The sequence below is a fragment of the Pseudomonas ogarae genome (assembly GCF_014268695.2).
GTDB lineage: Bacteria > Pseudomonadota > Gammaproteobacteria > Pseudomonadales > Pseudomonadaceae > Aquipseudomonas > Aquipseudomonas kilonensis.
Window position 1 is genome coordinate 6,164,509 of record NZ_CP077086.1, and the last position, 115,343, is coordinate 6,279,851.

The following is a 115,343-nucleotide window of genomic DNA, read 5'->3' on the forward strand; positions in this document are numbered from 1 at the left end:
TGAATGTATTGGCCGAGGTCTACAACGGCGAGTGGGCGCAACAGATCGCCCGCATTGCCAAGGCCGCAGGCCTGGCGATTGTCTATGGCTACCCTGAGCGCGGCGAAGACGGGCAGATCTACAACGCCGTACAGCTGATCGACGCCCAGGGTGAGCGCCTGGCCAACTACCGCAAGAGCCACCTGTTCGGTGACCTCGATCACGCCATGTTCAGCGCCGGCGATGCCGCATTGCCCATCGTGGAGCTCAATGGCTGGAAGCTCGGCCTCCTGATCTGCTACGACCTGGAGTTTCCGGAAAATGCCCGACGCCTGGCCCTGGCCGGCGCCGAGCTGATCCTGGTGCCAACCGCCAACATGCAACCCTACGACTTCATCGCCGACGTCACCGTGCGTGCCCGGGCGATCGAGAACCAGTGTTTCGTGGCGTACGCCAACTACTGCGGCCACGAAGGTGAATTGCAGTATTGTGGCCAAAGCAGCATCGCCGCACCGAACGGCAGCCGCCCGGCCCTTGCAGGGCTGGATGAGGCCTTGATCGTCGGTGAACTGGATCGACAACTGATGGAAGACTCCCGCGCGGCCTACAACTACCTGCACGATCGCCGCCCCGAGCTTTACGACGACCTGCACAAACACTGATTGAGGATTGAGAACGCGGCCTAATCCGCTAGCATGAGCGCATCTTTGTTCTGGAAGCGCTCATGCCGGCCCCCGACTCCCTCCGCCCCCACACTGAAACCCTGGCCAACGGCTTGCGGGTGACATTGCGTCACGTCCCAGGCCTCAAGCGCAGCGCTGCAGTGCTGCGAGTCGCGGCTGGCAGCCATGACGCGCCCCTGGCCTGGCCGGGATTGGCGCACTTGCTCGAACATCTGTTCTTCCTCGGCACCGAGCGTTTCCCCGCCGGGGAGAACCTGATGGCCTACGTGCAGCGCCACGGCGGCCAGGTCAATGCGCGCACCAGCGAACGCACCACGGATTTTTTCTTCGAATTGCCACCCGCAACTTTCTCCGACGGACTCGAACGGCTGGGGGACATGCTTGCCCACCCACGCCTGGATGAAGCCGATCAATTGCGCGAACGGGAAGTGCTGCACGCCGAGTTCATCGCCTGGTCCCAGGATGCTGCAGCCCAGCGACAGCTTGCCTTGCATGACGGCCTGTCGGCGACCCATCCACTGCGGGGTTTTCATGCCGGCAATCGCGATAGCCTGGCAGTGACGCAAGCCGAATTCCAAAGCGCATTGCACGACTTCTATCGCCGCTTTTACCGGAGCGGCCAGATGACCCTGAGCCTGGCCGGCCCGCAAAGCATCGACACCTTGAAAACGCTGGCTGAACAGTTCGACAGCCACATACCTGCCGGCGAAGCGCTTGCCAGGCCGGCACCACCAAGTTTGATGGCATCGTCCCAGTCAAGTTATCAACAGGCCCGCGAGGGTTGCCTTGATCTGCTGTTCGCCTTCGAAGACTTGCCCGCCGCCTCGCCTCAAGCCCTGGATTTTCTGTGTACGTGGCTGAACTCCAGCAAACCGGGCGGCGTGCTCGCCACGTTGCGTCAGCGCGGCCTGGCTGACAGCCTCAAGGCCAACGCGCCGTATGAGTTTGCCGGGCAGGCGCTGCTGCACATCGAACTCAGGCACGCCAACGCTCCGGCAGCGGCGCAAATCCAAGCGTTGCTGCACGACTGGCTGGGTTTCTTTGCCGCCCAGGACGACTGGGCGCCGTTGCGCCAGGAGTTCACCGCGCTGTTGCAGCGCCGGCAGGAGACAGGATCGGCCTTGCAGGTGGCCCGCTGGGACGGTGAAGGACGCGACGGGCCGCTGCTGGCAAACGACCTCGTCAGGCTCAGGGAAATCCTCAGGCAACTGCACCCTGCCGATAACGTCGCGGGACAATGGCAACTGCCCGCGCCCAACCCGTTCCTGCAAACGCCGTGCGAAGCGCCCCGCGCCGGGCTGATACGGGGACAGACCAGCGCCCACCGCGGCTTGCGAACCTTCGCCCAGGACCGCTCCCGGGGTCGCCGGGAACGCTCGCCCATGCAGTTCAGCCAGGCGCTGCCAGACAATGGTCGTGAAGGCGCGGTGTACCTGCGCTGGCAACTGACGACCCAGGCACCGCTGGACTTTCAATCCAGGCTCGACCGGCACCTGCGGGATGTGCAAGAGGATGCTCGCCAGGCCGGCGTGGACGTCAGCTTCGAGCCCTGCGCTGATCAATGGCTGCTGAAACTGGTCGGCTTGCAGGCGCCGATACCGCTGGTACTTGAACACCTTCTGACGAAGCTTGCGCAACCGCTGCCAATGGCCCAAGCCGGTCACGAACCCCCGCCGATGCCGATTCGGCATCTGTTGAAGGCGCTGTCGAACCACTGCCGCCACAACCGGCAAGCGCCAGTGTTACCAGTGCCCGCCAGCGACCAAAGTGTATGGGCAACGGCCCGCTGGGACGGGCTGTCCATCGGCCTGTCGACGGCCACCCAAGGGGCGCTGGGCCCTGCGCTGGCCCGGGTGCCGGGGATCGCCGGCGATGAAGCCAGCCTGGCGCCGGCGCCTCGCGGGCAACGCCTCTGGCATACGCTCCAGACTCACGGCGAAGAACCGGCCGTGTTGCTGTTTTGCCCGACAGCCACTCCGACGCTGGCCGACGAAGCCGCCTGGCGGTTGCTGGCACAGCTGTGTCAGACGCCGTTCTACCAGCGCCTGCGCGTGGAGTTGCAGTTGGGTTATGCGGTGTTCAGTGGATTGAAGCAGATCGACGGGCAAACCGGGGTGTTGTTCGGCGTCCAATCGCCCAGCCTCTCGGTGACGCAACTGAGCGCCCACATCGAGCAATTCCTGGCTGGGTTACCGACGCTGATCGAGCAGCTCGATGACTCATCCCTGACCGGCCAGCAGCAGGCGCTAGCCGCCCAACTCCAGGGCACCGCCCTGCCCTGCGCCCAGGCCGCCGAACTGCTCTGGCACGGCAAGCTGGCCGGCCACCCGTCGGATTATCTTGAGCAACTGTCCGCTGCCATCGTGTGCCTGGATCGCACCCAGCTACAAATGGCCGCCCAACGTCTGATCAAGGCTGAAGGAGGATGGTATTGCCTGAGCAACGGAGCCTGCCCGGAAGAGCGTTGGCAAGCGCCGCAGTGATCGTTGCAGGGGCTGTAATGAGCTTTCTTCGAGAATCGCGGCGAACGAATATGTCAGATTTAGTAACATAGGCGCCTAAGCATCTGAACATCTCCGAACGGAGGTGGACTATATGTATAGGTCTCAACCGTTCTATCTAACGAAAGCATCCCAACCAAAGGAGTATTCCCATGTCCTGGTCCAAACCCGCATATATCGACCTGCGTATCGGTTTCGAAGTCACCATGTACTTCGCCAGCCGTTGAATGCTGCAGGCGGTTAAGCACGCAGCACTACGCCTCGGCCAGCCGAGGCGTTTTTATTTCGGTTTGCAGATGGAGCAGCCATGTTCGTCCAGATTCTAGGTTCTGCCGCCGGTGGCGGTTTCCCCCAGTGGAACTGCAACTGCGCCAATTGCGCAGGTTTCCGCGACGGCAGCCTGCGGGCCCAGGCGCGCACCCAATCGTCCATCGCCCTGTCCGATGACGGTGTGAACTGGGTGCTGTGCAACGCCTCTCCGGACATTCGCGCCCAGCTCCAGGCGTTCGCCCCGATGCAGCCGGGCCGGGCCCTGCGCGACACCGGCATTGGCGCGATCATCCTGATGGACAGCCAGATCGACCACACCACCGGCCTGCTCAGCCTGCGCGAAGGTTGCCCGCATCAAGTCTGGTGCACCGACATGGTCCATGAAGACCTGAGCACGGGCTTTCCGCTGTTCAACATGCTGACCCACTGGAACGGCGGGTTGAGCTGGAATCGCATCGAACTCGACCAGAGCTTCACCATCGAGGCCTGCCCGAACCTGCGCTTCACCCCACTGCCCCTGCGCAGCGCCGCACCGCCCTATTCACCGCATCGCTTCGACCCGCACCCGGGCGACAACATCGGGTTGATCGTCGAAGACCTGCGCACGGGTGGCAAGCTGTTCTATGCCCCGGGGTTGGGCAAGGTCGACGAGTCGTTGTTGGAGATCATGGCCGGCAGCGATTGTCTGCTGGTGGACGGTACGATGTGGGACGACGATGAAATGCAGCGCCGTGGCGTCGGCACCCGCACTGGCCGGGAAATGGGTCACCTGGCCCAGAATGGCCCCGGCGGTATGCTGGAAGTGCTGGAACAAGTGCCTGGGCCGCGCAAGGTCCTTATCCATATCAACAACACCAACCCGATCCTGGATGAAGATTCGCCCGAGCGGGCCGAACTTGTACGTCGAAAGATTGAAGTGTCTTACGACGGAATGAGTATTGAGTTGTAGGAAGGGTGGAACCAATGTGGGGTGAAGCTTGCGGTGTGCCAGTCAACGCTTGTGCTGGCTGATAGGACGCCTTCGCGAGCAAGCCCGCTCCCACAGAGGCCGAGTAGCACTTGATATTTTATGCACCGCAAAACCAATGTGGGAGCGGGCTTGCTCGCGAAGAGGCCAGACCAGCCCCCCAACCGCCAGCGGTTATTCCCCGGAGCCCCAAATGACTGACACCCCCCTGTCCCCCGCCGAGTTCGAAGCCGCGCTGCGTGCCAAGGGCGCGTATTACCACATCCATCACCCGTATCACGTGGCGATGTATGAAGGCCGCGCGACTCGCGAGCAGATCCAGGGCTGGGTCGCGAACCGTTTTTACTACCAGGTGAATATCCCGCTCAAGGATGCCGCGATCCTGGCCAACTGCCCGGACCGGGAGATCCGCCGCGAGTGGATTCAGCGCCTGCTCGACCATGACGGCGCTCCCGGCGAAGACGGCGGCATCGAAGCCTGGTTGCGGCTGGGCCAGGCGGTGGGCCTGGACCCCGATCAACTGCGCTCCCAGGAGCTGGTGCTGCCCGGTGTGCGATTCGCCGTGGATGCCTATGTCAACTTCGCCCGCCGGGCCTGCTGGCAGGAAGCCGCCAGCAGCTCGCTGACCGAACTGTTCGCCCCGCAGATCCACCAGTCGCGCCTGGACAGTTGGCCCCAGCATTACCCTTGGATCGACCCGACCGGCTATGAGTACTTCCGCACCCGCCTGGGCCAGGCCCGACGTGACGTGGAACATGGCCTGGCGATCACCCTGCAGCACTACACCACCCGCGCAGGGCAGGAACGCATGCTGGAGATTCTCCAGTTCAAACTGGACATCCTCTGGAGCATGCTCGACGCCATGAGCATGGCCTATGAATTGAACCGCCCGCCCTACCACAGCGTGACCGGGCAACGGGTGTGGCACAAAGGGATCACCTTATGAGTTTCGACCGCAGCAAAACCCCGCGCTGGCGCCCCGGCTATCGCTTCCAGTACGAACCGGCCCAGAAAGGTCACGTGCTGCTCTATCCTGAAGGCATGATCAAGCTGAATGACAGCGCTGCGCTGATCGGTGGCCTGATCGATGGTGAACGGGATGTCGCGGCCATCATCGGCGAGTTGGCGAAGCAGTTTCCCGACGTGCCGGAACTCGGTGACGACATCGAGCAATTCATGGAGGTCGCCCGTGCACAGCACTGGATCGAACTTGCCTGAGAACACGGGTCTGCCGCCCAAGCCTGAAGTCGGCTTGCCGCTGTGGTTGCTGGCGGAGCTGACCTATCGTTGCCCGCTGCAATGCCCGTACTGCTCCAACCCGCTGGACTTTGCCGAGCAAGGCAAGGAGCTGAGCACCGAACAATGGTTCAAGGTCTTTCGCGAAGCCCGCGAGATGGGCGCCGCGCAGCTGGGCTTTTCCGGCGGCGAGCCGTTGGTGCGCCAGGACCTGGCCGAGTTGATCGGCGAGGCACGCCGGCTGGGTTTCTATACCAACCTGATCACCTCCGGCATCGGCTTGACCGAGCAGAAAATCAGCGACTTCAAGAAGGCCGGCCTGGACCATATCCAGATCAGTTTCCAGGCCAGCGACGAGCAGGTGAACAACCTCCTGGCCGGTTCGAAGAAAGCCTTCGCGCAAAAACTGGAAATGGCCCGGGCGGTAAAGGCCCACGGTTATCCGATGGTGCTGAACTTCGTGACCCATCGGCACAACATCGACAAGATCGATCGCATCATCGAGCTGTGCATCGCCCTGGAAGCCGACTTCGTCGAGCTCGCCACGTGCCAGTTCTATGGCTGGGCGCAGCTCAACCGCGTCGGCCTGCTGCCCACCCGGGAGCAACTGGTGCGCGCCGAGCGTGTCACCAACGAATATCGCGCCAAGCTGGAAGCGCAAGGCAACCCGTGCAAGCTGATCTTCGTCACGCCGGACTACTACGAAGAACGCCCCAAGGGCTGCATGAATGGCTGGGGCAGCATTTTCCTCACCGTCACGCCGGACGGCACGGCATTGCCCTGTCACGGTGCCCGCCAGCTGCCGGTGCAATTTCCCAACGTGCGCGACCACAGCATGCAGCACATCTGGTACGACTCGTTCGGCTTCAACCGCTTCCGCGGTTATGACTGGATGCCCGAACCGTGCCGCTCCTGCGATGAAAAAGAAAAGGACTTCGGCGGCTGCCGCTGCCAGGCATTCATGCTCACAGGCGACGCCAGCAACGCCGACCCGGTGTGCAGCAAGTCCGAACATCACGGCGTGATTCTCAAGGCTCGCGAAGACGCCGAGCACGCCACGCAAACCATTGAACAATTGGCCTTTCGCAATGAACGAAACTCGCGCCTCATCGCCAAAGGCTGAGCCTTTCAGCGCCGCCCAGGCCGTTGCCGCCGGCACCGACTTCGCCGAACTGCAGCTCGGGCCTTTGGGCCTGTTCTGGAATGAATACCGCCCCGCAGACGGCGCCTGCCGGATCTGGCATTGGCAAGACGCCATGCCCCGCTGCCTGACACTGGACGGGTTCAGCGCGCGCAGCCGGGTCTATGAATACGGCGGTGGATCATTTTGCCTGAGCCGTGACGGTGTGCTGTTCGTCAATGAGGCCGACCAGCAGCTGTACCACCAATCCCTGAACGACGAACGCCCCATAGCGCTGACCTCGGGTGACTGCCGTTATGGAGATCTGAGCTTCGTCGACGGCCTGGTATTGGCGGTGGAAGAACAGGCCAACCAGCATCGCCTGGTGTCGATCGGGCTCGTGGATCATCAGCGGCATCTGCTGGCCGAAGGTGCAGATTTCTATGCGTCCCCCACCGTGAGCCCGGACGGTCAGCGGCTCGCCTGGATTGAGTGGAGCCGCCCACATCAACCCTGGACCGCAACGCGCTTGATGCTGGCCGAGCGCAACGCTGCGGGTTGGGGGGCGCCGCGCTGTATCGCGGGCAACGGTGAAGAAGAGTCCATCCAGCAACCGCGCTTCGATGCGACCAGTCGTCTTTATTGCCTGACTGATCGCGGTGGTTATTGGCAGCCTTGGATGGAGTCGGCCCAGGGCCTGGAACCGCTGCCTGCCGCCCAAGCCGATCACGCCCCAGCGCCGTGGCAACTGGGTGGCTGCACCTGGCTGCCGCTGGGCGAACACACGTACCTGGCCAGTTGGACCGAAGCGGGTTTCGGGCGTCTGGGCCTGTGTCACGGAGACGATGCCGATGAGGACTTCACCGGCACCTACACCCGCTTTCGCAGCCTGGCGCTGGATGAGCGGTTCATCTACGCCGTTGCAGCCTCGCCGACCCGCCCATCGGCGATCATTGCCATTGAGCGGCATAGCCACGAAGTGGCCGTGCTGGCCGGAGGCGTCACACCATTGCCCGTCGAACAGATCAGCCGTCCTCGCACCCTGCGCTATCCGTCCGCCTCAGGGGAGGCCCACGGGTTCTTTTACCCGGCCATGAATAAGCAAGCGAAGCCGCCCTTGGTGGTGTTCATTCACGGCGGCCCCACCTCGGCCTGTTATCCCCTGTTCGATCCGCGTATCCAGTATTGGACCCAGCGTGGCTTTGCCGTCGCCGATCTCAATTACCGCGGAAGCAGTGGCTATGGCCGGGCGTATCGGCAGGCGTTGCATTTGAATTGGGGGCTGGTGGATGTCGAGGACGCCTGCGCGGTGGTCGCCTACCTGGATGAACAAGGCCTGATTGACGGCCGACGTGCGTTCATTCGGGGTGGCAGTGCCGGTGGCTACACGACCCTCTGCGCCCTGGCGTTCCATGATGTATTCCGCGCCGGCGCCAGCCTCTATGGCGTGAGCGATCCTGTCGCCCTCGGCCGGGCCACGCACAAGTTCGAAGGTGATTACCTGGACTGGCTGATCGGCGATCCGCAACAGGACGTCGAACGCTATCAAGCCCGCACCCCGCTGCTGCACGCCGGGAACATTCGCGTGCCGGTGATCTTTTTCCAGGGTGAATTGGACGCCGTGGTGGTACCGCAGCAAACCCGCGACATGGTCAGTGCTTTACAGGCCAACGGCGTGGCGGTCGAGGCGCACTACTACCCCGATGAGCGCCATGGTTTTCGCAAGGCCGCGAACCAGGCCCATGCGCTGGAGCATGAGTGGTTGTTCTATCGCAAGGTGATGGATAGCGACCTATAGGACGCCAAAAAACTGTGGGAGCGAGCTTGCTCCCATAGGGGGTTCTATAACCGATGAATTCAGCGCTTGGCGATGATGTACACCGCATGGACGATGCCAGGGATATAACCCAGCAGCGTCAGCAGGATATTCAGCCAGAAAGCCCCGCCGAAGCCGACCTGCAGGAACACCCCCAGTGGCGGCAGCAGGATGGCGATAATGATGCGAATGAAATCCATGGATGACTCCCTGATCGACGATGGCCAAATTGCCCTATAGCTCATTGACCTCAGGCCGCTCGTCAGGGTTCAGTGAAACGCAACCAGAAGCAGCATCGATGGCGGGCACCTGCCAGGAACAAAAAACGCAGGCAAAAGAAAACCCCGCCGAAGCGGGGCTTTGCAGACTGTTTCCCTGACATCCATTTCACTCCGCCGTCCTGGCAGAATCCTACGTATCCGTGTTGTTACTTTGCGCGTCCTGCGCTACATCCATGGAAGCTAGATTAGCCCTGGATCCAATCCGCCGATAGAGGGAAAACGCCAGCACGATGTGTAAGATAATGCTTACACATCGTCATGATTTCAGAACTGGCCGGCTTCCAGCAGGAACAGCGACTCGCTGCCCGCCTTGACCGAAGCGCTCAAGGAATGAATACGCGGCAGCAGGCGGGCGAAATAGAATCGCGCCGTGCCCAGTTTGCTCGCGTAGAAATCATCCTGGCTTTCTTTGCCCAAGGCCGCCCTGGCCATCAGCGCCCACATGTAGGCATACGCGGTGTAGCCAAACGCCTGGAGATACTCCACAGACGCCGCGCCGATTTCGTTCGGGTTGCTTTTCGCCCGGTCCAACAGCCAGTCGGTCAACTCGTCCAGCGTGTCGACAGCGCTGTTCAACGGTTTGATGAACTCCGCCAGATCGCTGTTCGCGGTGGCCGTGAAGTGACGGATTTCATCGGCGAACAACGTGTAGAACGCACCGCCGCTGCCGACGATCTTGCGCCCCACCAGGTCCAGCGCCTGGATACCGTTGGTGCCTTCGTAGATCTGGGTGATACGCACATCGCGCACCAGTTGCTCCTGGCCCCATTCACGAATGTAACCGTGGCCGCCGAACACCTGTTGACCATGGACGGTGGTTTCCAGGCCCAGATCAGTCAGAAAGGCCTTGGCCACCGGCGTCAGCAACGCCACCAGGTCTTCGGCGCGCTTGCGGGTGACTGGGTCTTCGCTGAACTTGGCGGTATCCAGTTGCATCGCCACGTAGGTGGAAAAGGCCCGGCCGCCTTCGTTCGAGGCTTTCATGGTCAGCAGCATCCGACGCACGTCGGGGTGGACGATGATCGGGTCAGCGACCTTGTCCTTGTTCTGCGCACCGGTTGGCGAACGACTTTGCAGGCGGTCACGGGCATATTCGATGGCGTTCTGGTAGGAACGCTCACCGGAGGCCAGGCCCTGGATACCAACCCCCAGGCGCTCGTAGTTCATCATGGTGAACATCGCCGCCAGGCCCTTGTTCGGCTCGCCCACCAGATAACCCACGGCTTCGTCGAAGTTCATCACGCAGGTGGCGGACGCCTGGATGCCCATCTTGTGTTCGATCGACCCGCAGTTGGCCGCGTTGCGCGCGCCCAGGCTGCCGTCGGCATTGACCATGAACTTGGGCACCAGGAACAGCGAAATGCCCTTGGGGCCTGCCGGCGCGTCCGGCAGTTTCGCCAGTACCAAGTGAATGATGTTCTCGGTGAGGTCGTGTTCGCCGCCAGTGATGAAAATCTTCGTGCCACTGACCTTGTAGGAACCGTCGGCCTGGGGTTCGGCCTTGGTGCGGATGATCCCCAGGTCCGTACCGGCATGAGGCTCGGTCAGGCACATGGAACCGGCCCAGACGCCGGCGTACATGTTCGGCAGGTACGCCGCTTTCAGTTCTTCGCTGGCGTGGGCATTGATCGACAGGCAGGCGCCGGCGGTCAGCATCGGGTACAGGCCGAAGGACAGACTGGCGGAGTTGACCATTTCCTCGACCTGGGCCGAAACGGCCTTGGGCATGCCCATGCCGCCGTACACCGGGTCTCCGCCGACACCGACCCAACCGCCTTCAGCGTAAGTCTTGTAGGCCTGTGGGAAACCTGCCGGCGTGGTGACGGCGCCGCCGGCCCAGTGGCAACCTTCTTCGTCAGCGGCGCGGCTGAGGGGGGCGATGCTTTTGCTGGTGACTTTGCCGGCTTCTTCAAGGATCGCTTCGACCGTTTCGGCATCCACGGTGTCGGCCAGCGCCGGCAATTGGGCCCAGAGTTTCGCGACCTCGAACACTTCATTGAGGACGAAGCGCATATCGCGCAGGGGCGCTTTGTAGTCAGCCATGGCAAACCTCGCAGGATCTAAACAGTTGGTTCGTAAAAGACGGTTTTCGCAATGACCTGAGTGTACCTCAACAACTTTTGCGACACATAGGGTCAACCCATGACCGTTTTGTTATTTTTAGTCACCAGGAAGACTTGGATGTTTATCGTGGCGAGGGAGCTTGCTCCCTCGCCACAACATAATCGGTCAGAGCGCAAACAACTCCGCCGGCAGCTTCATCAGACAATCGCTCCCCGCCTCGATGGCGGCCCGATGGGCGGTTGTACGCGGCAGCAGGCGCTTGAAGTAAAACTCGCACGTCGCCAATTTGGCCCGGCAAAAATCCTCGTCTCCAGTGCCACTGTCGAGTTGCGCCTGGGCCACCAAGGCCATGCGCAGCCACAGGTAGGCCAGGATGATGTAGCCGCTGTACATCAGGTAATCCACGGAGGCGGCCCCCACTTCATCGGGATTTTTCATGGCGGCCATGCCGACCCGGGTGGTCAGTTCGCCCCATTGCTGGTTGAGCCCGTCGAGTTGCGCGACGTAATCGTCAAGCTGCGGATGTTCAGCGTTGGCAGCGCAAAATTTATGGACGATTTTGGTGAAGCCACGCAGCAACCTGCCTTGGCTACCCAGCACCTTGCGCCCCAGCAGATCCAGGGCCTGGATGCCATTGGTGCCCTCGTAGATCGGCGCAATGCGGCAGTCGCGCACCAACTGCTCCATGCCCCACTCACGAATGAAGCCGTGACCGCCGAACACTTGCATGCCGTGGTTGGTCACCTCCAGCCCGGTGTCGGTCATGAAGGCCTTGCAGATCGGGGTGAGGAACGCCAGCAGGTCCTCGGCCTCCTGGCGGGCGGTTTCGTCCGCGCTCAGGTGCGCGGTATCGAGCAATTGCGCGGTGAAATACGTCAGCGCCCGGTTGCCTTCGTTGAAGGCCTTCATGGTCAGCAACATCCTGCGCACATCGGGATGGACGATGATCGGGTCGGCGACTTTTTCCGGTGCCTTGGGACCGGTCAGCGCGCGCATCTGCAACCGGTCGTTGGCGTATTTGATCGCGCCCTGGAAGCTCGCCTCGCCCAGGCACAGGCCCTGCATACCGGTACCGAGCCGGGCGTGGTTCATCATGGTGAACATGCAATTGAGGCCCTTGTTCGGCTCGCCAATCAGGAAACCCTTGGCCCCATCGAAATTCAGCACGCAGGTGGCCGAGGCCTTGATGCCCATCTTGTGTTCGATCGAACCACAGGACACGCCATTGCGCGGCCCGGCCTCACCCGTGGTGTCGGGCAGGAACTTGGGCACGATGAACAACGAGATGCCTTTGGTCCCGGCGGGGGCGTCCGGCAACTTGGCCAGCACCAGGTGGATGATGTTATCGCTCATGTCGTGTTCGCCGGCGGAAATGAAGATCTTGCTGCCGGAGATCGCGTAGCTGCCGTCGGCCTGGGGCACGGCGCGGGTCTTGATGATGCCCAGGTCGGTGCCGCAGTGGGCTTCGGTCAGGCACATGGTGCCGGTCCACTGGCCGGCGGTGAGTTTGCTCAGGTAGGTCTGTTTCTGTTCTGCCGTGCCGTGGGCATGGATCGCCGACATGGCACCGTGAGTCAGGCCCGGGTACATGCCCCAGGAGGTGTTGCTGGAGCCAATCATCTCGCTGATGACCAGGCCCAGGGAGCTGGGCAATCCTTGGCCACCATACGCAGGATCTGCCGCCAAGCCGTGCCAGCCGCCTTCCACGTACTGTGCGAAAGCCTGCTTGAAGCCTGTCGGCGTGGTGACTACACCGTTGTCGAAATGGCAACCTTCTTCGTCACCGGAGCGATTGAGCGGCGCCAGCACGTTCTCGCAGAACCTGGCGCCTTCCTCGAGGATCGCGCTGACCATGTCCGGGCTGGCATCGCTGGCGCCCAGCTCGGCATAGCGGCCATGGAAATCGAAGACGTGATCGATCAGAAAGCGCATGTCGCGCAGCGGGGCTTTGTACTCGGGCATGGTGGTTTTCTCCGGTAGCAGATCGTTTCAACCTACTGCCGGCCACCCAGGCCCACAATCACAGTCCAGAAGCTGAATGCGCCGTCATCACTCAACCCGCGGCAGTCTCCATGCGCACCGCACCGCGGCGGTTCTGCCCGAAGGCAATCACACAGTTGCGCCCCGCGCCCTTGGCGTTATACAGCGCCTGGTCGGCGGACTTGAGCACTTCTTCAGGCGTGCGTTGCTCGAGGCGTTCCGCGACGCCGATGCTGACCGTCACCGAGACGCTGGATGCGCCGGCGCCAGAACGACGCTGGCGACCTTGTTGATCGTCCTGGGGACGGCTGTCGGAATTACGCAGCTGGATCGCGTACGTCTCGATGGACTGGCGGATGACCTCCAAATGGGGCATGCACTCATCGATGGTCTTGCCTGCGAACACCAGGGCAAATTCCTCACCGCCGTAGCGATACGCCCTACCGCCACCGCCGATTTTCGACAATTTGCTGGCCACCAGGCGCAGCACCTGGTCACCTACATCGTGGCCGTGGGTGTCGTTGAATTTCTTGAAGTGGTCCACGTCGCTCATCGCCAGCACATAATTGCGCCCCAGGCGCTGCATGCGCTCGTTCAGCGCCCGACGACCCGGCAGGCCGGTCAGCTCGTCACGGAAGGCCATTTGATAGGCCTCGTGGGCAACCGCCGCAGCGATCATCAGCATCACCTGGCTGCACATGATGTTCAGGGTGAACGGCAGGATAAAAGTCTTCGGCAGCATCCAGAACAACCCGAGCAACCCCACCAGTTGCGCCGCATGCAGTGGCCGGGGGTTGCGCCAATATTGCCAGGCCAGCAGCAGGAATGCGGCGGCGAACATCGGGTAGGACAATTGGATCAGGCTCATCCAGGCGCCGTGCAACGCGGGCCAGCGGATCTCCGAAAGCCACAACAGCAAGGCATGGGGGAAACTCTGCTCCAGGGCCAGCGCCACGCTGCCAAAGGCCAGCAACACCGCGAACCGCGCCACCATGTCCTGGAACAAGTGGGTACGCTCCTGCCACGCCGCAAACAGCCCGAACAACAGCGGCAGCAACAGGCAAACGAGATGGAACACCACCGCCGCGTCTTCGCGCACCTTGCCGTTATCGCGGTAGAAGTCGGTCTGAGTGTCGAGGAGGAAGTAGGCGATGTACACCGTGACCATCAGAAACAGTTCACGCTGACGTCGGTAGACCGCGCAATACGCCCCGCCCAACAACAACACCAGCGTCGGGAGCACGTTGAACAGCGAGGTGAAGAAAACGTTGAGATCCTTGACGTAGGCAGCCGCAAGCCCCGCCAGCAACAGCAGCAATGACGGGAGGAAATGGCTCAGACGTACAGCGGAAGAACGCGGCAAGGGTAAAGCTCCGACCCGGCTGATCAAAGATGGCATTGTGCCTGCAACTGGAGCAGTAAGGCACGCGAGATGTGACAGATGTCACACTGCCATCGCTGTAACGGCAGAGGGGACGGTTTTCTTAGGGTCGAGTTGGATGAATATTGTTTCAGGATCCTAGTTGCCCCTGTGGGAGCGAGCTTGCTCGCGATAGCGGTGTGTCAGCCATGAAGGTACTGACTGAACAAACGCCATCGCGAGCAAGCTCGCTCCCACAAGGGCCTGCGCTGGATACAAATTTTGTGGCAGACATGAAAAAGCCGCTGCTCCCGAAGAAGCAGCGGCTTTTGGAAGCACCGCGTGAGGCTTAGTAGCCCAGCGCGAAGTCCTCTTCCTTCATGTCCATCAGGTTGTTGGCGCCCGACAGCATGGTTGCCACGTGGGTACGGGTACGCGGCAGGATGCGCTGGAAGTAGAAACGCGCGGTCTGCAGCTTGGCGGTGTAGAAGGCTTCTTCAGTGGTGCCGGCTGCGAGTTTTTCCGCCGCCAGGCGCGCCATGTCGGCCCAGAAATAGGCCAGGCAGGCGTAACCGGAGTACATCAGGTAGTCCACCGACGCGGCGCCGACTTCTTCGCGATCCTTCATGGCCGCCATACCGACCTTCATGGTCAGCTCGCCCCATTCCTTGTTCAGCGCAGCCAGGGGTTCTACGAATTCCTTGACCGCTTCGTTGCCTTCGTTACCCTGGCAGAACTTGTGGACGATCTTGGTGAAGCCCTTGAGTGCCTCGCCCTGGGTCATCAGCACTTTACGGCCCAGCAGATCGAGGGCCTGGATGCCAGTGGTGCCTTCGTACAGCATCGAGATACGGCTGTCGCGAACGTTCTGCTCCATGCCCCACTCGGCAATGAAGCCGTGGCCACCGTAGATCTGCACGCCGTGGTTGGCCGATTCGAAGCCGACTTCGGTCATGAAGGCCTTGGCGATCGGCGTCATGAACGCCAGCAGCGCATCGGCTTTTTTCTTCTCTTCTTCATCTACGCCGTACTTGACGATGTCGACCTGCTTGGCGGTGAAGTAGACCATCGCCCGGTTACCTTCGGCGAAGGCCTTCATGGTCAGCAGCATGCGACGCACGTCAGGGTGGACGATGATCGGGTCAGCAGCCTTGTCTGGCGCTTTCGGGCCAGTCAGGGAACGCATTTGCAGGCGATCGCGGGCATATTTCAGGCCGCCCTGGAAGCCGATCTCGGCGTGGGCCAGGCCTTGCAGTGCGGTGCCCAGGCGTGCGGTGTTCATGAAGGTGAACATGCAGTTCAGGCCTTTGTTCGCCGGGCCGATCAGGTATCCGGTGGCCGCGTCGAAGTTCATCACGCAGGTGGCGTTGCCGTGGATGCCCATCTTGTGTTCCAGGGAGCCGCAGCTCACCGCGTTGCGCTGGCCAATGGAGCCGTCGGCGTTAGGCAGGAACTTGGGAACGATGAACAGCGAAATGCCCTTGGTGCCAGCCGGTGCGTCCGGCAGGCGTGCCAGCACGATGTGGACGATGTTGTCGGCCATGTCGTGTTCGCCGGCCGAAATGAAGATCTTCGTACCGGAAACCTTGTAGGAACCGTCGGCCTGAGGCTCGGCCTTGGTGCGCAGCATGCCCAGGTCGGTGCCACAGTGCGGTTCGGTCAGGCACATGGTGCCGGTCCATTCGCCGGAAACCAGCTTGGTCAGGTAAGCCTCTTGCTGTTCAGGCGTACCGTGCTCGGAAATCGTGTTCATCGCGCCATGGGACAGGCCCGGGTACATGCCCCACGACCAGTTGGCTTCACCGACCATCTCGCTGACCGCCAGGCCCAGGGATTCCGGCAGACCTTGACCACCGTGCTCGACGTCGTGGGCCAGGCTTGGCCAGCCACCTTCGACGAATTGCTTGTAGGCTTCCTTGAAACCCGTCGGGGTTTTCACGCCGGACTCGCTCCAGGTGCAACCTTCGATGTCGCCCACGCGGTTCAGCGGCGCCAGCACCTGCTCACAAAACTTGGCGCCTTCTTCGAGAATGGCGTCAACCATGTCCGGAGTTGCGTCCTGGCAAGCCGGAAGGCTCTGATAATGCGCTTCGTAGCCAAGCAGTTCGTCACGAACGAAGCGAATATCACGCAAGGGGGCCTTGTAGTCAGGCATAGCGATAAACCTCTGCTGATGTAACCGGGAATGAACGACCGCGTGGATTTGTTGTAGCGGTCAAACAGTTGTTTGAAACATACGTTTACGCCCAAATCTTGTCAAGCACCGATCTTTTGCCGTTCGTCATCAGCCGAGAAAAATGCCGGACACGGGAAATCCATCGCGCTGAAGAATCCGCGATGCGCGTAGGAAAAGATTAGTTGAGCAATAAGACGTTAGAGACAAGAACGCCGCGAATAATCGCGGCGTTTTCGTAAATCTGAAGAGCAGGATCAGGCGAAGGTATCGATCAACGTACCGAGCATTTCGTCGGACGCCTTGGCCACGTTCACGCCCAGCTGCACTTGAAACTTGCCTTGGGACATTTCGACCATGTTAGCGGCCTGGTCCGACTGTTGGCTGCGATCAACCGAACGCAGGCGATCAACCTGCACTTCGGACGACTGGCTGGTGACCGAACGCTCGATCGTGGTGTTGGCAATCTGGCCGGCCGCCTGATCGACACGGTTCTGCCCTGTCTGAATTGTGCTCAGACCGGCATAGAACGCGGTGTTTCCTGAGATTTCCATGGCAGAGCTCGTCTTCTTGAAGGGTCGACAGTGGCCATTGAATCAGAAGCCCCGGGAAAAGACCCGACAAAAACACTAATGGCACAGTGCCGCGTCATAGGCAAAACCTTGTTGAGGTCTCAGTCCAGCAAATCCAACTGCAGGTGTTCGGCCACGGCTTCGGCCGTCACGCTCTGGATCCGCGCCACTCTGCCCAGACAGGGCGCTGGAAGTCGCTCGGCCAGGGTTGCCAGGTTTTCTTCCAGGCGCGAGGTGGCCGGGTCAATAATGTTCGCTACCCAACCGGCAAGCTGCAAACCGTCACGGGCAATCGCCTCGGCGGTCAACAATGCATGGCTGATGCAGCCCAGGCGCACGCCCACCACCAGGATCACCGGCAAGCCCAGCGCTATCGCCAGGTCGGAAAGATTGTCCTGGCCGGTCAGCGGCACGCGCCAACCGCCCGCACCTTCGATCAAGGTGAAGTCGGCGCCCAGCGCCAGCACTTCGCGCATCGGGCCTAGCAACGACTGCACCGTCAACGCGACGCCCGCCTCCCGGGCGGCCAGGTGCGGCGCTATTGCCGGCTCGAACGCTACCGGATTGACCTGTGCATAAGTCAACGGTATCGAGCATTCGGCCAGCAGTGCCAAGGCATCGGCGTTGCGCAGGCCCTTTGGCGTCACGTCGCAGCCAGAGGCCACAGGTTTTCCAGCAGCCGTGCTCATGCCAGCCTGCCGCGCAGCATGCAGCAGGCCTGCCGCGACGGTGGTCTTGCCTACATCGGTGTCGGTGCCGGTGATGAAATAAGCCTGGCTCATAGCGGTTTCTCCAAAACGGCGTAGACCACCTGGTAAGTCGCCGGCAGTCCCTGCGCCTGACGAAACTGCTCATAGGCTTCAACCAGCGCCAGGATCCGCGCCCTGCCGGTCAAGCCGCCGGGGCGACCGGGGTTCAGATTGTGGGCGCCCAAGGCTTTCAATTCGTGAGTCAGACTGCGCACATCGGAGTAATGCAACACATGGGGACGGTTTTCAAGACTGACGATATTCAGTCCACTGTCCGCGCAAAGGTGTTGATACGTCTCGAACCCACGGAAACGGTTGACGTGCACCAAGCCATCCACCTGACGCCAACTGTCGCGTAATTCGTACAAAGTGCCTACGCAGAGGCTGGTGAAGGCAAACACCCCACCCGGTTTCAACACACGATGGGCCTCGCTCAGCACCGAGGCAAAATCGGCACACCACTGCACCGCCAGGCTGGAGAACACCAGGTCACAGCTCGCCGCTTGCAAAGGCAGCCGCTCAGCGTCACCAGCGACGAAATACAAGGCGCCACCTTGGGGACGCGCATGGTTGAGCATGCCTTCGGCGATATCCAGTGCCAATCCGTTTGTCTCACCGAAACGCGCGCCCAGCGCCCGAGTGAAATAACCGGTGCCGCAGCCCAGGTCCAACCAACGTTGCGGCATGAATGAGGACGGCAAGCGACCGAGCAATTGCTGGCCCACGTCGCGTTGCAGTTCGGCCACGCTGTCGTAACTGGTCGCTGCACGGGAAAACGAAGCCGCTACCTGGCGCTTGTCAGGCAAGGCACCGGGCAATGGGGGAAGAGACAAATCAGTCATCACCGGACTCATGCAAAAAAGCCTGGATCGCCGCCGCTACACCGTGCGGGTCTTCCAGAAGGAATCCGTGGCCGGCCTGTTCGATCAGACCGATTTCGACATCCGGCAGCAAGACCAGCAAATCACCCGCGGCTTCGGCAGGCACCAGGGCGTCGAGGCCGGCAAACAGATGCAGTTGCGGGCCGCGAAAGCTCTGCAACGCGGCGCGTGTGTCCAGTTGCGCCAGTACTTCAAGCCCAGCCATCAAGACCTCCGGCGATGTACTCGGTGCCCCGGCCAATAACAACCGCGACAACCCGCGCGGATCGCTGCAGCCCTGGGCACACAGCAAGCTGAAGCGCTTGAGGGTCTGGCGCGGGTCGGCCGCACAACCGGCGAGAAAACCATCGAAGGTTTCTCCGTCCATCGCGCTCGGCCATTGCTCGTGGGCGACAAAGGACGGATTGCTCGCCAGGGTCAGCAGGCCGCAGCAGCGCTCGCCCCGACGCGCCGCCAGCGCCGAGGCCAGCATGCCGCCCAGGGACCAACCGCCCAGCCAGGCGTCCTGGGGCACGGTGGCGTCCAGTTCTTCGAGCCATTCATCGGGGTCGTTCGATAGCAGCGCCGGCAACGGTTCGATTTCCACGCGCAGGTGTTCGTCGAGCCCTTGCAACGCCGCCGCCAGCGGTTCCAGCGGTGAAACGCCCAAGCCCCAGCCTGGCAGCAATATCAGTCGATCACGCATCGCTTGGCTCCGGTCCCAACAGGGCAAAACACTCGGCCAGTGCATTCAACAATAGCTGCACCTGGGCCTCGCTGTGGGCGGCGGTCAGGGTCACGCGCAAACGGGCGCTGCCGGCCGGTACGGTAGGTGGGCGGATCGCGGTAACCATCAGCCCGCGCTCACGCAGCATTTGCGACAAACGCATGGCTCGTCCCGCATCGCCAATCAGGATCGGCTGGATCGGCGTGAAGCTGTCCATCAATTGCAGGCCGATCTGCTCGGCGCCCTGGCGGAACTGACGAATCAGCACCTGCAAGTGCTCGCGTCGCCAATGCTCGCTGCGCAGCAGCTCAAGGCTCTTGAGCGTGGCGCAAGCCAGGGCCGGCGGTTGGCTGGTGGTGTAGATGTAGGGGCGAGCGAACTGGATCAGGCTTTCGATCAGCTCTTCACTGCCGGCGACAAAAGCCCCGGCGGTACCAAAGGCCTTGCCCAGGGTGCCCACCAGCACTGGCACATCATCCTGGCTCAAGCCAAAATGCTCGACGATACCGCCGCCATTGGCCCCGAGCGGGCCGAAGCCGTGGGCATCGTCGACCATCAGCCAGGCGCCCTTGGCCTTGGCTTCACGGGCCAGGGCCGGCAGGTCGGCAATGTCGCCGTCCATGCTGAATACGCCGTCGGTGACCACCAGGGTATTGCCGGTGGCTTTCTCCAGGCGGCTGGCCAAACTCTGGGCATCGTTGTGCAGGTAACGATTGAAACGCGCACCGGACAATAGCCCGGCGTCGAGCAGCGAGGCATGATTGAGCCGGTCTTCCAGCACCGTGTCGCCCTGCCCCACCAGCGCCGTGACGGCGCCGAGGTTGGCCATGTAGCCGGTGGTAAACAGCAACGCCCGTGGGCGGCCGGTCAGGTCGGCCAAGGCTTCTTCCAAGGCGTGATGAGGGCTGCTGTGGCCGATCACCAAATGGGAGGCGCCTCCCCCGACACCCCAACGGAGCGCCCCGGCGCGCCAGGCTTCGATCACTTGCGGGTGATTGGCCAGGCCCAGGTAATCGTTGTTGCAGAACGCCAGCAACGGCTGGCCGTCCACCACCACTTCCGGGCCCTGCGGGCTTTCGAGCAGCGGGCGCTGGCGATAGAGGTTGTCGGCACGACGGGCAGCCAGGCGTGCGGCGAGATCGAAGGGCATGCAGGCCTCAACTGTTTAAAGACTGGCCAAAGCCTCTTGTGGGAGCGAGCTTGCTCGCGATAGCGGTGTGCCAGTCGACATAAATGTTGAATGTTCCATCGCCATCGCGAGCAAGCTCGCTCCCCCAGGGTCTTGCATTCCAATCAGGGAATCGGTGAGTGATCAAACAGCGGCGTTGTAGAACTGCTCGCTGCTCTTCTGCTCCACCAGCGCCTGTTCAATCGCCGCCTGGTGCACTTCGTCGGCATGTTCTTCGCGGGCTTCAGGCTGGATACCCAGGCGTGCGAACAATTGCATGTCCTTGTCGGCTTGCGGGTTGGCGGTGGTCAACAGCTTGTCGCCGTAGAAAATCGAGTTGGCACCGGCAAAAAATGCCAGGGCCTGCATCTGCTCGTTCATCGCTTCACGGCCGGCGGACAGGCGCACATGGGACTGGGGCATCATGATCCGCGCCACGGCGAGCATGCGGATGAAATCGAACGGATCGATGTCTTCGGCATTCTCCAGCGGCGTGCCTGCGACTTTGACCAGCATGTTGATCGGAACCGATTCCGGGTGCTCCGGCAGGTTCGCCAGTTGGATCAGCAGGTTGGCGCGGTCGTCCAGGGACTCACCCATGCCGAGGATACCGCCGGAGCAGATCTTCATCCCCGAATCACGCACGTAGGCCAGGGTTTGCAGGCGCTCGCTGTAGGTGCGGGTGGTGATGATGCTGCCGTAGAACTCCGGCGAGGTGTCGAGGTTGTGGTTGTAGTAGTCCAGGCCCGCCTGGGCCAGCGCTTCGGTCTGCTCCTGGTCGAGGCGGCCCAGGGTCATGCAGGTTTCCAGGCCCATGGCCTTCACGCCTTTGACCATTTCCAGCACGTAAGGCATGTCCTTGGCCGACGGATGCTTCCAGGCCGCGCCCATGCAGAAACGGGTCGAACCGATGGCCTTGGCCCGTGCCGCCTCTTCGAGGACCTTCTGCACTTCGAGCAATTTCTCTTTATCCAGGCCGGTGTTGTAGTGACCGGACTGCGGACAATATTTGCAATCTTCCGGGCAAGCGCCGGTCTTGATCGACAGCAGCGTGGAAACCTGGACGCGATTGGCGTCGAAGTGCGCGCGGTGCACGGTCTGCGCCTGGAACAGCAAGTCATTGAATGGCTGGACGAAGAGTGCTTTGACTTCGGCCAAAGACCAGTCATGACGCAGGTTGGCAGTGGTGCTGGCGCTCATGGGCATTTCCTTGATTTATGCTTGGCTGGCGCCTGGGGCATGGAATACCCACAGGCGCGACACGGATGTTCGGCATATTTAAGGAAGAGTCATGCGCTGTCAACCACGATACAACGGACCGGTTTACATCTGGTTAAAAAACAAACAATTCTGCCTGTTGTGCGGCGAAAGCACCGACACCCCGCAGCCTATCTGCACCCCCTGTGAAAGCGAGCTGCCCTGGCTCGGTGATCAATGCAGCGTCTGCGCCCTGCCGCTGCCCATGGCTGGACTGCGTTGCGGAGCATGCGCCTCGCGACCGCCGGCCTTCGAACGGGTCCTGGCGCCCTGGGCCTACGACTTCCCGGTGGACAGCCTGATCACCCGTTTCAAGCATCAGGCGAAATGGCCCCTGGGCCGGCTGATGGGCGAACTGCTGGCGCAGTCGCTGCAGCATCATTTCGACGAAGGGCTGGAACGGCCCGACGCACTGGTACCAGTGCCACTGGCGACCCGTCGTTTGCGCCAGCGCGGTTTCAACCAGGCAGCGCTGCTGGCCCGCTGGCTCAGCGGGCCGTTGGCGATCCCTTGCGAAGAGCACCTGCTGCGACGTACCCAGAACACCCCCGCCCAACAGGCTCTCGACGCCAAGTCCCGACGGCGAAACCTGCGCCAGGCCTTTGCCCTGGCGCCCCAGGCTGCGTTGCGCAACCGTCACTTGGCGTTGGTCGACGACGTGCTCACCACGGGCGCCACCGCCCAGGCACTGGCCACCCTGCTGCTCGACGCCGGCGCTGCGCGGGTCGATGTGTACTGCCTGGCTCGCACGCCAAAACCCGGAGAGTCGGCTTGACGGGCCGCGCCCAAGGCGCCAACGTCCGCTCATCGACCTTTGCACGCAGTTTTCCGTCATGTCCTTGCCCACGCTTCTGACCCAACACATCGTTCGGCGACCACAACGCATCGCCCTGTTGCAGCACATCGCCGAACAGGGCTCGATCACCCGCGCCGCCAAGAGCGCGGGCCTGAGCTACAAGGCGGCGTGGGATGCCATCGATGAGTTGAACAATCTGGCGGACCAACCGTTGGTGGAGCGCAGTGTTGGCGGCAAGGGCGGTGGCGGCGCCAAGCTGTCGGAGGAAGGCCAGCGCGTGCTGCGCCTGTATCTGCGCCTGCAAGCGCTGCAGACGCAACTGCTGGAAGCGAGCGAAGACGCTGGCGACCTGGGCCTGCTCAGTCGCCTGATGCTGCGCACCAGCGCTCGCAATCAATTGCATGGCAAGGTCCTGGGCATCGAGGCCCAGGGGCACAACGATCGGGTACGCCTGGAGCTGGCCCGGGGTCTGGTCATCGAAGCCCAGATCACCCACGACAGCACGCTGCGTCTGGAGCTGGATGTCGGCACCGACGTGGTGGCGCTGATCAAGGCCGGCTGGCTGGAGTTGCACCCTGTCGAGCAAGCGCAAAAACCAGGGGTCAATACGCTACGCGGCATGATCGAGCAGGTCGACGTCGCCGAAGACGGTCCCAGCGAAGTGCGCATCGGCCTGCCCAACGGCCAGACATTGTGTGCCCTGGCCGACCCGCTTCAACTGCAAAAGCAGAATCTGGAAGCCGGCTCACCCGTGCAAGTGACGTTTTCTGCGACAAATGTGCTGCTCGGCACACCGCTGTAGCGTGTTGCAACAATAGTTTCATCGACCCGCTTTAAGGTGACTGCCAAAACCAGCAGGGAGCCTGATGATGAGCCTATTAGAAGAAAACCAATCCACCGACCTGGAAAAGATCGTCGGCCTGAGCCGTCGCAGCTTTATCAGCGCCGGAGCCTTGTGCGGCGCGGCGATGTTCCTGGGCGGCAACCTGCTGAGCCGCAGCGTCCTGGCCGCCGCCGTGAGCGAAGGCAACAGCCGGTTGCTGGGCTTCAACAGCATCGCCGCCGCCACGGCTGACACCATCACGTTGCCGCCAGGCTACAAATCCTCGGTGCTGATCAGTTGGGGCCAGCCGCTGCAGAAAAATGCACCGGCCTTCGACCCCAGTGGTAACGGCACCGCCCGTGCACAGGAAGTGCAGTTCGGCGACAACAACGACGGCATGAGCCTGTTCCCGTTCCCCGGCGACAATAACCGGGCGCTGATGGCGATCAACAACGAGTACACCAACTACCAATACCTGTTCCCTCACGGCGGCCAGCCGCAGTCGGCCGAGGACGTGCGCAAGGCCCAGGCCAGCGAAGGGGTGTCGGTGATCGAGATCCAGCGTCGTCGCGGACAATGGCAGTTCGTCCAGGAGTCGCGCTACAACCGCAGAATCCACGGCAACACACCGATTCGCCTGCGTGGCCCAGCCGCCGGGCACGACCTGCTGAAAACCAGCGCAGACAAGAGTGGCAAGAAAGTGCTGGGGACTTTCCAGAACTGCGCCAACGGCATGACGCCTTGGGGTACTTACCTGACCTGTGAAGAGAACTTCACTGACTGCTTCGGCAGCAGCAAGTCAGACCTGCAGTTCGACGCGGCACAGAAACGCTATGGTGCCACCGTCGCCAGCAGTGAAATCAACTGGCACTTGCACGACCCGCGCTTTGACCTGGCGAAAAACCCCAACGAACTCAATCGCCACGGTTGGGTAGTGGAGATAGACCCGTTCGATCCGCAATCCACTCCGGTAAAACGCACCGCCCTGGGCCGCTTCAAACACGAAAACGCCGCCCTGGCGCAGACCAATGACGGTCGCGCCGTGGTGTACATGGGCGATGATGAACGTGGCGAATTCATCTACAAGTTCGTCAGCCGCGAGCGCATCAATCACCGCAATGCCAAGGCCAATCGCAACCTGCTGGACCATGGCACCTTGTACGTGGCGCGCTTCGATGCCGGCGACGGCAACCCGGACCATCCGAAAGGCGAGGGCCAGTGGATCGAGCTGACCCATGGCAAGAACGGTCTCGACGCAAGCAGCGGGTTTGCCGACCAGGCCGAAGTTCTCATCCATGCACGCCTGGCCGCCAGCGCCGTTGGCGCTACGCGCATGGACCGCCCGGAGTGGATCGTGGTCAGCCCCAAGGATGGGCAGGTCTATTGCACCCTGACCAACAACTCCAAGCGCGGCGACGCCGGCCAACCGGTGGAGGGGCCTAACCCTCGGGCCAAGAACGTCTATGGGCAGATCCTGCGCTGGAAAACCGACCGCGACGATCACGCCTCCAAGACCTTCGCCTGGGACCTGTTCGTGGTCGCCGGCAACCCGACGGTACACGCCGGCACGCCGAAAGCCGGATCGTCCAACATCAACCCGCAGAACATGTTCAACAGTCCCGATGGCCTGGGCTTCGACAAAGGCGGGCGGCTGTGGATACAGACCGACGGCGACTCGAGCAACGCCGGTGACTTTGCCGGCATGGGCAACAACCAGATGCTCTGCGCCGACCCCAACAGCGGTGAAATCCGCCGTTTCATGGTCGGGCCGGTGGGCTGCGAAGTGACCGGAATCAGCTTCTCGCCGGACTACAAGGCTATGTTCGTCGGGATCCAGCATCCCAGCGGTGGCTCGACCTTCCCCGAACACCTGCCCAACGGCAAGCCGCGGTCTTCGGTGATGGTGATTACCCGTGAGGATGGCGGGGTCATCGGCGCCTGACACTTTGTGGCGAGGGAGCTTGCTCCCGCTGGGTTGCGCAGCGACCCCATTATTTGTGGGCGCTTCGCACCCAAGCGGGAGCAAGCTCCCTCGCCACGAAGAGCGATTCAAGTCTCACCGATCAATCCCGACTGCTTTGCGCTACCATGCTGGGCCGGACGCGGCAGCCCTGCCGCTGCGCAGGAGTCAGCATGTCCCATCCGTTTGAAACCCTCACGCCCGACCTGGTGCTCGATGCCGTTGAAAGCATCGGCTTTCTCAGCGACGCCCGCGTGTTGGCCCTCAACAGCTACGAGAACCGCGTCTACCAGGTCGGCATCGAGGACTCCGAGCCGCTGATCGCCAAGTTCTATCGCCCCCAGCGCTGGACCAACGAAGCGATCCTGGAAGAGCACAGCTTTACCTTCGAGCTGGCCGAATACGAAGTGCCCGTGGTCGCGCCGCTGATCCACAACGGCACCAGCCTGCACGAACACGCCGGGTTTCGTTTCACCCTGTTTCCCCGTCGCGGCGGCCGTGCACCGGAGCCGGGCAACCTCGACCAGCTCTATCGCCTGGGACAATTGCTCGGGCGCCTGCATGCAGTCGGCGCGACCCGTCCGTTCGAACATCGTGAAGCCCTGGGCGTGAAAAACTTCGGCCACGATTCGCTGGCCACCGTGCTGGCAAGCGGCTTCGTCCCCCGCAGCCTGCTGCCGGCCTACGAGTCGGTCGCCCGGGACCTGCTCAAGCGCGTCGAAGAGGTTTACGCCGCCACGCCCCACCAGAACATCCGCATGCACGGCGATTGCCACCCTGGCAACATGATGTGCCGCGACGAGGTGTTCCACATCGTCGACCTGGACGACTGTCGCATGGGCCCGGCGGTGCAGGACCTGTGGATGATGCTCGCCGGCGACCGCCAGGAATGCCTGGGGCAATTGTCGGAATTGATGGACGGCTACCGTGAGTTCCACGACTTCGACCCGCGGGAATTGGCGCTGATCGAGCCGCTGCGGGCCCTGCGCCTGATGCACTACAGCGCCTGGCTGGCGCGACGCTGGGACGACCCGGCGTTCCCCCGCAGCTTCCCGTGGTTCGGCAGCGAGCGCTACTGGGGCGACCAGGTGCTGGCGTTGCGCGAGCAATTGGCGGCGCTCAATGAAGAGCCGTTGAAGCTGTTCTGATGTACCGCAGGACCACCCTGTGGGAGCGGGCTTGCTCGCGAAAGCGCTAGGTCTGGCAAAGTTGTGCTGCCAGGCACGCCGCCTTCGCGAGCAAGCCCGCTCCCACAGGGGATCTGCGGTGATTGTGCACAATACTCACAGCACAACCAGACAAATCTCCTTACAATCACTCCTTTGTTAGCTGCCTAAGCAAGGATTCTGCATGCAAGCCGCCAACCCGCGTCGCGGGTACATCCTGGGCCTGAGTGCCTACATCATCTGGGGCCTGTTCCCGATCTACTTCAAGGCCATCGCCAGCGTGCCGTCGGTGGAGATCATCATCCACCGGGTATTGTGGTCGGCCCTGTTCGGCGCGGCGTTGCTGATGGTCTGGAAACACCCGGGCTGGTGGCGCGAACTGCGGGACAACCCACAGCGCCTGGCGATCCTCGCCCTGAGCGGGACGCTGATCGCAGCCAACTGGCTGACCTACGTCTGGGCGGTGAACAACGAGCGTATGCTCGAAGCCAGCCTGGGTTACTACATCAACCCGCTGGTGAACGTATTGCTGGGCATGTTGATCCTCGGCGAGCGCCTGCGCCGCATGCAATGGCTGGCGGTGGGGTTGGCGGCGGTCGGTGTGGCGCAGCAGGTCTGGCAAGTGGGCAGCCTGCCGTGGGTGTCGCTGGTGCTGGCGCTGACCTTCGGTTTCTATGGGTTGATCCGCAAGCAGGCACCGGTCAAGGCGTTGCCGGGGCTGGTAGTGGAAACCTGGATGCTGGTGCCGATCGCCATCGCCTGGTTGCTGTTCAATCCCACGGCCACCAGTGCCCAGGCGGCCTTCTGGACCACCTCCGAAGCCTGGTGGCTGGTAGCGGCCGGCCCCGTGACGCTGGTGCCGTTGGTGTGTTTCAACGCCGCAACACGGCATTTGCCCTACACCACCATCGGTTTTCTCCAGTACATCGCGCCGACGCTGGTGCTGCTGCTCGCTGTGATGCTGTTCGGTGAGCACCTGTCGTCCAGCACACTGGTGGCGTTCCTGTTTATCTGGGCCGGGCTGGCGGTGTACAGCGTCGATGCCGTGATCAGCATGCGTCGGCGCAGCTGATCAAAAAACGTACAAACCTCTACAGGCCACGTCTGGCGTGGCCTGCGCTTATCCTTCCCAAGCTTATCCACAGCGTGATCCCCGTCGTTTGTGCACAAGCCCTTGAAAACTGGTGATTTTTTGATCATCGACCGCTAAGCCCCGGCGAGCCTGGGCTGGAGCCGGGTCTCTACAGGTTATCCACAGGCAGGCGCAGTTTTTCCTTGGATAACCTTCATCACGCTTCGTCGCTGAGCTTGAACTCCACCATCAACTCATCGGCCAGGGTCTCCAGGCGTTCCTGCAACGTCTCCAGCGACAGGGTCAACGGCACCCCCAGGATCGCTTCGGCATGAAACAGCAACTCGCTGCTCATCGGCGCCGGCCGAACATCGGTCACCAAGCGCTCAACGTTCACTCCCTGTTCACTCAACAACCGGGTGATGTCACGCACGATGCCGGGACGATCATTGCCTACCAGTTCCATGGCAATGGGTTTCCAGGTGCAGGCTTCTTCAAGGCCGCCCTCAGCGATCAACACACGAATGCCATGGGCCGAAAGCCCCTGCAAGGCTTCGATCAGTACCTCATGGACCTCGGCCGGGGCGCTGATTCGCAGGATCCCGGCAAACTGCCCGGCCAGGTGCGACATGCGGCTTTCCAGCCAGTTACCGCCATGCTCGGCGATGCAATCGGCAATGCGCTCAACCTGCCCAGGCTTGTCCGGGGCGAAAACAGTAATGACGAGGTGGTCCATGGCGCAGTCCTCTTGTTGTGGAAGGGACAGTATAGGCAGGTGATCGCGAGCAGACTGGGGCCTAAAGATTTATACCTTCCCCCTGTGGGAGCAAAGCTTGCTCGCGATGAAAACAACCCGGTCCTTCTGAAACCACGACACCTGTATCGCGAGCAAGCTTTGCTCCCACAAGAGGACACCAGAGATATCGTGTACAAACCTCAAGATTTATCTGGAACAATCTATCTGTTTTTTGAGAACATCCCGTGTCTCGACGTGACCGTAACACTTTAGTCGGTCGCGTAACGACGCAATTAGTCTAATTTTCACAACTGCAATTGATCATGTAGTATGCCGCAGCGCGCACTACATAATCGCGATACCCCTGTTGTACCGATGCCTGCTTAAGGCCAGTCGCATCCCTGAAAAGCCCCGACAGCAAGGCTTGAGCACCCAGCCGCCAGCGATGGCATGTACTGGTTCCGGGGTTTGTGGTTTAAATGTCCAGAGGCTTCATTGTCAAAATCGAAGAGCTGAAAAGCGAAATAGCTGAGCAGAGTGAGGCAAGCAATGACTGAACACGTTCAAGTCGGTGGCCTGCAGGTCGCCAAAGTCCTGTTCGACTTCGTGAATAACGAAGCCATTCCCGGAACCGGCCTCACCGCCGACGCGTTCTGGGCCGGTGCCGACAAGGTCATCCACGACCTGGCGCCGAAGAACAAAGCCCTACTCGCCAAACGCGATGATTTCCAGGCACGGATCGATGCCTGGCACCAGGCCCGTGCCGGCCAGGCCCACGACGCCGTGGCTTACAAAGCCTTCCTGCAAGACATTGGATACCTGCTGCCAGAAGCGGCGGATTTCCAGGCTACGACCCAAAACGTCGACGATGAAATCGCCCGCATGGCCGGCCCGCAGCTGGTGGTGCCGGTGATGAACGCCCGCTTCGCCCTCAACGCATCGAACGCCCGCTGGGGTTCGCTGTATGACGCGCTGTACGGCACCGACGCCATCAGCGAAGCCGATGGCGCGGAAAAAGGCAAAGGCTACAACAAGGTCCGCGGCGACAAGGTCATCGCCTTCGCCCGTACCTTCCTCGACGAAGCCGCGCCCCTGGCGGCCGGCTCCCATGTCGACTCCACCGCTTACAAAATCGTCGACGGCAAACTGGTGGTCACCCTCAAGGGCGGCAGCAACAGCGGCCTGCGTGACGATGCCCAGTTGATCGGCTTCCAGGGCGACGCCTCGGCACCGACCACCGTGCTGTTGAAACACAACGGCCTGCACTTCGAAATCCAGATCGATGCCAGCACTCCGGTCGGCCAGACCGACGCAGCCGGCGTCAAAGACATCCTGATGGAAGCAGCGCTGACCACCATCATGGACTGCGAAGACTCGGTCGCCGCTGTCGATGCCGATGACAAAGTGGTGATCTACCGCAACTGGCTCGGCCTGATGAAGGGCGATCTGGCTGAAGAAGTCGCCAAAGGCGGCCAGACGTTTACCCGCACCATGAACCCCGACCGTGTCTATACCGCCGTCGACGGTTCGAGCGTGACCCTGCACGGCCGCTCGCTGCTGTTCGTGCGTAACGTCGGCCACCTGATGACCATCGACGCGATCCTGGACCAGCACGGCAACGAAGTGCCAGAAGGCATTCTCGACGGCCTGATCACCAGCCTGGCAGCAATCCACAGCCTCAACGGCAACACCAGCCGTCGCAACAGCCGCACCGGCTCGGTGTACATCGTCAAGCCGAAGATGCACGGCCCGGAAGAAGCCGCGTTCACCAACGAGCTGTTCGGTCGCGTCGAGGACGTGCTGAACCTGCCGCGCAACACCCTCAAGGTCGGGATCATGGACGAGGAGCGCCGTACCACGGTCAACCTCAAGGCCTGCATCAAGGCCGCCGGCGAGCGCGTGGTGTTCATCAACACCGGCTTCCTCGACCGTACGGGCGATGAAATCCACACCTCCATGGAAGCCGGCCCGATGGTGCGCAAGGCCGACATGAAAGCCGAGAAGTGGATCGGCGCGTATGAAAACTGGAACGTCGACATCGGCTTGAGCTCCGGCCTGCAAGGCCGTGCACAAATCGGCAAGGGCATGTGGGCGATGCCGGACCTGATGGCGGCGATGCTCGAACAGAAAATCGCCCATCCAATGGCCGGCGCCAACACCGCGTGGGTTCCCTCGCCGACCGCCGCCGCCCTGCACGCGCTGCATTACCACAAGGTCGACGTGTTCGCCCGCCAGGCCGAACTGGCCAAGCGCGCCCGCGCTTCGGTGGACGACATCCTGACCATCCCGCTGGCCGTCAACCCGAACTGGACACCGGAGCAGATCAAGAACGAACTGGACAACAACGCCCAGGGCATCCTCGGCTACGTGGTGCGCTGGATCGACCAGGGCGTGGGCTGCTCCAAGGTGCCGGACATCAACGACATCGGCCTGATGGAAGACCGTGCGACGCTGCGTATCTCCAGCCAGCACATCGCCAACTGGCTGCGCCACGGCATCGTCACGCAAGACCAGGTGATGGAAAGCCTCAAGCGCATGGCCCCGGTGGTCGACCGCCAGAACGCCAGCGACCCGCTGTACCGGCCGCTGGCTCCGGACTTCGACCGCAACATCGCCTTCCAGGCGGCGGTCGAGCTGGTGATCGAAGGCACGAAGCAGCCCAACGGCTACACCGAACCGGTACTGCACCGTCGTCGTCGCGAGTTCAAGGCAGCCAATGGGTTGTGATTGAGCGGTAGACAGCGGCACAAAAAAAGCCCTGGTCGAAAGATCAGGGCTTTTTCATTGCAAAATCACCAAGCCCTGGCTGATGCTTGAGTCATTGCGGCAAGGGATTTATCTGTGGGAGCAAGGCTTGCCCGCGATGAAGACAGCGCGGTCATTGGTGAACCGAGGCGCCTGCATCGCGGGCAAGCCTTGCTCCCACAGACGATCTTAGAGATCCATCCCCAACTCATGCTTGACCAACCCCAGCAGCTTGTCGGTATCGATCGGCTTGAGCAAAAAGTCCACCACGCTCAGGTGCATGGCTTCAATGGCATCCTTCACGTCGGCATCGCCCGACACGATGATGATCGGCAGCGCCGCCCGCGGAGACTCGCGCACCAGGCGGATCAGCTCCAGGCCATCGACATTGCCCATGCGCAGGTCGGTGATCAACAGGCCGATCGATGGCTTGGTCTCCAGCATCTTGAGTGCCGTTTCGCCACTGGCGGCGGTCATGCAGTGAATCCCGTCCAACGCCAGAATCTCCGACAGCAGCTCACGAGCGTCCTTGTCGTCATCGACGATCAAGACGCGCTGCGGCGGCAAGTCAGGTTCCAGCATGACGGCACTCAGCGCCTCGCGCTCGGCGTCACTCAAAATATCGTGGTCGGACATGGTGCTCTCTACGTTCTTTAAATCGATCCCCTGGCACAGTGGTCAGACATCGTTCTGCGGCGCTTCAATGTGCACTTCGTCGGATTTTTTTCCAAGAACATTTAATGACGATTTTTCTGACACCTAGCGTAGGATTTTTCCGTAAGCCCTCCCCTGTGCAGCGACCTAGACTTACGTCCAATGGGCACCCCGCGCTGAGGGGCCGACCATGAGAGAACGGATCCGACCACAACAATCAAAAAAAGACTGCGTAATGGTTATGAAAAAAGCGGACGCCTTCATCCAGGCAGGGAAAACCGCGGTGTTGCAAAACATCCAGGGGACGCTGCAGTTTCTCCAGCGCTTCCCCCCGTTCAACCAGATGGAAAACGCCCACCTGGCCTATCTGGTTGAGCAATGCCTGCTGCGTTTTTATGCGCCGGGCGACACCATCATCAAGCCGGCCGACGGCCCGGTGGAACACTTCTACATCGTCAAGCAAGGCCGGGTGATAGGCGAACGTCCGCATTCGGCCAAGGGCGGCACCGAAACCACCTTCGAAATCACCACCGGCGAATGTTTCCCCCTCGCCGCGCTACTGGGCGAACGGGCCACGCGCACCGAGCACCGGGCCGGCGAAGACACGTTCTGCCTGCAACTGAACAAACAGGCCTTCATCAAGCTGTTCGCCCTGTCCGGCCCGTTTCGCGACTTCGCCCTGCGTGGGGTCAGCAGCTTGCTCGACCAGGTCAATCAGCAGGTCCAGCAGAAGTCCGCGCAAACCCTGGGCACCCAGTACTCCCTCAACACCCGGCTGGGCGAACTGGCGATGCGCCATCCGGTCAGTTGCAGCCCGGACACACCGCTGCGCGAAGCTGTGAAGCTGATGCACGAACAGCAGGTCGGCAGCATCGTGGTGGTGAATGAGCAGAAAGCCCCGGTGGGAATCTTTACCTTGCGCGACCTGCGGCACGTGGTGGCCGATGGGGACGGGGATTTTTCCCAGGCCATCGTCGGACATATGACCCAGGCCCCGTTTTTTCTCTCGCCGGACCACAGCGCCTTCGACGCGGCCATCGCCATGACCGAACGGCACATCGCCCATGTCTGCCTGGTCAAGGACCATCGCCTGTGTGGCGTAGTGTCGGAGCGCGATCTGTTTTCCCTGCAACGGGTCGACCTGGTGCACCTGGCCCGGACCATTCGCAGCGCCCCCAAGGTGGAAAACCTGGTGGCCCTGCGTGGCGAGATCGGCCAACTGGTGGAGCGCATGCTGGCCCACGGCGCGTCGTCGACCCAGATTACCCACATCATCACCCTGCTCAACGACCACACCGTGAGCCGTGTCATCGAACTGACCCTGGCCGACAAGGGCGACCCGGGGGTGCCGTTCAGTTGGTTGTGTTTCGGCAGTGAAGGCCGGCGCGAGCAAACCCTGCACACCGACCAGGACAACGGCATTTTGTTCGAAGCCCGGGACGCCGCCCACGCCGCGCAGATCCGTGGCCTGCTGCTGCCCATCGCCCAACAGATCAACCAGAGCCTGGCCTTGTGCGGCTTCACCTTGTGCAAAGGCAACATCATGGCCGGCAACCCCGAGCTGTGCCTGTCTCGTGCCGAATGGGCCCGGCGCTTCGCGGCATTCATTCGCGAAGCGACCCCGGAAAACCTGCTGGGTTCGAGCATCTATTTCGACCTGCGGGTGGTCTGGGGCGATGAGCAAGGCTGCGAGCAGCTGCGCCGGCAGATCCTCGACCAAGTGGCCGACAACCGTTTGTTCCAGCGCATGATGGCCGAAAACGCGCTGCGTCACCGCCCACCCGTGGGACGCTTCAGGGATTTCGTACTGAGTCGCAAGAACGGCGAAAAGGCCACCCTCGACCTGAAAGTGCAAGGCCTGACACCCTTCGTCGACGGCGCCCGTCTGCTGGCGCTGGCCAATGGCATCGAAACCAACAACACCCTGGAACGCTTGCGGCAATTGGTCGTCAAGGAAGTGATCGAACCGCTCGATGGCGCCGCCTATGAAGAGGCCTATCACTTCATCCAGCAGACCCGCATGCAGCAGCACCAACTGCAAACCCGCGAGAACCTGCCCTACTCCAACCGCGTCGATCCTGACAGCCTCAACCATCTGGACCGACGCATCCTGCGCGAAGCCCTGCGCCAGGCCCAACGTCTGCAAAGCAGCCTGACGCTGAGGTATCAGTTGTGAGCATTTTTTCCTGGCTGCGCCCAGCCCAACCCATGTTGCCCGAAGAAATACAAAGGCGCCTGGAACACCTTCCAGCGGCGTCAGCCTTGAGTGAATGCGAGCTGCGGAAACAACGCTGGGTCGTGCTGGACCTGGAAACCACCGGCTTGAACCTGAACAAGGACCAGGTGCTGTCCATCGGCGCGGTGGTCATCGAAGACGGCGCCATCGACTTCAGCCAGCAGTTCGAACGCACCCTGCAATGCGATAAGCAAAAACTCGGGCCAAGTGTGTTGATCCATGGCCTGGCACCCAGCGCCATTGCCGCCGGCAGCGACCCGGCCGAGGCGCTGCTGGCGTTCATGGAATTCGTCGGCGACAGCCCGCTGCTGGCCTTTCACGCACCGTTCGATTCGCACATGCTCGGGCGCGCCTTGAAGGACTACCTGGGCTATCGCCTGCAGCATCCGTTCCTCGATGTAGCAGACATGGCCCCGATGCTTTGCCCGCAAGCCCATCTGCGCAAGTCAGGCCTGGACGAGTGGATCGACTGGTTCAAGCTGCAAGTCTTCGACCGCCACAACGCCAGCGCCGACGCCCTGGCCACGGCGGAACTGGCGCTGATCCTGTTCAGCCGCGCCCGCCAGAAACAGATCCACAGCCCGCTTGACCTGCAACAGCGCCTGAGCCACTGGAAACGGCGGCAGCAGGCGCCTTCGCTCTAAATCCTCTGCTCCGAGGGTGGTTTACCTGTGGGAGCAAGGCTCGCCCGCGATGGCATCGCCTGGGACTGACAGTCCTGACCGAGCCGTCTGCATCGCGGGCAAGCCTTGCTCCCACAGACCTACTGGGTCCACAGACTTATTTGGGCCCACAGACCGGGTCCCGACCAGCGCCAATTGCTTTCCCGCCTCCGCCTCTGCCACAATCGCGAACAATTCTCGTTACTTAAAACGTCGGTGATGCTTCGTGTCGTCAGTCCCCAGTCCTCATAGTGATTTGGTTGGTGCGTTGTACCGTGACCATCGCGGTTGGCTATTGGCCTGGCTGCGACGCAACGTGGCGTGTTCGCAACGGGCCGAGGACCTGAGCCAGGACACCTTTGTGCGCTTGCTAGGTCGCGAGGAACTGAAGGCGCCCCGCGAGCCACGGGCATTTCTGGTGGCCATCGCCAAGGGCCTGCTGTTCGATTATTTCCGTCGAGCGGCATTGGAGCAGGCCTACCTCACCGAACTGATGCTGATCCCCGAGGCCGAGCAGCCCTCGGTGGAAGAACAGCAAATCATCCTCGAAGATCTCAAGGCCATCGATCGCCTGCTCGGCAAACTGTCGAGCAAGGCCCGCGCAGCCTTCCTCTATAACCGCCTCGACGGCCTCGGCCACGCCGAAATCGCCGAGCGCCTGGGGGTTTCGGTGCCACGGGTACGGCAATACCTGGCCCAAGGCATCCGACAGTGCTACATCGCACTTTATGGTGAGCCGACATGAGCCAGGCCCATGCCAAACCGGTCTCGGCCAGCGTGCTGGATGCCGCCATTGCCTGGCAGTTGTCCCTGGACTCAAGCAGCGCCCTGGAGCGTGAAGCGTTCGCCCGATGGCATGCCGCCGACGAAGAACACGCCCGGGCCTGGCGACAGCTGGGCATGCTTGACCAGCGTTTCAGTGTGGCCAACGGGCCGGCGCGGGCGGCGTTGCTGCAATCGCGGGTCAGCATTCGCCGGCGGATACGCAAGGTGGGCAGCGGCCTGGCCAGTGTTGTCGCGGTCATCGGCCTGGCGTTGTTTGCCGGGGATCGTTACCTGCCGCTGGATTACTGGCTGGCCGATCAGCGCACCGCGACAGGCGAGCAGCGCACTCTGCGCCTGGCCGACGGTACGCTGATCAACCTCAACACCCACAGTGCCCTGGACGTGCGTTTCGATGACAAGCAGCGCCGCATCGTCCTGCAGGAAGGCGAGATCCTGGTAGAAACCGGCCACGACGACCCGCGTCCGTTCATCGTCGAAACCCGCGAAGGCAGCCTGCGCGCCTTGGGCACACGGTTCCTGGTCAAGCGTGAAGACCAAGGCACGCGCCTGAGCGTGTTGAAATCCGCTGTGGCCGCGCATCCGCAGGCCACGGACAAGGAACTGATCCTGCGCGAAGGCCAACAAGTGCTGATGCGCCGCGACGGCCTCGGGCAGACCATCGCCCTGAACCCCGGCGCCGATGCCTGGACCCGCGGCATGCTGGTGGTGGACAACGCGCGCCTTGAAGACCTGGTCCACGAATTGGGACGTTACCGGCGCGGCTACCTGGGCGTCGAGCCACAAGTGGCAGACCTGCGCATCACCGGCAGTTTCCCGCTGCACGACACCGACCTGGCCCTGACGGCCCTGCTGCCGAGCTTGCCGGTGCAGATCGAGCATCACACGCGGTGGTGGGTGGTGGTGGGGCCCCGGGTTGAAGCCAAACCCTGAGTGGCTTTGTGTCAGGTATGGCCTCATCGCGAGCAAGCTCGCTCCCACAGGATAATTCGCGGGCGACCCGGTCAATGTGGGAGCGAGCTTGCTCGCGATGAGGCCATTAGCCCCACTACAAAGCCACCGCTCGAAAACAGAATCTAAATTATTTTCATCCAGCCCTATCACTTTTCGATTTTCATCCGGCACCCAGGCAATTGAGAAATATTTCCATTCAGGAGCCGCCGTATGTCCCGCCCGCTAGACACCCTGTTGCGCCCCAGCCTGTTGGCCATCGCCATTGCCTTTGCCGTCCCGTTGACCAGCGCCCCGCTGCTGGCCGCCGAACAGGCCACGAGCGTGCGCACCTACAACCTGCCCGCCGCGCCGCTGGCCAGCACCCTGAACCAGATCGCCAGCCAGGCCGGCCTCGCGCTGAGCCTGAATCCGTCCCTGGCCTCGGGCAAGACCTCGGCCCCGGTCCAGGGCCAGTTCGACGCCACCGGCGCATTGCGCGAAGCCTTGCGCGGCACCGGCCTGCAACTGGAACAAAGCAGCGCCGGCACCTATAGCCTGGTGGCGGTGCCTGAAGGCGTCATGGCCTTGCCGGAAACCAGTGTGATCGGTGCCGGTGTCAGCGAAACCGCGTGGGGCCCGACCGCGGGCTACGTCGCCACCCGCACCGCCGCCGGGACCAAGACGGATACGCCGATTGTCGAACTGCCGCGCTCAGTTTCCGTGGTCACCCGCCAACAGATGGAGGACCGTTCTGTCCTCAACCTCAATGACGCCCTGCGCTATACCGCTGGCGTACAGAGCAGCGGCTACGGTTCGGACTCGCGCAACGACTGGCTGCTGGTTCGCGGTTTCATACCGACCCAGTTCCTCGATGGCCTGCCGCTGCCCAAGGGCAACTACATCACGCCAAAAATCGAACCCTGGAACCTGGAGCGCATTGCCGTGCTGCGTGGCCCTGCCTCTTCGGTCTACGGCCAGACGCCCCCTGGCGGCATGCTGGACATGGTCAGCCGTCGGCCACAGGCCGAAAGCAGCAATGAAGTCGAGCTGCAGGCCGGCAGCTATGAACACAAGCAGATCAATTTCGACAGCACTGGCAAGGTCGATGACGAAGGTCAGTTCCTCTATCGGGTCAGCGGCACCGTGCGCGACAGCAATTCCCAGGTCGATCACATCCCGGACAAGCGCTACAACCTTGCGCCGAGCCTGACCTGGAACATCAACGACGACACCCGTCTGACCTTCCTGTCCCAGTACACCCGCGACGACACCGGCATCACCGGGCAATTCCTGCCGCTGCAAGGCACCAAGCTGTCCTCGCCAGCGGGCAAGATTTCCCACCACAAGAACCTCGGCGACCCGGACTGGGAATTCTACGACCGTACCTACTACGCACTCGGTTATGCGTTTGAACACCGTCTGAACGACACCTGGCAGTTCCGCCAGAACCTGCGCTATACCAAGAGCGACCTGGAAACCCAAGGCATCTCGGCAGGCGGCCAATTCTGGCCAGACAGCCCCGACCAATCGGTGGACGCCGACGGTAACGTCAAGCGCAGCGCCAGCGTCATCAACGAAGACATCAGCCAGTTCGCCGTGGACAACAATTTCCAGGCCGACTTCCAGACCGGCGCCCTCAGCCACACCCTGCTGCTGGGCCTGGATCACCAGCGCTCCAACAGCAATTCGCGCTGGGATTGGGGTTCGACTGGCGTGCCGACCAGCAACATCCACAACCCGACCTATGGACAGGATTTCTCCAACGTCGAGTACTTCACAATGTATGACTACAACCAAAAGACCCACCAGACCGGCCTGTACGTCCAGGACCAGATCGCCCTGGACAACTGGCGCCTGACCCTCGGCGGTCGTGAGGACTGGATTCACACCGGCACCGTGTTCCACAACCTGAACGATGCGACCAACACCCAGCGCGACAAGAAGTTCAGCGGCAACGCAGCGTTGAGCTATGTCTTCGATAACGGTGTGACGCCCTACATTTCCTTCGCCCAGTCGTTCCAGGCGGCGGCGGGTTCAACCGTCAACAGCACCGAAGCGTTCAAACCCACCGAAGGCGAACAATACGAAGCGGGTATCAAGTACCAGCCACCCGGCACCAAGACCCTGCTGACGGCAGCAGTGTTCGACCTGACCCAGAAAAACAACTCCGTTACCGAAAACAACGTCACCCGCCAAGTGGGTGAAGTCCAGGTGCGTGGCCTGGAACTGGAGGCCTCGGGCGATGTGACCGACAACCTCAAGCTCATCGGTTCCTACACCTACAACGACAGCGAAATCACCAAGGGCACCGCGGCTGAAGAAGGCAAGCGCATGGCCCAGGTCCCGCGCAACCAGGCCACCGCCTGGGCGGACTACACCTGGCATAACGGCCCGCTGGATGGCTTCGGTGTCGGCGCCGGTGTGCGTTATGTCGGCGACACCTACGGCAACACCACCAACACCGACTGGGGCCATGTCGGGTCCTACACCGTGTACGACGCCTCGGCCCATTACGACCTGGGCCGTTTGAACAAGACCCTCAAGGGGGTCACGGTGGCGGTGGACGCGAAGAACCTCTTCAACAAGGACTATCTGTCTACTTGCGACGGCTTCTACTGCTACTACGGCGACCAACGCAACGTCGTCGCCAGCGTGAATTACAAATGGTAAACGGTTAGCATTTGCATACCCACTTTAGCGAGCACTATGTGGGAGCAAGGCTTGCCCGCGATGGAGGCGACTCGGTTTCGGAAGGACCGCATCGCCTGTTTCGCGGGCAAGCCTTGCTCCCACAGATACCCCTCGCCACAAGGTGCCCTTTTACATCCGGATCGATCATGAAAAGCAAAACCATCCGCCGCTGGTCCTTCGTCCACACCTGGACCAGCCTGATCTGCACGGTGTTCCTGCTGATGCTGGCGATCACCGGGCTGCCGTTGATCTTCCACCATGAAATCGAACACCTGCTGGGCGATGCCCCGCAGCTTCGGGAAATGCCCGCCGACACGCCGCCGCTGGACCTGCAACAACTGGTGGAAAAAGCCAAGGCCCATCGCCCGGGGGAAGTGGTCCAGTATTTTGGCTGGGACGATGACGATCCCAACGGCGTCATCACCATCATGGCGCCGACACCGGGCACCGAACCCAATTCCTCCCACACCTTCATGCTCGATGGGCGTACCGGCGAGGCCCTGGAAATGCCCTCGGCCAATGGCGGTTTCATGATGGTCATGCTGCGCCTGCACGTGGACATGTTCGCCGGGCTGCCGGGCAAGTTGCTGCTGGCGTTCATGGGGTTGCTGTTCGTGATCGCCATCGTCTCCGGGGTGGTCCTGTACCTGCCGTTCATGCGCCGCTTGAAGTTCGCCACGGTACGCCAGGACAAATCCACGCGCCTGCGCTGGCTCGACCTGCACAACCTGATCGGCGTGGTCACGCTGGTCTGGGCGCTGACCGTGGGCGTCACCGGCGTGATCGCCGCCTGCGCCGACCTGATCATCGCCGCGTGGCGCAACGACAGCCTCAGCGCCATGGTCGAACCCTACCGCGACGCCCCGCCGCTGACCCAACTGGCACCGGCCACCCGGCTGCTGGACATTGCCAAGGACGTCGCGCCGGGCATGGAGCCGAGTTTCATCGCCTTCCCCGGCACGCTGTTCTCCAGCGAGCACCACTACAGCGTCTTCATGAAGGGTGACACCCACCTGACCTCGCACCTGCTCACCCCGGTGCTGATCGACGCCACCACCTTGGACGTCACCGCCGTCGCAGAACGCCCCTGGTACATGGATGTCATGAGCCTGTCCCTGCCGCTGCATTTCGGCGACTACGGTGGCCGGCCGATGCAGATTTTCTGGGCAACCCTCGATGTACTGACCATCATCGTCCTCGGCAGCGGCGTTTACCTGTGGCTGGTGCGGCGCAAGGCGGCCAAGCGGGCAACCGTCGGCACGGAGGTCGCCTCGTGAGGCCTCGGCAGTCGAGTTTCTGGAAGGTGTTTGGTATTCCCCTGATGATCGGTGCACTTAGTGCGGCGGGGCTGTTCAGCGCATTGCTCGGTGACGGCGTCTGGGATGCGGTGAGCTGGGTGGGTTTGGGCGTGCCGACGGTCTTGGGGGTGTGGGGATTGATCAAGCGTGGATAACTCCTGCCGGACGCGTCCCCTGTGGGAGCGGGCTTGCTCGCGAAGGCGACGTGTCAGTCGCAATTGTGTTTCTGACACGCCGCCTTCGCGAGCAAGCCCGCTCCCACACTGGAACTCGCCAGCCGCCCCGTAACTGTCTAGGCTAAGCCCCTGGCCGTTTACCGAGGATGCCTGCATGTCCACTCCCAGCATGACGCTGTTCCACAACCCCGCTTCGCCCTTCGTTCGCAAGGTCCTGGTGCTGCTGCACGAAACCGGCCAGCAGGACCGCGTGGCGTTACAGCTCAGCCAGCTCTCGCCGGTCAAGCCGGACCGGGCGCTGATCGATGACAACCCGTTGAGCAAGATCCCGGCCCTGCGCCTGGCCAACGGGACGGTGATCCACGACAGCCGCGTCATCCTCGACTATCTCGATCACCAGCACGTCGGCAACCCGCTGATCCCCCGGGACGGCGCGGCCCGCTGGCGGCGCCTGACCCTGGCCTCCCTGGCCGATGGGATCATGGATGCGGCCGTGACGATCCGCTACGAAACCGCGCTGCGCCCTGTGGAAAAGCACTGGGACGAATGGCTCGAGGCGCAGCGGGACAAGATTCGCCGTGCCCTGGGCCAGCTCGAAGCCGAAGCGATTGCCGAACTGGCCTGCCACTTCGACGTGGCTTCTATCAGCGTGGCCTGCGCCTTGGGCTACCTCGATCTGCGCCATCCGGACCTGGAATGGCGCAAGGCCAATCCGCAACTGGCGGCGTGGTTTGCCGAGGTGAGCTTGCGGCCTTCGATGCTCGAGACGGTGCCCAGGGTTTAGCTTTGCGTTGGCTGTGCCGGCCTCATCGCGGGCAAGCCTTGCTCCCACATAGACCTCGCTCAATCTGTGGGAACAGGTTAGCTCCCACATAGACCCGCTCAACCTGTGGGAGCAAGGCTTGCCCGCGATGGCAGCGCACCGGATCCAAAGGAAACAACCCAGCAATCTGCATCACCAACACCTCCCGCACCCGCTGATCCTCACGCAACCCCAGCGACCGGCTCATTTCACCTCTCCCAAATCGAAGTTCATCGCCGCCGGCTTCACCCCAACCCCATACCAGTCCAGCTTGCGAGTCAGCACCATGAACACGCCCAGCAGGCCGAACAGCAACAGCGAGCCCATCAACAGCGCGTAGTCCTCGGCGCTCAACAGGCCGTAGAGCAAGCCGTACAAGCCCGCCAGCCCCGCCGAGAATCCCAGGCCGTGGCTCACGCTGCGCAGCACATGGCAGACATAAAACCCGATCAACACGACACAGGCGCTGGCCGATACCAAGTACGCCAGGGTGAAGCCGATGTGCTCCGACAGCGACAACAGCAGCAGGTAAAAGAACGCCAGCGCCACGCCCACCAAGGCGTACTGGACCGGGTGCACCGCCAGGCTCTTGAGTACCTCGAAGAGGAAGAAGCCGGCGAATGTCAGGGCTATGAACAGCAGCGCATATTTGATCGCCCGGTCGCTCTTGAGGTACTGGTCCACCGGGTCGATGAAGCTCACGCCGAAGGCACGGCTGCGGAACGCTTCACAACCATCGCTTGGCTCGCAGGCTTGCAGGGTTTCCAGAAGGTTGGTGGAGAAAAACGACGTCTGCCAGTCCGCACTGAAACCCTGCTCATTGATCTCACGATTGGTCGGCAGGTAGTTGCCGATGAAGCTGGGGTGCGGCCAGTCGGCCGACAGGTGCACCTTGGTGGATTTGCCCACTGGCAGAATCTGGAACTCGCCAGTGCCTTGCAGGCGCAGGTCAAAACCGAAGGTCAGCTCAGGGCCGCCCTGGGCGGTGATCATCGGCAGCGGCACATGCACACCCTGCCCCAGCCAGCCGAGCCGCGAGCCTGGCAGGAAATCGACGGTCTGCTGGTTGAGCGTCAGGGTCAGCGCATTCTCGATGCCGCGAATATCGCTGATGCCGACGCTCAGGTACGGCTCATCAAAACGGTAATCGGCAAAATCCTTGGCAGCAACACCGTAGCGCTCAGGCACCTTGAAGCGGCCATCGATCCGGTTATCGGCGTGGAACATCCGCGCTTCGTAGATGCCCCGGGCACGGGTTTCGGTGCGGACCTGGCCGTCGAGTTCGAATTGCTCCGGCAAAAAATACAACTCGCCCGTTCGCTCGACAGTTTCCAGGAAACGCACACCGGTCTTCTCGTTGGTGTTCCAGACCTTCACGCTCTTGCGAAACGGCACCACGATCATCGGCCCGATCAGTTGCTGGTTGTAGCTGGAGCTGCGGGCGATGTCCTGCAGCACACCGTCACGCAGTTCCTGGCGCTCATCAATGAGCCCGTTGATCATCAACAACGGGATCATCAACAAGAGAATCAATAGGGCGATCATGCCCAGTTTTATGGCGAGGCTGCGGTTCATGTGGGGCTCTCCCTGTTCGAATGAGGGAGAGTCTGGGGGGGTTGTGTGCTGGGCTTATGGAGCGATTGTGGAGATTGTGTGGAGACTGCCCTCGCCTCGTTGCGCCGAAGCGCCGGCATCCGCGCCATCCACGGTCTGGAAGGCTTCGCGCAGGGAATCCTCCATCAGCTGCCAGGCCTCCTCGGCCGACTCGTCCGGTCCCAGGTGGGTGAACATATGGTCGCAGCCTTCAAACATTCGCTGGCGCACCGGCACGCCGGCCTGGCGCAACTTCTCGGCATAGGCCTCGCCTTCGGCACGCAAGATATCGTATTGCGCCGTGATCACCGTGGCTGGCGGCATCCCCGCCAGCGCCTCGACCGGCGCCAACAGGGGTGAGGCCAACGGATCGAGCGCCTGTGCCGGATCGCTCAGGTAGCAGCTGTTGAAGAAGCGCATCAGGCCGGCATTGAGCAGTGGCCGGGCACTGGTGGACGTCTTCAAGGCAGGGTCCTGGTGCAGATCCAGCGCCGCATAGTCGATCAACTGATGCACCACCTTCAACGCTTGATGCCCTCGCGACAGACCCGCCACCGCGGCGGCCAGATTGCCGCCGGCGCTATGGCCGCCGACTGCGAAACGCTGAGGATCGATGCCCAGCGTTTCGGCTTCGCTGGCCAGCCATTCGAGCACCGCGAAGCACTGCCGCGGGGCTGCGGGGAAGGCGTGCTCTGGCGCCAGCACATAGTCCAGATTGACCACCAGGCAGTTCAGGTTATGGGCCAGTCGACGGCAATAGCTGTCGTCGTGTTCGGGCGTCCCCGCGACAAAGCCACCGCCATGGAAATTCAAGTACACCGGCAGCTTCGCCGAGGACTGCGAATGGGGCCAGTAAAACAGCGCCCGCGCAGCCCCCCAAGGGGTCGGGATGGTTTGCTCGACCACTGCGCGCAACGGAAACAGCGCAGCGTCATAGGTAAACTTCGCCTTCATTCTCTTGGCGAAGGCGCGCAACAACTTGGCCTGCAGTTTTTGCCAGAGGCTCACCATGCTCATGCTCCCGGTTGTGTATCCACGAGTAGGACCAGCCGACCGAAAGTCATCTCACCGTAAGGCATGGCTTGCTAACAGGTTTATTGAATCGTTCGCCGGTGTTGAGGAGAAATTAAACCTAAAAAATGGTTATGTAAATTAATCAATAATAAGATTAACCAAATTCCCTCAAGGCAACCTCAGCACCACCTCAACCCCACCCTCGACATTGCCGATAGTGAATTGCCCCCCATGCAACTGCACCACTTCCTCCACGAAGTTGAGCCCCAGGCCAGTGCTCTTGCGGCCGCTGTCCGGGCGCGGCAAGGAGTAGAAGCGCTCGCTCAAGCGTGGCAGTGCGTAGTCGGGAATCGGCGCGGCCTGATTGAACAGGCGGATCTCGACGCGGTTCCCGCTGCGCTCGGCGCTGACACGTAGCAGGCCGTTGACGGGGGTGAAGTCCAGGGCGTTTTCCAGCAGATTGCCCAAGGCCTGGCGCAACAGGAACGGCTCACCGGTCAGCGTCAGGTCGGCAGCGATGTGCTGTTCAATCCTCAATTGGCGACTTTCGATCCAACCGCCGCGCGCTTCCAGCAGTTCGTCCACCAACGCCGCCAGCGGCACCGCGACTTCTTCTTCCAACCCCTGGCGCTGCTCGATCTGGGCCAGGTTGAGCAAGCGCTCGATCAACTGCTGCATGCGCACACTTTCGTTGTCGATGTTATTGACGAAGCGCTGGTGCTGGGCGGCGGGCATGTCGCTTTGCAGCAGTTCAGCGGCGCCACGAATCGCTGCCAACGGGCTCTTGAGTTCGTGGGTCAGCGTGTGCACGTAACGCTCGACGTAAGCCTTGCCTTCCAGTTGAGTGCGCATGTGTTCCACCGCCCCCGCCAGTTGCTCGAACTCGCCACCGCGATAATGCGGCACCTCCACCCGACGCCCCTGGCTGACTGCCTGGGCATAGCTCGTCAAACGCCGCAATGCCGCACTGAGCCACCAGGACAGCAAGCCGCCCAGCAACAGCCCCAGGACCACCAACCCGGCGCCATAGGCCAGCAGTCGCCGTTCGGTGCGATCGACATAAGGCTGCAATGAGCTGTTGGGCTTGGCGACGGTGACGACCCCAATGATGCGGCCGTTGTCGCGGATCGGCGCGCCGACGTGCATCACCGAAGACGTCGGGTCATCCGGATCGCTGCGGCTCGAGCGAGCGCCGTAGTGGCCGCGCAGGGTCAGGTAGACGTCGTTCCAGCGCGAATAATCCTGGCCCACCGCCACGCCACTGGAGTCGAGCACCACGGTGCCCTTGGCATCGGTGACATAGATGCGATGGCTGACCTGGTTTTTTGGCAAGCCCCAGATCGTCGCCGCCGGCTGGCGCTCGCCATAGGCCTTGAGCAACTGCGGCCAGCGATTCTGGTTGAGGGTGCCGGCCTTGAAATCGTCCCGCAGGATCTCGGCCATCAGGTTGGCCGTGTCCACCAGGGTTTCTTCGGTGGACTGGCGCACGCCGGGGCGGATTTCCTCCATGACCGTGTTGAGCACGAAATAACCGGTCAAGGCGATAAACAGCACATACACCAGGAAAATCCGGATCCCCAGCGACATCAGCTGTGCTCCGGGCTGTAGCTGTAGCCCAGGCCCCGATGCGTCTGGATCGGCTCGGCCTCGGCCCGGACCAGGCGCAGCTTGGCGCGCACGCTCTTGATGTGGCTGTCGATGCTGCGCTCGTAGCCGGCATCGCTGGCCACGCCCAGGGCATCGAGCAATTGTTCGCGGCTGAAGACCCGCTCAGGTTGCTCCAGCAGACAATTGAGCAGACGAAACTCGTGGCGTGTTAAGTTCAGCGGTTTGCCGCGATAGTTGATCTGCACACGGTCGGCATCGACCTGAAACAGCGCCATGCCCGGCTCCACCGCCGGCCTCGGCGCCACACGTTTGAGGATCGCCCGGACCCTGGCCGCCACCTCACGGGGGCTGAAGGGTTTGACCACGTAATCGTCAGCACCGATCTCCAGGCCCACCACCCGGTCGATCTCGCCATCCCGGGCTGTCAGAAAGATCACCGGAACGTCGCTGAAACGTCTGAGATTTTTACACGTCTCGAAGCCGCTGATATCCGGCAGCCCCACATCGAGGATGATCAGGTCCGCCGGAGTATTTTTCTGGTGTTCGAGGGCGGCTGCGCCAAGGCTCAACCAGGTGGTGTCAAACCCCTCTCCTTGCAGGGCAAACACCAGTGTATCGGCGATGGCGGCTTCGTCTTCGACAATCAGGATATGAGGCATGGCTTGCGAGCCCGGCAGTAAAAGTTGCCGGAACGGTGCCGCAAGGCTTGGGGTACGTCAATCAGGGAAATCAGCAGTCCGGCTTATCCGCCGTAAACCGCCGAGCCGGGTTCACCGCCGCCCCAAACTCACGCAACGCCTTGGCGCCAATCAGCAACGGGTAATTGAAACTGCTGCGGTCCGTCAGGTTGACCTCGACCGTGCGCTTGACGTTACCCAGGCACAACTCCAGATCGACCACCGGGCGCTTGGTGGGGGCGATCTTTTCGTCGTCTTCTTCATCTTCCTCGGAACGGGTCTTGATCTTGCTGATGCGCGCAATCTTGTGCTCGTAGACCTTGTTGCTCGCATCCTTGGTCGCCAGGCGAAACCGCACCCAGTCATCACCGTCGCGGGTGAAGGTTTCGATGTCCTTGGCTGACAGCGAGGCGGTCAGGGCGCCGGTGTCCATCTTGGCCTTGAGCACTTCGCCGCCGATCTCCGGCAATGCGATGTATTCGTAGCGCCCGTACAGGGTTGGCTCGGCGGCCAGCACTGGAAGGGCCACCAGGGAAAGCAGGGCTAGAACTGATTTCATGTAGTTAGGGCTTCCATTGTGGGCGTGGGGTTTTAGACCGTGGCCAACGAATTCGTTCGGTTAAACATCCCTGTGGCGAGGGAGCTTGCTCCCTCGCCACAAAAGCCGATCCAGTTTAGCCAAGCCCAAGTGAAACTTTCGTCCACACCGATTTGGCCTGCCGCCCGAAGCTTGCTTATCATGGCCCGTCCACCTGTTTGCAAGAGTCATCTATGCGCCGCCTGCTCACCGGCTGTTTCGTCACGCTGCTGTTATTGCTCAACACCCTGGTGCTGTTCGGGCCGCTGATGGTGTTCGCCGTGCTCAAACTGGTCCTGCCCGGGCGCTTTCGCGACTATGCCTCGTGGGCGGTGATGTGGATCGCCGAGACCTGGGCCGAGATCGACAAGCTGATCTTTGCCCTGTGCATCCCCACCCGCTGGGACATCCGCGGCGGCGCGGACCTGCGCCGCGATACGTCCTACCTGGTGATCAGCAATCACCAATCCTGGGTAGACATCCCCGCCCTCGTCCAGACCCTCAATCGGCGCACGCCGTTCTTCAAGTTCTTCCTCAAGAAAGAGCTGATCTGGGTGCCGTTCCTGGGGTTGGCCTGGTGGGCGCTGGACTACCCCTTCATGAAGCGCTACACCAAGGCGTTCCTGGCGAAAAACCCGGAACTGGCCGGCAAGGACCTGGAAATCACCAAGGCCGCCTGCGAGCTGTTCAAGCGCCAACCGGTCACCGTGGTCAACTACCTCGAAGGCACGCGCTTCACCGCCGCCAAAAGCCAACAACAGCAATCCCCCTTTACCCACCTGCTCAAGCCCAAGGCCGGTGGCGTGGCCTTCGTGCTGGCGGCCATGGGCGAACAGCTGGACGCGGTGCTGGACGTGACGGTGGTGTACCCGCAGAAACGCATTCCCGGTTTTTGGGACTTGATCAGCGGCGCGGTGCCCAGGGTCATCATCGACATCCAGACCCGCGAACTGGACCCGACGCTGTGGCAAGGCGATTACGAAAACGACCCGGTGTTCCGTCAGCACGTACAGGACTGGGTCAACCAGCTCTGGACTGAAAAGGACCGGCGCATCGCGGCGTTACGCAGTGAAGGCAGTGGTGACTAACAGTTCTGATAGTAGGCAGCGACTGAAAAACCTCCGATGCTGAAGGTCCGGATTTTTGGACCTTGCACGGAGTTCGGCGCATGCCTGCTATCCCTCGCGAAACCGTATTGTGCCGCTACCACTACGACCCGCTGGATCGCCTGGTCGATTGTGTGTCATCCGCTGAGGCTGGCATTCAGCGCTTTTACTGCAAAAGCCGATTGGCCACCGAGATACAGGGCGCGGTGCAACGTAGCGTCTTCCAGCACGACGACCAACTGTTGGCGCAACTTCGGCGCGAGGGTGTGAACGCCAACACCACCCTTCTGGCGACTGACCAACAGCGCTCGGTATTGAATTTGCTCGATGCAACCGGGCCTCATCCCCTCGCCTACATGCCCTACGGCCATCGACCGGCGGAAAACGGCTTGCTCAGTTTGCTTGGGTTTAATGGTGAACGACCGGATCCGGTGACGGGGCATTACTTGTTGGGGAATGGGTATCGGGCGTTCAATCCGGTGTTGATGCGGTTTAATAGTCCGGATAGTTTGAGTCCGTTTGGGGATGGGGGAGTGAATGCGTACGGATATTGTGGGGGAGACCCAAGGAATCGGGTGGACTCGACTGGGCATAGCCCTATTCCCGCTGTAGTGAACGCGCTAACTAGGCTCAGACAGGCAAGACACGCAATCTCATCTACCTCAAGAGCGATTTCAAAACCAACCTCAGCAAACAGAACTCCGATCACGAGTGATACCTCACACATGACAGCGCGCGATTTGGAAAAATTACGACGCCGTAAGAGTGAGATTGAATTAACCGCTGACCTTAAGAAACTGACCGATATCATCCGAAAAAATGAAGCCGCGCTACCCGCCTCACAGAAAGCAAGATACACGTCTTCCGTTACTACTATCGAGATTGATGACACAACATGGGGATATGAAATAGCGAGAAGGGAATATGGCTTTACGACTTACCCCGACCCGAATATCTTGCACATATGGGAAGGCAAAGTAGATGTTGGTCATTTGGACATAACAGTAAAACATCTGTGGAATCTTACCAGTCTCAAATTCCACAGACCCGCTAAGAATCCCAATCTAGCTCGACGCGCGGAAATAATACGCGCCGACTACCTTATGAAGCATCTCGGTATCGATTTAATGGCTATCTGGCAATAACGTCTACATGATCCAGTACCAAACAGACCACCCAGACTATTATGGGCTGCGCGGGCTGTGGCAAGGCGACTACGAAAATACCCGGGTGTTTTCGCCAACACGGCCAGGATTGGGTCAACCAACTGGGCTGAGGACCGGCGCATCGCTGCGTTACGCGGAATTGCCCGATCTTGTAGAACACATCCAGCAATTTTCTAGAATAAAAACGTCAAGCTCTAATTCAAAATCGACATAACCAACTGTCAGCATTGACAGTAGCCCTCGCCAGGCACAGCCGCAAACATGTCGCAGGGACACATTGTGGAGGCAAGCCCATGAGAAACTTCATGACTGACGGCGGCGCTGGAATTTGCTTACTGATAATCGGCCATGTTCATGCCGCAGAAGTCACCTGTCCGGCTGCAACACTTATCCATGGCACCACTGAAACGGTAGAAATTCAGGATGATCGCAAATGGCAGAGCCAGGACCTTGGACAGGAGGCCAATCCAGCGGTGCTGCAGTTCAACGGTGCCGAGTTCGCGGTCCATGAACCCGACGAAGATGAACAGGTGCCAAGGAGAGTGACCATCACCTGCAATTACGGCGAGAACAACCTCACGCTGGATTATCTTGACGTCCAGGAGCCGGCGTCCTTGCCCTGGCCGGGCAACCATTGCGCCAGCCGGGACACTCACTCCTGCAGGCAGGTGAACACCGACTACTTCAGCTTGAGATTCTGATGGTCGCGTGGCGGACTTTCGATGTCGCCACCTTCATCAAACACCCGCACCCGTGCCCCAGATACCCCCCAGGTTCTGCAACAACGAACCCGCCACGCCCTGTTGACCGAGGTACTGCAGAATGATCGGGGCAAACTGGCCGATCATGCCGCTGTCCATGCCCAGCGCACTGAAGGCATTGTTCAGGTCGCCGGTGTCCTTGACGTTGCCCAGCAAGCCGTCGAGCAGTGCATTTTTGTCCGACCCGCCCCCGAGCAAACCGCCCAGGCCATTGAGCCCGCCGATGGCGCTGTTCCCGGCGATCTGGTCCAGGCCCGGGACACTTTTGCTCAATTCGGAAAACTGCGGCTCGCTGAGTCGGTTCTTCGCCAGTCCCAGCATCGCACCGGTACCGCCGATGGCCTGTTCCGGCGTGATCTTGAGTTCCGACCCCAAGGTGTTGAGCAGCCCGGCGGCTTTCGGCGCGGCAGCCACGGCGCCCTCGTCCTGCTCACCTTGGTTACCCTGCATCGCCGACACCACACTGGCTGCATCACTGAGGCTGAACTGCGCGAAGGCTGGGCTGGCAGCCAGCGTCAACAGGCAAGACAGAGCAAAACCACGTGAAACCTTCATCCGGGACATCCTCTAGACCATGAAAAAGCCGCTCATGAAGAGCGGCGTAAGGCGTGCATTGGACTGGCGCACGCGAAGATTGTTCCTAAGCGTATTACATCAGTGTCCGATATCTATTTCAGAAAATCCCTTCAAGGCAGTCAGAAATTTCTTATTTAACCAGAGGCCAGTTTTTATATAGCCAGAAGGTACCAAACATCCCTATACAGTTCTAAATTGACATAGATAACTGCCGACATTGACAGTAGCCCGCCCGGCCAAAGCCGTGAATCGTTGAACGGAGACTTTTGGAGCCTGGCAGATGAAAAAAATACTGGCTGGACGCGCGGTGTTACTTTTATTGATTGTCGGCCATGTCCATGCCGGTGAAATAGCCTGTCCCGCCGTCACTAACATCCATAGAAATATTGAATCGGTGGAAGATGTTTTCTTCGTCGAGGTACAGGACGACCACGAATGGGAGAGCGAAAGCCTGGTGGACGTGGTCGACCTGGCATCGTTGCAATTCGAAGGTGCCGAGTACGTCATCCATAAGGCCGACGAGGGTCAACAGGCTGCCACAAGGGCGACCATCACGTGCCGGTACGGGGACATAAATCTGAATTTGGAGTATCAGCAGATCCTGGAACCGGCCTTTTCAGGATGGATAAATAATCACTGCGAAAGTTCGGACACCAGAATGTGCAGGTTAATGGACGGCGACTACTTCAACCTGTTTCTTTGATCGGGAATGGCAACCGCGTCACTGTTCCTGCACAGCGTTTCAAGGCGCCCTGCCATCACCTGCACCGTTACCGTACAGTGCGGCTTCCTCCAGCAGAGTTTGCCTATGAACGTAAAAATCGGCGGCGCGACCCTCGCCGTTATCCTGATGGGCATGCTCATTGTTCTGGGCGTCAACGAGTGCCAGCGTGGCCCGCTGAATCCGGAACTGGCCGACGGCACCAGCGAAGAACAAAAGACCTGGCTGACCATCGAACACCGCATCAAGCGCTCCGACCCGACGCTGACCGAGGTGACCCGCGACCAACAAACACTGACGGTACGTTACCGTCCAGGTGCTTGCGCGGATGACTGCGAGCCCTGGGTCCCGCACATGCTGCGGGTTGTCGGCCACGGCCTGGCGGCGCTCAATGGCGCACCAGGGGGCAAGCAATACACGCAAGTGACGGTCAAGGCGCGGATCCTTGCCGATGATGACGTGGAACTGGTCTATGACATGCCGGGCTTCGACGCGATCAAGACCCAACAGGGTGGCTACGAAACCTTTGCCGGCATGCCCCGCAGCCTGAACTTCAGCGCCGCCGCCCTGGCCCAGGCGCAAGCCTATTGCCAAGGCCCTAGCGCCAAAGGTTTCTACCCTGAATTCTGCGAGCGGGTCGAGACCGCAACTGTCCGGCAGTAACTGTGGCGAGGGGATTTATCCCCGCTGGGCTGCGCAGCAGCCCTAAAACAGTGAACTCAACCTTCCTGGCAGACCGAGTTGCCTGGTTTGGGGGCAGCTGCGCAGCCCAACGGGGATAAATCCCCTCGCCACAACAGCACTCGATCACCGTCGACTAAAAATCTTACAACTACTTGGGAAATCACCCGCAACAGCGAGCCTTGCCCAGGCCAATCTGCAATGCCTATAGTTCGTCCCGTCGTCCACATGGCGACTCGGGTTTGGCGACTCGGAAACTGCGGTCAGAGAGTCCCAATTTAACTAAATGAGGCTCTTACCCAATGAACCGATACATGCCCCTCACCGGCGTCGACTGCACCCCCGCCGCCCTGCTCATCGATACCCAAGCCCCTCTCGACGTCCTCCACGAAACCGCCGCCTACCGCATCCGCGCCGTCACCCAATTGCTGGAGAACATCGCCTTTTGCGAAGAAATCAGTTCCGACGCCGTTGTCCTCCACGACTTCGCCCTGCTCCTGGCAATTCCGTTGCGCGATGGCTGCGATGTGCTGGATGTGATCGGTCGGCGATTGCAGGCTCAAGCCATGGCATGACTGCTGCGGCAGTCATCCAACTATCAACGTACAACCCCTTATCTCTTCTCGGTATTACCTACTGTCAACGTTGACAGTAGGCAACTGTTCATACGGCCTCTAAGCTCAGCCGTGACAACGAAAACAAGGCTCTGGGCAAACCACAGCCCCTGTGCCTTTCTTCATTCGGGCAAGCAGGAAGAATAAAAATGAACGATCGAATCAAAGGAACCGTGAAGTGGTTTAACGATGCAAAAGGCTATGGCTTCATTACCTGCGGCAAAGGAGGCGAGGAGTTGTTCGTTCATTACTCGGCGATAGATGGCGAGGGTTATAAAACGTTGAAACAGAGGCAGACCGTTTCGTTTGAAGTCGAGCAAGGTGATAAAGGCATGCAAGCCATGAGAGTGACGCCGGAATAACCATCGTTTCGCTCAAGTACGACGCTCAGCGATCATCGTTACTCCGATCAACAAGCAAACACCTGTCTGTATAGTTATCGGGAGGAATATGTGGATGAGGGCCCCCTCCTCAGCAGGCGTGGAGGAAGAAACAGCTGACACTCAATAAAACAGCCTTGAGGGCAAGTCATATCAAATAAAAAGGGCGACATCACTGTCGCCCTTTCCCCGTCTTGCCCTTTACCGCTTACGCCGCACTGAACAACTTATGCGGATCAATCACAAACTTCTTCGGCACGCCCGCATCGAACTCGCCATAACCCTTCGGCGCGTCATCCAGGCTGATCACCTGCACACCAACGATTTCAGCAATGTTGATACGGTCCCACATGATCGCCTGCATCAGCTGGCGGTTGTACTTCATCACCGGGGTCTGGCCGGTGTGGAAGCTGTGGGATTTAGCCCAGCCCAAGCCGAAGCGAATGCTCAGGCTGCCCATTTTCGCCGCCGCATCGACAGCGCCCGGGTCTTCAGTGACGTAGAGGCCAGGGATGCCGATCTTGCCGGCGACACGCACCACGCCCATCAACGAGTTGAGCACGGTGGCCGGGGCTTCATGCTTGACGCCGTCATGGCCGTGACCGCGGGCTTCGAAGCCCACGCAATCGACGGCACAGTCCACTTCCGGCTCGCCCAGCAGCGCGGCGATTTGTTCGTGCAACGGGGTGTCGGTGGACAGGTCGACGATTTCAAAGCCCTGGGCCTTGGCGTGGGCCAGGCGGATGGAGTTGACGTCACCGATGATCACCACCGCCGCACCCAGCAGGCGAGCGGAAGCAGCAGCTGCCAGGCCAACCGGGCCGGCACCGGCGATGTAGACAGTGCTGCCAGGACCAACGCCGGCGGTGACAGCGCCGTGGTAGCCGGTCGGCAGGATGTCGGACAGGCAGGTCAGGTCACGGATTTTCTCCATGGCCTTGTCGCGGTCCGGCAGTTTCAACAGGTTGAAGTCGGCGTACGGCACCAGCACGTATTCGGCCTGGCCGCCGGTCCAGTCGCCCATGTCCACGTAACCGTAGGCACCGCCGGCACGGGCCGGGTTGACGGTCAGGCAGACACCGGTGTGTTGCTCTTTGCAGGAGCGGCAGCGCCCGCAAGCCACGTTGAACGGCACCGACACCAGATCACCGATTTTCAGGTTCTCGACGTCGCTGCCCTTTTCGATCACTTCACCGGTGATTTCGTGACCCAGGACCAGGCCGGTCTGGGCAGTGGTACGGCCGCGCACCATGTGCTGGTCGGAGCCGCAGATGTTGGTGGAGACCACGCGCAGGATGACACCGTGCTCAATCTTCCTGCCGCGCGGGTCCTGCATTTTTGGATAGTCGATTTTCTGTACTTCGACCTTGCCGTTGCCGAGATACACGACACCACGATTACCAGACATGCTTTCACCTCGCTGTTGTTTTTGTGGAACTGCGTTGCCCAGGCAGGCAGCGCGTTGATTGCTCGGGTTAGTGCTTGTGTCTTGTTTCTGTGTTGTTTGGGAGGGCCTCATCGCGAGCAGGCTCGCTCCCACATTGGAATCCGTGTGCTCCCGTATTTTGTGGGAGCGAGCTTGCTCGCGATGTCGGTCTAAAGAACGACAGTGCGATTGGCGTTCAAGAACACCCTTCGCTCGATGTGATACCCCACGGCCCGGGCCAGGGTGAGCCCTTCGATGTCCCGGCCCTTGGCGATCAGGTCTTCGGGATAGTGGCTGTGGTCCACCACTTCCACGCCCTGGGCGATGATCGGACCTTCGTCCAGGTCGTTGTTGATGTAGTGCGCCGTGGCGCCCACCAGTTTCACGCCCTTGTTATAGGCCTGGTGATACGGCTTGGCGCCCTTGAAACCCGGCAGCAGCGAGTGGTGGATGTTGATCGCCTTGCCGTCGAGCTTGCGGCACAACTCCGGCGACAGCACTTGCATGTAGCGCGCAAGGATCACCAACTCGGCACCGGTGTCTTCGATCACCTGCCACACCTGCCGCTCCTGGGAGGGCTTGTCGTTCGGGTCCAGGGGGAAATGGTAGTAGGGAATCTGGTGCCAGTCGGCCAGCGGCTTGAGGTCGGGGTGGTTGGAGACCACGGCCACCACGTCCATGGACAACTGGCCGATGCGCTGGCGGTAGAGCAAGTCGTTGAGGCAGTGATCGGCCTTGGAGACCATGATCACCACTTTGGGCCGGTAGTTGGGCGGCGTCAGTTCGAAGACCATGCCGAAGGCTTCGGCACGCTCGGCCAGGCCGGAACGGAAATTCTGCTCGTCAAAACCATCCGGTTGACGAAACTCCACGCGAATGAAAAAGCGCCCCGAGAGTCGGTCGTCGAAAGAGTGGTGCTCGGTGACGTAGCAGCCCTGCTCGAACAGAAAGCGGGTCACCGCGTCCACGGTGCCGAGCACGCTGGGGCAGTCGGCAGTCAAGATCCATGTGTCTGGGGCGCGGCTCATTGCGGTGACTCCTGTTCAAAATTAACTGGGCTACAAAGAACCCTGTGGCGAGGGAGCTTGCTCCCGCTGGGCTGCGCAGCAGTCCTCGCTTTTGGCGGTTGCTGCGCAACCGAGCGGGAGCAAGCTCCCTCGCCACAAAGGCCGTGGTCGGCTTTAGTCCTTATGCCTGCACGCTCAACCCATACTCAGCCGCGGCATCCTGCAACCACAGCCACCAGTAATCGGAGAAGCTGCGGCGGATCACCAGTTCCCAGGTGTCTTCGCCCGTGTGGCGAATCACCAGTTGCGACTTGGCGAACACCGTGCCCACGGCCTTGCCCACCGGGAAGTTGCTTGGGTGAACATCGTAGCTGGTGGACTTCATCAGCACGTCGCGCACGTTCGGGCCGGACAGTTCGAGGATCTGCTGGCCGCCGCTGACGTTGACGATCTGGATGTGCAGGTCGCCCAGGGCTTCGCGCAGTTTCTGCTCGGAGGCGAACTCTTCGCCGGTGGGCACCACCAGCAGCCATTCATCCGGGCCGAGCCATTGCAGGCTGGTTTCACCCTTGACGATGACGGTCAGCGCACCTGGCAATTCCAGGCCCAGGGCCTTGTGCACGCCGGCGGCGAACGCCGGGTCGTGACCGTCGCCACGAAGGGTCAGGTGGCCCAGGAGTTTTTTCTCGCGCACGGTCACACCGGCGTTCTTGCGGCCCTTGCCCACCAGGCTGGCGAGGTCGGCATGGTGCAGCGACGACTCGGCCTTGGCCCCGGTGGTTGGGCGTTGTGGGTACACGTTGACTGCGGTCATATGGAGCACCTGTCTGAATGCTTGTTCGACCTGCCGGTGGGTGGCGCTGTGGGAGCAAGGCTTGCCCGCGATGAACGATAACTCGGTCTGATGGCTACCGTGTCGCCTGCATCGCGAGCAAGCTTTGCTCCCACACGCCCCCACCACAGGGCTTAAATGTTAGATATTCTGCCGATCCCCCTTCGGATCGAAGAACACCGAAGAAACAATCTCTGCCTCGATCACGCTGCCGTCGGCCAATGGCGCGAACACGCGCTCGCCCATCCGCTTGAGCCCGCCCTTGACCACGCCCATGGCAAATGAATAACCCAGGGAGTTGTGGGCATAGCTGGAGGTCACGTGACCAACCATGGTCATCGGGATCGCCTGCTTGGTGTTGAACACCAGTTGCGCGCCCTCCGGCAGCCAGACATTCGGGTCGATCGGCTTGAGGCCCACCAGTTGCTTGCGGTCTTCACGCACGCAATCTTCGCGATTCATGCCGCGCCAGCCGATCCACGAAAACGGTTTGGTACGTCCTACGCACCAGCCCATGTTCAGGTCGTCCGGGGTCATCGAGCTGTCAGTGTCCTGACCGACGATGATGAAGCCCTTCTCGGCCCGCAATACGTGCATGGTCTCGGTGCCATACGGGGTCAGGTTGTACTTCTTGCCGGCCTCGACGATCTGCTCGAGCACGCCCATGGCGTAGTCGGCCTGGACGTTGATTTCGTACGACAGCTCACCGGTGAACGAGATGCGGAACACCCGCGCCGGTACGCCGCCCACCAGGCCTTCCTTCCAGGTCATGAACGGGAAAGCGTCCTTGTCCAGGTCGATGTCAGTGACGTCGCTCAGCAGCTTGCGGCTGTTGGGGCCCGACAGGGTCATGGTCGCCCAGTGGTCAGTGACCGAGGTGAAGTACACCTTCAGGTCCGGCCATTCGGTCTGGTGATAGATCTCCAGCCATTGCAGCACGCGCGCTGCGCCGCCGGTGGTGGTGGTCATCAGGAAGTGGTTGTCCGCCAGACAGGCTGTTACGCCGTCGTCGAAGACCATGCCGTCTTCCTTGCACATCAGGCCGTAGCGGGCCTTGCCCACGTCGAGCTTGGTCCAGGCGTTGGTGTAGACGCGGTTGAGGAACTCGCGAGCATCCGGACCCTGGATGTCGATCTTGCCCAGGGTCGAGGCGTCCAGCAGGCCAACACTGTCACGCACGGCCTTGCATTCGCGCTTGACCGCGGCATGCATGTCTTCGCCGTTCTTCGGGAAGTACCAAGGACGCTTCCACTGGCCGACGTCTTCGAACTCGGCGCCGCTTTTCACATGCCAGGCATGCAGTGCGGTGTAACGCACCGGCTCGAAGATGTGCCCACAGTGCCGGCCCGCCACCGCGCCGAAGGTCACCGGCGTGTAGTTCGGACGGAACATGGTGGTGCCCATCTGCGGGATGCTCACGTTCAGCGAGCGGGCCGCGATGGCCAGGCCGTTGACATTGCCCAGCTTGCCCTGGTCGGTACCGAAACCCAGTGCGGTGTAGCGCTTGACGTGTTCCACCGACTCGAAGCCTTCGCGGGTGGCGAGCTCGATGGCGGCGGCGGTGACGTCGTTCTGCAGGTCGACGAATTGCTTCGGCGCCCGTGCAGTGGATTTTTCGTGGGGCACCTGGAACAGCGCCAGGGTTGGCTCTTCGTGACGGCTCAGGGCTTTGGGCAACACGCCCTCCACGGCCTTGAAGCCGGCTTCGTTGGCCGCGCGCACGCCGCCTTCAAAACCGTCAGCCAAGGTATCACCAAGGCTGTAGACACCGTTCACACCACCGACGCAGACACGCTTTTGCGGTGCTTCGCCCGGTACGAAACCGAGGATGTCTTCACGCCAGATCGGCTTGCCACCCAGGTGCGAAGCCAGGTGAACCACCGGGCTGTAGCCGCCGGAGCTGGCCACCAGGTCGCAGTCCAGCCATTCGCCGGGGCTGGTGACTTTGTGAGCTCGCACGTCGATCGCGGCAACACGTGCCCCGGTGACGCGCTTGCTGCCACGGGCCTCGATCACAGCGCTGCCGGTAAGGATGCGAATGCCCTTGGCGCGGGCTTCTTCCACCAACGCACCACGCGGGTTGCTGCGCGCATCGGCGACAGCCACCACTTGCAGGCCGGCGTCGAACCAGTCCAGGGCCACGCGATAGGCGTGGTCGTTGTTGGTGCTCAGCACCAGTTTCTTGCCCGGTGCCACGCCGTAGCGACGCACGTAGGTGGACACCGCACCCGCCAGCATGTTGCCCGGCACGTCGTTGTTGCCATAGACCAGCGGGCGCTCGCAGGCGCCGGTCGCCAGGACCACGCGCTTGGCGCGGACGCGGTTGATGCGTTGGCGGACCTGGCCGATCGGTGCGCGATCGCCGAGGTGGTCGGTGAGGCGCTCGTGGATGGTCAGGAAGTTATGGTCGTGGTAACCGTTCACCGTGGCGCGAGGCAGCAACACCACTTCTGGCATCGAGCGCAGTTCAGCCACCGCCGCAGCGACCCACTCGGTCGCCGGCTTGCCGTCCAGGCTCTCGCGGGAGTCGAGCAGGCTGCCGCCGAACTCTTCCTGCTCATCGGCCAGGATGACACGCGCACCGCTGCGGGCCGCGGCCAGTGCGGCGGCCAGGCCCGCGGGGCCTGCGCCGACGATCAGCACGTCGCAGTGACGGTTCATGTAGTCGTAGGTGTCCGGATCGTTCTCGGTCGGCGAACGACCCAGCCCTGCGGCCTTGCGGATGTACTTCTCGTAGGTCATCCAGAACGATTGCGGGTACATGAAGGTTTTGTAGTAGAAGCCCGGCGGCATCAGCTTGCCGCCGACCTTGCCGAGAATCCCCATCATGTCGTTGTTCACGTTCGGCCAGCCGTTGGTGCTGGTGGCGACCAGACCCTGGTACAGCGCCTGTTGCGTGGCGCGCACGTTAGGGATTTGCGTGGCTTCGGTGGCACCGATCTGCAGCACGGCATTCGGCTCTTCGGCACCGGCGGCGAAGATGCCGCGCGGACGCGAATACTTGAAGCTGCGGCCAATGATGTCGACACCGTTGGCCAGCAGCGCAGCGGCCAGGGAATCGCCCTCAAAGCCTTTGTAGGTCTGGCCGTTGAAGGTGAAGCTCAGCGCTTTGTTGCGGTCGATCCGTCCACCGTTGGACAGGCGATTGATCTGGCTCATACCTTCTCTCCCAGAGCCTGTGCGGCCGCTTTCGGACTGTCAGCCTTGTCGGTGAATTGCGGCTTTTGGCCGATCTTGTACGTTTCGAGAATCTCGTAGGTCACGGTGTCGCGGGTCACGTTGAAGTACTGGCGGCAACCGGCGACGTGATCCCACAGTTCGTGGTGCAACCCGCGCGGGTTGTCACGGAAGAACATGTAGTCGCCCCACTGTTCGTCGGTGCAGGCGTTCGGATCCAGCGGACGCGGGATGTGCGCCTGGCCGGATGCATGGAATTCCTCTTCGGAGCGCAGTTCGCCGCAGTGAGGACAGAAGATGTGCAACATGGGGATTTCTCCTGTTAGTGGGCAACCGCAGCAGCGCCGTGTTCATCGATCAACGCACCGTTGTGGAAACGGTCGATGGAGAAAGGTGCGGCCAAGGGGTGCATTTCACCCTTGGCCAGGCTCGCGGCAAATACGTTGCCCGAGCCAGGTGTCGCCTTGAAGCCGCCGGTGCCCCAACCGCAGTTGAAGAACATGTTCGGCACCGGGGTCTTGGAGATGATCGGGCAGGCGTCCGGCGTGGTGTCGACGATGCCGCCCCACTGGCGGTTCATGCGTACGCGGGACAACACCGGGAACATCTCGACGATGGCCTGGACCGTGTGTTCGATCACCGGATACGAGCCACGCTGGCCGTAGCCGTTGTAGCCGTCGATACCGGCACCGATCACCAGGTCCCCCTTGTCGGACTGGCTGATGTAGCCGTGCACGGCGTTGGACATGATCACGCTGTCGATGATCGGCTTGATCGGCTCGGACACCAGCGCTTGCAGCGGGTGGGATTCGATCGGCAGGCGGAAGCCCGCGAGCTTGGCCATGTGCCCGGAGTTACCGGCCGTCACCACGCCGACGCGCTTGGCGCCGATGAAACCCTTGTTGGTTTCCACGCCGATGCACACGCCGTTTTCCTTGCGGAAACCGATCACTTCGGTCTGCTGGATCAGGTCCACGCCCAACGCGTCCGCCGCCCGGGCAAAGCCCCAGGCCACGGCATCGTGACGGGCCACGCCGCCGCGACGCTGGACGGTAGCGCCCATCACCGGGTAGCGGGTGTTTTTCGAGCAATCCAGGTACGGGATCTCGTCGGCCACTTGCTTGGCGTTGAGCAGCTCGCCGTCCACGCCGTTGAGGCGGTTGGCGCTGACGCGACGCTCGGAATCACGGATGTCCTGCAGGGTATGGCACAGGTTGTAGACGCCACGCTGGGAGAACATCACGTTGTAGTTCAAGTCCTGGGACAGGCCTTCCCACAATTTCATCGCGTGTTCGTACAGGTGGGCCGATTCGTCCCACAGGTAGTTGGAGCGCACGATGGTGGTGTTGCGCGCGGTGTTACCGCCGCCCAGCCAGCCCTTCTCGACCACGGCCACGTTGGTGATGCCGTGTTCCTTGGCCAGGTAGTAGGCGGTCGCCAGGCCATGCCCGCCACCGCCGACGATGACCACGTCATAGACCTTTTTCGGGGTCGGCGTGCGCCACATCCGCTGCCAGTTTTCGTGATGGCTGAGAGAGTGTTTGAAGAGGCCGAAGCCCGAATAGCGTTGCATAGTCATTACTCCAAAACCGACTCAGCGATAAACCGGGAAGTCCGCGCACAGGGCCGCCACTTGCTGCGCGACATTGGCCTCGACATCGGCATCGCCGAGGTTGTCGAGAATGTCGCAGATCCAGCCGGCCAGCGTGACGCACTGGGTCACCTTGAAGCCACGGGTGGTCACCGCCGGGGTACCGATGCGCAGGCCCGAGGTCACGAACGGCGATTGCGGGTCGTTCGGCACGGCGTTCTTGTTGACGGTGATGTGGGCGCGGCCCAGGGCAGCATCGGCATCCTTGCCGGTCAGGCCCTGACGGATCAGGCTGACCAGGAACAGGTGGTTATCGGTGCCACCGGACACTACATCGTAGCCGCGCTTGATGAACACGCCAGCCATGGCCTGGGCGTTATCGATCACTTGCTGCTGGTAAGCCTTGAAGCCAGGTTCCGCCGCTTCCTTGAAGCACACCGCCTTGCCGGCGATCACGTGCATCAACGGGCCGCCCTGGGCGCCGGGGAATACCGCGGCGTTGAGCTTTTTCTCGATCTCTTCGTTGGCCTTGGCCAGGATCAAGCCGCCACGTGGACCGCGCAGGGTCTTGTGGGTGGTGGTGGTGACCACGTCGGCGTAAGGCAGTGGATTAGGGTACAGACCGGCGGCGACCAGACCGGCAACGTGGGCCATGTCGACGAACAACAGGGCACCGACCTTGTCGGCGATCTGGCGGAAACGTGGGAAGTCCAGGGTCTTGGAGTAAGCGGAGAAACCGGCAACGATCATCTTCGGCTTGTGCTCGACCGCCAGGCGCTCGACTTCGTCGTAGTCGATCAGGCCGGTGGTGGTGTCGATGCCGTATTGCACCGCGTTGTAGAGCTTGCCCGAGGACGACACCTTGGCGCCGTGGGTCAGGTGACCGCCGTGGGCCAGGCTCATGCCCAGGATGGTGTCTCCGGCCTGCAGCAGGGCCAGGTACACGGCGCTGTTGGCCGAAGACCCGGAATGCGGCTGGACGTTGGCGTAATCGGCACCGAACAATTGCTTGGCGCGCTCGATGGCCAGGGCTTCGACTTTGTCGACGTGCTCGCAGCCACCGTAGTAGCGCTTGCCCGGATAACCTTCGGCGTACTTGTTGGTCAGGCCGCTGCCCTGGGCCTCCATCACGCGCTTGCTGGTGTAGTTCTCTGACGCGATCAGCTCGATGTGATCTTCCTGGCGTTGCTCTTCGGCGTTCATCGCCGCCAGCAGTGCATCATCGTAGCCTTGGATTTGGTCTTGCTTGCTGAACATCGCGTCTCTCCCAGCGGCGGCGGTGCGCCTTTCGTCTCGGTGAGGCACGGACCATTCGGTCGTGCCCTTTGGATGCGATGGTATGGCTGGCGCAGGCATGTCAAATGCCTATGGACGCCACGCAAAGGTGCGTTTACGACATGGGATCAAAGAGTCGGAGAGCAAGGCCTGCGCGATAGCACTGTGGGAGCAAAGCTTGCTCGCGATCCAGGCGCCTCGGCCCATGGGAGACCGCGGCGTTTTCATCGCGGGCAAGCCTTGCTCCCACAGGCTTTGCTCCCAAGATGCTGCCCCCCATAGGATTAGGCGGCGATCTGGCGAACCACGAGCAAGACCAGGAAATGCGCGGGATAAAGGCCATACGCCCAGCGCCGCATCGCCGGTGGCTGAAAACGACCTGCCTGTCGCAAAAGCACCAACCCAAGCCATGGCGCGATCAGGCAAGCCACCAACCCGCCGATCGCCACTGGCTCCCCCAGCCACGCCGCGCCATACAGCACCCGCCATTGATTGGCCGCCACGCAGACCAATCCCGGCAACAAGGCCATGTACAAGGGACGCTTGAATACCAGCAACATCGCCAGCGGCAGCAGCACACCAAAGAACCCGAACATCAGTTGCGATGAAAACAGCGCCGCCAATAACAACGCCACCGCGGCCAGACATCGCGCCTCCAGGGTGGGCGTCTGCCAACAGCGCGCCACCAACAATCCCAGCATCAGGGTTGGCATCACATTCAGGGTGGCGGGGACGGGAATGAACAAGCGGTAGGGGATTTCGCTGACGGCGCTGAATAACAACAGCCAGCCCAGGTAACGCCAGGGCGCGGTACTGGCTTCGTTGCGCGCCAGGTTCGCCGCCATCGCCAGACAAAACCAGGGGAACGCCAACCGCCCCGGCACGTACAGCCAATCGACGGAGAACCCGACATATCGCAGATGATCGAGCACCATCGCCAACAGAGCCAGCCACTTGAGCAGGTCCAGCGCCCCGTCACGCCGGTTCATGTGTGAAACCGCTCGATGACTTTGGTACTTTCCGACAGAAACATCCGGTGTGTTCCCCCACTAATCTTGGGTAAAGTGCGCACCAACTTCGATCATGGCGTTGCGCACCCAAGCGCGCGAACCATGATCGACCAAGGCGCTGTGGACCCAAACACGCCGAACCATGGAACGCCCCACCCGGGCATTCCGCCAGGGATCTCTTTACCCAGGACTCTCTATTCAAGGAGCAAGGCCATGACCGACAAGAGTCAACAGTTTGCCAGCGACAACTATTCCGGCATTTGCCCCGAAGCCTGGGCGGCCATGGAAGAAGCCAACCAGGGTCACCAACGCGCCTACGGCGACGACGAGTGGACCCACCGCGCGGCGGACGATTTCCGGACCTTGTTCGAAACCGACTGCGAAGTGTTCTTCGCGTTCAACGGCACGGCGGCCAACTCTTTGGCGTTGTCCTCACTGTGCCAGAGTTACCACAGTGTGATCTGCTCGGAAACCGCCCACGTCGAAACCGACGAATGCGGCGCACCGGAGTTCTTCTCCAATGGCTCCAAGCTGCTGGTAGCGCGCACTGAAAACGGCAAGCTGACCCCCGAGTCGATCCGAGAGATCGCCCTCAAGCGCCAGGACATCCACTACCCCAAGCCCCGGGTCGTGACCCTGACCCAGGCCACGGAAGTCGGCAGTGTCTACACCCCGGAAGAAATCCGCGCCATCAGCGTCACCTGCAAGGAGCTGGGGCTGAACCTGCACATGGACGGCGCGCGTTTTTCCAACGCCTGCGCCTTCCTCGGCTGCTCCCCGGCCGACCTGACCTGGAAGGCCGGCGTGGACGTGTTGTGCTTCGGTGGCACGAAAAACGGCATGGCGGTGGGTGAAGCCATCCTGTTCTTCAACCATGACCTGGCCGAAGACTTCGACTACCGCTGCAAACAGGCTGGGCAACTGGCCTCGAAGATGCGTTTTCTCTCCGCGCCCTGGGTCGGCTTGCTGCAAAACCAGGCCTGGCTCAAGCACGCCCGCCACGCCAACCACTGCGCCCAATTGCTGGCAGAGCTGGTCAGCGACATTCCCGGCGTGGAACTGATGTTCCCGGTCCAGGCCAACGGCGTGTTCCTGCAACTCTCGGAACCGGCCATCGCCGCGCTGACCGCCAAGGGCTGGCGTTTCTACACGTTTATTGGCAAAGGCGGCGCACGCTTCATGTGCTCGTGGGATACCGAAGAAGCACGGGTGCGGGAATTGGCGGCGGATATTCGGGAAGTGATGGGCGCCTGAAGCAACAAGCGCCGTCTTCAGGCTTCCGAGCTTTTGAGCTTTTGAGCTTTTGAGCTTTTGAGCTTTTGAGCTTTTGAGCTTTTGTGGCGAGGGAGCTTGCTCCCGCTGGGCTGCGCAGCAGCCCCATGCGGTGTATCAGGTAGCTCGTGTTTACCGGATGACGACTGCTGCGCAGCCGAGCGGGAGCAAACTCCCTCGCCACAGGGGGCTCACCGCTATTTGGATGGGCAGATCAAAACTCGATCCGCACATCCCCCTTCGGCACGCTGCAGCACGACAGGATGTAGCCCTCGGCTTCGTCGTCCTCGGTGATCCCGCCGTTGTGGTCCATTTCCACTTCCCCGCCCAGCTTCAGCACCTTGCAGGTGCCGCAGATGCCCATGCCGCAGGCCTTGGGGATCATCATGCCGAGCTTGGCAGCCGCGGCGTGCACGGTTTCCCCCGGCCCCACGCGAATGCTCTTGCCCGAGGAGGTGAACTCCACCAGGTGCAGGTCCGCCGCATCGACTTGCGGGGCGTCGGCCGCTTGTTCGGCCTGTTCCACGGCGTCGGCGCGGGCTTCCGGTGGCGTGGCGCCGAAGGATTCCTCGTGATAACGCTTCATGTCATAGCCGGCCGCTTCCAGCAGGCGCTTGACTGCGGTCATGTACGGGGTCGGGCCGCAGCAGAACACCTCGCGATCGAGGAAGTCGGGCACCATCAATTCCAGCATCTTGTGGTTCAGATAACCGCGATAGCCGGCCCAGGGCTCGCCCAGGCCATGTTTTTCGCAGATCAGGTGCAAGCTGAAGTTGTCGATCCGCGACGCCATGTGCTCCAGCTCGCGGTGGTAGATGATGTCCTTGGGCGAGCGGGCGCTGTGGATAAAGGTCATGTCGACATTGGCGTTGGTGTCGTAGAACCAGCGCGCCATGGACATGCATGGCGTGATCCCCACGCCACCGCTCAGGTACAGGACTTTCGGGCTCGGGAAATCGATGGCGTTGAACAATCCCACCGGCCCGTGCACCGCCAGCTCCTGGCCTTCATGCAGGGTGTCGTGCAGCCAGTTGGAAACCTTGCCCCCCGGCACGCGCTTGATGGTCACCGAGAAACTGTAGGGCACCGACGGCGAGCTGGAGATGGTGTAGGAGCGCATGATCGGCTGGCCTTCGATTTCCAGCTCCAGGGTGACAAATTGCCCAGGCTTGAAAAAGAACAGGATCGGCTGGTCAGCCATGAAGCAGAAGGTGCGCACATCCCAGGTTTCCTGGATGACTTTGACGCAACGTACGATATGTCGGCCATTGGCCCAGGTCTGGGTCGTGACCGGGTTCAGGAAGTTATTGGACATGCTGATCTCCACGGCCGACTGTCGGCCTTCATGATGGCGATTGTGCGCAGGCGCCTGGGTGACCATTTACCTATCTGCGACATTCACATACTTATCGCGACCAGCCCCCAACTACCGGGGCTTGCGCGTCGGGAACAGATTGGGCCATGTCGCCCATGGATAAGGTTGCGCCCCTGCGCGGCCCCACACTCGCCCCAACAGATAAACAAAGTTTTCTGCCTTGCGTAGCACAACCGATTAGTCATTTTCACCGGCTCCGCTTAGAGGGCCACGAGGATAAAACGATGGACACCACTACCCTGAGCCTGGGCGATCCGCTGGAACCCGCACGCAAGGCCACCGCGCAAATGCTGCAAGAGCGCGAGCGCACCTTTTCGCTGCCGCAGCCGTTCTACTCCGATGAGCGCCTGTTTGATATCGATATGCAGGAAATCTTCCAGAAGGAATGGTTGATCGCCGGCATGACCTGCGAGATCCCGGCCAAGGGCAATTACCTGACCCTGCAAGTCGGCAAGAACCCGATCATCGTGATTCGCGGTGCCGAGGGCGTGGTGCATGCGTTCCACAACGTCTGCCGCCACCGCGGTTCGCGGCTGTGCACCAGCGACAAGGGCAAGGTCGCCAAACTGGTCTGCCACTACCACCAGTGGACCTACGAGCTGGACGGTCGCCTGCTGTTCGCCGGCACCGAGATGGGCGCCGACTTCGACATGAAGCAGTACGGCCTCAAGCCTGTGAACGTGAAGACCGCGGGCGGCTACATCTTCATCAGCCTGGCCGAGAACCCGCCGGCCATCGATGACTTTTTGTCGACACTGAACCATTACATGGAACCGTACGACATGGAGAACACCAAGGTGGCGGTGCAAACCACCTTGATGGAAAAGGCCAACTGGAAACTGGTGCTGGAAAACAACCGCGAGTGCTACCACTGCGGCGGCGCCCACCCGGAGCTGCTCAAGACCCTGCTGGAATGGGACGACGTCACCGACCCGCGGGCTGACCAGGCGTTCAAGGACCACGTGGCCGCTTCCGCCGCCGCTTGGGACGCCGAGAAGATCCCTTATGCCCACGCCAGCTTCGGCCTGCGCAACCGCATCGTACGCATGCCGCTGCTCAAGGGCACCGTGTCGATGACCATGGACGGCAAGCAAGGCTGCGCCAAGCTGATGGGTCGCATCAAGAACCCGGACCTGGGCTCGATGCGCATCCTGCACTTGCCACACTCGTGGAACCACTGCATGGGCGATCACATCATCGTGTTCACCGTGTGGCCGATCAGCGCCCAGGAAACCATCGTCACCACCAAGTGGCTGGTGCACAAGGACGCGGTCGAAGGCGTGGACTACGACGTGGCGCGCATGCGCCAGGTCTGGGACGCCACCAACGACCAGGACCGTCGCCTGGCCGAAGAAAACCAGCGCGGCATCAACTCCACCGCCTACCAGCCAGGCCCGTACTCCAAGACCTATGAGTTCGGCGTGGTGAACTTCGTCGACTGGTACAGCGAGCGCATGCTCAACAATCTGGGGGCCGAACCGGCGCCGTACCTCAAGGGCGTTCCGGTCCAGGGCTAAAATCCAAAGCTTCGCGAGCAAGCCCGCTCCCACAGTTGACCGAGTTTTTTCAGAAGGAATGCGGTCGAATGTGGGAGCGGGCTTGCTCGCGAAGGCGGTCTAACAGCCAACGACTAATGTGAAGACCACCGCACACTGCCATCCTCCCCATAAAACGTCTCGACAATCTCCTCCCCCTTCAGCCGCACCTTCACATACCCGTTCAACACCCGCTGCGGATACGCCTCGTCCCCCGCCAACTGCGTTTCCGACCACAATACCCCGGCATGCCCGTTCAATTCGCTGGTGGTGCCATAGGGAATCGCCCCGTGCCCGGCGCAGCGCGCATGCAACCCGCCTTGCGGCGCGTAGCAGATACCGTTGTGCAGATGCCCCCAATACCAATAATCCGGCTCGCGCCCCAAGGCGTCGCATACCGGTTGGTAAAGCGCCGTCTTCTTGTGCCCGGAAATATCGAAGCCCTGGTGATGACTGAGCACCATGAGTTTCTTGCGCTTGGGCAGGGTTTTCATCCACTCGATCTGCTGGGTGTTGAGGGTGCCATCCATGTACAGATTCATGGCGTCCGAGGCGTAGGCGCTATCGAGGCCAACCACCAGCCAGTCGTCGTTGTACAAGGCAAAGTAACTGGTGCCCTGCTGCACCGGGAAACGCTTGGACAATTCCTTGAAATAGCCGTGGGCACCGCTGTACATCTCGTGGTTGGAGTTAAGGGTGAACGCGCCATGCTTGCCCTGGGGCCAGCCGACCATGTCGACGTCTTCCTGGGAATGGGTGCCGGCGTAATACACGTCGCCCAGATGGATGGTGAAATCGGCCAGGGCCAGTTGCATCTGGTTGGCCACCGCCACCGCCGGAGCGTGACTGTCGAACGGCCCGGTGCCCCAGTCGCCAGCGATGGCCAGCACCACGTCGCTGTCCATTTTCACCAGCGCCGGGTTGGTGGCGAACGGTGCGTGGTGGCGCAGGTTCTCGATCCACTTGAGCAGCGCCTCGCTCCACAACAGGTCCAGCAGTTCCCATTTGCGGCAGCCGAGCAAGGTGCCGTCCTTGAGTACCCGGGTCGGTAGCTCGTCCTCGCTTTGCGGCAAGGGCTCGGCATTGCCGATCTTGAGGATCGACAGGCCGTGGGCCAGCTCCCACGGCACAGCCGGTTCGTCGTCCGGCAGGTCGCCATGTTCGATGACGTGCCGGGCCTGGTCGTGGCCTCGCTGCAGCAGCTTGACGATGGCCTGGAACTCCTCGGGCTCAAGGTCGTTGACCAGCTTTTTCCAGGACATCTCCAGCCGCGTGACCAACCCATGCAGGCGGACCTTGACCTTGTCGAACTCATGTTCCCAATGGTGCAGTAATGACATGTGAACGCTCCTTCGCAATGCCCTGGGCTACAGGGTCTTCATGAATTCGATCAGGGCCCGTTTGTCGACGTCCGACAGCTGCGTGCCATACAGGTGACCGCCGTTGTGATTGCCTTCCAGGCGGGTGTCGTATTTGAAATCCGCCGACGCCTTCATCTGCGCGCCGCTGGTGATGAAGCCGACCTTCTCCTGGTCGTAGATGTCGGAGCCGGTGTAGAACACTTGCGGACGTTGCTCTGGCGCTTGCAGCAAATCCCACAGGGTCGGCACCGAACCGTTGTGCAGGTACGGCGCGCGCAGCCAGATACCGTCGGTGGGCGTGTTGCTGTAGCTCTGGGTCTTGCGGTAGGCGCCGAAGTCGAACGGCGGTTTCTTGAAGCCGTGGAACGCCGTCACCAGGCCGGTGGTGAAGGAATTCAGGCGATGGGGATCGGTGCCCAACTGGTCGATGTTGGTGGTGACCTGACCGGTGTCGCTGCGGCCAAAATCGTGGCAGCTGGCGCAGTTTTTCTCCCAGATCGGTTTGCCTTGGGCGACTTTCGCCTGGTCCAGGGCGAACGGCCAGGCCGGCGCCTTGTGGCCCAGCAGCCAGTTCGTGACGCGATTGAAACTCGGCGGCAGCACCGATTGCGGCGTCGCGCCCACGGCCATGGCCGCTGCGTAGTTGCGTTCGTGGATCTTGTTGTTATTGCCGTCCCAATGCAGGTACATGGACTCACGCGGTTTCTGGTTCCAGACCTGCGGCAGATCCACGGTGCCGATGGTGGAGTCATCCGGGAAGCCGAACACCACCATTTTGGTCGGGTTGAAGGTGTCGGTCCGCCCTGGCCCCTGGGCCGGACGCAGCTTCTGCCAGGCATACGCCTGCTTCTGCTTGAGCAGCGCACTCTTGGCCATCGGGATGATCAGGTAACGGTTGTACAGCTTCTCGAAAAAACCCAGTTGGAACTTGCCATTGATCGCCGCCATCACCGCATCGGGGGTGAATTTCGGGTCGCTGGCACACTCGTAGGCGAACCACTGGAAGGCCTGCAGTTGCAGGGTATTGGCCGGCGCGCTGGCGACCGGAATCGCTATGTCAGTGGCATTGGCCCGGTAGGAACCGGTGTGGCACAGGGCGCAGTTGGGCTCGACAGTGGGGTAACCCAGTTGCCGCTTGGCCATGCCGATGGGCAGGTCGTTGCCGTTTTCATAGAGAAAACCGAACACCTCGTAACCACCCGGCTTGGGCAGTTTTTCCGGGCACATCTGCGGCAGCACGGCGAACAGGTAGTAGGGAATCCGCGCCTCGATGCCCAGGCCGATGGCGGCGTATTTGTAATGGTCTTCGTCGGAGGCAAAGTCCGCTTGCGGCACTTCCCGGATCATCTGGTACCAGGTCTGGTAGCCGATGAAGCCCAGCACCAGCAGCACCACCAGCGCGCCGACCTTGAAACCGTGGCTCTGCCAGCGCCGCGCCCAGCCGGCGCGCCATTCCCGCCAGCCGGCGCAAAGCAAGGCCAGCGGACGATTCGCCGCTGGGCAGCCGAGGTACAGCAGCACGCCCAGGATCAGGAACATGCTCAGGTCGCCCATCAGCATCGGCACGAACAGCTGGCCTTGGTTGTTGGTGTTGATCAGGTAGATCCAGAACACCACCGCCACCAGCCGCGACAGCACGCACAACCACGAATGCACGACGAAACGCGGCGCGTTGAACCCCGAGGGCATGTAGAACAGGATGATCCCCACCAGCAACATGCCGGCGTTCTCCAGCCAGGGATCGGACAATACGGGGGGCAGGCCGATCATGGACGTCAGCAACGCCGGCGCGAACAGCGCCGGGATCGCGAAGAACATGTTCATGACAATCCCGACCCAGATGATGCGTTGGAACCAGCGGATGTAAGTGTTCATGGCATCCTTTTTCCTTATTCCTGACTCACGAGATGCGGCGCTCTGGTGATCGCCATCGCGAGCAAGCTCGCTCCCACACTGGATCAGCGGTACATAGCCCCCCTGTGGGAGCGAGCTTGCTCGCGATGCAGTCGACTCGGTCTTGAGTCAACCGAGCGCCGTCTTCTCCAGGTGCTCAAGGATGATCGGATACACATCCACCACCGCATCCTTGCCGAACATGCAGTCGATGTGGCCGTACCCCGGCACTTCGTGGCGGCTGAACAACTGCGGGCCGTGCATCTCGCACAGTCGTTCGTAGGTCTTGAGAGTGCTTTGCGGCAGGTAGCACTGGTTGTCGGCGCCGCTGATGAAGCAGATCGGCAACTTCAACCGATCGAAATGCGGCATGTAGACGTCGTTGCCCTTGAAGTCCACCAGATGCCCCTTGCGTACGATCAGCGCCAGGTGCTCGAAGGTCTGGATATTCGACTCGCCGAACAACTCATGCAGGTTGTCGTGCAGGGTTTCGTTGAGGGTGTCGTGGCGGTACAGCGACGCATACATGAACGTGATGCGATGGCAGACCGGGTTGGTGCAATAGCCCTGGGCCTCGATCCGGGCATAGCCGTTAAGGGCCTTGTCGTAGAGTTTGTTGAACCAGCTTTCCTTGGTGTCGGCGTAGGCCGTGAGGGACTTGATGCCGATGGCATCGAGCATCCCCGGCAAGTGCAAACCGGCCTTCAGCCCGGTAGCAGTGGCGACCACCGTGTCGGCGGCGATCTGCGAGCAGACCACCGAACGCACGCCCTGCAAGCCCGCCAGCATCGACATGAAGAACGTCGTCGCGCCGTAGCAATGCACCACGCACTGCACGTCACGGGCCAGGGTCGCCTGCTGGATCTGCTCGATGGCGGCCTTGAAGTCGTACTGGGCCACCTGGTCGCCGTTCCATTCATTTTTGCTGGCCGGCAGCAGGATGCTCACCCGCAAATCCAACAGCCAGACGTCGTATTCGTGCTTGCAGAGGTATTCCAGCAGGTTGGTGTGGATGGTGTCGGTGGAGAAAATATTCGAGCCCACGCCCAGGCCATGGACCAACATCACCGGGCCTTTGCTGCCGGCCTGGTAACGGGTCAGGCGCAGCTCGACGTTGTCTTCGGTCTGGAAGAAATGCACCACCGGTGGCGGCGCATCCAGTGGACGTTTCAACCGGGGCGGCGCGTCCGGGTTGAAGTAGACGTCGCCGGCGAAGACACCGCCATAGCTCTCCCACAAGATGCCGGCAAAGAACTTGCCGAACCGCGCCAGCGCCTCCACGCGCTCACGTTCATTGCGGGCATTGAGCACTTTCATGGTGGTCATTTGCTTGGCGAAGTCGGCCGGCAGAATGTGCATCACCCCCGAACCGATCACCGCGCCGGTCTTGTCCGGCCCGCGATAGAGGGTGACGTACAAGGTGCTGGTGTCGTGCCAGATGTTCAGCACACCGTTGTCCTCGGGCACGGTCTTGAAGGCGCTGAAGTAATAGTCGCTGCCGTCTTCGGCGGTCAGCTTCATGTCGTAGTTCATGTGCCGCACGCCAACCTGCTCCTGGTACTGCTCGAACAGGTTGAACACCCCATTGCTGGCGACCAGCGGCTGCGCTGAGAGCAACGGAGCATCCAGGGTGCCCACCAGGGTTGCCGCATGTTCCGGTTCCTTGATCAGGCGATTGAGGTCGGCGGCGGTGATGGTCAGGGTGAATTCGATGGGCGAATTGTCGACCTTGCCACGCTTGGCCGCCGCTTCGTACAGGCTGAGATCGGTGCCCTGGGGCTGGGTGAAGGCGGTGGAGAAGTAGCCCTTCATGGTTTCGGTGAACTGCACGCCGAGGGTCGGCGCCGCCACCGCTTTACGCGGGGCCGAAGGCAACGTGTAGTCGATGATCCAACCCCGATCAGCCGCCAGCAGGCCCACGTTGCGCTCGCTCACCGCCGAGATGGTCAGCAACGGGTTGACCGCCAACGACGTCGGGATCACCGAACCGTCGGTCACGTACAGGCCCGCGTAGACATCGGTGCCGCTGGCGCCACTGAACACCTGGCCCTTGTGGTTGACCACGCCTTGGGTCGCATCCTCGCCCATCACGCAACCGCCCAGGGGATGGACCGAGACGATGCTGTGCTTGAGCAACTTGGTCCAGATCGGGTTCTCGACCCAGATCCCGCCCAGGGCCTTGGTGCTCTGGTGCAGCCGCTCGTTGCCGAGGGTGACGTTCTCCTGTTCGCCGACGCCGGGCCAGTCGATGCGCAACTGATCCTTGCTGTCGAGCAGCATGCGCCCCTTGGCGTTGTCATGGCTCATGATCAGGTAGGTCTGCATGTTGTGCAGCGCGCCGTGATACGGCCCGCGCAGGAAGCTCTCGGCTTCGCGCCCCTTGTACTTGAGGCTGGCGCCGAAGCCGGTGTCGGTGGGCACGCCGATCATCCCGGCGAACGCCGCCATGCTCGGCACCATGGCTTGGCCGAGGGCGCCGGGAATCGAACCTTCCTCGATGACCATGCGGCTGCGCCAGTCGCCCTCGGTGCGCATGTCGATGATCGAGGTGATGCACGGCCCCACCGGTTCCAGTTCCTTGGCCGAATGGGCGCCGAAGCCGATGCCGTTGATGACCTGGTCGCAGTTGTGTCCGAAGCCGAGGATGTCGCCGTTGCCGCTCATGTGCTCGCCCAATTGGCCGGACATCGACAGGCCCTTGTCCCGCGAGCGCAACATGATTTCGGTGGAGCCCAGGGTGCCGGCGGACACCACCACGATATCGGCCCGCACGAACAGGGTCGGCGCCGAGAACATCTCGCGGCCGCTGTCCAGGTATTGGAAGTGCACGATCCAGCCATCGCCGTCGCGCTCCAGGTGCCGCACCTCGGCCTGGCAGAAGATCTCCGCGCCGTGGTTCCAGGCATCCGGCAGGTAGTTCATCAGCGTGGTGTTCTTGGCCTTGTTGTTACAGCCCGAAACGCAATCGCCACAACCATTGCACGGCAGCTGCTCGACGCCGACGTGGTTGAGGTTGTTGGGCAGCTTGTCGAAAGTCACGTTGATCGGTGGTTTGTAGAAATGCGCGCCTTGCTTGAGGTAATCGGCGGACTTCTTGTGCGCGTCGAGCTTGGGCAGGTTCGGTTCCGACGCTGGGTAAGGGTTGGGCTTTAGCATCTCCCGGGCCCGGGCGTAGCCGTCCTTGAGCAGCGTGTCCTGGTGATCACGGACCGCCTGGGGCCAGCGCGGGTCCTCGAACACGCCAGGCTCCGGCTCCAGCGCAACGTTGGCATTGATCAGCGACGTGCCGCCCAGGCCACAACCGACCACCACGTTTTGCTGGGCGTTGACGTGCAGGTCGAACAACCCGGTGCGCGAACCGATGTGGCCGTCCGGGTCGTGGACTTGCAGTTCCTCGGTGGCTGCGAGCAGGGTATTGGGGTATTCGCCGGGCTGGATTTCCCGGCCACGCTCCAGCAGGCACACCTTGCGCCCGGCCCGGGACAGGCGCGAGGCAGCAATGCCGCCTCCATAGCCCGAACCGATGACGATCACGTCGTAGTGCTCCTGGATATCACTGATGGGGGTCGAGATCCGTGTCATGTTCAAGTCCTCTCAGGCAGAAGGGGCAACTCTGCGGTTGCCTGCAAATCGACAGGCGCACGAACGCCTGGCCACCGTCCCATGCAGGGTCCGGCGACAGTCAGCGGTGCTACAGGGGAAAAACCCGGGCGCTATAGACGCGCACGCTGATTGACGGCGCGACGATGAATGCGTTTGTGCAACGAGGTGGGAGGTGTCGGGACGCAGGTCACCGATGATTGCGGGTGTGAGCGGGGGTCCTTGCTATCCATCATGTGTTCTCCCTGAACCTGATGTGGATAAAGTGGCGATGTCCTTGTGCCATGGAGTGAAGACAGCCCACAGACCCTCGTCAAGGGTGTGACTTAGAACTGTATGAAATTTGATCTATCGCGATTTGCGCTATGCCCGCCGTGGCTTGCAGCGTTTGGCGAACAAGTTATCCACATGACCACCCACAGCAAATGGGGACAAGTGTGCGTATGTCCGGTATTTTTCCACCGGCAAAGTGAATAAAAACCGTGACTTATGAACAATGACGGTTTTACTGGCCTATCGGTTGTTTTTTGATCAAGGACCTGTAAGCCATGCCTGGCAAGGCGTGTGGCGGTGAGCGAACACCTTATCCACAGAAGCGCCAACAGTGTTTGGGGGTAATTTTGACGATTCTGTGGAAAACCCTTTGGACGGCTTGTAAATCGAGGTTCTTCGAAGGTTTTCCTGATAAAAAAGGCTGTTTGATCACTTTATGATCAAATCACTGAGCGCCCCGGTTCGTATGGCTTACAGCGTAGAGCGAACATCTTATCCACAGAAGCGCCAACAGAGATTGGGGGCAAGTTTCGGTTGGAACGGACAATTACTCACAGACAAAAGCCAATAAAAACCGTGGGTTAGACTGACTGTTTTTTGATCGAAGGCCTGGAGAGCCTGATTTGCATGGGGTGCAGCGAGGGGCGAACAGGTTATCCACAGAAGCGCGCACAGGGATTGTGGGTAACCCACCATGCCTATTCTTTGTGGGAGCTAGCCCGGTGGGAGCAAAGCTTGCTCGCGATGAAAACGCCTCGGTCTCTTAAGTGCCGAGCCGCCTGGATCGCGAGCAAGCTTTGCTCCCACAAGGGGTTAGGGGGTACTTGAGGTCAGCGAACCACCCCTTCCTCCACCAACAACTTGAGAATCGCCTCGGCCCCCGCCTCCGGGCTCACGCCCTTGAGCACCTGCCCGCCTCCACCACTGGCCTTGGCCGTGGCGGCTTTCATGCGGTCGGCGCCACTCTTGGCCTTGATCACTTTCAGGCGTTTGGGGCGCGGCTTGGCCGGTTGCAGGGTTGCCACCGCCAGCAAGGTGTCGTCGATCACTTCGACTTCCTCGGCATGCAATGCCCCCCGACGGGCCGGGCCGTAAGCGCTTTGCCGAGGCTTTGGCGCGGCGTTATCCACAGTGGCCAGGAACGGCAGGCGCACTTTGAGACGTCGCCGTTGGCCGCGAGGCAAGGCTTGCAGCACCAGGGCCACACCATTGTCGATGGACTCGACCTGGGCCAGCCCCACCACCAGCGGCCAACCGAGACTCTCGGCCAGCAGGAACGGCAGCATGCCCGAGCCTTCACCGGTTTCCGCCTGGCTGCCGGTGAGCACCACCTGGGCGCCGGCGTCACGCAGGTAATCGGTCAGGGCCGGCAGGGCGTCCGCGCCGACAGGATTTTCCAGCACGTGCAGTTCGTCCAGGCCCATGCCCAGGTAGGCGCGCAGGGCCGGTTCGGCCACGTCGCCGGCGTGCAGCACTTGCAGGTCGCTGCCGGCCAGTTGCAAGCCCAGCTCCACGGCCCGGGCGTCCTGTTCGGCGCGCCGGGGCCGCCCGGAAGTGGGGTGGGCGCCGATGGACACGAGGCTGATCACTTGGGTACTCATCAACTTATCCTTCTTAAGCCGCATCGCGCTTGGCTTCGTTGCGGTAAGCCTCTACCGCCGCGATCAAGGCCTGGAGAATCGCCGCGCTGTCACCGATCACCGACAGGTCCGCCCGTTTGATCATGTCGCAGCCCGGATCGAGGTTGATCGCCACCACCTTGTCGCAGGCGCCAATGCCCTGCAGGTGCTGAATCGCCCCGGAAATCCCCACGGCCACGTAGACCCGCGCCGTAACCCAGGTGCCGGACGCACCGACCTGGCGATCGCGGGCCATGAAGCCGTCGTCCACCGCCACCCGCGAAGCGCCTTCGGTGGCACCCAGGGCGGCTGCGGTCTGGTGGAACAGTGCCCAGTCCTTGACTCCGTTGCCGCCGGAGAAAATGAATTCGGCCTCGGCCATCGGAATCGCGCCCGGGTCCACCGCCACCGCGCCGAGGTCTTCGATACGCGACAAGCTGCGGGCCACGCTTGTGGATAACTCCACGGGCAAGGCTTCGTGGCGGGTTTCGCTGACCGGTTCAGCGCATTCGGCCGCTGCCAGGATCAAGCGCGCCAATGGCCGGGCCAAGTCTTGCAGGCCGGCGCCGGCGCGGCCGATGCATTCTTCACCCTTGACCTGCCAGACCCGCGTGGCTGGGCGTTCGCCCAGGGCCGCAGCCAAACGCCGGCCCAGTTCGCCGCCACCGGTGCGGCTGTCAGGCAACAGCCAATGGCGTGGGCTGAACTGGTTATCCACAGCCCGCAGGCCTTGCACTCGTTGTTCCGGTGCATAACCGCTGAATTCCTCGCCATCGAGCACCAGCAAGCGGTCGACACCGGCCGTGGCGAAGGCGTTTTCCTTGTGTTCGCCGAAGACCACCGCCAGCACCGCGCCTTCGCTACCGGCAAGCTGGTGGGCCAGGCCCAGCAGATCGCGGTCGTGGCTGCTCAAGCGGCCACCGACCATGTCCGGCACCACACTGATGTAGAACGCCGGTTGCGGCACCTGATGCAGCGGCAATTGCACTTCAACGGCAGCGCTGCGTTTGCTCGCGCCACCCTGCTGGGCACCGCTGCGGTCGATCCGCTTGATGCCATTGGGGCCGATGAAACCGACGCCATGGACATTCTTGCGGATGATGCCGTTGGGGCCCATCCAGCTGTGCTGCACCGGTTGCATGGCCGCGTGCAGCGGGTGCAGGCGGTTGCGGGCGATCCACTCGGCGCGAGGGTCGCGGCGGATGATGTCGCTCATTAATGCACCTCCGCAGGTTCACGTTTGGCCGGGGCTACAGGCTTGCTTGGGGCCGCGTCTTCCAGCAGCGCGTCGGCCACCAGTTCGGCAATGTCCTTGATCATCGGCCGCGGCTCGACCACGCCTTCCAGCATCGCGGTGCACTGCGGACAACCCACGGCCACCAGTTCGGCGCCGGTTTCGCGGATGTCTTCCATGCGCATGTCGGGGATACGCTGCTTACCCGGGATGTCGGTGATCGGCGCGCCGCCGCCACCGCCGCAGCAACGCGAACGGAAACCGGAACGCTGCATCTCCTTGACCTCGATACCCAGCGCACGCAGCACCTGGCGCGGCGCCTCGTATTCGCCGTTGTAGCGGCCCAGGTAGCATGGGTCGTGATAAGTCACGCTGTCGCCCTTGTGCTGGCCGAGGTTCAGCGCGCCGGCGTCGATGATTTCCGCCATGTAGGTGCTGTGATGCTGCACCAGGTAGTTGCCATCGAAGGCGCCGTATTCGTTTTTCAGTACGTGGAAACTGTGGGGGTCGCAGGTGACGATGCGGTTGAAGCTGTATTTGGCCAAGGTCTGGATATTGCGTTTGGCCAACAACTGGAACGTCGCCTCATCACCCAGGCGCCGGGCCACGTCGCCGCTGTCGCGTTCTTCGAGGCCGAGCACGGCGAAGTCGATTTTCGCCGCCTTGAGCACTTTGACAAAAGCGCGCAAGGTACGCTGGTTGCGCATGTCGAAGGCACCGTCGCCGACCCAGAACAGGACGTCGGTGGATTTCTTCTCGCTGAGCAGGTTCAGGTTCAAGTCCGCCGCCCAGTTCATCCGCCCGCCCGGGGCGAAGCCGCCAGGGTTGTCGGTGGCGATAAGGTTTTCCAGCACTTCGGCGCCCTTGTTCGGCGTGGCGCCTTTTTCCAAGGTCAGGTGGCGGCGCATGTCGACGATGGCGTCGACGTGCTCGATCATCATCGGGCACTCCTCGACGCACGCCCGGCAGGTGGTGCAGGACCATAGGGTCTCGGCATCCACCAGGCCGTTGACGATGGGTTGATGTGGGTTGCCGCCATGCTCACCGACAGGTTTACCTGGGTAAGGGCTGCCAGCGAATTTCGCATCGGTGCCGCCGGCCAGGCCGACGACCATGTCCTGGATGAGTTTTTTCGGGTTCAACGGCTGGCCGGCAGCGAACGCCGGGCAAGCAGCCTCACACTTGCCGCACTGCACGCAGGCATCGAAGCCCAGCAGTTGGTTCCAGGTGAAGTCCTTGGGTTTTTCCACACCCAACGGTGCGCTAGGGTCGTTCAAGTCCAACGGCTTCAGACCGGTGGAACGACCGCCACCAAAGCGCTCCGCTCGGCGGTGCCAGGCCAGGTGCAGGGCACCGGCGAAGGCGTGTTTCATCGGCCCGCCCCAGGTCATGCCGAAAAACAATTCCGACACACCCCACAGCACGCCGACACCCAGGATCGCCGCCACCAGCCAACCGCCGAAGTTTTCCGGGAGGATGCCCGCCACCGGCAGGGTCACCAGGAAGAACGACGCCGAGAAGGCCAGCAGGCTTTTCGGCAGGCGCATCCAGGGGCCCTTGGACAAACGGGCCGGCGGATTGCGCCGACGCAGGTACATAAAGATCGCGCCAACGAACATCACCGCCGACATCAGCAGCAAGGCGTAACCGAGGATGCGGTTGTGCAGGCCAAAACCGTGTACCAAAATCGCCAACACAATCGATGCCACCGCACCACCGGCAGTTGCGACGTGGGTATTGGCAATGTATTTGTCCCGCGCCACCACATGGTGCAAATCCACCATATAACGCTTGGGCATGGCGAAGAGACCGCCGATCAGATCGACCTTGGCCGGTCGTCCGCGGCGCCACATGTTCACCCGCCGCAAGGCGCCAAGGACCGCGAGGCCCAGGGCAGCAAACAGCAGGATGGGAAGAAGGGTGTTCAACATAGGTGTTGCTCCCAAAGACCACAGGTCTTGCAGGCCAAACTAGCTGGATGCCTTGCCCGATTCCTGTGGGAGCAAGGCTTGCCCGCGATGCGATCGACTCGGTCAGTCAGATCCTCCGTGTCGCATTTATCGCGGGCAAGCCTTGCTCCCACAGGGTTATCCACAAGCCGTTAGAAATCCTTGCACAACCGCAGGGCGTCGTAGATGGCCGCGTGGGTATTACGCTGGGCCACACAGTCGCCGATGCGGAACAGCAGGTAGCCATCGCCGCTCTGCTCCAGGCACGGCTGGGGCTTGATCGCGAACAGGGCTTCGACGTCGATCTGGCCCTTGTTGCGCGAACCTTCCTTGAGCGCGTAGTAGATTTCCTCGTCCGGCCGCACGCCGTTTTCCACCACCACCTGGTCCACCACGCGTTCTTCCTTGGCGCCGGTGTATTCGTTCTCCAGCACCGCCACCAGCTTGTCGCCTTCGCGGTAGACCTTCTCCAGCATCATGTCCCCGGTCATGATCACTTCCTTGGGGTACATGCTGCGGTAGTAGGTGGGGAACGACGTCCCGCCAATGGCCACGCCCGGCTTGATGTCATCGGTGACGATCTCGACCTGGCTGCCCTTGTCGGCGAGGAAGTCGGCCACCGACATGCCGGTGAACTCGCAAATGGTGTCGTAGACCAGTACGTTCTTGCCCGGTGCAACCTTGCCGTCGAGCACGTCCCAGCTGCTGACCACCAGCCCTTCGGCCGCGCCCCAGTGCTCGTTCTGCTCCAGGAACGGATGGCCGCCGACGGCCAGCACCACCACGTCCGGGCGCAAGTCCATGATGGTCGCCGCGTCAGCCGCCACGCCCAGGCGCAGGTCGACTTTCAACCGCGCCAGCTCCAGTTGGAACCAGCGGGTGATACCGGCGATCTGGTCCCGTTGCGGGGCTTTCGAGGCGGTGGTGATCTGCCCGCCGATGAATTCCTTTTTCTCGAACAGGGTCACGTCGTGCCCACGCTCGGCGGCCACACGCGCCGCTTCCATCCCCGCTGGGCCGGCACCCACGACGACCACCTTGCGTTTCGGCCCGGTGGACTTCTCGATGATGTGCGGCACGCCCATGTATTCACGGGACGTCGCGGCGTTCTGGATGCACAGCACGTCCAGGCCCTGGTACTGGCGGTCGATGCAGTAGTTGGCGCCGACGCACTGCTTGATCTGGTCGATCTGGCCCATCTTGATCTTGGCGATCAGGTGCGGGTCGGCGATGTGGGCGCGGGTCATGCCGACCATGTCGACGTAACCGCCCTCCAGGATCCGCGTGGCCTGGTTCGGGTCCTTGATGTTCTGCGCGTGCAACACCGGAACCTTGACCACTTCCTTGATACCGGCGGCCAGGTGCAGGAACGGCTCCGGTGGATAACTCATGTTCGGGATGACGTTGGCCAGGGTGTTGTGGGTGTCGCAACCCGAGCCCACCACGCCGATGAAATCGAGCATGCCGGTGTCGTCGTAATACTTGGCGATCTGCTTCATGTCCTCGTGGGACAAGCCGTCCGGGTGGAACTCGTCACCGCACAGGCGCATGCCTACACAGAAATCGTCACCCACTTCGGCGCGCACGGCCTTCAGCACTTCCAGGCCGAACTTCATGCGGCCTTCGAAGGTGCCGCCCCATTCGTCGGTACGCTTGTTGACCCGCGGGCTCCAGAACTGGTCGATCATGTGCTGGTGCACGGCGGACAGCTCGACGCCGTCCAGGCCACCGGCCTTGGCGCGCTTGGCGGCGCTGGCGTAGTTGCCGATCACCCGCCAGATTTCTTCCGGCTCGATGGTCTTGCAGGTGGCGCGGTGCACCGGCTCACGCACACCGGACGGCGACATCAGGGTCGGCCAGTTGAAACCGTCCCAACGCGAGCGACGGCCCATGTGGGTAATCTGGATCATGATCTTGGCACCATGCTTGTGCATGGCGTCGGCCAGGTTCTGGAAGTGCGGAATGATGCGGTCGGTGGACAGGTTCACCGAACTCCACCACTCCTGCGGGCTGTCGATGGCGACCACGGACGAGCCACCGCAGATCGCCAGGCCGATGCCGCCCTTGGCCTTCTCCTCGTAATACTTCACGTACCGGTCGGTGGTCATGCCGCCGTCAGTGGCGTAGACCTCGGCGTGCGCGGTGCTGAGCACGCGGTTACGGATGGTCAGCTTGCCGATCTGGATCGGCTGGAACATTGCTTCAAAAGCCATGGTGCGATCCTCGACTTACAACGGCTTGACGATGAACAGGCCGTCGTCGTGGCCTTCTTCGGAACCGCCGTAGACCTGCTCGGCCACAGTGCGGATCTTGCTGCCGCGAGCGGCGAGGATCTGATCCATGGCACCGGCGAACCAGCCGGTGAACATGTAGTCGACCTTGCGCCCGACCTTGCCGTACACATAGACGAACGCCGAGTGTTCGAGCTTGACGCTGGCGGTGCCTTTGTCCAGGTCGATGTCCTGGATCTTGAACAGACCCCAACCACGCTGCGACAAACGCTTCATGTAGTGCTCGAACACCGCAACGCCTTCCAGGCCATGGCATTCGGCTTCTTTTTCACACCAGTGCCAGGCGGATTTGTAGCCGGCCTTGTAGAGAATCTCGGCGTAGGCGTCGGCGCCCAGCACTTCTTCGATGCCCATGTGGTTGTTGACGAAAAAGTGCCGTGGCACGTACAGCATCGGCAGGGCGTCGGAGGTCCAGACACCGGTTTCGCTGTCGACTTCGATAGGCAGTTGCGGGGCGATCTTGGCCATGAAAACTTGACTCCGGAAATTCGTGGTATTGCCTGCGGCGCAGAGGGCCGCAGGTAGAGGATTGGCGGTGCGGCGGCGGTTATTCGCCCCAGACGTCTTTCAAGACATTGACCCAGTTTTCACCCATGATCTTGCGCACTACCCGCTCAGGATGGCCGCGCTTGAGCAGCGTCTCGGTGAGGTTCGGGAACTCGCCCACGGTGCGGATGCCCAGGGGGTTGATGATCTTGCCGAAGCTGGTCAGACGACGGGCGTAGCCCTTGTCGTGGGTCAGCATTTCGAAGAAGTCCTGGCCGTGGCCCTGGGTGAAGTCGGTGCCGATGCCGATGGCGTCTTCACCGACGATGTTCATGGTGTACTCGATGGCCTCGGCGTAGTCGTCGATGGTCGAATCGATGCCCTTGGCCAGGAACGGCGCGAACATGGTCACGCCGACGAAACCGCCGTGATCGGCGATGAACTTCAGCTCTTCATCGGACTTGTTGCGCGGGTGTTCTTTCAGGCCGGACGGCAGGCAGTGGGAGTAGCACACTGGCTTCTTCGATTCGAGGATGACCTCTTCGGAGGTCTTTGAACCGACGTGGGACAGGTCGCACATGATGCCGACCCGGTTCATCTCGGCGACGATTTCGCGACCGAAGCCCGACAGGCCGCCGTCGCGTTCGTAGCAACCGGTGCCGACCAGGTTCTGGGTGTTGTAGCACATCTGCACCACACCCACGCCCAACTGCTTGAAGATCTCGACGTAGCCGAGTTGGTCTTCAAAGGCATGGGCGTTCTGGAAACCGAAGATGATGCCGGTCTTGCCCTGCTCCTTGGCGCGACGGATGTCGGCGGTGGTTTTCACCGGGATCACCAGGTCGCTGTTCTCGCGGATCAGTTTCTGGCTGGCGGCGATGTTGTTGATGGTGGCCTGGAAACCTTCCCACACCGACACGGTGCAGTTGGCAGCGGTCAGGCCGCCCTTGCGCATGTCTTCGAACAGGTCGCGGTTCCACTTGGCAATGATCAGCCCGTCGATAACGATGCTGTCGGCGTGCAATTCGGCTGGGCTCATCAGGCAGTCCCCTTTTATCAGCGATTCATGCGCCGAATCGTGTGCCGGCGCTTTGGGGCCAGCATATGCCTGAGGGCCGCGACGACCCGGTGCAAAAACGACAGGGGAATTGCCGAAAGCGTCAATCCACGACAAAGGGGTACACCAGGCCCACCCTACCCGTCTGTTCTTTACCCGACGCTTGCGCCAGAATCCGCCGCATCACTGGTTTTCACTGGACTTGAGCGGCAACGCGATGAAATCACTCTTCCTGGCTTTGGCACTGATCAGCACCCTGGCACACGCAACCGAAGACACCGGGCCCAACCCCTGTGACGAAGTTGAAAACGACGTCCAGACCCTGGCCTGCTCGGCCTACGGCAAAATCGCCGCCGAACAATTGCTGGGCGAAAACCTGCAAAGCCTCAACGAGCGCCTGCAAACCCGCTACGCCAGCGACAAGGCCCAGCTCAACGACATCACCGCCAAGATCAAGGCCGCCCAGCAACTCTGGCAAAAACAGCGCGAGGCCGATTGCGCCATCGCCGCCTTCCCGGCCAAACCCGGCGGCGAAGCCTACAAAATCGCCGAAAACGACTGCATGGCCCAGGTGAGCGATGATCGGTCGGAGTTTTTGGAGTCGATTGGGCAGGAGTGATGCTTCAGAAGCCGTTTAGCGCGGTAAGCTGCTTGCATCATTGGTAAAGGGATTCACATGAAAACGTGCGGCATCGAAATCAAAGGCAGCGAAGCGATCATCGCCGTTGCCTCGCTGGATCAACAGGCGCTGAGCCACGTCCCGCTGAACACCAAGAAAATCGCCCTGGACGACGATGACGAAGCTGCCAACGTCAAAGCGTTTGCTGCTCAGGTACGGGCGTTTGTGGTTGAGAATGGCATCGAACGCATCGCCATCAAGAAGCGCAGCAAGAAAGGCGAGTTCGCCGGTGGCCCGACCACGTTCAAGATCGAAGGGGTTTTCCAGTTGCTGGACGGTTGCGAGGTGACACTGCTGTCGCCGCAGACCATCAATGCGCAGAGCAAGAAACATGACTTCGCCCTGCCGGCGACGCTGAACAAGTATCAGCATGAGGCTTACAAGGCAGCGTGTTCGGCATTAGTGAAGAAATAGGCTTTTTCCAGCCAGACACAGTACCTGTGGCGAGGGAGCTTGCTCCCGCTCGGCTGCGCAGCAGTCGTAAACCGGTTTGCAGGGTTCACCTGTTGCACCGCGGTGTCTGGTTTGGGGCGGCTACGCCACCCAGCGGGAGCAAGCTCCCTCGCCACGGGATATATTCAAAATTCAATGTTGCTGGCGATACCCCTTCAACCAATCGGCAAACGCCTTGTCCTCCAGCGCATAACCCCCGCGGTTGGACTTCCACACCAATTCCTTTTCACGCAGCGCATCAATACAGGATTGGATGGTCTGGGTACCGGGCACGACTTCGCTTCCCATGGTCCTCAGCGCCTTGCCCACCACCTCCAGCGTTGAATCGGTGAAAGGCGCGAAGGGTTCGTTGTTCTGCGAGCGCTCGGCCATGACCTGTAGCACGGCGCGTTGGGGCACCGTCAGGGCGTTCCAGGCGCTCTCGAACTCGGTCCAGACGCCGGCGCGCAGCATTTCAGCGCTGTTGCGCAGCAAGTCACCCAACTGGCTCGCCTCACCCAGCTCCAGGGCAATTTCGCCGATGACGCTGCGCAACATTTCGGGACGGCGCCCAACCAACTCAAAAGCCTGGTCGAGGTCATCGGCGTTGAACTGGTTGGTCTGGGCCAGGTGTGCGTTCAAGTGGGCGGTGTAGGCCTGGGTGAAAGCTTTGCCCAACAAAGGAAACGGCGTGATGCTGGACCCGTAGAACGGTTGGTTGCGGCTCAATACCAAGTGGGCGAGCTTGTCGCGATTGGAGCCGGTGAACACCAGCCGCAGGCCGCTGGTATCCCCCTCACGTCCCTGGTTGAGCTGGTCGCGGGCAGCCTTGAGGCCGAACATCGCGTTGACCCCGGCCTCGGTGGTCAAGGCATGCTGGGCTTCGTCGATCACCAGCACCACGGTTTTACCCGCGGCACGGTGCAACAGCTCCAGCGCCTGGGTCAGCGTCGCCCCTTCGGGCAGTTGCGGCTGGCTGAAATCCCAGGACAACGTGCGCAAGAAGCTGAGTTTGTCGATGCCCATGGATTTTGCAAGCTTGCGGATGCCCTTTTCATAAGGCACCAGTGCCCCGGCGATGGCCGAGGCGATCAGGTCGGCAGGGTCCTTCTCCTTGTTGGCCCAAAGGTCGACGTAGACCGCGAGCCAACCTCGCGTCTCGCATTCGGGAATCAAGTCTTCGCGCAGGAACGTACTTTTTCCGGTACGCCTTGGCGCGGCCAGGAACAGGCCTGAGGTGTAATCCTGGATCCCGGCGCCGGCCAGCCCATCGACAATATTGCGGGCCAGATCGGGGCGCCGGAAGACAAAACCGGGGTGCTTGGACATGGTTTTATACTCAATTATGGCGACAGGTATAATTTATAGTCACGAGTATAATTGAGTATAAAAGCCTGTCAAACCAACTCCCGCCCATCCCCCTGCCGTCGCCGATCCTCCCGCGGGCAGCGCTCGAACCGTGCCCGATAGCTGCGGGTAAAGTACGACGGTGACTCAAAGCCGCAGGCGATGCTCACTTCCAGCACACTCATGTCGGTCTGACGCAGCAACTGCCGGGCCTTTTCCAGGCGCAGGCGCAGGTAGAAGTTGCTCGGGGTGTCGTTCAGGTGCAGGCGGAACAGCCGTTCGAGTTGGCGGCGGGTGACGTTGATCGACTCGGCCAGCGCCAAGGTGCTCAGGGGCGGTTCGCTGTGGGTTTCCATCTCGCCGATGACGTGCACCAGCTTCTTGTTGCGAATGCCGTAGCGGTTGGCGATTTCCATGCGCTGGTGGTCTTTGCGCGGGCGGATGCGGCCGAGCACGAACTGCTCGCTGACCTGGATCGCCAGTTCCGAACCGTGGGCCTGGCCGATCAGGTCCAGCATCAGGTCGATGGAAGCCGTGCCGCCCGCACAGGTGATGCGGCGACGGTCGATTTCGAACAGTTCCTGGGTCACGCTGAGTTGCGGATAGGACTCCTTGAACGCCTCGATCGCTTCCCAATGCAAAGTCACGCGGTGCCCTTCCAACAGCCCCGCTTCGGCCAGCACCACACTGCCGGTGTCGATGCCGCCCAGGGTCACGCCTTCGTTGTCCAGCCGATGCAGCCAGCGTTCCAGTGCCGGGGTGGCGAATTTCAGCGGTTCGAACCCGGCCACCACCCAGAGGGTCGCGCCCTTCTTCAGCGGTTCCAGTGCGGCATCGGCGTTGACCGACATGCCATTGCTCGCCAGCACCGGCCCGCCATCGACACTCAGCACATGCCAGCGGCACAGCTCGCCACGAAACCGATTGGCGACCCGCAAGGGCTCGATGGCCGAAATGAAACCGATGGCCGAAAAACCCGGCATCAACAAGAAGTAGAAATCCTGGGACATGGAGCGCACTCGGTTGGCGGGTAGCGTGCGGACCTTGATACGCCAGTTGCAAGGGCCGTTCAAGGGGACAGGTCGCTGCAGTGCAAGAGCACGTCGCCGCTGTGCGTTTTGCCCCGCCCGGGGCTGCGTAACTTGGCATCACCGGCGCACAGACTCCGGGCCCCATAACAATAAGCTGCCGAGGAACCTGACAATGAAACAACTGATCAGCTACTGCGTTCTTGCACTCAGCGCCACCCAGCTCCTAAGCCCGGCCGCCATGGCAGCCGAGCCCGCCGCATGCCAGAACGTGCGCCTGGGCGTGGTCAACTGGACCGACGTCATCGCCACCAGCGCCCTGACCCAAGTGATGCTCGACGGCCTCGGCTACAAGACCAAGCAAACCAGCGCCTCCCAGCAAATCATCTTCGCCGGCATCCGCGACCAGCGCCTGGACCTTTTCCTGGGCTACTGGAACCCGTTGATGACCCAGACCATCACCCCGTTCGTTGAAGCCAAGCAGGTCAAGGTGCTGGAACAGCCGAGCCTCAAGGACGCCCGCGCCACCCTGGCCGTGCCGACCTACCTGGCCGACAAGGGCCTGAAGACCTTCGCCGACATCGCCAAATTCGAAAAAGAGTTGGGCGGCAAGATCTACGGCATTGAGCCTGGCTCCGGCGCCAACACCCAGATCAAGGCGATGATCGCCAAGAACCAGTTCGGCCTGGGCAAATTCCAACTGGTGGAGTCCAGCGAAGCCGGCATGCTCGCCGCAGTGGACCGCGCCGTGCGGCGCAAGGAAGCCGTGGTGTTCTTCGGCTGGGCGCCGCACCCGATGAACGTCAACGTGCAAATGACCTACCTCACCGGCAGCGACGACGCCCTCGGCCCGAACGAAGGCATGGCCACCGTCTGGACGGTCACTGCGCCGAACTACGCCGAGCAATGCCCGAACGTCGGTCGCTTGCTGAGCAACCTGACCTTCAGCGCCGAAGACGAGAGCCGGATGATGCAGCCGTTGCTCGATCACAAGGACCCGCTCGAATCAGCCCGGCAATGGCTCAAGGATCATCCGCAAGACAAGCAGCGCTGGCTCGAAGGCGTCACCACCTTCGACGGCAAGCCGGCCGCCGACAACCTGAAACTCACCAGCAACTGAATAACCGTTATCCATCTGCGCAGCGCCAAACGGCTGCGCGGTGACTCACCACGCCTGAAGGAAGCCGCACCATGAACCACGACGTCATCATCACCTGCGCACTCACCGGTGCTGGCGACACGACCGCCAAGAGCCCTCACGTACCGGTCACCCCGAAACAGATCGCCGCCGCCGCCATCGAGGCGGCGAAGGCCGGGGCCACGGTGGTCCATTGCCACGTCCGCGACCCGCAGACCGGCAAGTTCAGCCGCGACGTGGCGTTGTACCGCGAAGTGATGGAGCGCATCCGTGAGGCGGACGTGGACATCATCGTCAACCTCACCGCCGGCATGGGCGGTGATCTGGAGATCGGTGCCGGTGAACGGCCGATGGAATTCGGCCCCAACACCGACCTGGTGGGGCCGCTGACCCGCCTGGCCCACGTCGAAGAGCTGTTGCCGGAAATCTGCACCCTGGATTGCGGCACCCTGAACTTCGGCGACGGCGACACCATTTACGTCTCCACCCCAGCGCAACTGCGGGCCGGCGCCAAGCGCATCACCGAACTGGGGGTCAAGGCCGAGCTGGAGATCTTCGACACCGGCCACCTGTGGTTCGCCAAGCAACTGATCAAGGAAGGCCTGCTGGACAACCCGCTGTTCCAGCTCTGCCTGGGCATCCCATGGGGCGCACCGGCCGACACCACCACCATGAAAGCCATGGTCGACAACCTGCCGGCGGACGCGGTGTGGGCCGGCTTCGGCATCGGCCGCATGCAAATGCCAATGGCCGCCCAGGCGGTGCTGCTGGGGGGCAACGTGCGGGTCGGTCTGGAGGACAACCTCTGGCTGGACAAAGGCGTACTCGCCACCAACGGCCAACTGGTGGAGCGGGCCGGCGAAATCCTCAGTCGCCTCGGTGCCCGCGTGCTCACCCCGGCTGAAGGTCGCAAGAAAATGGGCCTCACCCAGCGCGGCTGAGCCAACACCCATATCCCCCTATGGGGCACAACCTGTGGGAGCAAGGCTTGCCCGCGATAACGGTATGTCAGTCGACATCCCCGTTGAATCTACTGCCGCCATCGCGGGCAAGCCTTGCTCCCACAGGAGATCACCGAACTATTTTTTCAGGAAATCACCATGAGCTTTATCACCGACATCAAGACCTTCGCCGCCCTGGGCAGCGGTGTGATCGGCAGTGGCTGGGTCAGCCGGGCCCTGGCCCATGGCCTGGACGTCGTCGCCTGGGACCCGGCGCCGGGCGCCGAAGCAGCGTTGCGCAAGCGCGTTGCCAATGCCTGGGGCGCCCTGGAGAAACAGGGCCTGGCCCCTGGCGCCTCGCAGGATCGGCTACGCTTTGTCGCCACCATCGAAGAGTGTGTGCGCGACGCCGATTTCATTCAGGAAAGCGCTCCCGAGCGCCTGGCGTTGAAACTCGAATTGCACGGCCAGATCAGCGCCGCCGCCAAGCCGAACGCATTGATCGGTTCCAGCACCTCGGGGCTGCTGCCGAGCGAATTCTACGAAGGCGCCACCCATCCGGAACGCTGCGTGGTCGGTCACCCGTTCAATCCGGTTTACCTATTGCCGCTGGTGGAAGTGGTCGGCGGTAAAAACACTGCACCGGAGGCGGTGCAGGCGGCGATGCAGGTGTACGAATCCCTCGGCATGCGGCCGCTGCACGTGCGCAAGGAAGTGCCCGGGTTCATCGCCGACCGCCTGCTCGAAGCGCTCTGGCGCGAAGCCCTGCACCTGGTCAACGACGGCGTGGCGACCACCGGGGAAATCGACGATGCGATCCGCTTTGGCGCCGGCTTGCGCTGGTCGTTCATGGGCACGTTCCTGACCTACACCCTGGCCGGCGGCGATGCCGGGATGCGGCACTTCATGGCCCAGTTCGGCCCGGCGCTGCAACTGCCGTGGACCTATCTGCCGGCGCCAGAGCTGACCGAAAAGCTGATCGACGATGTGGTGGACGGCACAAGCGAGCAATTGGGCAGCCACAGCATCTCGGCCCTGGAACGCTATCGTGATGATTGCCTGCTGGCGGTGCTGGAGGCAGTGAAGGCCACCAAGGCCAAGCACGGAATGTCTTTCGCTGAATAACCCCCGGTGGGAGCGGGCTTGCTCGCGAAGAGGCTGGTACATCCGCTCAATATCGTGCGGCAGATACACCGCCTTCGCGAGCAAGCCCGCTCCCACATGAATCCCAATCTTCTGTTGGATCGTCATCATGCCCACCCTCACCACCTACCAAACCCGCATCCTCCCCGACTGGGTCGATTACAACGGCCATCTGCGCGATGCCTTCTACCTGCTGATCTTCAGCTACGCCACCGACGCGCTGATGGACCGGCTCGGCCTGGACAGCCAGAACCGCGAAGCCAGCGGCCACTCGTTGTTCACCCTCGAACTGCACCTCAACTACCTGCACGAAGTGAAGCTCGACGCCCAGGTCGAGGTGCACACGCACATCATCGGCCACGACGCCAAACGCCTGCACCTCTACCACAGCCTGCATCTGGTCGGCGGAGATAAAGAGCTGGCTGGCAATGAACAGATGCTGCTGCACGTCGACCTGGCCGGCCCGCGCTCGGCGCCTTTCACCGAACAGACCCTGGGCCGGCTCAGCGCCCTGCTCGACGAACAATCCGACCTGCCGCCGCCGCTGTACATCGGCCGGATCATCGCCCTGCCTCTCCCCCGATAAGCCGCGAACAGGAAATCGCCATGAACACCGCCGCCGCTTTTGCCGACTTCCGCCGTTATCCCCTGATCTTCCCCTTGACCGCAGCAACTCTGTTGGCCGACCGGGTGCAAGTGACGTGGGCCGACGGCCGGACCAGCCCCTTTCATCACCCGTGGCTGCGGGACAACTGCCCGTGCGCCCAATGCGTCTACAGCGTCACCCGCGAACAGGTGCTGGAGATCGTCGACGTTCCTGAAGACATGCCCCCCAGCGCGACCCGTCTCGACGACGAAGGTTGCTTGTGCGTGGACTGGCAGGACGGTCACCAGAGCCGTTTCGACCCCGGCTGGCTGCGCGCCCACGCCTACGATGACCAATCCCGCGCCGAGCGCCTGGCGAACAAGCCCCGGCGCCAACTGTGGCGGCACGACCTGCAATTGCCAGTGTTCGATTACCCGGCGCTGATGGACGATGACGATGCGTTGTTGCAATGGTTGCTGGCGGTGCGCGACATCGGCCTGACCCAGGTGCGCGGCGTGCCCACCGAACCCGGTTCGCTGAAACGGGTTGCCCAACGCATTTCCTTCATCCGCGAGAGTAACTTCGGCGTGCTGTTCAACGTGCAGTCCAAGGCCGATGCCGACAGCAACGCCTACACCGCTTTCAACCTGCCGCTGCACAGCGACCTGCCGACCCGCGAATTGCAGCCGGGGCTGCAATTCCTGCATTGCCTGGTGAATGACGCCGACGGTGGCGAGAGCATTTTTGTCGACGGTTTTGCCCTTGCCGAGACCCTGCGCCAGGAAGACCCCGAGGCCTTCGACGCGCTGTGCCGGATCCCGGTGGAGTTTCGCAACAAGGACCGTCGCAGCGACTACCGCTGCCTGGCGCCGATCATCGCGCTGGACGCCTTGGGGCAGGTTTCGGAAATCCGCATGGCAAACTTCCTGCGCGGGCCGTTCGACACCTCGGCCGATCAGATGCCCAGGCTTTACCGCGCCTACCGCCGCTTCATCGCCCTGACCCGCGAGCCACAATTTCGCCTGATACAGCGTCTCGAGCCCGGCCAGCTCTGGTGCTTCGACAACCGCCGCACGCTCCACGCCCGCAATGCCTTCGACCCGGCTTCCGGGGCCCGGCATTTCCAGGGGTGCTATGTGGATCGGGATGAGTTGCTGTCGCGGATTCTGGTTCTGCAGCGCTAGACCGCGAAGGCGTCCGATCAATCAACCCAATTTCTCCCTGATTTTCACAGGCAAAAAAATCCCCGATCAAGCCGTGACAGGATCGGGGCAGGAGCGTTACTGGAGGAGCTGTTGCGCGAGGGTGACCAAACCATCGTGATTCAGCTTGAGGCCAGTGTGCCCAGTCCAGGTCCGTGCAAGTTAGCCGAAAACGACGCCTCCATAGTCATTCATGACATTGCGACCATTTGCCCTTGCCGCCGCTTCGGGTGGCTACCAGAATCGAGACACGACCCCAATCCCTGAACAAGGAAAAGCGTCATGATGTACGCCGATTTGATCGACCAGGAAGACCTGCTGGGCCATCTCAAGGCCCTGGGCCTGCAAATACCCAGTGGCTCCACCGCCGAGCAGGCGTGCGAGTGTGCCGTGCGGGGGCTGGACACCGTCCGTGCCAATGAATTGCGGCGGATGGTCAAGGAGATGTACACCAGCAGCGCCACCATCCTGCCGGCGGTGCGCCAGGCGATCGATAAACAGCTGTTGCCGGCTCTGACGGATTACCAGCAAAACCATAGCGCCTGACAGAACCCAATTGCTCCCACAGGATCTGTGTCGTTCACAAAACCTGTGGGAGCGAGCTTGCTCGCGATGGCGGCCTGACTGAGTACATATCCGTTGCTGCGGTAACGGCCACTTATGGTTCCGCTTTTACAGCGGGTCACTTTCGAAAAGCGCGAAAGTAACCAAAGCGCTTCTGCCCCACCACTCGGTGCCTCGCTTAGGCTCGGCATGCCCGAACGAAGGCATTGCTCCGTGGGCCCGCCGCGAAGGGCCATCCATGGCCCAGCGCGGCTAACCCGGCATCCATGCCGGGTTGCCCACTGCGCAATGCCTGCGTTCGGCCAGCGTGGTTAACGGGGCGCCGAGATCAACGTCCTTTCCGAGGCGGCCTAGTAGCCGACCTGGCTCTTCCGGTCGTACACCCCCTCAGATCTATTTGAGCAGGACCTGTGGGAGCAAAGCTTGCTCGCGAGACGGCCTTACAACCGGCCTGTCTCCCCAGCCATGCCCCGACCCAACTGTGGGAGCGAGCTTGCTCGCGATGAAGGCGCTGCGGTCTTAGAGCCTCACACTGGCAAACGTCGACTCATTACGCGCCTGGCTCAGCGCCGACAGCGGGCCGGACAATGGCGACAGCACCAGCGCCTGCGGCAGCGGCATCATCGCCACCTGTTGCGTGGTGTTGGAACCGACGCGCTCGTCCCGTGGTGGAATGCCGAAGTATTCGCGGTAGCACTTGGAGAAGTGCGGGGTGGAGACGAAGCCGCACACCGAGGCCACTTCGATGATCGACATCGGTGTCTGCTTGAGCAGTTGCCGTGCACGAATCAGCCGCAGCTTGAGGTAATAGCGCGATGGCGAGCAGTGCAGGTATTTCTGGAACAACCGCTCCAGCTGACGCCGGGACACGGCGACGTACACCGCCAGTTCGTCCAGGTCGATCGGCTCTTCGAGGTTGGCCTCCATCAGCGCGACGATTTCCTGCAACTTCGGCTGGTTGGTGCCGAGCATGTGCTTGAGCGGCACACGCTGGTGATCCTGTTCGTTGCGAATACGCTCGTAGACAAACATTTCCGAGATCGCTGCCGACAGTTCACGGCCATGATCGCGGCTGATCAGGTGCAGCATCATGTCCAGCGGCGCGGTGCCGCCGGAGCTGGTGAAGCGGTTGCGGTCGAGGGTGAACAAGCGGGTACTCATCGATACCCGTGGGAAAGCTTCCTGCATTGCCGCCAGGCATTCCCAGTGCACGCTGCAATCGAAACCGTCCAGCAGGCCGGCGCAGGCCAGGGCCCAACTGCCGGTGCAGACCGCGCCGAGGCGACGGGATTGGCGAGCCTGGCCTTGCAGCCAAGACACGTGTTCGCGGGTCACGGTGCGCTGGATGCCGATGCCGCCACAGACGATGACAGTGTCCAGGGCCGGCGCCTTGTGCATGGAGGCGTCAGGAGTGATTTGCAAACCGTCGCTGGCCCAGACCTGGCCGCCATCGACCGTAAGGGTGGTCCAGCGATACAGCTCGCGACCGGAGAGTTGGTTGGCCATGCGTAGCGGTTCTACCGCGGACGCCAGGGAAATCAGCGTGAAATTGTCCAGCAGCAAAAAGCCGATGGATTGAGGCGCACGGTTCTGGGGTTGGGCCCCGGAGTTGGACGTCGTCATCGCGGTATCTCCTCACACAAAGCGGGTGATGGCCTCAGGCGGAGGCTCTTGTTATTGCCATCGTTCTCGTGCCGAGACGGGGCTTTATCGGGATAGAGCAATTGCCATGCCTAAAATTGAATGCGCGTTCAATAAATCCTGAAAACGACATCGCGGCCTGTCTATATAAGGCGTGTGTCGAGTACGGGTTATAAGCGCCATCAAGGGCGGCAGGCACCTGTCACAGCGGGCCGTGAGCAGTTCGGTAGCACTTGTGGGAACTGGGCTGCGCCGCTTGCGCAACGAGTATCACCACAGGTGCGGATGACGGACGGTCGAGGGCGATTCAGCGGCTGGCTCGACAACAGGGGTCTTGTCTGTTTGCGACGCGCTAAAAGGTGGCGCGTTTGCAGATCGGTGTTCATTTTGTGAGCGGTTTTCGCTCTTGTGGATAAAGGGAATCATCTGTGGGAGCAAAGCTTGCTCGCGATGGCGGTATGCCAGTCGACATCCATGTTGAATCTACTGCCGCCATCGCGGGCAAGCCTTGCTCCCACAGAAAACCCTCTTGCCACAGAGCGTTGTGCAAACAAGGTTTCAGCACTCCACCGCACTGACCGCCAAGCCGCCGCGTGAGGTTTCCTTATATTTGTCATGCATGTCGGCACCGGTATCACGCATGGTACGGATCACCCGGTCCAGGGAGATGAAATGTTGGCCATCCCCGCGCAAGGCCATTTGGGCGGCGTTGATGGCCTTGACCGCGGCGATCGCATTACGCTCGATGCACGGCACCTGCACCAGGCCGCCCACCGGATCGCAGGTCAGGCCGAGGTTGTGCTCCAGGCCGATTTCCGCCGCGTTGCACAGTTGTTCCGGCGTGGCCCCGAGGATCTCTGCCAGACCGGCCGCCGCCATGGCGCAAGCCGATCCCACCTCGCCCTGGCAACCGACTTCGGCGCCGGAAATCGATGCGTTCTTCTTGCACAGGATCCCGACGGCCGCCGCACCGAGGAAATAATCTACGACGTTGGCGTCGGTGACCGCTTCGCTGAACTTCATGAAGTAATGCAGCACTGCCGGAATGATCCCCGCCGCGCCATTGGTCGGCGCCGTGACCATGCGCCCACCGGCGGCGTTCTCCTCGTTGACCGCCAAGGCGAACAGGTTGACCCACTCCATGGCGCTGAGGGTCGAGCCGATGACATTGGGTTTGTTCAGCTCTTGCAGGCTGCGATGCAACTTGGCCGCACGCCGACGCACATTCAAACCGCCCGGCAGGATGCCTTCATGCTTGAGGCCCTGTTCGACACAATCCTGCATGGCCCGCCACAGCTTCATCAGGCCACTGCGGATCTCTTCTTCGGAACGCCAGACCTTTTCGTTGGCCATCATCAACTGGGCCACCCGCAGGTCGTGGGTGCGGCACAGCTGGAGCAACTCTTCAGCGCTGGAAAAATCGTAAGGCAGCTCGGTGCGATCCAAGTCCACTACACCGCTGGAGGCCTGGGCCTGATCGACAACGAAACCACCGCCGACCGAGTAATAGGTGTCACGGTGCAGCTCGCCGTCGGCGCCCTCGGCCACCAGCGTCATCGCATTGGGATGGAACGGCAGGTTTTCGTCGATCAGGCGCATGTCCCGGGACCAGACGAAAGGCACAGGCAGGCGACCGTCGAGCAGCAGGGTCTGGGTTTCGCGCAGCCGCTCGATGCGCGGGCCGATCTGCGACGGGTCGATGGCGTCCGGCCACTCGCCCATCAAGCCCATGATCACCGCGTTATCGCTGCCATGGCCGATGCCAGTGGCCGAAAGCGACCCGTAGAGCTGAACTTCCACCCGCGCTACTTGTTCCAAAAGTCCTCGCTCACGCAAACCTTGCACGAACAATGCGGCGGCTCGCATCGGGCCCACGGTGTGTGAACTGGACGGGCCGATACCGATTTTGAACAGGTCGAAAACGCTGATTGCCATTGCCGAGAACCTCCAGAACAGGCACATCCGGGCGCAGGAGCGTCCGGTGACGGAGCTGCTACGCTCAACGCCGGGATGGCCGCATCATCCGGTTTTTGCCATGGCGTGCGACGTCTGACACCGACGCAATCATGCCCAGCAGCGCCGCCCCGTCCTGCCCCCGGTTTTGCGGCGTTTTTCTGCGTATCAGGGGCCCATCAGGGGCGGAAAAAATCTGTAAACGACGTCACCAACACTGGATGCGACCCTCCCTGTACTGGATACGACCCACCCTGTAGGCGTCAGATTTGCACTGGTACATGATCGGTTACGGCTCGTTTGCAAGGCCGCGTGTCAGAGAGTGCCCACGCGCCACCAACCGCAACATCCCATAAGCGCGGCGTCCTGACCGGACACCGCCGATAAAACACCAGGAGTCCACCCATGAAAGGTTCCACATCGTTGTTGTTGGCCGCCATGCTGAGTCTTCCGATGCTGGCCAACGCTGCTGAACCCGAACAGTGCAGCACCGTCAACTTCTCCGATGTCGGTTGGACCGACATCACCGTGACCACCGCCACCACCAGCGTGGTGCTCGACGCCCTCGGCTACAAGACCAAGACCACCATGATTTCCGTGCCCGTGACCTACAAGTCCCTGGCCGACGGCAAGAACATGGACGTGTTCCTCGGCAACTGGATGCCGACCATGGAAAACGACATCAAGTCGTACCGCGAAGCCGGCACCGTGGAAACCGTGCGCACCAACCTCAAGGGCGCCAAGTACACCCTCGCCGTACCCCAGGGTTTGTATGACAAAGGCCTGCACGACTTCGCCGACATCGCCAAATTCAAGAAAGAACTGGACGGCAAGATCTACGGGATCGAGCCCGGCAACGACGGCAACCGCCTGATCCAGAGCATGATCGAAAAGAACGCCTTCGGCCTGAAGGACGCGGGTTTCAAAGTCGTCGAGTCGAGTGAAGCCGGCATGCTCTCGCAGGTCGACCGTGCCGCCAAGCGTGGCACCGATGTGGTGTTCCTCGGCTGGGCGCCACACCCGATGAACACCCGCTTCAAAATCCAGTACCTGACCGGCGGCGACGACTTCTTCGGTCCCGACTTCGGTGCCGCCACCGTGGCAACCAACACCCGCAAGGGCTACAGCCAGGAATGCAGCAACGTTGGCCAGTTGTTGAAAAACCTGGAATTCACCGTCGACATGGAAAGCACACTGATGGGCAACGTGCTCGACGACAAAATGAAGCCTGAGGCCGCCGCCAAGGCCTGGCTGAAGAAAAACCCACAGGTACTCGATACCTGGCTGGCTGGCGTGACCACCATTGACGGTAAACCAGGCCTGGAAGCCGTGAAAGCCAAGCTCGCGCAATAACTGTTTATGTTATGCCGGGCGGGTTCGCTCGCCCGGGCTGTTTATCCCTTGCATGCGGACGTTCACTACCATGCTCATTGATCAGAAAATACCCTTGGGCCAGTACATCGCGGGCTTTGTCGAATGGTTGACGCAAAACGGCGCCAACACCTTCGACGCAATCGCGCTGTTCCTGGAAACGATGATTCACGGCGTGACGTTTGCGCTGACCTGGTTCAACCCCCTGGCCCTGATCGGCCTCATTGCGCTATTGGCGCACTTCATCCAGCGCAAATGGGGCCTGACCGTATTCGTCATCGCGTCCTTCCTGCTGATTCTTAATCTGGGTTACTGGCAGGAGACCATGGAAACCCTCGCACAGGTGCTGTTCGCGACCCTGGTTTGCGTATTGATCGGCGTGCCGCTGGGCATTGTTGCCGCGCACAAGCCGATGTTCTACACAATGATGCGTCCGGTGCTCGATCTGATGCAGACCGTACCGACCTTCGTCTACCTCATTCCTACCCTGACCCTTTTCGGTCTGGGTGTGGTCCCGGGCCTGATCTCCACGGTGGTGTTCGCGATTGCCGCGCCCATCCGCCTGACCTACCTGGGCATCCGCGACGTACCGGACGAACTGATGGACGCCGGCAAAGCCTTCGGCTGCTCCCGTCGCCAGCTCCTGTCGCGCATTGAACTGCCCCATGCGATGCCGAGCATCGCGGCCGGTATCACCCAGTGCATCATGCTGTCGTTGTCGATGGTGGTGATCGCCGCGCTGGTGGGTGCCGATGGCCTGGGCAAACCCGTGGTCAACGCACTGAACACCGCCGATATCGCCCTGGGCTTCGAAGCCGGCCTGGCGATCGTCCTGCTGGCAATCATGCTCGACCGAATCTGCAAACAACCCGACGCCAAAGTAGGGGGTGACGCATGAGCATAATTCGTTTTGAAGACGTCGACGTGATCTTCGCCAGGGATCCACGCGAAGCGCTCAAGCTGCTCGACCAGGGCATGACCCGCAACGAAATCCTGAAGAAAACCGGGCAAATCGTCGGCGTGGAAAAAGCCACCCTGGACATCGAGAGAGGTGAAATCTGTGTCTTGATGGGTCTGTCCGGCTCCGGCAAATCCAGCCTGCTGCGCTGCATCAACGGCTTGAACACCGTCAGCCGTGGCAAGCTGTTCGTCGAGCATGAAGGCCGGCAGATCGATATCGCTTCCTGCACCCCCGCCGAACTGAAGATGATGCGTACCAAGCGCATCGCCATGGTGTTCCAGAAATTCGCCCTGATGCCCTGGCTGACGGTGCGCGAGAACATCAGCTTCGGCCTGGAAATGCAGGGCCGTCCGGAAAAAGAACGCAAGAAGCTGGTGGATGAGAAGCTTGAGCTGGTGGGCCTGACCCAATGGCGCAACAAGAAGCCCGACGAGTTGTCCGGCGGCATGCAGCAACGGGTCGGCCTGGCCCGCGCCCTGGCAATGGACGCCGACATCCTGCTGATGGACGAACCCTTCTCGGCCCTCGACCCGTTGATCCGCCAAGGCCTGCAAGACGAGTTGCTGGAGCTGCAACGCAAACTGAGCAAGACCATCGTGTTCGTCAGCCACGACCTTGACGAAGCCCTGAAGCTGGGCAGCCGAATCGCGATCATGAAAGACGGCCGGATCATCCAGTACAGCAAGCCGGAACAAATCGTGCTGAACCCGGCGGACGACTATGTGCGCACCTTCGTCGCCCATACCAACCCGCTCAACGTCCTGTGCGGTCGCAGCCTGATGCGCACCCTGGACAACTGCAAGCGTATCAACGGCTCGGTGTGCCTGGATCCGGGCGGCGACTCCTGGCTCGACCTGGCCGAAGGCAACACCATCAAGGGCGCCCGGCAGAACGGCGCGGCACTGGACTTGCAAAACTGGGTACCGGGCCAAGCCGTCGAAGAGCTGGGCCGGCGTCCGACCTTGGTGGACTCCAACATCGGCATGCGCGACGCGCTGCAGATTCGCTACCAGACCGGCAACAAACTGGTGCTTCACGATAACCAGCAAGTCGTCGGGATCCTGGGCGACAGCGAGCTGTACCACGCACTGCTGGGCAAGAACCTGGGCTAAGCCAACGCCAACAAAAACGCCGCGAGATGAACGCGGCGTTTTTGTTTGAGTGGTTCTGAACGGTATTCCAGCTATCAAGCGCATTTGGCCTACATGCCAACCGACGAGTGTTATAAAGACATCCCCAAAAGTCCTCGCCCCGGCAAATAGCGACGACTTGTCATAGAACTTATTTTTTGTTGATTGAACGTTCAATCAAAACAAAATAGACTGGCTTTCGTTCCGGCAGACGACATTCGTGCGCCGGATGGCCTAAGGAGATGTGCTAGATGCCCAAGGTCGGTATGCAACCCATCCGCCGCCAACAACTGATCGAAGCCACGTTGCAAGCGGTCGATCAAGTCGGCATGGGGGACGCCAGCATTGCGCTGATCGCCCGTTTGGCCGGTGTCTCCAACGGCATCATCAGTCACTACTTTCAGGACAAGAATGGCCTGATCGCGGCCACGGCCCAGTACCTGATGACTGTCCTGAGCGAGAACGTCACCGCGCGCCGGCAGGCGCTGGAGGACACAAGCCCCCGGGCTCACCTCAAGGTGATCATCGAAGGCAACTTCGACGCCAGCCAGGTCAATGGCCCGGCAATGAAAACCTGGCTGGCCTTCTGGGCCACCAGCATGCACCACCCGTCTTTGCACAGGTTGCAGCGGATCAACGATCACCGTCTGTATTCCAACCTGTGTAGCCAGTTCCGCCGCGTGTTGCCCGTTGATCAGGCGCGCAGCGCAGCAAGGGGCCTGGCCGCGTTGATTGACGGTTTGTGGCTGCGCGGAGCGCTGTCGGGAGACGCGTTCGATACCGCCCAGGCGCACCAGATCGCTTACGAATACATGGATTTCCAACTGGCCAAAGCAGGGGCGCCAGAGCACACAGAACCGCTCGACTCCTGAACCGCCGCCGAACCGCGTAGTCAGCTATAAACGACACGCCCGGTGGTCAGCCAACCACTTATGCACTTGCGAGGACTTTATGGCCCGTTTCGAACTGCAAAAACTCTACATCGATGGCGCGTACAGCGATGCCAGCGGCGACGCCACTTTCGAAGCCATCAACCCTGCCAACGGTGAAGTTCTTGCCCAAGTGCAGCGTGCGACATTCGAGGACGTCGAGCGCGCCGTGGTCAGCGCCGAAAAGGGCCAGAAAGTCTGGGCCGCCATGACCGCCATGCAGCGCTCGCGCATCCTGCGTCGCGCCGTGGACATCCTGCGCGAGCGCAACGATGAACTGGCCGCCCTGGAAACCCTGGACACCGGCAAGGCCTACTCCGAAACCCGCTACGTCGACATCGTCACCGGTGCCGACGTGCTGGAATACTACGCCGGCCTGGTGCCGGCCATCGAAGGCGAACAGGTTCCGCTGCGCACCACTTCATTCGTCTACACCCGTCGCGAGCCCCTGGGCGTGGTGGCCGGTATCGGCGCGTGGAACTACCCGATCCAGATCGCCCTGTGGAAATCCGCCCCGGCCCTGGCGGCCGGTAACGCGATGATCTTCAAGCCGAGCGAAGTCACCTCGCTGACCACCCTGAAACTGGCCGAGATCTACACCGAGGCCGGCGTTCCAGCAGGTGTGTTCAACGTCCTGACCGGCAGCGGCCGTGAAGTCGGCACCTGGCTGACCGAGCACCCGCGCATCGAAAAAATCTCCTTTACCGGCGGCACCGACACCGGCAAAAAAGTCATGGCCAGCGCCTCGAGTTCTTCGCTCAAGGACGTGACCATGGAACTGGGCGGCAAGTCGCCGCTGATCATCTTCGACGACGCCGACCTGGATCGCGCCGCCGACACCGCGATGATGGCCAACTTCTACAGCTCCGGCCAGGTCTGCACCAACGGCACCCGCGTGTTCGTGCCGAGCCACCTCAAGGCGGCCTTCGAAGCCAAGATCGCCGAGCGCGTGGCGCGCATCCGCATCGGTAATCCTGAGGACGAAAACACCAATTTCGGTCCGCTGGTGAGCTTCGCCCACATGGAAAGCGTGCTGGGCTACATCGAGAAAGGCAAAGCCGAAGGCGCGCGCCTGCTGTGCGGCGGCAGTCGCCTGACCGACGGCGAATTGGCCAAGGGCGCGTTCGTCGCCCCGACCGTGTTCACCGATTGCACCGACGAGATGACCATCGTGCGTGAAGAAATCTTCGGCCCGGTGATGAGCATCCTCACCTACGACACCGAAGAAGAAGTGATCCGCCGCGCCAACGACACCGACTTCGGCCTGGCCGCCGGCGTCGTGACCCGCGACCTGAACCGCGCCCACCGTGTGATCCACCAGCTCGAAGCCGGCATCTGCTGGATCAACGCCTGGGGTGAGTCGGCGGCGGAAATGCCGGTCGGTGGCTACAAGCAATCAGGCGTGGGCCGTGAGAACGGTATCAGCTCGCTGAACAACTTCACCCGCATCAAATCGGTACAGGTCGAGTTGGGCGATTACACGTCGGTGTTCTGATCTGGCATTTACTTCGCCGGCCAGGCCGCCATCGCGAGCAAGCTCGCTCCCACATTGGGATGAGATCTCCTGTGGGAGCGAGCTTGCTCGCGATCGAGTGCAAAGCACTCGCCAACCCTGAACCCAATTCCAGAAGAGGGTGCATTTCATGTCCCAAACATTCGATTACATCATCATCGGCGCCGGTTCGGCCGGTAACACCCTGGCCACCCGCCTGACCGAAGACGAAGGCGTCACCGTCCTGCTGCTCGAAGCCGGCGGTCCGGACTATCGCCTGGACTTCCGCACGCAAATGCCCGCCGCCCTGGCGTTCCCGCTGCAAGGCCGGCGCTACAACTGGGCCTACGAAACCGACCCGGAGCCACACATGGATGGCCGCCGCATGGAGTGCGGTCGCGGCAAGGGCCTGGGCGGTTCTTCGCTGATCAACGGCATGTGCTACATCCGCGGCAACGCCCTGGACTATGACAACTGGGCCAAGCTGCCGGGCCTGGAAGACTGGACCTACCTCGATTGCCTGCCGTATTTCCGTAAAGCCGAAACCCGCGACATCGGCCCGAACGATTACCACGGCGGCGACGGCCCGGTCAGCGTGACCACGCCCAAGGCCGGCAACAACCCGCTGTTCCACGCCATGGTCGAGGCCGGCGTGCAGGCCGGTTACCCGCGTACCGAAGACCTCAACGGCTATCAACAGGAAGGTTTCGGCCCGATGGACCGTACCGTCACGCCCAATGGCCGTCGCGCCAGCACCGCGCGCGGTTACCTGGACATCGCCAAGAAGCGCTCGACCCTGACCATCGTCACCCACGCCCTGACCGACAAGATCCTGTTCGAAGGCAAACGTGCGGTCGGCGTGCGTTACCTGGTGGGCGCCGCCGAAGAGCGCGTCGAAGCCCGGGCGCGCAAAGAAGTGCTGCTGTGCTCCGGTGCCATCGCCTCGCCGCAGATCCTCCAGCGTTCCGGTGTCGGCCCAGCCAAGCTGCTGGAAAGCCTCGACATCCCGGTGGTTCACGATCTGCCAGGCGTCGGTGAAAACCTGCAGGACCACTTGGAGCTGTACCTGCAATACGCCTGCACCCAACCGGTTTCCCTGTATCCGTCGCTGCTCTGGTACAACCAGCCGGCCATTGGTGCCGAGTGGCTGTTCAACGGCACCGGGATTGGCGCCAGCAACCAGTTCGAGGCCGGCGGTTTCATCCGCACCCGTCCGGAATTCGATTGGCCGAACATCCAGTATCACTTCTTGCCGGTGGCGATTAACTACAACGGCAGCAACGGTGTGAAGGAACACGGTTTCCAGGCGCACATGGGCTCCATGCGTTCGCCAAGCCGCGGCCGGATCCAGGCCAAGTCCAAGGACCCGCGCCAGTATCCGAGCATCCTGTTCAACTACATGGCGACCGAGCAGGACTGGCAGGAATTTCGCGATGGCATCCGCCTGACCCGCGAGATCATGCAGCAGCCGGCGCTCGATCCGTTCCGTGGCCGCGAGATCAGCCCGGGCATCGAGGTGCAGACGGACGAGCAGTTGGACCAGTTCATCCGCGAGCACGCCGAAACCGCGTTCCACCCGTCCTGCTCGTGCAAGATGGGCACCGACGACATGGCGGTGGTGGACGGCGAAGGCCGTGTGCACGGCATGCAAGGGTTGCGAGTGGTGGATGCCTCGATCATGCCGATCATCACCACCGGCAACCTGAACGCGCCGACGATCATGATCGCCGAGAAAATCGCCGACAAGATCCGCGGCCGCAAGCCCCTGCCACGCAGCACCGCGCCGTACTTCGTGGCCGGCGATGCGCCGGTGCGTGGCAAGCCAATGCGTGAAGTGGGGCCTACCGCCCTGTAAGCCTCAGGGCCGCCATCGCGAGCAGGCTCGCTCCCACAGGGGTTCTGAGGCGGACACAGATTTTGTGACCACCAAAGATCCACTGTGGGAGCGAACCTGCTCGCGATGGCGTCCAACCTGACACCCCCAGTATTCCCTTCCTTCTTGATCCCTCCCCCACCCAGGCCTAATCTAGAGCCGCCGCGTCAACACGCCGCACCTCGCAGCATCGTCACTCCAGACAAGGAGGTTCCATGTTCGACTTCCACCCCCAGCTCAAGCAGCGTTTTGCTGCCTTGCGCACGGGCGCTGAATTCTTTTCCCTGCGTTACGTGCGCGAGTCCGGCCAGCACTTGTCAGTGCGCAAGAATGTCGCCGAACCGCCCAGCCTGGGCCGTGATGAAGGGGCGATGCTCACCGTGCGGGTCAACGGGGTCGAGGCGTATGCCGCTACCAACGACCTGTCCCAGGCCGGCCTGCAAGCGGCACTGGAACGTGCCGAGCAACATGCTCGCGGGCTCAAGCCCCATGCCCTGCTGGACCTGCGCGAGCAAGCGGTGTCCAGCGACCGCGCCGATTACTTCTCGCCGAATTTCGACCAGGCCTTCCCGCCACTGAGCGATTGCTACCAATTGCTCGGCGACGAATCAGCCGCAGTGCCCCAGGACGAGCGCCTGGTGAACTGGCAAGCCAGCATCGGCCTGACCCAGGTCGAACAGATCTACCTCAACAGTGCCGGCGCTGAACTGCGCCAGGCCCAACGCTTCATCTACCCGGCCCTGGAAGTCACCGCCTTCGACGGCAACGACAGCCAGACCCGTACCCTGGGCCGGGAAAATTTCGGCCAGCAAGGCGGCTTCGATGTAATCAGCCGCAGCGGCTTGATCGGTGCCGGGCGGAAAATCGCTGACCAGGCACTGCAACTGCTGTTGGCGCCAAACACACCACAAGGCCCCCGCGACCTGCTGCTGATGCCTGACCAGATGATGTTGCAGATCCACGAATCCATCGGTCACCCGCTGGAACTGGACCGCATCCTCGGGGACGAGCGCAATTACGCCGGCACCAGCTTCGTCAAGGCCAGCGATTTCGGCCACCTCCAATACGGCTCCAGCCTGTTGAACGTGACCTTCGACCCGGACATTCCCGAAGAACTGGCGAGCTACAGCCATGATGACGACGGCAACGCCGCCAGCAAGCAGTTCCTGATTCGTGAAGGCCTGTTGCTGCGTCCATTGGGCGGCGCGCTGTCACAGTTCCGCGCCGGCCTCGACGGTGTCGCCAACAGCCGCGCCTGCGGCTGGAATCGTCCGCCCATCGACCGTATGGCAAACCTGAACATCGAACCCGGCGACCAGTCCCTGGAACAGCTGATCCAAGGCACCGAGCACGGCGTGCTGATGCGCACCAACCGCTCCTGGTCCATTGACGACGCCCGCAACAAATTCCAGTTCGGCTGCGAGTGGGGCCAGTTGATCGAGAACGGCGAGCTCAAGGGCGTGGTGAAGAACCCCAACTACCGGGGTATTTCCGCGCAATTCTGGAAGAGCCTGCGCGCCGTGGGCGATGCCAGTACCTCCCGGGTCCTGGGCACGCCGAACTGTGGCAAGGGCGAACCGAACCAGGTCATCCGCGTCGGCCATGCGTCGCCGGCCTGTGTGTTCAGCAACGTTGATGTGTTTGGGGGGGATGCCTGATATGAGCACCGTCAATAATCAGGCCGAGGCATTCAAGGTGTTGGTCGACTGGCTGCGCGATGCGCTGCATGAGCAGGAACAGTTCACCTTGGGTTATGCCGCCGAGTCCTCGGCCTTCGTGCGTTTCAACCACGCCAAGGTGCGCCAGGCCGGGCAGGTGCAGCAGGCCAATGTCAGTTTCAAATTGATCGACGACGGGCGTCACGCCGACCTGCAGATCACCTTGTCCGGCGACACCGAGACCGACCTGCAACGCCTGTCCGAGGGCCTGCAACAGCTGCGCGAAACCTTGCCGCTGCTGCCTCGCGATCCGTATCTGTTGCTCAACCCCGACCATTGGCAGAGCCATAACGTGCAGGACCATCCGTTGCCTGACACCGAGCAGGCCGTGGCGCAAATCACCCGCGCCGCCGAAGGCCTGGACCTGGTGGGGTTCTATGCGGCCGGGCCCATCAGCCGGGGTTTCGCCAGTTCATCGGGAGCATTCGGCTGGCATCAGGCCAACAGCTTCAACTTCGATTTCAGCCTGTTCCATGAAAACGGCCAGGCGGTAAAAGCCAGCTACGCCGGTCATGCGTGGAGCAGCGAAGGATTTGCCCGGCGCTTCGAGCAGGCCCGCGAGCAACTGGCGTTCCTCGGCCGGCCACTGCGCACATTGCCGCCCGGCGAATACCGCGCCTACCTGGCGCCGGCCGCTCTGGAAGAGATCATGGGCATGCTCAGTTGGGGTGGGTTCTCGGCCCGGGCGATTGCCAGCAAGCAGAGCCCGTTGCAGAAGTTCTACGCCAACGAAGCAAGCCTGAGCCCCAACGTGTGGCTGAGCGAGCAGGTCAGTGGCTCCTTGAGCCCGGCGTTTTCCGACGAAGGTTATCCCCGCGATGACCTGGCGCTGATCGCCAAAGGCACGGCCAATGCGCAGTTGGTCAACTCCCGCAGCGCCGCCGAATACGGCCTCGCCGCCAACGGCGCCAGCAGCTACGAATACCCCACGGCGCTGGACATGCAGGGCGGACAACTGGAGCAAAAATACATCCTCGAGCAACTTGGCACCGGGCTGTACATCAGCAACCTCTGGTACCTGAACTACTCGGACCAACCGGCCGCCCGCCTGACCGGCATGACCCGCTTCGCCACGTTCTGGGTCGAGAACGGCCAGATCGTGGCGCCGGTCAGCACCATGCGTTTCGACGACAGCGTCTACAGCCTGCTCGGCTCGCAACTCGAAGCCCTGACCCGAGAGCGGGAACTGCTGCTCTCGGCCAGCACCTACAGCCAGCGGGCCACGGCCTCGATGCTGTTGCCGGGGGCGCTGGTCAAGCGGTTGACTTTGACGCTGTAAAAAAGCATCGCGGGCAAGCCTTGCTCCCACAGGATGTGCGCCGTACGTGTGGGAGCAAGGCTTGCCCGCGATGAAGCCAACAGACACCCGAACACAAACAAGAGGTCCCATGCCCAACCGTGCACCGCTCGACGCCGTCACCGCCCGCTGGCTTCCGTGGGTGGTGGCGATTGCCTTCTTCATGCAGTCCCTGGACGGGACCATCCTCAACACCGCCCTGCCCGCCATGGCCAGCGACCTGGCGGAAAACCCGCTGCGCATGCAGGGCGTGATCATTGCCTACATGCTCACCGTGGCGTTGCTGATCCCGGCCTCGGGCTGGATCGCCGACCGCTTCGGCACCAAGAAGATTTTCTTCGGGGCGATCCTGCTGTTCAGCTTCGGCTCGTTGCTGTGTGCCTTGTCCAGTTCGTTGAGCATGCTGATCGGCGCCCGGGTCATCCAGGGCCTGGGCGGAGCGCTGATGCTGCCGGTGGGCAGGCTGGTGGTGCTGCGGGCGTATCCGCGCTCGGAACTGGTGCGGATCATGGGCTTCATCACTATCCCCGGCCTGCTCGGCCCGCTGATCGGGCCGACCATGGGTGGCTGGATGGTCGAATACCTGACCTGGCACTGGATCTTCATCATCAACCTGCCGGTGGGTGTGATCGGCTGTTATGCCGTGTGGAAGTTCATCCCCGACCTGCGGGGCAGCGAGCGCACGCGGTTCGATGGATTGGGGTTCCTGCTGTTCGGCGCGGCGATGGTGCTGATCACCATCGCCATGGAGGGCCTGGGTGAACTGCACCTGCCGCACCTGCGCGTGATGCTGCTGCTGTTCGGCGGCATGGCCTGCCTGGCGGCCTATTGGCTGCGGGCCGGGCACGTCGAAAACGCGCTGTTCCCGCCGTCACTGTTCAAGACCCGGACCTTCGCCGTGGGCATTCTTGGCAACCTGTTCGCGCGCCTGGGCAGCGGCGCCCTGCCGTTCCTGGTGCCGTTGCTGCTGCAAGTCGCCCTGGGCTATTCACCGTCCCAGGCAGGGATGAGCATGCTGCCCCTGGCAGCGGCGGCCATGGTCGCCAAGTCCGTGGCCCGGCCGCTGATCGAGCGCTTTGGTTACCGCGCCGTGCTAACCAGCAACACCCTGGCCCTGGGCCTGATGCTGGCAAGCATGGGCCTGGTCAGCGAACAGACGCCGTACTGGCTGCTGCTGGCGCAACTGGCGGTGCTGGGCGCGATCAACTCGCTGCAATTCACCGCGATGAACACCGTGACCCTGATCGACCTGGACGACGCCAGCGCCAGCAGCGGCAACAGCCTGCTGTCGGTGGTGGCGCAGCTGTCCCTGAGCCTCGGCGTGGCCTGCGCCGGCGCCCTGCTCGGCGGCTTTACCGCCCAGGTAGGCAACGATGGGGTGGAAACCGTACTGGGGGCGTTCCAGCTGACGTTCGTGACGGTGGGGATCATGGCGATGCTGGCGGCGACGATTTTTTCCCAACTTTCGAAGCAGGATGGGCGACGGGACAAGCGGCCGGATGAGCATATCGAACACTAAGTCGCTTCGTGGCTGGGAGATTTTGTGGGAGCAAGGCTTGCCCGCGATACAGGCGACTCGGTTTTCCTGGGGGAAATGCCTCGCCTGCATCGCGAGCAAGCTTTGCTCCCACAGTTTCACAGTTCCAGAGCTCCAGAGCTCCAGAGTTCCCAAAGCTTCTGGAATTGCCACCCCCCCGGGCAGGCCCTGCCCTCACAGCTCGTCCAGAACTTTCGAAGAAAGTGGCACGAGGCTGCTACACTGCGCGACATTTTGTTTTGCAGGCCAGTCCCGTGACCACCATTGCCACCGCTTTTAATACTTTGCCGCTGTCCGCCGCCATGCTGGCTAACCTCGAATCACTCGGTTATGCCCAGATGACGCCGATCCAGGCGCAAAGCTTGCCGGTGATCCTCAAGGGCATGGACCTGATCGCCCAGGCCAAGACCGGCAGCGGCAAGACAGCCGCCTTCGGCATCGGCCTGCTGAACCCGATCAACCCACGCTTCTTCGGTTGCCAGGCGCTGGTGATGTGCCCGACCCGTGAGCTGGCCGACCAGGTCGCCAAGGAAATCCGTCGCCTGGCCCGCGCCGAAGACAACATCAAGGTCCTGACCCTGTGCGGCGGCGTGTCCTTCGGCCCGCAGATCGCCTCCCTGGAACACGGCGCCCACATCATCGTCGGCACCCCTGGACGCATCCAGCAGCACCTGCGCAAGGGCTCGCTGGTTCTGGACGGCCTCAACACGCTGATCCTCGACGAAGCCGACCGCATGCTCGACATGGGTTTCTACGACGCCATCGAAGACATCATCCAGCAGACCCCGGAACGCCGCCAGACGCTGCTGTTCTCCGCCACCTACCCGGTGGGCATCAAGCAACTGTCGTCCAAGTTCATGCGTAACCCGCAGCAAGTGAAAGCCGAGGCGTTCCACTCCGACGCGCAGATCGAGCAGCGCTTCTACGAGATCTCCCCCGAGGAGCGCATGGACGCAGTGGTCAAGGTCCTGGCGCATTTCCGCCCGGCCTCTTGCGTGGCGTTCTGCTTCACCAAGCAGCAGGTCCAGGAAACCGTCGATCACCTGACGGCCAAGGGCATCTCGGCCGTCGGCCTGCACGGCGACCTGGAACAACGCGACCGCGACCAGGTGCTGGCGATGTTCGCCAACCGCAGCACCTCGGTACTGGTCGCCACCGACGTGGCGGCCCGCGGCCTGGACATCGATGCACTGGACATGGTGATCAACGTCGAACTGGCCCGGGACTCGGAAATCCACATCCACCGCGTCGGCCGCACCGGTCGCGCCGGTGAGAAAGGCATCGCCATCAGCTTGGTGGCGCCATCCGAAGCCCACCGCGCCCAGGCCATCGAGCAACTGCAGAAGTCGCCGCTGAGCTGGGACCAACTGGACAACCTCAAGTCCCAAGGCGGCGGCCCGCTGTTGCCGGCCATGAGCACCCTGTGCATCGGTGCCGGTCGCAAGGACAAGGTCCGCCCCGGCGACATCCTCGGCGCCCTGACCGGCGAGGCCGGCATCCCCGGCGCCCAGGTCGGCAAGATCGCGATCTTCGATTTCCAGGCCTACGTGGCCGTGGAACGCGGCATCGCCAAACAGGCCCTGCAACGCCTGAACGATGGCAAGATCAAGGGCCGCTCGTTGCGGGTGCGGATCCTGTAACCGATCGCCTGACGAACAGAGATCAAACTGTGGGAGCGAGCTGTATGGGAGCAAAGCTTGCCCGCGATGAAAACGCCGCGGTCTCTTGAGGACCGCAGCGCCTGGATCGCGAGCAAGCTTTGCTCCCACACAGCTCGCTCCCACATTCAGTTATGTGGGAAAGCTGAGAGGACACCGTTTTGCGCTCTACCGAAGTCGTGATCATTGGCGCTGGCGCCGCGGGGTTGATGTGCGCGCTGACCGCGGCCGCGCGCGGGCGGCAGGTGATGTTGCTGGACCACGCCAACAAGGCCGGCAAGAAGATCCTCATGTCGGGCGGTGGGCGCTGCAATTTCACCAACATGTACACCGAGCCGGGCAATTTCCTTTCGCAGAACCCGCACTTCTGCAAGTCGGCCCTGGCCCGCTACACCCAGTGGGATTTCATCGCCCTGGTGGCCAAGCACGGCGTGCCCTATCACGAGAAAAAGCTCGGCCAGTTGTTCTGCGATAACAAATCCAGCGACATCCTCGGCCTGCTGTTGGATGAATGCGACCAGGCCGGCGTCAGCCTGCATCTGGACACCTCGATCACGCAGATCGAAAAAACCGACAGCGGCTACCTGCTGCAAACCACCCTCGGCGCCATCGCCTGCCAGTCCCTGGTGATCGCCACGGGCGGGCTGTCGATCCCGACCCTGGGGGCGACCGGTTTCGGCTATCAGGTGGCAAAACAGTTTGGCCATGAACTGCTGCCGACTCGCGCCGGCCTGGTGCCGTTCACCATCACCGACCAGCTCAAGACCCTCTGCACCGAACTGTCGGGCACCTCGGTGGATTGCCTGGTGAGCTGCAACGACCAGAGCTTTCGCGAGAACATCCTGTTCACCCACCGCGGCCTGAGCGGTCCGGCGATCCTGCAGATTTCCTCGTTCTGGGAACCGGGGGACACGGTGCAGATCAACCTGCTGCCCGACCACGATGTGCCGCAATGGCTGCAACAGCAGCAGGCCGAACGCCCCAACAGCGAACTCAAGACGTTGCTGGGCGAGTTGTTCACCAAGAAAATGGCCAACCTGCTGGCGGACACCTGGTTCGTGTCCAAACCCATGAAGCAGTACACCCATGCGGAGCTGGCAGACATCGCCGAGAAACTGGCGAGCTGGAACGTCGTCCCCGCCGGCACCGAAGGCTACCGCACCGCCGAAGTCACCCTGGGCGGCGTCGATACCCGGGAAGTCTCGTCCAAGACCATGGAATCGCTGAAAAGCCCCGGGCTGTATTTCATCGGCGAAGTGCTCGACGTCACCGGGCACCTGGGCGGGTTCAACTTCCAGTGGGCGTGGGCATCGGGGTATGCGGCGGCGCAGTACGTCTGACCCGACACGATTCGAATGTGGGCAATAACCCTGTGGGAGCGAGCTTGCTCGCGATGGCGGCAGTTCTGTCACATTGATGTTGACTGAACCTTCGCTATCGCGAGCAAGCTCGCTCCCACAGGGGCTCAGCGGTATACGTCGGAACACTTTTTGCTGTCAGATGTGATCGCCGCCATTGCGTCGGCGTCATTACTGCCTCAATTTAGCGTCATTGCCCGTCAGGCCCGTGCACTTCATGTCAGCGAACTCGTTTAGTCAGTCTTTGCGTCGCCTTTGGGCGTTGGATAAGTTCAGTTATAGCGTGCGGGTCTTCATCGCCCTGACCGGCAGCATGGGGCTGTGCTGGTACCTGGATGAAATGGCGCTGCTGATTCCCTTGTTCCTGGGCATCATCGCCAGCGCCCTGGCCGAGACGGACGACAGTTGGCAGGGCCGCCTCAACGCGCTGGCCGTGACCCTGGTGTGCTTCACCGTCGCGGCGTTGTCGGTGGAGCTGCTGTTCCCCTACCCCGTCCTGTTCATCATCGCCCTGGCCCTGGCGGCCTTTGGCCTGACCATGCTGGGCGCCCTGGGTGAGCGCTATGGCGCCATCGCCTCGGCCACGCTGATTCTTTCGGTCTACACCATGATCGGCGTGGACCAGCGCGGCGGCGCCGTCAACGATTTCTGGCATGAACCCCTGCTGCTGGTCGCCGGTGCCGCGTGGTACGGCTTGCTGTCGGTGTTGTGGCAGGCGTTGTTTTCCAACCAACCGGTGCAACAAAGCCTGGCGCGGCTGTTTCGCGAACTGGGGCGCTACCTGAAACTCAAATCGTCGCTCCTGGAGCCGATCCGCCAACTGGACGTCGAAGCCCGCCGCCTGGAACTGGCCCAGCAAAACGGCCGGGTGGTCGCTGCGCTCAACAGCGCCAAGGAAATCATCCTGCACCGCGTGGGCAATGGCCGCCCCGGCTCGAAAGTCAGCCGGTACCTGAAGCTGTACTTCCTGGCCCAGGACATCCACGAACGCGCCAGCTCTTCTCACTACCCCTACAACGCTCTGGCCGAGGCCTTCTTCCACAGCGACGTACTGTTCCGCTGCCAACGCCTGCTGCGTCAGCAAGGCAAGGCCTGCCAGGCACTGGCCGAGTCGATCCAACTGCGCCAGCCATTCGTCTATGACGCCACCTTTGCCGAGGCCCTCAACGACCTGCACGCGTCCCTCGAACACCTGCGCATCCAGAGCAACCCAGCCTGGCGCGGCTTGCTGCGTTCCTTGCGGGCACTGTCGGTGAACCTTGCCACCATGGACCGCCTGCTCAGCGACGCGAGCAACCCCGACGCCCTGGCCGACGCCACCGACAGCAGCCTGCTCGACCGTTCGCCGCGTAACCTCAAGGATGTCTGGCTGCGCTTGCGTACGCAGCTCACGCCCACCTCGCTGCTGTTCCGGCATGCCCTGCGTTTGCCCCTGGCCCTGAGTGTCGGCTACGCCATGGTGCATCTGATCCACCCGTCCCAGGGCTATTGGATCATCCTCACCACGCTGTTCGTGTGCCAACCCAACTACGGCGCCACCCGGCGCAAGCTCGGCCAGCGGATCATCGGCACCGCCATCGGCCTGACGGTGGCTTGGGCATTGTTCGATCTGTTTCCCAACCCGCTGGTGCAATCGAGCTTCGCCATTGCCGCCGGGGTGGTGTTCTTCACCAACCGCACCACCCGCTACACCCTGGCGACGGCGGGCATCACCATCATGGTGCTGTTCTGCTTCAACCAGGTGGGCGACGGCTACGGGCTGCTGTTGCCACGGCTGCTCGATACCTTGCTCGGGAGCCTGATTGCCGGGCTTGCGGTCTTCCTGTTCCTGCCTGACTGGCAAGGTCGTCGGCTGAACAAGGTGCTGGCCAATACGCTGACCTGCAACAGCATTTATCTGCGCCAGATCATGCAGCAGTACGCCGCCGGCAAAAGCGACGACCTGGCCTATCGCCTGGCTCGACGCAACGCCCACAACGCCGATGCCGCGTTGTCCACCACGCTGGCGAACATGCTGATGGAGCCGGGGCATTTCCGTAAGGAAGCCGATGTGGGCTTCCGCTTCCTGGTGTTGTCCCACACCCTGCTCAGCTACCTGTCGGGCCTGGGTGCCCACCGGGGCACGGAACTGCCGGCGCAGGTGCGCGAGCAACTGATCGATGGTGCGGGGGTGAAGCTGGCAACGAGCATCGACGAAATCGCCCAGGGCCTGGCGAGTAAAACGCCGATTGTGGTTCAAAGCGACGAGGAGGAGGCCCTGGCCAATGAGCTTGAGCAGATGCCCGATGAGATCGACGAAGGACAGCGGTTGGTGCAGACGCAATTGGGGTTGATCTGCCGGCAGCTCGGTCCGTTGCGCACATTGGCGGCGCATTTGGTCAAGGACACCAGCGAGGCTTGAGGGTTGTGGTGTTTACACTATTGCCATCGCGAGCAAGCTCGCTCCCACAGTGGATTTGCTGTGCACACAGACTTTGCATCACAGCAGGCCCAATGTGGGAGCGAGCTTGCTCGCGATGAGGCCGGTCCAGGCATCCTACATTCCGTGGGCCTTCAATAACCGCGCATAACTCCCATCCGCCTTCATCGCCGCGATCTCCCGGTCAAACCCCGCCACGATCTGCTCGTGCTCCGGGTTCTTCAAGCTGACCAGGATGTGCAGGCTGTTTTCACTCAATGCCTTGGGCATGAATTCCACGGCGCTGCGCACCTTGGCCGATTCGCGGGCCAGGTAATAGCGGGCGACGTACTCGTCTTCCAGGGTCAACTTCACGCGGTCCGCAGCCAGCATGCGCACAGCCATCGCGAAGTTATGCACAGGGACTTTCTGCATTTTCGGGTCTTCGTCGAAGTCCTTGGAGTAGGCGTAACCGCGAACCACGGCGATGGGATAGGTCCGCAGCTGTTGCAGGCTGTCGAACTGGATCGATTCGTCCTTGCGCTTGATGAAACGCACGCGATTGAGCAGGTATTCGGCCGAGAACTGGCCAATGTGAGTGCGCTCCTCGCTGTACCAGGCGTTGACCAGCACGTCATAGCGGCCCTCGCCGATACCCAGCATCGCCCGGGCCCAGGGCACTTGTTCGAAGTCCGTGGCATAGCCGGCCCGCGCCAGGGCCGTGCTGACGATATCGGTCGCCAAGCCACCATTGATCAATGTGGAATCGGTAAAGGGCGGCCAGGCATCAGCGACCAGACGCAGCTTTTGCGCGCAAGCCTCGTAGCTCAGCAACAGCAACCCGATCAACGCAAGAGCTCGATGCAATCGCGGCATGCCAAACATCCTTGACGGGTTCAAAGCCCGGTTTGTTTTTAGCCGAAACTCAACGGACATCCTCAGATATCCGGTCCTAACATTAGCTCATTGGAACCGCAGCGCAGTGCTGTCACGAAGATTACACAAAGAAGACAACCCCGCGACAGGGGAATGATGGCATTTTGGTATTTGTCACAGATTTTCCAGTCGCCCGAGAAAGAGACTTCCGGGCCCAGCACGCTTAATATCGGCATCAGGTTCTTCAGGAAATTCAAAAAAATGGATATCGAGTGGGTCTGCAAACATCACAGTGACCTGAGCAAGGAACAGCTGTATGCCATCCTCAAATTGCGTGCCGACGTGTTCGTCGTCGAGCAGAATTGCGCCTACCCGGACGTCGACGGCCTGGACCTTGAAGGCGACACTTACCACCTGATGGCCTGGCAGGACAACCATCTGGTGGCCTACCTGCGCTTGCTCGACCCGCACTCGCAAAACAGTGACGTGGTGATCGGGCGCGTGGTCATCGCGCCACAGGCACGCGGCCAGGGGCTAGGCCACACCTTGATGGAACAGGCGCTCAAACAGGCCGAGAAGCATTGGCCCGGTACGTCGATCTCATTGTCGGCCCAGGCGCATTTGCAGGGGTACTACGGGCGGTACGGGTTTGAAGTGGTGGGGGTGGAATATATGGAGGATGGGATTCCACACATCGGTATGCATCGGCCCTGAGGACGCCATCGCGAGCAAGCTCGCTCCCACAGGGATCTTCAGTGAACAACGATCAAATGTGGGAGCGAGCTTGCTCGCGATGGGGCCAGCCCAGGCACCGAAAAATCAGGGATACTCCAGCACCGCCTTGATCCGCGGTAAATTCCCCTCGATCCACCTCCGATCGATCGCCCCCCAATCGCGAATCCGATAACACCCGGCATGATTGCGCGCGCCGTCCTCTTGTTCGAACTCACAAACGATATCCAGGTCAGCCAGCGCGGCAATGGTGTCCTGGGCCGTACGCCGGGGCATGCCGGTGGCTTCGGTGAGGGCCGGGACGTTGCTGGCGACGCCACTGTCGA

Annotated in this window: 95 protein-coding genes (2 of these 95 only partly in view); 52 read left to right on the plus strand and 43 right to left on the minus strand. The window is 61.8% G+C overall.

The window, feature by feature from the left end; genetic code table 11:
• The 8 genes from HU749_RS27320 to HU749_RS27355 all read left to right on the plus strand — a co-directional run.
• Positions 1-641, plus strand: the 3' portion of a protein-coding gene (locus tag HU749_RS27320; protein WP_079302823.1) for a carbon-nitrogen hydrolase family protein. Its footprint begins 154 nt before the window's first position; only the last 641 of its 795 coding nucleotides appear in the window; its start codon lies off the left edge, out of view; it ends in the stop codon at positions 639-641.
• Positions 642-703: 62 nt separating this feature from the next.
• The gene (gene pqqF, locus HU749_RS27325) at positions 704-3,145 is read left to right on the plus strand and encodes a pyrroloquinoline quinone biosynthesis protein PqqF (RefSeq protein WP_186652124.1); all 2,442 of its coding nucleotides are present in this window, start codon (positions 704-706) and stop codon (positions 3,143-3,145) included.
• 170 nt (positions 3,146-3,315) lie between these two features.
• Positions 3,316-3,390 (plus strand): pyrroloquinoline quinone precursor peptide PqqA, encoded by a 75-nt coding sequence (pqqA, locus tag HU749_RS27330; protein ID WP_003177660.1) that lies wholly within the window; start codon positions 3,316-3,318, stop codon positions 3,388-3,390.
• Positions 3,391-3,470: 80 nt separating this feature from the next.
• Positions 3,471-4,382 (plus strand): pyrroloquinoline quinone biosynthesis protein PqqB, encoded by a 912-nt coding sequence (gene pqqB / locus HU749_RS27335; RefSeq protein WP_079302825.1) that lies wholly within the window; start codon positions 3,471-3,473, stop codon positions 4,380-4,382.
• Between the two features lie 211 nt (positions 4,383-4,593).
• Complete coding sequence (pqqC, locus tag HU749_RS27340; RefSeq protein ID WP_014340538.1) at positions 4,594-5,346, plus strand: pyrroloquinoline-quinone synthase PqqC; 753 nt, start codon at positions 4,594-4,596, stop codon at positions 5,344-5,346.
• Positions 5,343-5,618, plus strand: coding sequence for a pyrroloquinoline quinone biosynthesis peptide chaperone PqqD (pqqD, locus tag HU749_RS27345; protein WP_014340539.1), 276 nt, complete (start codon positions 5,343-5,345; stop codon positions 5,616-5,618). Before pqqC ends, pqqD begins: the two co-directional genes overlap by 4 nt.
• Entirely contained in the window at positions 5,590-6,759 is a 1,170-nt protein-coding gene (gene pqqE, locus HU749_RS27350; protein WP_095974299.1) for a pyrroloquinoline quinone biosynthesis protein PqqE, read from the plus strand. The genes pqqD and pqqE overlap by 29 nt, the downstream gene beginning before the upstream one ends.
• Entirely contained in the window at positions 6,725-8,554 is a 1,830-nt protein-coding gene (locus tag HU749_RS27355; RefSeq protein WP_186649158.1) for a S9 family peptidase, read from the plus strand. The genes pqqE and HU749_RS27355 overlap by 35 nt, the downstream gene beginning before the upstream one ends.
• 59 nt (positions 8,555-8,613) lie before the next feature.
• Here HU749_RS27355 and HU749_RS27360 read toward each other — a convergent pair whose 3' ends face one another.
• From HU749_RS27360 to bioB, 11 genes are all read right to left on the minus strand, one after another.
• Entirely contained in the window at positions 8,614-8,772 is a 159-nt protein-coding gene (locus tag HU749_RS27360) for a YqaE/Pmp3 family membrane protein (protein ID WP_003177654.1), read from the minus strand.
• Positions 8,773-9,117: 345 nt separating this feature from the next.
• Positions 9,118-10,896 carry an acyl-CoA dehydrogenase C-terminal domain-containing protein gene (locus HU749_RS27365; protein WP_186649160.1) on the minus strand — a complete coding sequence of 593 codons (1,779 nt, stop codon included), beginning with the start codon at positions 10,894-10,896 and terminating at the stop codon, positions 9,118-9,120.
• Between the two features lie 186 nt (positions 10,897-11,082).
• Positions 11,083-12,879: an acyl-CoA dehydrogenase C-terminal domain-containing protein gene (locus tag HU749_RS27370; protein WP_186649164.1), complete on the minus strand. Its 1,797-nt coding sequence runs from the start codon at positions 12,877-12,879 to the stop codon at positions 11,083-11,085.
• A gap of 91 nt (positions 12,880-12,970) precedes the next feature.
• Entirely contained in the window at positions 12,971-14,260 is a 1,290-nt protein-coding gene (locus HU749_RS27375; protein ID WP_079302889.1) for a GGDEF domain-containing protein, read from the minus strand.
• A gap of 346 nt (positions 14,261-14,606) precedes the next feature.
• Positions 14,607-16,412 carry a phenylacyl-CoA dehydrogenase gene (locus tag HU749_RS27380; RefSeq protein ID WP_003206230.1) on the minus strand — a complete coding sequence of 602 codons (1,806 nt, stop codon included), beginning with the start codon at positions 16,410-16,412 and terminating at the stop codon, positions 14,607-14,609.
• A 275-nt stretch (positions 16,413-16,687) separates the two neighbouring features.
• Complete coding sequence (locus HU749_RS27385; RefSeq protein ID WP_046064533.1) at positions 16,688-16,984, minus strand: hypothetical protein; 297 nt, start codon at positions 16,982-16,984, stop codon at positions 16,688-16,690.
• Positions 16,985-17,103: 119 nt separating this feature from the next.
• A complete protein-coding gene (bioD, locus tag HU749_RS27390) occupies positions 17,104-17,784 on the minus strand; it encodes a dethiobiotin synthase (RefSeq protein WP_186649167.1) in 681 nt (226 codons plus the stop codon).
• Positions 17,781-18,593 carry a malonyl-ACP O-methyltransferase BioC gene (gene bioC, locus HU749_RS27395; RefSeq protein ID WP_046064532.1) on the minus strand — a complete coding sequence of 271 codons (813 nt, stop codon included), beginning with the start codon at positions 18,591-18,593 and terminating at the stop codon, positions 17,781-17,783. Before bioC ends, bioD begins: the two co-directional genes overlap by 4 nt.
• On the minus strand, positions 18,586-19,317 hold the full coding sequence (locus tag HU749_RS27400) for an alpha/beta fold hydrolase (RefSeq protein WP_046064531.1): 732 nt from the start codon (positions 19,315-19,317) through the stop codon (positions 18,586-18,588). Before HU749_RS27400 ends, bioC begins: the two co-directional genes overlap by 8 nt.
• Positions 19,310-20,488, minus strand: a complete 1,179-nt coding sequence (gene bioF, locus HU749_RS27405) for an 8-amino-7-oxononanoate synthase (RefSeq protein WP_014340549.1) — start codon at positions 20,486-20,488, stop codon at positions 19,310-19,312. Before bioF ends, HU749_RS27400 begins: the two co-directional genes overlap by 8 nt.
• A 162-nt stretch (positions 20,489-20,650) precedes the next feature.
• A complete protein-coding gene (bioB, locus tag HU749_RS27410; RefSeq protein WP_014340550.1) occupies positions 20,651-21,706 on the minus strand; it encodes a biotin synthase BioB in 1,056 nt (351 codons plus the stop codon).
• A gap of 91 nt (positions 21,707-21,797) precedes the next feature.
• On the opposite strand from bioB, the gene HU749_RS27415 reads away from it, so the two are divergent.
• The 5 genes from HU749_RS27415 to rarD all read left to right on the plus strand — a co-directional run bounded on the left by HU749_RS27415 (position 21,798) and on the right by rarD (position 27,580).
• Complete coding sequence (locus tag HU749_RS27415) at positions 21,798-22,538, plus strand: ComF family protein (protein ID WP_095974302.1); 741 nt, start codon at positions 21,798-21,800, stop codon at positions 22,536-22,538.
• Positions 22,539-22,596: 58 nt separating this feature from the next.
• Positions 22,597-23,361 (plus strand): TOBE domain-containing protein, encoded by a 765-nt coding sequence (locus HU749_RS27420; protein WP_079302894.1) that lies wholly within the window; start codon positions 22,597-22,599, stop codon positions 23,359-23,361.
• A 67-nt stretch (positions 23,362-23,428) separates the two neighbouring features.
• Positions 23,429-25,324, plus strand: coding sequence for a PhoX family protein (locus HU749_RS27425; protein ID WP_186649170.1), 1,896 nt, complete (start codon positions 23,429-23,431; stop codon positions 25,322-25,324).
• Positions 25,325-25,515: 191 nt separating this feature from the next.
• Positions 25,516-26,490, plus strand: coding sequence for a serine/threonine protein kinase (locus HU749_RS27430; RefSeq protein WP_003206247.1), 975 nt, complete (start codon positions 25,516-25,518; stop codon positions 26,488-26,490).
• A gap of 202 nt (positions 26,491-26,692) precedes the next feature.
• A complete protein-coding gene (rarD, locus tag HU749_RS27435; RefSeq protein WP_014340554.1) occupies positions 26,693-27,580 on the plus strand; it encodes an EamA family transporter RarD in 888 nt (295 codons plus the stop codon).
• A gap of 217 nt (positions 27,581-27,797) precedes the next feature.
• On the opposite strand, the gene HU749_RS27440 is transcribed toward rarD, so the two are convergent.
• Positions 27,798-28,316 carry a glycine cleavage system transcriptional repressor gene (locus tag HU749_RS27440; protein WP_095974303.1) on the minus strand — a complete coding sequence of 173 codons (519 nt, stop codon included), beginning with the start codon at positions 28,314-28,316 and terminating at the stop codon, positions 27,798-27,800.
• Between the two features lie 549 nt (positions 28,317-28,865).
• Between HU749_RS27440 and HU749_RS27445 the strand changes: the two genes are divergently transcribed.
• Positions 28,866-31,043: a malate synthase G gene (locus tag HU749_RS27445; RefSeq protein ID WP_095974304.1), complete on the plus strand. Its 2,178-nt coding sequence runs from the start codon at positions 28,866-28,868 to the stop codon at positions 31,041-31,043.
• Positions 31,044-31,250: 207 nt separating this feature from the next.
• Here HU749_RS27445 and HU749_RS27450 read toward each other — a convergent pair whose 3' ends face one another.
• Entirely contained in the window at positions 31,251-31,697 is a 447-nt protein-coding gene (locus tag HU749_RS27450; protein WP_003206256.1) for a response regulator, read from the minus strand.
• Positions 31,698-31,950: 253 nt separating this feature from the next.
• On the opposite strand from HU749_RS27450, the gene HU749_RS27455 reads away from it, so the two are divergent.
• From HU749_RS27455 to HU749_RS27490, 8 genes are all read left to right on the plus strand, one after another.
• The gene (locus HU749_RS27455) at positions 31,951-33,891 is read left to right on the plus strand and encodes a putative nucleotidyltransferase substrate binding domain-containing protein (protein WP_095974305.1); all 1,941 of its coding nucleotides are present in this window, start codon (positions 31,951-31,953) and stop codon (positions 33,889-33,891) included.
• Entirely contained in the window at positions 33,888-34,595 is a 708-nt protein-coding gene (locus HU749_RS27460) for a 3'-5' exonuclease (protein WP_079302898.1), read from the plus strand. The genes HU749_RS27455 and HU749_RS27460 overlap by 4 nt, the downstream gene beginning before the upstream one ends.
• A gap of 244 nt (positions 34,596-34,839) precedes the next feature.
• Positions 34,840-35,358 carry an RNA polymerase sigma factor gene (locus tag HU749_RS27465; protein WP_046064522.1) on the plus strand — a complete coding sequence of 173 codons (519 nt, stop codon included), beginning with the start codon at positions 34,840-34,842 and terminating at the stop codon, positions 35,356-35,358.
• Entirely contained in the window at positions 35,355-36,329 is a 975-nt protein-coding gene (locus tag HU749_RS27470; protein WP_079302899.1) for a FecR domain-containing protein, read from the plus strand. The genes HU749_RS27465 and HU749_RS27470 overlap by 4 nt, the downstream gene beginning before the upstream one ends.
• 231 nt (positions 36,330-36,560) lie before the next feature.
• Positions 36,561-38,999, plus strand: coding sequence for a TonB-dependent siderophore receptor (locus HU749_RS27475; RefSeq protein ID WP_186649173.1), 2,439 nt, complete (start codon positions 36,561-36,563; stop codon positions 38,997-38,999).
• A gap of 167 nt (positions 39,000-39,166) precedes the next feature.
• The gene (locus HU749_RS27480) at positions 39,167-40,297 is read left to right on the plus strand and encodes a PepSY-associated TM helix domain-containing protein (protein ID WP_095962543.1); all 1,131 of its coding nucleotides are present in this window, start codon (positions 39,167-39,169) and stop codon (positions 40,295-40,297) included.
• Positions 40,294-40,473 (plus strand): hypothetical protein, encoded by a 180-nt coding sequence (locus HU749_RS27485; protein ID WP_079302902.1) that lies wholly within the window; start codon positions 40,294-40,296, stop codon positions 40,471-40,473. The genes HU749_RS27480 and HU749_RS27485 overlap by 4 nt, the downstream gene beginning before the upstream one ends.
• A 175-nt stretch (positions 40,474-40,648) precedes the next feature.
• Positions 40,649-41,278: a glutathione S-transferase gene (locus tag HU749_RS27490; protein ID WP_186649175.1), complete on the plus strand. Its 630-nt coding sequence runs from the start codon at positions 40,649-40,651 to the stop codon at positions 41,276-41,278.
• Positions 41,279-41,500: 222 nt separating this feature from the next.
• Here HU749_RS27490 and creD read toward each other — a convergent pair whose 3' ends face one another.
• The 5 genes from creD to rloA2 all read right to left on the minus strand — a co-directional run bounded on the left by creD (position 41,501) and on the right by rloA2 (position 46,747).
• On the minus strand, positions 41,501-42,871 hold the full coding sequence (creD, locus tag HU749_RS27495; RefSeq protein WP_095962542.1) for a cell envelope integrity protein CreD: 1,371 nt from the start codon (positions 42,869-42,871) through the stop codon (positions 41,501-41,503).
• Positions 42,872-42,925: 54 nt separating this feature from the next.
• On the minus strand, positions 42,926-43,900 hold the full coding sequence (locus HU749_RS27500; protein ID WP_186649177.1) for an alpha/beta hydrolase: 975 nt from the start codon (positions 43,898-43,900) through the stop codon (positions 42,926-42,928).
• Between the two features lie 171 nt (positions 43,901-44,071).
• The gene (gene creC / locus HU749_RS27505) at positions 44,072-45,490 is read right to left on the minus strand and encodes a two-component system sensor histidine kinase CreC (protein ID WP_186649179.1); all 1,419 of its coding nucleotides are present in this window, start codon (positions 45,488-45,490) and stop codon (positions 44,072-44,074) included.
• Positions 45,490-46,170: a two-component system response regulator CreB gene (creB, locus tag HU749_RS27510; RefSeq protein WP_186649181.1), complete on the minus strand. Its 681-nt coding sequence runs from the start codon at positions 46,168-46,170 to the stop codon at positions 45,490-45,492. The genes creC and creB overlap by 1 nt, the downstream gene beginning before the upstream one ends.
• A gap of 70 nt (positions 46,171-46,240) precedes the next feature.
• Positions 46,241-46,747 carry a retropepsin-like aspartic peptidase RloA2 gene (rloA2, locus tag HU749_RS27515; protein ID WP_079302906.1) on the minus strand — a complete coding sequence of 169 codons (507 nt, stop codon included), beginning with the start codon at positions 46,745-46,747 and terminating at the stop codon, positions 46,241-46,243.
• 212 nt (positions 46,748-46,959) lie between these two features.
• Between rloA2 and yihG the strand changes: the two genes are divergently transcribed.
• The 3 genes from yihG to HU749_RS27530 all read left to right on the plus strand — a co-directional run bounded on the left by yihG (position 46,960) and on the right by HU749_RS27530 (position 49,738).
• Positions 46,960-47,853: a 1-acylglycerol-3-phosphate O-acyltransferase, YihG family gene (yihG, locus tag HU749_RS27520; protein WP_079302907.1), complete on the plus strand. Its 894-nt coding sequence runs from the start codon at positions 46,960-46,962 to the stop codon at positions 47,851-47,853.
• A gap of 80 nt (positions 47,854-47,933) precedes the next feature.
• Entirely contained in the window at positions 47,934-49,016 is a 1,083-nt protein-coding gene (locus HU749_RS29335) for an RHS repeat-associated core domain-containing protein (RefSeq protein ID WP_225919116.1), read from the plus strand.
• Between the two features lie 326 nt (positions 49,017-49,342).
• Entirely contained in the window at positions 49,343-49,738 is a 396-nt protein-coding gene (locus HU749_RS27530; protein ID WP_186649183.1) for a DUF3757 domain-containing protein, read from the plus strand.
• Positions 49,739-49,774: 36 nt separating this feature from the next.
• Here HU749_RS27530 and HU749_RS27535 read toward each other — a convergent pair whose 3' ends face one another.
• Positions 49,775-50,353: a DUF2780 domain-containing protein gene (locus HU749_RS27535; protein WP_186649185.1), complete on the minus strand. Its 579-nt coding sequence runs from the start codon at positions 50,351-50,353 to the stop codon at positions 49,775-49,777.
• A gap of 301 nt (positions 50,354-50,654) precedes the next feature.
• Between HU749_RS27535 and HU749_RS27540 the strand changes: the two genes are divergently transcribed.
• From HU749_RS27540 to HU749_RS27555, 4 genes are all read left to right on the plus strand, one after another.
• Complete coding sequence (locus HU749_RS27540; protein ID WP_095962537.1) at positions 50,655-51,077, plus strand: DUF3757 domain-containing protein; 423 nt, start codon at positions 50,655-50,657, stop codon at positions 51,075-51,077.
• 105 nt (positions 51,078-51,182) lie between these two features.
• On the plus strand, positions 51,183-51,758 hold the full coding sequence (locus tag HU749_RS27545) for a hypothetical protein (RefSeq protein ID WP_172898830.1): 576 nt from the start codon (positions 51,183-51,185) through the stop codon (positions 51,756-51,758).
• Positions 51,759-52,078: 320 nt separating this feature from the next.
• The gene (locus HU749_RS27550) at positions 52,079-52,351 is read left to right on the plus strand and encodes a hypothetical protein (RefSeq protein WP_079302910.1); all 273 of its coding nucleotides are present in this window, start codon (positions 52,079-52,081) and stop codon (positions 52,349-52,351) included.
• Between the two features lie 188 nt (positions 52,352-52,539).
• Positions 52,540-52,752 carry a cold-shock protein gene (locus tag HU749_RS27555; protein ID WP_079302911.1) on the plus strand — a complete coding sequence of 71 codons (213 nt, stop codon included), beginning with the start codon at positions 52,540-52,542 and terminating at the stop codon, positions 52,750-52,752.
• A gap of 226 nt (positions 52,753-52,978) precedes the next feature.
• On the opposite strand, the gene fdhA is transcribed toward HU749_RS27555, so the two are convergent.
• The 8 genes from fdhA to HU749_RS27595 all read right to left on the minus strand — a co-directional run bounded on the left by fdhA (position 52,979) and on the right by HU749_RS27595 (position 63,067).
• Complete coding sequence (fdhA, locus tag HU749_RS27560; protein ID WP_003177608.1) at positions 52,979-54,178, minus strand: formaldehyde dehydrogenase, glutathione-independent; 1,200 nt, start codon at positions 54,176-54,178, stop codon at positions 52,979-52,981.
• A 188-nt stretch (positions 54,179-54,366) separates the two neighbouring features.
• Positions 54,367-55,224, minus strand: a complete 858-nt coding sequence (gene purU, locus HU749_RS27565; protein ID WP_014340578.1) for a formyltetrahydrofolate deformylase — start codon at positions 55,222-55,224, stop codon at positions 54,367-54,369.
• A 160-nt stretch (positions 55,225-55,384) separates the two neighbouring features.
• Positions 55,385-56,017 carry a sarcosine oxidase subunit gamma gene (locus HU749_RS27570; RefSeq protein WP_046063306.1) on the minus strand — a complete coding sequence of 211 codons (633 nt, stop codon included), beginning with the start codon at positions 56,015-56,017 and terminating at the stop codon, positions 55,385-55,387.
• Between the two features lie 159 nt (positions 56,018-56,176).
• A complete protein-coding gene (locus HU749_RS27575) occupies positions 56,177-59,194 on the minus strand; it encodes a sarcosine oxidase subunit alpha (RefSeq protein WP_046063305.1) in 3,018 nt (1,005 codons plus the stop codon).
• A complete protein-coding gene (locus HU749_RS27580; protein WP_003206305.1) occupies positions 59,191-59,520 on the minus strand; it encodes a sarcosine oxidase subunit delta in 330 nt (109 codons plus the stop codon). The genes HU749_RS27575 and HU749_RS27580 overlap by 4 nt, the downstream gene beginning before the upstream one ends.
• Positions 59,521-59,534: 14 nt before the next feature.
• Entirely contained in the window at positions 59,535-60,785 is a 1,251-nt protein-coding gene (locus tag HU749_RS27585; RefSeq protein ID WP_003177603.1) for a sarcosine oxidase subunit beta, read from the minus strand.
• A 21-nt stretch (positions 60,786-60,806) separates the two neighbouring features.
• On the minus strand, positions 60,807-62,060 hold the full coding sequence (glyA, locus tag HU749_RS27590; RefSeq protein WP_003206308.1) for a serine hydroxymethyltransferase: 1,254 nt from the start codon (positions 62,058-62,060) through the stop codon (positions 60,807-60,809).
• Positions 62,061-62,362: 302 nt separating this feature from the next.
• Positions 62,363-63,067 (minus strand): TraX family protein, encoded by a 705-nt coding sequence (locus HU749_RS27595; protein WP_046063304.1) that lies wholly within the window; start codon positions 63,065-63,067, stop codon positions 62,363-62,365.
• 234 nt (positions 63,068-63,301) lie between these two features.
• On the opposite strand from HU749_RS27595, the gene HU749_RS27600 reads away from it, so the two are divergent.
• The gene (locus tag HU749_RS27600) at positions 63,302-64,342 is read left to right on the plus strand and encodes a threonine aldolase family protein (RefSeq protein WP_186649187.1); all 1,041 of its coding nucleotides are present in this window, start codon (positions 63,302-63,304) and stop codon (positions 64,340-64,342) included.
• 232 nt (positions 64,343-64,574) lie between these two features.
• Here HU749_RS27600 and gbcB read toward each other — a convergent pair whose 3' ends face one another.
• Complete coding sequence (gbcB, locus tag HU749_RS27605) at positions 64,575-65,675, minus strand: glycine betaine monooxygenase reductase subunit (RefSeq protein WP_046063313.1); 1,101 nt, start codon at positions 65,673-65,675, stop codon at positions 64,575-64,577.
• Between the two features lie 284 nt (positions 65,676-65,959).
• On the opposite strand from gbcB, the gene gbca reads away from it, so the two are divergent.
• Complete coding sequence (gene gbca, locus HU749_RS27610) at positions 65,960-67,252, plus strand: glycine betaine monooxygenase oxygenase subunit (RefSeq protein WP_186649191.1); 1,293 nt, start codon at positions 65,960-65,962, stop codon at positions 67,250-67,252.
• A gap of 113 nt (positions 67,253-67,365) precedes the next feature.
• Here the strand turns inward: gbca and HU749_RS27615 are convergent, their stop codons facing one another.
• The 9 genes from HU749_RS27615 to HU749_RS27655 all read right to left on the minus strand — a co-directional run bounded on the left by HU749_RS27615 (position 67,366) and on the right by HU749_RS27655 (position 83,015).
• Complete coding sequence (locus HU749_RS27615; protein ID WP_095962534.1) at positions 67,366-68,610, minus strand: metallophosphoesterase; 1,245 nt, start codon at positions 68,608-68,610, stop codon at positions 67,366-67,368.
• Positions 68,611-68,637: 27 nt separating this feature from the next.
• Positions 68,638-70,506, minus strand: a complete 1,869-nt coding sequence (locus HU749_RS27620; protein ID WP_186649194.1) for a c-type cytochrome — start codon at positions 70,504-70,506, stop codon at positions 68,638-68,640.
• Between the two features lie 147 nt (positions 70,507-70,653).
• A complete protein-coding gene (locus HU749_RS27625) occupies positions 70,654-74,106 on the minus strand; it encodes a GMC oxidoreductase (RefSeq protein ID WP_186649197.1) in 3,453 nt (1,150 codons plus the stop codon).
• 1,121 nt (positions 74,107-75,227) lie between these two features.
• Complete coding sequence (gene etfB / locus HU749_RS27630) at positions 75,228-75,998, minus strand: electron transfer flavoprotein subunit beta (RefSeq protein ID WP_046063298.1); 771 nt, start codon at positions 75,996-75,998, stop codon at positions 75,228-75,230.
• A gap of 13 nt (positions 75,999-76,011) precedes the next feature.
• Complete coding sequence (gene etfA, locus HU749_RS27635; protein ID WP_046063297.1) at positions 76,012-77,232, minus strand: electron transfer flavoprotein subunit alpha; 1,221 nt, start codon at positions 77,230-77,232, stop codon at positions 76,012-76,014.
• Positions 77,232-79,181, minus strand: a complete 1,950-nt coding sequence (gene dgcB, locus HU749_RS27640) for a dimethylglycine demethylation protein DgcB (protein ID WP_186649200.1) — start codon at positions 79,179-79,181, stop codon at positions 77,232-77,234. Before dgcB ends, etfA begins: the two co-directional genes overlap by 1 nt.
• A gap of 170 nt (positions 79,182-79,351) precedes the next feature.
• Positions 79,352-81,412 carry a dimethylglycine demethylation protein DgcA gene (dgcA, locus tag HU749_RS27645; RefSeq protein ID WP_014340592.1) on the minus strand — a complete coding sequence of 687 codons (2,061 nt, stop codon included), beginning with the start codon at positions 81,410-81,412 and terminating at the stop codon, positions 79,352-79,354.
• Between the two features lie 15 nt (positions 81,413-81,427).
• Positions 81,428-81,958, minus strand: coding sequence for a 4-vinyl reductase (locus HU749_RS27650; RefSeq protein ID WP_003177589.1), 531 nt, complete (start codon positions 81,956-81,958; stop codon positions 81,428-81,430).
• Positions 81,959-82,037: 79 nt separating this feature from the next.
• Positions 82,038-83,015, minus strand: a complete 978-nt coding sequence (locus tag HU749_RS27655) for a dipeptidase (protein WP_014340593.1) — start codon at positions 83,013-83,015, stop codon at positions 82,038-82,040.
• Between the two features lie 235 nt (positions 83,016-83,250).
• On the opposite strand from HU749_RS27655, the gene HU749_RS27660 reads away from it, so the two are divergent.
• Both HU749_RS27660 and HU749_RS27665 read left to right on the plus strand, forming a co-directional pair.
• A complete protein-coding gene (locus HU749_RS27660; RefSeq protein ID WP_186649575.1) occupies positions 83,251-83,652 on the plus strand; it encodes a lysozyme inhibitor LprI family protein in 402 nt (133 codons plus the stop codon).
• Positions 83,653-83,709: 57 nt separating this feature from the next.
• Positions 83,710-84,126 carry a DUF3010 family protein gene (locus HU749_RS27665; RefSeq protein WP_046063294.1) on the plus strand — a complete coding sequence of 139 codons (417 nt, stop codon included), beginning with the start codon at positions 83,710-83,712 and terminating at the stop codon, positions 84,124-84,126.
• A gap of 171 nt (positions 84,127-84,297) precedes the next feature.
• Here the strand turns inward: HU749_RS27665 and HU749_RS27670 are convergent, their stop codons facing one another.
• Together HU749_RS27670 and HU749_RS27675 are read right to left on the minus strand one after the other, a co-directional pair.
• The gene (locus tag HU749_RS27670; protein ID WP_186649203.1) at positions 84,298-85,473 is read right to left on the minus strand and encodes an ATP-binding protein; all 1,176 of its coding nucleotides are present in this window, start codon (positions 85,471-85,473) and stop codon (positions 84,298-84,300) included.
• Positions 85,474-85,541: 68 nt separating this feature from the next.
• The gene (locus HU749_RS27675) at positions 85,542-86,501 is read right to left on the minus strand and encodes a GlxA family transcriptional regulator (RefSeq protein ID WP_079302921.1); all 960 of its coding nucleotides are present in this window, start codon (positions 86,499-86,501) and stop codon (positions 85,542-85,544) included.
• 193 nt (positions 86,502-86,694) lie between these two features.
• On the opposite strand from HU749_RS27675, the gene choX reads away from it, so the two are divergent.
• The 6 genes from choX to HU749_RS27705 all read left to right on the plus strand — a co-directional run bounded on the left by choX (position 86,695) and on the right by HU749_RS27705 (position 92,075).
• A complete protein-coding gene (gene choX / locus HU749_RS27680; RefSeq protein WP_186649205.1) occupies positions 86,695-87,639 on the plus strand; it encodes a choline ABC transporter substrate-binding protein in 945 nt (314 codons plus the stop codon).
• Between the two features lie 71 nt (positions 87,640-87,710).
• Positions 87,711-88,598: a 3-dehydrocarnitine:acetyl-CoA trimethylamine transferase CdhC gene (cdhC, locus tag HU749_RS27685; protein WP_046063290.1), complete on the plus strand. Its 888-nt coding sequence runs from the start codon at positions 87,711-87,713 to the stop codon at positions 88,596-88,598.
• A 159-nt stretch (positions 88,599-88,757) separates the two neighbouring features.
• Positions 88,758-89,723 carry an L-carnitine dehydrogenase gene (locus HU749_RS27690; RefSeq protein ID WP_186649207.1) on the plus strand — a complete coding sequence of 322 codons (966 nt, stop codon included), beginning with the start codon at positions 88,758-88,760 and terminating at the stop codon, positions 89,721-89,723.
• A gap of 127 nt (positions 89,724-89,850) precedes the next feature.
• On the plus strand, positions 89,851-90,327 hold the full coding sequence (locus HU749_RS27695) for a thioesterase family protein (protein ID WP_079302924.1): 477 nt from the start codon (positions 89,851-89,853) through the stop codon (positions 90,325-90,327).
• A gap of 20 nt (positions 90,328-90,347) precedes the next feature.
• The gene (locus tag HU749_RS27700) at positions 90,348-91,511 is read left to right on the plus strand and encodes a gamma-butyrobetaine dioxygenase (protein ID WP_186649209.1); all 1,164 of its coding nucleotides are present in this window, start codon (positions 90,348-90,350) and stop codon (positions 91,509-91,511) included.
• 300 nt (positions 91,512-91,811) lie between these two features.
• Positions 91,812-92,075 (plus strand): hypothetical protein, encoded by a 264-nt coding sequence (locus HU749_RS27705; protein WP_003206350.1) that lies wholly within the window; start codon positions 91,812-91,814, stop codon positions 92,073-92,075.
• A 537-nt stretch (positions 92,076-92,612) separates the two neighbouring features.
• On the opposite strand, the gene gbdR is transcribed toward HU749_RS27705, so the two are convergent.
• Together gbdR and HU749_RS27715 are read right to left on the minus strand one after the other, a co-directional pair.
• On the minus strand, positions 92,613-93,716 hold the full coding sequence (gene gbdR, locus HU749_RS27710; protein WP_013694424.1) for a choline metabolism transcriptional regulator GbdR: 1,104 nt from the start codon (positions 93,714-93,716) through the stop codon (positions 92,613-92,615).
• Between the two features lie 576 nt (positions 93,717-94,292).
• Positions 94,293-95,669: an L-serine ammonia-lyase gene (locus tag HU749_RS27715; protein WP_186649211.1), complete on the minus strand. Its 1,377-nt coding sequence runs from the start codon at positions 95,667-95,669 to the stop codon at positions 94,293-94,295.
• 423 nt (positions 95,670-96,092) lie between these two features.
• Between HU749_RS27715 and HU749_RS27720 the strand changes: the two genes are divergently transcribed.
• The 12 genes from HU749_RS27720 to yccS all read left to right on the plus strand — a co-directional run bounded on the left by HU749_RS27720 (position 96,093) and on the right by yccS (position 113,412).
• The gene (locus tag HU749_RS27720) at positions 96,093-97,040 is read left to right on the plus strand and encodes a choline ABC transporter substrate-binding protein (RefSeq protein WP_079302927.1); all 948 of its coding nucleotides are present in this window, start codon (positions 96,093-96,095) and stop codon (positions 97,038-97,040) included.
• A gap of 70 nt (positions 97,041-97,110) precedes the next feature.
• Positions 97,111-97,956: a choline ABC transporter permease subunit gene (choW, locus tag HU749_RS27725; RefSeq protein WP_014340605.1), complete on the plus strand. Its 846-nt coding sequence runs from the start codon at positions 97,111-97,113 to the stop codon at positions 97,954-97,956.
• Positions 97,953-99,131 (plus strand): choline ABC transporter ATP-binding protein, encoded by a 1,179-nt coding sequence (gene choV, locus HU749_RS27730; RefSeq protein WP_079302928.1) that lies wholly within the window; start codon positions 97,953-97,955, stop codon positions 99,129-99,131. Before choW ends, choV begins: the two co-directional genes overlap by 4 nt.
• 269 nt (positions 99,132-99,400) lie before the next feature.
• Positions 99,401-100,021 carry a transcriptional regulator BetI gene (betI, locus tag HU749_RS27735; protein WP_003206359.1) on the plus strand — a complete coding sequence of 207 codons (621 nt, stop codon included), beginning with the start codon at positions 99,401-99,403 and terminating at the stop codon, positions 100,019-100,021.
• 79 nt (positions 100,022-100,100) lie between these two features.
• The gene (gene betB, locus HU749_RS27740) at positions 100,101-101,573 is read left to right on the plus strand and encodes a betaine-aldehyde dehydrogenase (protein ID WP_003206360.1); all 1,473 of its coding nucleotides are present in this window, start codon (positions 100,101-100,103) and stop codon (positions 101,571-101,573) included.
• Positions 101,574-101,721: 148 nt separating this feature from the next.
• Entirely contained in the window at positions 101,722-103,425 is a 1,704-nt protein-coding gene (betA, locus tag HU749_RS27745) for a choline dehydrogenase (protein WP_186649213.1), read from the plus strand.
• Positions 103,426-103,658: 233 nt separating this feature from the next.
• Positions 103,659-105,101 (plus strand): TldD/PmbA family protein, encoded by a 1,443-nt coding sequence (locus HU749_RS27750; RefSeq protein WP_186649215.1) that lies wholly within the window; start codon positions 103,659-103,661, stop codon positions 105,099-105,101.
• A 1-nt stretch (position 105,102) separates the two neighbouring features.
• Positions 105,103-106,440, plus strand: a complete 1,338-nt coding sequence (locus HU749_RS27755) for a TldD/PmbA family protein (RefSeq protein WP_095962523.1) — start codon at positions 105,103-105,105, stop codon at positions 106,438-106,440.
• A gap of 70 nt (positions 106,441-106,510) precedes the next feature.
• Complete coding sequence (mdtD, locus tag HU749_RS27760) at positions 106,511-107,977, plus strand: multidrug transporter subunit MdtD (RefSeq protein WP_141248766.1); 1,467 nt, start codon at positions 106,511-106,513, stop codon at positions 107,975-107,977.
• 320 nt (positions 107,978-108,297) lie between these two features.
• Positions 108,298-109,635 (plus strand): ATP-dependent RNA helicase DbpA, encoded by a 1,338-nt coding sequence (dbpA, locus tag HU749_RS27765; protein ID WP_233903712.1) that lies wholly within the window; start codon positions 108,298-108,300, stop codon positions 109,633-109,635.
• A 179-nt stretch (positions 109,636-109,814) separates the two neighbouring features.
• On the plus strand, positions 109,815-110,993 hold the full coding sequence (locus HU749_RS27770) for a BaiN/RdsA family NAD(P)/FAD-dependent oxidoreductase (RefSeq protein WP_046063282.1): 1,179 nt from the start codon (positions 109,815-109,817) through the stop codon (positions 110,991-110,993).
• A gap of 235 nt (positions 110,994-111,228) precedes the next feature.
• Entirely contained in the window at positions 111,229-113,412 is a 2,184-nt protein-coding gene (yccS, locus tag HU749_RS27775) for a YccS family putative transporter (protein ID WP_079302933.1), read from the plus strand.
• 135 nt (positions 113,413-113,547) lie between these two features.
• Here yccS and HU749_RS27780 read toward each other — a convergent pair whose 3' ends face one another.
• Positions 113,548-114,285, minus strand: coding sequence for a substrate-binding periplasmic protein (locus HU749_RS27780; protein WP_095963594.1), 738 nt, complete (start codon positions 114,283-114,285; stop codon positions 113,548-113,550).
• A 261-nt stretch (positions 114,286-114,546) separates the two neighbouring features.
• On the opposite strand from HU749_RS27780, the gene HU749_RS27785 reads away from it, so the two are divergent.
• Positions 114,547-114,999, plus strand: a complete 453-nt coding sequence (locus HU749_RS27785) for a GNAT family N-acetyltransferase (protein WP_079302935.1) — start codon at positions 114,547-114,549, stop codon at positions 114,997-114,999.
• Positions 115,000-115,104: 105 nt separating this feature from the next.
• On the opposite strand, the gene HU749_RS27790 is transcribed toward HU749_RS27785, so the two are convergent.
• On the minus strand, positions 115,105-115,343 hold the 3' portion of the coding sequence (locus HU749_RS27790; RefSeq protein WP_079302936.1) for a winged helix-turn-helix domain-containing protein. It continues 58 nt past the right edge of the window; 239 of the gene's 297 nt are visible here — the last part of the coding sequence; the start codon falls outside the window, past its right edge; its stop codon occupies positions 115,105-115,107.

What these genes read in the sequence shown, in the direction of transcription:
- creD (WP_095962542.1), bottom strand. Translation starts at nt 42,871, where the DNA reads ATGAACCGCAGCCTCGCCATAAAACTGGGCATGATCGCCCTATTGATT.
- choX (WP_186649205.1), top strand. Translation starts at nt 86,695, where the DNA reads ATGAAACAACTGATCAGCTACTGCGTTCTTGCACTCAGCGCCACCCAG.
- HU749_RS27365 (WP_186649160.1), bottom strand. Translation starts at nt 10,896, where the DNA reads ATGGCTGACTACAAAGCGCCCCTGCGCGATATGCGCTTCGTCCTCAAT.
- betI (WP_003206359.1), top strand. Translation starts at nt 99,401, where the DNA reads ATGCCCAAGGTCGGTATGCAACCCATCCGCCGCCAACAACTGATCGAA.
- HU749_RS27490 (WP_186649175.1), top strand. Translation starts at nt 40,649, where the DNA reads ATGTCCACTCCCAGCATGACGCTGTTCCACAACCCCGCTTCGCCCTTC.
- HU749_RS27785 (WP_079302935.1), top strand. Translation starts at nt 114,547, where the DNA reads ATGGATATCGAGTGGGTCTGCAAACATCACAGTGACCTGAGCAAGGAA.
- HU749_RS27620 (WP_186649194.1), bottom strand. Translation starts at nt 70,506, where the DNA reads ATGAACACTTACATCCGCTGGTTCCAACGCATCATCTGGGTCGGGATT.
- yccS (WP_079302933.1), top strand. Translation starts at nt 111,229, where the DNA reads ATGTCAGCGAACTCGTTTAGTCAGTCTTTGCGTCGCCTTTGGGCGTTG.
- HU749_RS27580 (WP_003206305.1), bottom strand. Translation starts at nt 59,520, where the DNA reads ATGTTGCACATCTTCTGTCCTCACTGCGGCGAACTGCGCTCCGAAGAG.
- etfA (WP_046063297.1), bottom strand. Translation starts at nt 77,232, where the DNA reads ATGAGCGACATCATCCGCCGCGACCCTCGCGCCGAGTGGATCGCCCGC.
- HU749_RS27370 (WP_186649164.1), bottom strand. Translation starts at nt 12,879, where the DNA reads ATGCCCGAGTACAAAGCCCCGCTGCGCGACATGCGCTTTCTGATCGAT.
- gbdR (WP_013694424.1), bottom strand. Translation starts at nt 93,716, where the DNA reads ATGACGACGTCCAACTCCGGGGCCCAACCCCAGAACCGTGCGCCTCAA.
- betA (WP_186649213.1), top strand. Translation starts at nt 101,722, where the DNA reads ATGTCCCAAACATTCGATTACATCATCATCGGCGCCGGTTCGGCCGGT.
- bioF (WP_014340549.1), bottom strand. Translation starts at nt 20,488, where the DNA reads ATGCCCTTCGATCTCGCCGCACGCCTGGCTGCCCGTCGTGCCGACAAC.
- HU749_RS27355 (WP_186649158.1), top strand. Translation starts at nt 6,725, where the DNA reads ATGAACGAAACTCGCGCCTCATCGCCAAAGGCTGAGCCTTTCAGCGCC.
- HU749_RS27530 (WP_186649183.1), top strand. Translation starts at nt 49,343, where the DNA reads ATGACTGACGGCGGCGCTGGAATTTGCTTACTGATAATCGGCCATGTT.
- glyA (WP_003206308.1), bottom strand. Translation starts at nt 62,060, where the DNA reads ATGTTCAGCAAGCAAGACCAAATCCAAGGCTACGATGATGCACTGCTG.
- HU749_RS27595 (WP_046063304.1), bottom strand. Translation starts at nt 63,067, where the DNA reads ATGAACCGGCGTGACGGGGCGCTGGACCTGCTCAAGTGGCTGGCTCTG.
- purU (WP_014340578.1), bottom strand. Translation starts at nt 55,224, where the DNA reads ATGAGCCGCGCCCCAGACACATGGATCTTGACTGCCGACTGCCCCAGC.
- HU749_RS27720 (WP_079302927.1), top strand. Translation starts at nt 96,093, where the DNA reads ATGAAAGGTTCCACATCGTTGTTGTTGGCCGCCATGCTGAGTCTTCCG.
- HU749_RS27480 (WP_095962543.1), top strand. Translation starts at nt 39,167, where the DNA reads ATGAAAAGCAAAACCATCCGCCGCTGGTCCTTCGTCCACACCTGGACC.
- HU749_RS27385 (WP_046064533.1), bottom strand. Translation starts at nt 16,984, where the DNA reads ATGGAAATCTCAGGAAACACCGCGTTCTATGCCGGTCTGAGCACAATT.
- pqqF (WP_186652124.1), top strand. Translation starts at nt 704, where the DNA reads ATGCCGGCCCCCGACTCCCTCCGCCCCCACACTGAAACCCTGGCCAAC.
- HU749_RS27550 (WP_079302910.1), top strand. Translation starts at nt 52,079, where the DNA reads ATGAACCGATACATGCCCCTCACCGGCGTCGACTGCACCCCCGCCGCC.
- dbpA (WP_233903712.1), top strand. Translation starts at nt 108,298, where the DNA reads ATGCTGGCTAACCTCGAATCACTCGGTTATGCCCAGATGACGCCGATC.
- HU749_RS27445 (WP_095974304.1), top strand. Translation starts at nt 28,866, where the DNA reads ATGACTGAACACGTTCAAGTCGGTGGCCTGCAGGTCGCCAAAGTCCTG.
- pqqD (WP_014340539.1), top strand. Translation starts at nt 5,343, where the DNA reads ATGAGTTTCGACCGCAGCAAAACCCCGCGCTGGCGCCCCGGCTATCGC.
- HU749_RS27425 (WP_186649170.1), top strand. Translation starts at nt 23,429, where the DNA reads ATGAGCCTATTAGAAGAAAACCAATCCACCGACCTGGAAAAGATCGTC.
- HU749_RS27450 (WP_003206256.1), bottom strand. Translation starts at nt 31,697, where the DNA reads ATGTCCGACCACGATATTTTGAGTGACGCCGAGCGCGAGGCGCTGAGT.
- HU749_RS27705 (WP_003206350.1), top strand. Translation starts at nt 91,812, where the DNA reads ATGATGTACGCCGATTTGATCGACCAGGAAGACCTGCTGGGCCATCTC.
- HU749_RS27695 (WP_079302924.1), top strand. Translation starts at nt 89,851, where the DNA reads ATGCCCACCCTCACCACCTACCAAACCCGCATCCTCCCCGACTGGGTC.
- choW (WP_014340605.1), top strand. Translation starts at nt 97,111, where the DNA reads ATGCTCATTGATCAGAAAATACCCTTGGGCCAGTACATCGCGGGCTTT.
- HU749_RS27500 (WP_186649177.1), bottom strand. Translation starts at nt 43,900, where the DNA reads ATGGTGAGCCTCTGGCAAAAACTGCAGGCCAAGTTGTTGCGCGCCTTC.
- HU749_RS27535 (WP_186649185.1), bottom strand. Translation starts at nt 50,353, where the DNA reads ATGAAGGTTTCACGTGGTTTTGCTCTGTCTTGCCTGTTGACGCTGGCT.
- yihG (WP_079302907.1), top strand. Translation starts at nt 46,960, where the DNA reads ATGCGCCGCCTGCTCACCGGCTGTTTCGTCACGCTGCTGTTATTGCTC.
- HU749_RS27430 (WP_003206247.1), top strand. Translation starts at nt 25,516, where the DNA reads ATGTCCCATCCGTTTGAAACCCTCACGCCCGACCTGGTGCTCGATGCC.
- HU749_RS27665 (WP_046063294.1), top strand. Translation starts at nt 83,710, where the DNA reads ATGAAAACGTGCGGCATCGAAATCAAAGGCAGCGAAGCGATCATCGCC.
- HU749_RS27420 (WP_079302894.1), top strand. Translation starts at nt 22,597, where the DNA reads ATGTCCTTGCCCACGCTTCTGACCCAACACATCGTTCGGCGACCACAA.
- HU749_RS27545 (WP_172898830.1), top strand. Translation starts at nt 51,183, where the DNA reads ATGAACGTAAAAATCGGCGGCGCGACCCTCGCCGTTATCCTGATGGGC.
- creB (WP_186649181.1), bottom strand. Translation starts at nt 46,170, where the DNA reads ATGCCTCATATCCTGATTGTCGAAGACGAAGCCGCCATCGCCGATACA.
- HU749_RS27455 (WP_095974305.1), top strand. Translation starts at nt 31,951, where the DNA reads ATGGTTATGAAAAAAGCGGACGCCTTCATCCAGGCAGGGAAAACCGCG.
- HU749_RS27780 (WP_095963594.1), bottom strand. Translation starts at nt 114,285, where the DNA reads ATGCCGCGATTGCATCGAGCTCTTGCGTTGATCGGGTTGCTGTTGCTG.
- HU749_RS27380 (WP_003206230.1), bottom strand. Translation starts at nt 16,412, where the DNA reads ATGCCTGACTACAAGGCCCCCTTGCGTGATATTCGCTTCGTTCGTGAC.
- pqqC (WP_014340538.1), top strand. Translation starts at nt 4,594, where the DNA reads ATGACTGACACCCCCCTGTCCCCCGCCGAGTTCGAAGCCGCGCTGCGT.
- rarD (WP_014340554.1), top strand. Translation starts at nt 26,693, where the DNA reads ATGCAAGCCGCCAACCCGCGTCGCGGGTACATCCTGGGCCTGAGTGCC.
- HU749_RS27625 (WP_186649197.1), bottom strand. Translation starts at nt 74,106, where the DNA reads ATGACACGGATCTCGACCCCCATCAGTGATATCCAGGAGCACTACGAC.
- HU749_RS27470 (WP_079302899.1), top strand. Translation starts at nt 35,355, where the DNA reads ATGAGCCAGGCCCATGCCAAACCGGTCTCGGCCAGCGTGCTGGATGCC.
- HU749_RS27415 (WP_095974302.1), top strand. Translation starts at nt 21,798, where the DNA reads ATGCGCTGTCAACCACGATACAACGGACCGGTTTACATCTGGTTAAAA.
- HU749_RS27440 (WP_095974303.1), bottom strand. Translation starts at nt 28,316, where the DNA reads ATGGACCACCTCGTCATTACTGTTTTCGCCCCGGACAAGCCTGGGCAG.
- HU749_RS27755 (WP_095962523.1), top strand. Translation starts at nt 105,103, where the DNA reads ATGAGCACCGTCAATAATCAGGCCGAGGCATTCAAGGTGTTGGTCGAC.
- pqqB (WP_079302825.1), top strand. Translation starts at nt 3,471, where the DNA reads ATGTTCGTCCAGATTCTAGGTTCTGCCGCCGGTGGCGGTTTCCCCCAG.
- HU749_RS27690 (WP_186649207.1), top strand. Translation starts at nt 88,758, where the DNA reads ATGAGCTTTATCACCGACATCAAGACCTTCGCCGCCCTGGGCAGCGGT.
- dgcB (WP_186649200.1), bottom strand. Translation starts at nt 79,181, where the DNA reads ATGTTGAACACCCTTCTTCCCATCCTGCTGTTTGCTGCCCTGGGCCTC.
- cdhC (WP_046063290.1), top strand. Translation starts at nt 87,711, where the DNA reads ATGAACCACGACGTCATCATCACCTGCGCACTCACCGGTGCTGGCGAC.
- HU749_RS27650 (WP_003177589.1), bottom strand. Translation starts at nt 81,958, where the DNA reads ATGGCCAAGATCGCCCCGCAACTGCCTATCGAAGTCGACAGCGAAACC.
- HU749_RS27750 (WP_186649215.1), top strand. Translation starts at nt 103,659, where the DNA reads ATGTTCGACTTCCACCCCCAGCTCAAGCAGCGTTTTGCTGCCTTGCGC.
- rloA2 (WP_079302906.1), bottom strand. Translation starts at nt 46,747, where the DNA reads ATGAAATCAGTTCTAGCCCTGCTTTCCCTGGTGGCCCTTCCAGTGCTG.
- HU749_RS27615 (WP_095962534.1), bottom strand. Translation starts at nt 68,610, where the DNA reads ATGTCATTACTGCACCATTGGGAACATGAGTTCGACAAGGTCAAGGTC.
- bioD (WP_186649167.1), bottom strand. Translation starts at nt 17,784, where the DNA reads ATGAGCCAGGCTTATTTCATCACCGGCACCGACACCGATGTAGGCAAG.
- creC (WP_186649179.1), bottom strand. Translation starts at nt 45,490, where the DNA reads ATGTCGCTGGGGATCCGGATTTTCCTGGTGTATGTGCTGTTTATCGCC.
- mdtD (WP_141248766.1), top strand. Translation starts at nt 106,511, where the DNA reads ATGAAGCCAACAGACACCCGAACACAAACAAGAGGTCCCATGCCCAAC.
- gbca (WP_186649191.1), top strand. Translation starts at nt 65,960, where the DNA reads ATGGACACCACTACCCTGAGCCTGGGCGATCCGCTGGAACCCGCACGC.
- HU749_RS27570 (WP_046063306.1), bottom strand. Translation starts at nt 56,017, where the DNA reads ATGACCGCAGTCAACGTGTACCCACAACGCCCAACCACCGGGGCCAAG.
- HU749_RS27700 (WP_186649209.1), top strand. Translation starts at nt 90,348, where the DNA reads ATGAACACCGCCGCCGCTTTTGCCGACTTCCGCCGTTATCCCCTGATC.
- HU749_RS27360 (WP_003177654.1), bottom strand. Translation starts at nt 8,772, where the DNA reads ATGGATTTCATTCGCATCATTATCGCCATCCTGCTGCCGCCACTGGGG.
- HU749_RS27600 (WP_186649187.1), top strand. Translation starts at nt 63,302, where the DNA reads ATGACCGACAAGAGTCAACAGTTTGCCAGCGACAACTATTCCGGCATT.
- HU749_RS27660 (WP_186649575.1), top strand. Translation starts at nt 83,251, where the DNA reads ATGAAATCACTCTTCCTGGCTTTGGCACTGATCAGCACCCTGGCACAC.
- HU749_RS27575 (WP_046063305.1), bottom strand. Translation starts at nt 59,194, where the DNA reads ATGAGCCAGATCAATCGCCTGTCCAACGGTGGACGGATCGACCGCAAC.
- dgcA (WP_014340592.1), bottom strand. Translation starts at nt 81,412, where the DNA reads ATGGCTTTTGAAGCAATGTTCCAGCCGATCCAGATCGGCAAGCTGACC.
- choV (WP_079302928.1), top strand. Translation starts at nt 97,953, where the DNA reads ATGAGCATAATTCGTTTTGAAGACGTCGACGTGATCTTCGCCAGGGAT.
- bioC (WP_046064532.1), bottom strand. Translation starts at nt 18,593, where the DNA reads ATGACTGATTTGTCTCTTCCCCCATTGCCCGGTGCCTTGCCTGACAAG.
- HU749_RS27675 (WP_079302921.1), bottom strand. Translation starts at nt 86,501, where the DNA reads ATGTCCCAGGATTTCTACTTCTTGTTGATGCCGGGTTTTTCGGCCATC.
- HU749_RS27655 (WP_014340593.1), bottom strand. Translation starts at nt 83,015, where the DNA reads ATGAGCCCAGCCGAATTGCACGCCGACAGCATCGTTATCGACGGGCTG.
- HU749_RS27715 (WP_186649211.1), bottom strand. Translation starts at nt 95,669, where the DNA reads ATGGCAATCAGCGTTTTCGACCTGTTCAAAATCGGTATCGGCCCGTCC.
- HU749_RS29335 (WP_225919116.1), top strand. Translation starts at nt 47,934, where the DNA reads ATGCCTGCTATCCCTCGCGAAACCGTATTGTGCCGCTACCACTACGAC.
- gbcB (WP_046063313.1), bottom strand. Translation starts at nt 65,675, where the DNA reads ATGTCCAATAACTTCCTGAACCCGGTCACGACCCAGACCTGGGCCAAT.
- fdhA (WP_003177608.1), bottom strand. Translation starts at nt 54,178, where the DNA reads ATGTCTGGTAATCGTGGTGTCGTGTATCTCGGCAACGGCAAGGTCGAA.
- etfB (WP_046063298.1), bottom strand. Translation starts at nt 75,998, where the DNA reads ATGAGTACCCAAGTGATCAGCCTCGTGTCCATCGGCGCCCACCCCACT.
- bioB (WP_014340550.1), bottom strand. Translation starts at nt 21,706, where the DNA reads ATGAGCGCCAGCACCACTGCCAACCTGCGTCATGACTGGTCTTTGGCC.
- HU749_RS27540 (WP_095962537.1), top strand. Translation starts at nt 50,655, where the DNA reads ATGAAAAAAATACTGGCTGGACGCGCGGTGTTACTTTTATTGATTGTC.
- HU749_RS27400 (WP_046064531.1), bottom strand. Translation starts at nt 19,317, where the DNA reads ATGCGTGATCGACTGATATTGCTGCCAGGCTGGGGCTTGGGCGTTTCA.
- HU749_RS27670 (WP_186649203.1), bottom strand. Translation starts at nt 85,473, where the DNA reads ATGTCCAAGCACCCCGGTTTTGTCTTCCGGCGCCCCGATCTGGCCCGC.
- HU749_RS27585 (WP_003177603.1), bottom strand. Translation starts at nt 60,785, where the DNA reads ATGCAACGCTATTCGGGCTTCGGCCTCTTCAAACACTCTCTCAGCCAT.
- HU749_RS27555 (WP_079302911.1), top strand. Translation starts at nt 52,540, where the DNA reads ATGAACGATCGAATCAAAGGAACCGTGAAGTGGTTTAACGATGCAAAA.
- HU749_RS27475 (WP_186649173.1), top strand. Translation starts at nt 36,561, where the DNA reads ATGTCCCGCCCGCTAGACACCCTGTTGCGCCCCAGCCTGTTGGCCATC.
- betB (WP_003206360.1), top strand. Translation starts at nt 100,101, where the DNA reads ATGGCCCGTTTCGAACTGCAAAAACTCTACATCGATGGCGCGTACAGC.